At 33.5% G+C, this 115,343-nt stretch carries 96 protein-coding genes and 1 tRNA gene (1 of these 97 running past the window's edge); 51 read left to right on the top strand and 46 right to left on the bottom strand.

Annotated features, from left to right (window positions below; genetic code table 11):
- The 14 genes from glpK to HJ01_RS07355 all read left to right on the top strand — a co-directional run.
- Positions 1 to 128, top strand: partial view of a glycerol kinase GlpK gene (gene glpK, locus HJ01_RS07420; protein WP_007137734.1) — the 3' end only. 1,369 nt of this gene lie to the left of the window's left edge; the window shows 128 of its 1,497 coding nt (coding positions 1,370-1,497); the start codon falls outside the window, past its left edge; the stop codon is at positions 126 to 128.
- A gap of 25 nt (positions 129 to 153) precedes the next feature.
- Positions 154 to 882, top strand: coding sequence for an MIP/aquaporin family protein (locus tag HJ01_RS07415; RefSeq protein ID WP_007137733.1), 729 nt, complete (start codon positions 154 to 156; stop codon positions 880 to 882).
- Positions 883 to 906: 24 nt separating this feature from the next.
- Positions 907 to 1,698 (top strand): hypothetical protein, encoded by a 792-nt coding sequence (locus HJ01_RS07410; protein WP_007137732.1) that lies wholly within the window; start codon positions 907 to 909, stop codon positions 1,696 to 1,698.
- Positions 1,699 to 1,915: 217 nt separating this feature from the next.
- Positions 1,916 to 3,361: a tRNA (N6-isopentenyl adenosine(37)-C2)-methylthiotransferase MiaB gene (gene miaB, locus HJ01_RS07405; RefSeq protein ID WP_007137731.1), complete on the top strand. Its 1,446-nt coding sequence runs from the start codon at positions 1,916 to 1,918 to the stop codon at positions 3,359 to 3,361.
- A 281-nt stretch (positions 3,362 to 3,642) separates the two neighbouring features.
- A complete protein-coding gene (locus HJ01_RS07400; RefSeq protein ID WP_007137729.1) occupies positions 3,643 to 4,902 on the top strand; it encodes a sigma-54 interaction domain-containing protein in 1,260 nt (419 codons plus the stop codon).
- 66 nt (positions 4,903 to 4,968) lie between these two features.
- Positions 4,969 to 5,472 (top strand): LptE family protein, encoded by a 504-nt coding sequence (locus tag HJ01_RS07395; RefSeq protein WP_007137728.1) that lies wholly within the window; start codon positions 4,969 to 4,971, stop codon positions 5,470 to 5,472.
- Between the two features lie 104 nt (positions 5,473 to 5,576).
- A complete protein-coding gene (locus HJ01_RS07390) occupies positions 5,577 to 6,428 on the top strand; it encodes a tetratricopeptide repeat protein (RefSeq protein ID WP_007137727.1) in 852 nt (283 codons plus the stop codon).
- A gap of 3 nt (positions 6,429 to 6,431) precedes the next feature.
- Positions 6,432 to 6,758 carry a preprotein translocase subunit SecG gene (gene secG / locus HJ01_RS07385; protein WP_040473768.1) on the top strand — a complete coding sequence of 109 codons (327 nt, stop codon included), beginning with the start codon at positions 6,432 to 6,434 and terminating at the stop codon, positions 6,756 to 6,758.
- A gap of 131 nt (positions 6,759 to 6,889) precedes the next feature.
- Entirely contained in the window at positions 6,890 to 7,165 is a 276-nt protein-coding gene (gene groES / locus HJ01_RS07380) for a co-chaperone GroES (protein WP_007137725.1), read from the top strand.
- A 61-nt stretch (positions 7,166 to 7,226) separates the two neighbouring features.
- A complete protein-coding gene (gene groL / locus HJ01_RS07375; protein ID WP_007137724.1) occupies positions 7,227 to 8,855 on the top strand; it encodes a chaperonin GroEL in 1,629 nt (542 codons plus the stop codon).
- A gap of 282 nt (positions 8,856 to 9,137) precedes the next feature.
- On the top strand, positions 9,138 to 9,347 hold the full coding sequence (locus HJ01_RS07370) for a hypothetical protein (protein WP_007137723.1): 210 nt from the start codon (positions 9,138 to 9,140) through the stop codon (positions 9,345 to 9,347).
- 5 nt (positions 9,348 to 9,352) lie between these two features.
- Positions 9,353 to 9,760, top strand: a complete 408-nt coding sequence (locus HJ01_RS07365; protein WP_007137722.1) for a hypothetical protein — start codon at positions 9,353 to 9,355, stop codon at positions 9,758 to 9,760.
- Between the two features lie 113 nt (positions 9,761 to 9,873).
- On the top strand, positions 9,874 to 10,767 hold the full coding sequence (locus tag HJ01_RS07360) for a hypothetical protein (RefSeq protein WP_007137721.1): 894 nt from the start codon (positions 9,874 to 9,876) through the stop codon (positions 10,765 to 10,767).
- Complete coding sequence (locus HJ01_RS07355) at positions 10,754 to 11,506, top strand: hypothetical protein (RefSeq protein ID WP_007137720.1); 753 nt, start codon at positions 10,754 to 10,756, stop codon at positions 11,504 to 11,506. Before HJ01_RS07360 ends, HJ01_RS07355 begins: the two co-directional genes overlap by 14 nt.
- 321 nt (positions 11,507 to 11,827) lie before the next feature.
- Here the strand turns inward: HJ01_RS07355 and HJ01_RS07350 are convergent, their stop codons facing one another.
- From HJ01_RS07350 to xrtF, 5 genes are all read right to left on the bottom strand, one after another.
- On the bottom strand, positions 11,828 to 12,511 hold the full coding sequence (locus tag HJ01_RS07350; RefSeq protein WP_007137718.1) for a DedA family protein: 684 nt from the start codon (positions 12,509 to 12,511) through the stop codon (positions 11,828 to 11,830).
- Between the two features lie 238 nt (positions 12,512 to 12,749).
- A complete protein-coding gene (locus HJ01_RS07345; RefSeq protein ID WP_007137717.1) occupies positions 12,750 to 14,105 on the bottom strand; it encodes an MBL fold metallo-hydrolase in 1,356 nt (451 codons plus the stop codon).
- Between the two features lie 32 nt (positions 14,106 to 14,137).
- The gene (locus HJ01_RS07340) at positions 14,138 to 14,968 is read right to left on the bottom strand and encodes a restriction endonuclease (RefSeq protein WP_007137716.1); all 831 of its coding nucleotides are present in this window, start codon (positions 14,966 to 14,968) and stop codon (positions 14,138 to 14,140) included.
- 57 nt (positions 14,969 to 15,025) lie between these two features.
- A complete protein-coding gene (locus tag HJ01_RS07335) occupies positions 15,026 to 15,469 on the bottom strand; it encodes an exosortase F system-associated membrane protein (RefSeq protein ID WP_040473767.1) in 444 nt (147 codons plus the stop codon).
- Entirely contained in the window at positions 15,444 to 15,995 is a 552-nt protein-coding gene (gene xrtF, locus HJ01_RS07330; protein WP_007137714.1) for an exosortase family protein XrtF, read from the bottom strand. The genes HJ01_RS07335 and xrtF overlap by 26 nt, the downstream gene beginning before the upstream one ends.
- A 72-nt stretch (positions 15,996 to 16,067) precedes the next feature.
- Here xrtF and HJ01_RS07325 point away from each other — a divergent pair, with 72 nt between their 5' ends.
- From HJ01_RS07325 to rpe, 16 genes are all read left to right on the top strand, one after another.
- Positions 16,068 to 16,523 carry a GAF domain-containing protein gene (locus tag HJ01_RS07325; protein ID WP_007137713.1) on the top strand — a complete coding sequence of 152 codons (456 nt, stop codon included), beginning with the start codon at positions 16,068 to 16,070 and terminating at the stop codon, positions 16,521 to 16,523.
- Between the two features lie 34 nt (positions 16,524 to 16,557).
- Positions 16,558 to 17,499 carry an energy transducer TonB gene (locus tag HJ01_RS07320; protein ID WP_007137712.1) on the top strand — a complete coding sequence of 314 codons (942 nt, stop codon included), beginning with the start codon at positions 16,558 to 16,560 and terminating at the stop codon, positions 17,497 to 17,499.
- Positions 17,500 to 17,606: 107 nt separating this feature from the next.
- The gene (gene rpsO / locus HJ01_RS07315; RefSeq protein WP_007137711.1) at positions 17,607 to 17,873 is read left to right on the top strand and encodes a 30S ribosomal protein S15; all 267 of its coding nucleotides are present in this window, start codon (positions 17,607 to 17,609) and stop codon (positions 17,871 to 17,873) included.
- 151 nt (positions 17,874 to 18,024) lie between these two features.
- Complete coding sequence (locus HJ01_RS07310; RefSeq protein ID WP_007137710.1) at positions 18,025 to 20,166, top strand: polyribonucleotide nucleotidyltransferase; 2,142 nt, start codon at positions 18,025 to 18,027, stop codon at positions 20,164 to 20,166.
- A 161-nt stretch (positions 20,167 to 20,327) separates the two neighbouring features.
- On the top strand, positions 20,328 to 21,080 hold the full coding sequence (locus HJ01_RS07305) for a hypothetical protein (protein WP_007137709.1): 753 nt from the start codon (positions 20,328 to 20,330) through the stop codon (positions 21,078 to 21,080).
- Between the two features lie 4 nt (positions 21,081 to 21,084).
- Positions 21,085 to 23,871, top strand: coding sequence for a TonB-dependent receptor (locus tag HJ01_RS07300; protein ID WP_007137708.1), 2,787 nt, complete (start codon positions 21,085 to 21,087; stop codon positions 23,869 to 23,871).
- Between the two features lie 22 nt (positions 23,872 to 23,893).
- Positions 23,894 to 25,072: a DUF4249 domain-containing protein gene (locus tag HJ01_RS07295; protein ID WP_007137707.1), complete on the top strand. Its 1,179-nt coding sequence runs from the start codon at positions 23,894 to 23,896 to the stop codon at positions 25,070 to 25,072.
- On the top strand, positions 25,060 to 26,790 hold the full coding sequence (locus tag HJ01_RS07290) for a hypothetical protein (RefSeq protein ID WP_007137706.1): 1,731 nt from the start codon (positions 25,060 to 25,062) through the stop codon (positions 26,788 to 26,790). The genes HJ01_RS07295 and HJ01_RS07290 overlap by 13 nt, the downstream gene beginning before the upstream one ends.
- Before the next feature lie 437 nt (positions 26,791 to 27,227).
- On the top strand, positions 27,228 to 28,700 hold the full coding sequence (gene crtD, locus HJ01_RS07285; RefSeq protein WP_007137705.1) for a 1-hydroxycarotenoid 3,4-desaturase CrtD: 1,473 nt from the start codon (positions 27,228 to 27,230) through the stop codon (positions 28,698 to 28,700).
- On the top strand, positions 28,697 to 29,323 hold the full coding sequence (locus HJ01_RS07280; RefSeq protein ID WP_007137704.1) for a carotenoid biosynthesis protein: 627 nt from the start codon (positions 28,697 to 28,699) through the stop codon (positions 29,321 to 29,323). The genes crtD and HJ01_RS07280 overlap by 4 nt, the downstream gene beginning before the upstream one ends.
- Position 29,324: 1 nt before the next feature.
- Positions 29,325 to 29,804, top strand: coding sequence for a sterol desaturase family protein (locus HJ01_RS07275; RefSeq protein WP_050855217.1), 480 nt, complete (start codon positions 29,325 to 29,327; stop codon positions 29,802 to 29,804).
- A gap of 109 nt (positions 29,805 to 29,913) precedes the next feature.
- Positions 29,914 to 30,849 (top strand): class I SAM-dependent methyltransferase, encoded by a 936-nt coding sequence (locus HJ01_RS07270; protein ID WP_040473766.1) that lies wholly within the window; start codon positions 29,914 to 29,916, stop codon positions 30,847 to 30,849.
- Positions 30,850 to 30,893: 44 nt separating this feature from the next.
- Positions 30,894 to 31,601, top strand: a complete 708-nt coding sequence (locus HJ01_RS07265) for a hypothetical protein (protein WP_007137701.1) — start codon at positions 30,894 to 30,896, stop codon at positions 31,599 to 31,601.
- A gap of 190 nt (positions 31,602 to 31,791) precedes the next feature.
- Entirely contained in the window at positions 31,792 to 32,655 is an 864-nt protein-coding gene (locus tag HJ01_RS07260; protein ID WP_007137700.1) for an RNA polymerase sigma factor RpoD/SigA, read from the top strand.
- Between the two features lie 353 nt (positions 32,656 to 33,008).
- On the top strand, positions 33,009 to 33,623 hold the full coding sequence (locus HJ01_RS07255; protein ID WP_007137698.1) for a hypothetical protein: 615 nt from the start codon (positions 33,009 to 33,011) through the stop codon (positions 33,621 to 33,623).
- 185 nt (positions 33,624 to 33,808) lie between these two features.
- Positions 33,809 to 34,471 (top strand): ribulose-phosphate 3-epimerase, encoded by a 663-nt coding sequence (gene rpe, locus HJ01_RS07250; RefSeq protein WP_007137697.1) that lies wholly within the window; start codon positions 33,809 to 33,811, stop codon positions 34,469 to 34,471.
- A gap of 238 nt (positions 34,472 to 34,709) precedes the next feature.
- Here rpe and HJ01_RS17625 read toward each other — a convergent pair whose 3' ends face one another.
- Positions 34,710 to 35,414 carry a helix-turn-helix domain-containing protein gene (locus HJ01_RS17625; protein WP_157999915.1) on the bottom strand — a complete coding sequence of 235 codons (705 nt, stop codon included), beginning with the start codon at positions 35,412 to 35,414 and terminating at the stop codon, positions 34,710 to 34,712.
- A 544-nt stretch (positions 35,415 to 35,958) separates the two neighbouring features.
- Between HJ01_RS17625 and HJ01_RS07240 the strand changes: the two genes are divergently transcribed.
- Genes HJ01_RS07240 through HJ01_RS07230 form a run of 3 tightly spaced genes read left to right on the top strand, consistent with a single transcriptional unit; the run spans position 35,959 to position 46,479 of the window.
- Entirely contained in the window at positions 35,959 to 36,876 is a 918-nt protein-coding gene (locus HJ01_RS07240) for a tail fiber protein (RefSeq protein WP_007137695.1), read from the top strand.
- A gap of 51 nt (positions 36,877 to 36,927) precedes the next feature.
- On the top strand, positions 36,928 to 45,501 hold the full coding sequence (locus tag HJ01_RS07235) for a LamG domain-containing protein (protein ID WP_007137694.1): 8,574 nt from the start codon (positions 36,928 to 36,930) through the stop codon (positions 45,499 to 45,501).
- 60 nt (positions 45,502 to 45,561) lie between these two features.
- Positions 45,562 to 46,479: a hypothetical protein gene (locus HJ01_RS07230; protein WP_007137693.1), complete on the top strand. Its 918-nt coding sequence runs from the start codon at positions 45,562 to 45,564 to the stop codon at positions 46,477 to 46,479.
- Positions 46,480 to 46,844: 365 nt separating this feature from the next.
- On the opposite strand, the gene HJ01_RS07225 is transcribed toward HJ01_RS07230, so the two are convergent.
- From HJ01_RS07225 to HJ01_RS07195, 7 genes are all read right to left on the bottom strand, one after another.
- On the bottom strand, positions 46,845 to 47,741 hold the full coding sequence (locus HJ01_RS07225; protein ID WP_007137691.1) for a carbohydrate kinase family protein: 897 nt from the start codon (positions 47,739 to 47,741) through the stop codon (positions 46,845 to 46,847).
- A gap of 130 nt (positions 47,742 to 47,871) precedes the next feature.
- Positions 47,872 to 49,611, bottom strand: a complete 1,740-nt coding sequence (locus tag HJ01_RS07220; protein WP_007137690.1) for a RagB/SusD family nutrient uptake outer membrane protein — start codon at positions 49,609 to 49,611, stop codon at positions 47,872 to 47,874.
- A 10-nt stretch (positions 49,612 to 49,621) separates the two neighbouring features.
- On the bottom strand, positions 49,622 to 52,771 hold the full coding sequence (locus HJ01_RS07215; protein WP_040473764.1) for a SusC/RagA family TonB-linked outer membrane protein: 3,150 nt from the start codon (positions 52,769 to 52,771) through the stop codon (positions 49,622 to 49,624).
- 12 nt (positions 52,772 to 52,783) lie between these two features.
- Positions 52,784 to 54,382 (bottom strand): glycoside hydrolase family 32 protein, encoded by a 1,599-nt coding sequence (locus HJ01_RS07210; RefSeq protein WP_007137688.1) that lies wholly within the window; start codon positions 54,380 to 54,382, stop codon positions 52,784 to 52,786.
- 5 nt (positions 54,383 to 54,387) lie between these two features.
- On the bottom strand, positions 54,388 to 55,704 hold the full coding sequence (locus HJ01_RS07205) for a sugar porter family MFS transporter (protein WP_007137687.1): 1,317 nt from the start codon (positions 55,702 to 55,704) through the stop codon (positions 54,388 to 54,390).
- A 435-nt stretch (positions 55,705 to 56,139) separates the two neighbouring features.
- Positions 56,140 to 58,866 (bottom strand): substrate-binding domain-containing protein, encoded by a 2,727-nt coding sequence (locus HJ01_RS07200; RefSeq protein WP_007137685.1) that lies wholly within the window; start codon positions 58,864 to 58,866, stop codon positions 56,140 to 56,142.
- A gap of 299 nt (positions 58,867 to 59,165) precedes the next feature.
- The gene (locus HJ01_RS07195) at positions 59,166 to 59,597 is read right to left on the bottom strand and encodes a CBS domain-containing protein (protein WP_007137684.1); all 432 of its coding nucleotides are present in this window, start codon (positions 59,595 to 59,597) and stop codon (positions 59,166 to 59,168) included.
- 323 nt (positions 59,598 to 59,920) lie between these two features.
- Here HJ01_RS07195 and HJ01_RS07190 point away from each other — a divergent pair, with 323 nt between their 5' ends.
- On the top strand, positions 59,921 to 60,421 hold the full coding sequence (locus HJ01_RS07190; RefSeq protein WP_007137683.1) for a tetratricopeptide repeat protein: 501 nt from the start codon (positions 59,921 to 59,923) through the stop codon (positions 60,419 to 60,421).
- 58 nt (positions 60,422 to 60,479) lie between these two features.
- On the opposite strand, the gene HJ01_RS07185 is transcribed toward HJ01_RS07190, so the two are convergent.
- The 16 genes from HJ01_RS07185 to HJ01_RS07115 form a co-directional block, all read right to left on the bottom strand.
- Positions 60,480 to 60,553 (bottom strand) — tRNA-Arg (locus HJ01_RS07185).
- 135 nt (positions 60,554 to 60,688) lie between these two features.
- Positions 60,689 to 60,790, bottom strand: a complete 102-nt coding sequence (locus HJ01_RS17875; RefSeq protein ID WP_238531077.1) for a GIY-YIG nuclease family protein — start codon at positions 60,788 to 60,790, stop codon at positions 60,689 to 60,691.
- Between the two features lie 111 nt (positions 60,791 to 60,901).
- Positions 60,902 to 61,351 carry a GatB/YqeY domain-containing protein gene (locus tag HJ01_RS07180; protein ID WP_007137682.1) on the bottom strand — a complete coding sequence of 150 codons (450 nt, stop codon included), beginning with the start codon at positions 61,349 to 61,351 and terminating at the stop codon, positions 60,902 to 60,904.
- Between the two features lie 313 nt (positions 61,352 to 61,664).
- Entirely contained in the window at positions 61,665 to 63,599 is a 1,935-nt protein-coding gene (gene ftsZ, locus HJ01_RS07175) for a cell division protein FtsZ (RefSeq protein WP_007137681.1), read from the bottom strand.
- A 58-nt stretch (positions 63,600 to 63,657) separates the two neighbouring features.
- On the bottom strand, positions 63,658 to 65,037 hold the full coding sequence (ftsA, locus tag HJ01_RS07170; RefSeq protein ID WP_007137680.1) for a cell division protein FtsA: 1,380 nt from the start codon (positions 65,035 to 65,037) through the stop codon (positions 63,658 to 63,660).
- Between the two features lie 7 nt (positions 65,038 to 65,044).
- Positions 65,045 to 65,767 (bottom strand): cell division protein FtsQ/DivIB, encoded by a 723-nt coding sequence (locus HJ01_RS07165; RefSeq protein WP_040473763.1) that lies wholly within the window; start codon positions 65,765 to 65,767, stop codon positions 65,045 to 65,047.
- Positions 65,754 to 67,103 (bottom strand): UDP-N-acetylmuramate--L-alanine ligase, encoded by a 1,350-nt coding sequence (gene murC / locus HJ01_RS07160; RefSeq protein ID WP_007137678.1) that lies wholly within the window; start codon positions 67,101 to 67,103, stop codon positions 65,754 to 65,756. Before murC ends, HJ01_RS07165 begins: the two co-directional genes overlap by 14 nt.
- A gap of 48 nt (positions 67,104 to 67,151) precedes the next feature.
- On the bottom strand, positions 67,152 to 68,243 hold the full coding sequence (gene murG / locus HJ01_RS07155) for an undecaprenyldiphospho-muramoylpentapeptide beta-N-acetylglucosaminyltransferase (RefSeq protein WP_007137677.1): 1,092 nt from the start codon (positions 68,241 to 68,243) through the stop codon (positions 67,152 to 67,154).
- Between the two features lie 53 nt (positions 68,244 to 68,296).
- Entirely contained in the window at positions 68,297 to 69,586 is a 1,290-nt protein-coding gene (locus HJ01_RS07150; protein WP_007137676.1) for an FtsW/RodA/SpoVE family cell cycle protein, read from the bottom strand.
- Between the two features lie 38 nt (positions 69,587 to 69,624).
- Entirely contained in the window at positions 69,625 to 70,956 is a 1,332-nt protein-coding gene (murD, locus tag HJ01_RS07145) for a UDP-N-acetylmuramoyl-L-alanine--D-glutamate ligase (protein WP_007137675.1), read from the bottom strand.
- A 1-nt stretch (position 70,957) separates the two neighbouring features.
- The gene (gene mraY / locus HJ01_RS07140; RefSeq protein ID WP_007137674.1) at positions 70,958 to 72,187 is read right to left on the bottom strand and encodes a phospho-N-acetylmuramoyl-pentapeptide-transferase; all 1,230 of its coding nucleotides are present in this window, start codon (positions 72,185 to 72,187) and stop codon (positions 70,958 to 70,960) included.
- 7 nt (positions 72,188 to 72,194) lie between these two features.
- Positions 72,195 to 73,658: a UDP-N-acetylmuramoyl-L-alanyl-D-glutamate--2,6-diaminopimelate ligase gene (locus HJ01_RS07135; RefSeq protein ID WP_040473762.1), complete on the bottom strand. Its 1,464-nt coding sequence runs from the start codon at positions 73,656 to 73,658 to the stop codon at positions 72,195 to 72,197.
- A complete protein-coding gene (locus HJ01_RS07130) occupies positions 73,655 to 75,658 on the bottom strand; it encodes a penicillin-binding protein (protein WP_007137672.1) in 2,004 nt (667 codons plus the stop codon). The genes HJ01_RS07135 and HJ01_RS07130 overlap by 4 nt, the downstream gene beginning before the upstream one ends.
- Positions 75,649 to 75,996 (bottom strand): FtsL-like putative cell division protein, encoded by a 348-nt coding sequence (locus HJ01_RS07125; RefSeq protein ID WP_007137671.1) that lies wholly within the window; start codon positions 75,994 to 75,996, stop codon positions 75,649 to 75,651. Before HJ01_RS07125 ends, HJ01_RS07130 begins: the two co-directional genes overlap by 10 nt.
- Positions 75,997 to 76,093: 97 nt before the next feature.
- On the bottom strand, positions 76,094 to 77,002 hold the full coding sequence (rsmH, locus tag HJ01_RS07120; RefSeq protein ID WP_193363018.1) for a 16S rRNA (cytosine(1402)-N(4))-methyltransferase RsmH: 909 nt from the start codon (positions 77,000 to 77,002) through the stop codon (positions 76,094 to 76,096).
- A complete protein-coding gene (locus HJ01_RS07115; RefSeq protein ID WP_040473761.1) occupies positions 76,977 to 77,450 on the bottom strand; it encodes a division/cell wall cluster transcriptional repressor MraZ in 474 nt (157 codons plus the stop codon). The genes rsmH and HJ01_RS07115 overlap by 26 nt, the downstream gene beginning before the upstream one ends.
- Before the next feature lie 392 nt (positions 77,451 to 77,842).
- On the opposite strand from HJ01_RS07115, the gene HJ01_RS07110 reads away from it, so the two are divergent.
- Both HJ01_RS07110 and yihA read left to right on the top strand, forming a co-directional pair.
- Positions 77,843 to 78,616 (top strand): alpha/beta fold hydrolase, encoded by a 774-nt coding sequence (locus HJ01_RS07110; protein WP_007137667.1) that lies wholly within the window; start codon positions 77,843 to 77,845, stop codon positions 78,614 to 78,616.
- Positions 78,617 to 78,647: 31 nt separating this feature from the next.
- A complete protein-coding gene (yihA, locus tag HJ01_RS07105) occupies positions 78,648 to 79,268 on the top strand; it encodes a ribosome biogenesis GTP-binding protein YihA/YsxC (RefSeq protein WP_007137666.1) in 621 nt (206 codons plus the stop codon).
- An 86-nt stretch (positions 79,269 to 79,354) separates the two neighbouring features.
- Here yihA and gldC read toward each other — a convergent pair whose 3' ends face one another.
- Complete coding sequence (gldC, locus tag HJ01_RS07100) at positions 79,355 to 79,693, bottom strand: gliding motility protein GldC (RefSeq protein ID WP_007137665.1); 339 nt, start codon at positions 79,691 to 79,693, stop codon at positions 79,355 to 79,357.
- Positions 79,693 to 80,649 carry a gliding motility lipoprotein GldB gene (gene gldB / locus HJ01_RS07095; RefSeq protein WP_007137664.1) on the bottom strand — a complete coding sequence of 319 codons (957 nt, stop codon included), beginning with the start codon at positions 80,647 to 80,649 and terminating at the stop codon, positions 79,693 to 79,695. The genes gldC and gldB overlap by 1 nt, the downstream gene beginning before the upstream one ends.
- 98 nt (positions 80,650 to 80,747) lie before the next feature.
- On the opposite strand from gldB, the gene nadE reads away from it, so the two are divergent.
- Positions 80,748 to 81,548: an NAD(+) synthase gene (gene nadE, locus HJ01_RS07090; protein ID WP_007137663.1), complete on the top strand. Its 801-nt coding sequence runs from the start codon at positions 80,748 to 80,750 to the stop codon at positions 81,546 to 81,548.
- An 89-nt stretch (positions 81,549 to 81,637) separates the two neighbouring features.
- The gene (locus HJ01_RS07085; protein ID WP_007137662.1) at positions 81,638 to 82,267 is read left to right on the top strand and encodes a response regulator transcription factor; all 630 of its coding nucleotides are present in this window, start codon (positions 81,638 to 81,640) and stop codon (positions 82,265 to 82,267) included.
- A gap of 120 nt (positions 82,268 to 82,387) precedes the next feature.
- Here HJ01_RS07085 and dnaG read toward each other — a convergent pair whose 3' ends face one another.
- Positions 82,388 to 84,364 carry a DNA primase gene (dnaG, locus tag HJ01_RS07080; RefSeq protein WP_007137661.1) on the bottom strand — a complete coding sequence of 659 codons (1,977 nt, stop codon included), beginning with the start codon at positions 84,362 to 84,364 and terminating at the stop codon, positions 82,388 to 82,390.
- A gap of 259 nt (positions 84,365 to 84,623) precedes the next feature.
- Here dnaG and HJ01_RS07075 point away from each other — a divergent pair, with 259 nt between their 5' ends.
- A complete protein-coding gene (locus HJ01_RS07075; RefSeq protein ID WP_007137660.1) occupies positions 84,624 to 88,202 on the top strand; it encodes a PAS domain S-box protein in 3,579 nt (1,192 codons plus the stop codon).
- Positions 88,195 to 88,569, top strand: a complete 375-nt coding sequence (locus HJ01_RS07070; RefSeq protein WP_007137659.1) for a response regulator transcription factor — start codon at positions 88,195 to 88,197, stop codon at positions 88,567 to 88,569. The genes HJ01_RS07075 and HJ01_RS07070 overlap by 8 nt, the downstream gene beginning before the upstream one ends.
- A 55-nt stretch (positions 88,570 to 88,624) precedes the next feature.
- Here the strand turns inward: HJ01_RS07070 and HJ01_RS07065 are convergent, their stop codons facing one another.
- Together HJ01_RS07065 and HJ01_RS07060 are read right to left on the bottom strand one after the other, a co-directional pair.
- On the bottom strand, positions 88,625 to 89,017 hold the full coding sequence (locus HJ01_RS07065; protein ID WP_138984270.1) for a hypothetical protein: 393 nt from the start codon (positions 89,015 to 89,017) through the stop codon (positions 88,625 to 88,627).
- Between the two features lie 595 nt (positions 89,018 to 89,612).
- Entirely contained in the window at positions 89,613 to 90,368 is a 756-nt protein-coding gene (locus HJ01_RS07060; protein WP_007137656.1) for a response regulator, read from the bottom strand.
- Between the two features lie 152 nt (positions 90,369 to 90,520).
- Here HJ01_RS07060 and HJ01_RS07055 point away from each other — a divergent pair, with 152 nt between their 5' ends.
- From HJ01_RS07055 to HJ01_RS07045, 3 genes are all read left to right on the top strand, one after another.
- On the top strand, positions 90,521 to 92,488 hold the full coding sequence (locus HJ01_RS07055) for a PAS domain-containing sensor histidine kinase (protein WP_007137655.1): 1,968 nt from the start codon (positions 90,521 to 90,523) through the stop codon (positions 92,486 to 92,488).
- The gene (locus HJ01_RS07050) at positions 92,475 to 93,548 is read left to right on the top strand and encodes a response regulator (RefSeq protein ID WP_007137654.1); all 1,074 of its coding nucleotides are present in this window, start codon (positions 92,475 to 92,477) and stop codon (positions 93,546 to 93,548) included. Before HJ01_RS07055 ends, HJ01_RS07050 begins: the two co-directional genes overlap by 14 nt.
- 68 nt (positions 93,549 to 93,616) lie before the next feature.
- Positions 93,617 to 94,246: a response regulator transcription factor gene (locus tag HJ01_RS07045; RefSeq protein WP_007137653.1), complete on the top strand. Its 630-nt coding sequence runs from the start codon at positions 93,617 to 93,619 to the stop codon at positions 94,244 to 94,246.
- 78 nt (positions 94,247 to 94,324) lie between these two features.
- On the opposite strand, the gene HJ01_RS07040 is transcribed toward HJ01_RS07045, so the two are convergent.
- The 4 genes from HJ01_RS07040 to HJ01_RS07025 all read right to left on the bottom strand — a co-directional run bounded on the left by HJ01_RS07040 (position 94,325) and on the right by HJ01_RS07025 (position 97,788).
- A complete protein-coding gene (locus HJ01_RS07040; protein ID WP_007137652.1) occupies positions 94,325 to 95,431 on the bottom strand; it encodes a hypothetical protein in 1,107 nt (368 codons plus the stop codon).
- A gap of 33 nt (positions 95,432 to 95,464) precedes the next feature.
- Entirely contained in the window at positions 95,465 to 96,136 is a 672-nt protein-coding gene (locus HJ01_RS07035; protein ID WP_007137651.1) for a hypothetical protein, read from the bottom strand.
- A complete protein-coding gene (locus HJ01_RS07030; RefSeq protein WP_007137650.1) occupies positions 96,123 to 96,683 on the bottom strand; it encodes an RNA polymerase sigma factor in 561 nt (186 codons plus the stop codon). The genes HJ01_RS07035 and HJ01_RS07030 overlap by 14 nt, the downstream gene beginning before the upstream one ends.
- A gap of 127 nt (positions 96,684 to 96,810) precedes the next feature.
- Complete coding sequence (locus HJ01_RS07025) at positions 96,811 to 97,788, bottom strand: polyprenyl synthetase family protein (RefSeq protein ID WP_007137649.1); 978 nt, start codon at positions 97,786 to 97,788, stop codon at positions 96,811 to 96,813.
- 195 nt (positions 97,789 to 97,983) lie between these two features.
- Between HJ01_RS07025 and HJ01_RS07020 the strand changes: the two genes are divergently transcribed.
- Genes HJ01_RS07020 through HJ01_RS07010 form a run of 3 tightly spaced genes read left to right on the top strand, consistent with a single transcriptional unit; the run spans position 97,984 to position 103,585 of the window.
- Entirely contained in the window at positions 97,984 to 101,073 is a 3,090-nt protein-coding gene (locus HJ01_RS07020) for a SusC/RagA family TonB-linked outer membrane protein (RefSeq protein ID WP_007137648.1), read from the top strand.
- 11 nt (positions 101,074 to 101,084) lie between these two features.
- Complete coding sequence (locus HJ01_RS07015) at positions 101,085 to 102,491, top strand: SusD/RagB family nutrient-binding outer membrane lipoprotein (protein WP_007137647.1); 1,407 nt, start codon at positions 101,085 to 101,087, stop codon at positions 102,489 to 102,491.
- A gap of 11 nt (positions 102,492 to 102,502) precedes the next feature.
- Positions 102,503 to 103,585 carry an alkaline phosphatase family protein gene (locus HJ01_RS07010; RefSeq protein WP_040473773.1) on the top strand — a complete coding sequence of 361 codons (1,083 nt, stop codon included), beginning with the start codon at positions 102,503 to 102,505 and terminating at the stop codon, positions 103,583 to 103,585.
- 88 nt (positions 103,586 to 103,673) lie between these two features.
- On the opposite strand, the gene rlmN is transcribed toward HJ01_RS07010, so the two are convergent.
- Positions 103,674 to 104,717, bottom strand: coding sequence for a 23S rRNA (adenine(2503)-C(2))-methyltransferase RlmN (gene rlmN / locus HJ01_RS07005; RefSeq protein WP_007137645.1), 1,044 nt, complete (start codon positions 104,715 to 104,717; stop codon positions 103,674 to 103,676).
- 287 nt (positions 104,718 to 105,004) lie between these two features.
- Here rlmN and HJ01_RS07000 point away from each other — a divergent pair, with 287 nt between their 5' ends.
- From HJ01_RS07000 to HJ01_RS06985, 4 genes are all read left to right on the top strand, one after another.
- Positions 105,005 to 105,571, top strand: a complete 567-nt coding sequence (locus tag HJ01_RS07000) for a YceI family protein (protein ID WP_007137644.1) — start codon at positions 105,005 to 105,007, stop codon at positions 105,569 to 105,571.
- Between the two features lie 6 nt (positions 105,572 to 105,577).
- Entirely contained in the window at positions 105,578 to 106,936 is a 1,359-nt protein-coding gene (locus HJ01_RS06995) for a hypothetical protein (protein WP_007137643.1), read from the top strand.
- Between the two features lie 4 nt (positions 106,937 to 106,940).
- Positions 106,941 to 107,495, top strand: a complete 555-nt coding sequence (locus HJ01_RS06990) for a hypothetical protein (protein WP_007137642.1) — start codon at positions 106,941 to 106,943, stop codon at positions 107,493 to 107,495.
- Positions 107,496 to 107,614: 119 nt separating this feature from the next.
- Positions 107,615 to 108,256 carry an O-methyltransferase gene (locus tag HJ01_RS06985; RefSeq protein ID WP_007137641.1) on the top strand — a complete coding sequence of 214 codons (642 nt, stop codon included), beginning with the start codon at positions 107,615 to 107,617 and terminating at the stop codon, positions 108,254 to 108,256.
- A 173-nt stretch (positions 108,257 to 108,429) separates the two neighbouring features.
- On the opposite strand, the gene HJ01_RS06980 is transcribed toward HJ01_RS06985, so the two are convergent.
- From HJ01_RS06980 to HJ01_RS06950, 7 genes are all read right to left on the bottom strand, one after another.
- Positions 108,430 to 108,999, bottom strand: coding sequence for a phosphatase PAP2 family protein (locus tag HJ01_RS06980; protein ID WP_007137640.1), 570 nt, complete (start codon positions 108,997 to 108,999; stop codon positions 108,430 to 108,432).
- A complete protein-coding gene (locus HJ01_RS06975) occupies positions 108,999 to 109,325 on the bottom strand; it encodes a twin-arginine translocase TatA/TatE family subunit (protein ID WP_007137639.1) in 327 nt (108 codons plus the stop codon). The genes HJ01_RS06980 and HJ01_RS06975 overlap by 1 nt, the downstream gene beginning before the upstream one ends.
- Positions 109,326 to 109,434: 109 nt before the next feature.
- Entirely contained in the window at positions 109,435 to 111,675 is a 2,241-nt protein-coding gene (locus HJ01_RS06970) for a M1 family metallopeptidase (protein ID WP_007137638.1), read from the bottom strand.
- A 61-nt stretch (positions 111,676 to 111,736) separates the two neighbouring features.
- Positions 111,737 to 112,240, bottom strand: coding sequence for a DUF6702 family protein (locus HJ01_RS06965; protein ID WP_040473760.1), 504 nt, complete (start codon positions 112,238 to 112,240; stop codon positions 111,737 to 111,739).
- Complete coding sequence (locus HJ01_RS06960; RefSeq protein ID WP_040473759.1) at positions 112,237 to 112,992, bottom strand: hypothetical protein; 756 nt, start codon at positions 112,990 to 112,992, stop codon at positions 112,237 to 112,239. The genes HJ01_RS06965 and HJ01_RS06960 overlap by 4 nt, the downstream gene beginning before the upstream one ends.
- On the bottom strand, positions 112,982 to 113,707 hold the full coding sequence (locus tag HJ01_RS06955; RefSeq protein WP_007137635.1) for a hypothetical protein: 726 nt from the start codon (positions 113,705 to 113,707) through the stop codon (positions 112,982 to 112,984). The genes HJ01_RS06960 and HJ01_RS06955 overlap by 11 nt, the downstream gene beginning before the upstream one ends.
- Positions 113,694 to 114,464, bottom strand: a complete 771-nt coding sequence (locus HJ01_RS06950) for a hypothetical protein (RefSeq protein WP_007137634.1) — start codon at positions 114,462 to 114,464, stop codon at positions 113,694 to 113,696. Before HJ01_RS06950 ends, HJ01_RS06955 begins: the two co-directional genes overlap by 14 nt.
- A gap of 148 nt (positions 114,465 to 114,612) precedes the next feature.
- On the opposite strand from HJ01_RS06950, the gene pepE reads away from it, so the two are divergent.
- The gene (pepE, locus tag HJ01_RS06945; protein ID WP_007137633.1) at positions 114,613 to 115,320 is read left to right on the top strand and encodes a dipeptidase PepE; all 708 of its coding nucleotides are present in this window, start codon (positions 114,613 to 114,615) and stop codon (positions 115,318 to 115,320) included.
- Positions 115,321 to 115,343: the final 23 nt, after the last annotated feature.

Here is a 115,343-nt window from a genome sequence, read left to right as displayed (position 1 = left end):
ATGATTTACAAAAACAATGGTCAATTGACCGTGAGTTTAATCCAGAAATGAAAAGAAACGAAGTCGATCAATTAGTACACAACTGGGACAGAGCTGTTGGACGCGCGACAAACTGGATAGAAGATTAATTGTAAATCATAAAAACACTAGAACATGACCCCATTTATAGCAGAAATCACTGGTACCATGCTAATGATTTTATTAGGCAACGGAGTCGTTGCAAACGTAGTTCTTAAAGGAACGAAAGGAAATAATTCAGGATGGATTGTAATTACTACCGGATGGGCATTTGCCGTTTTTATAGGTGTAGTTGTAGCGGGTCCAGTAAGCGGCGCACACTTAAATCCTATAGTAACATTAGGACTAGCACTTGTAGGTAAATTTGCCTGGAGTCAGGTAGCATCATATATTATCGCTCAACTAATAGGCGCCATGTTAGGAGCTTTCTTAGTTTGGTTGTCACACAAAGATCATTTTGCCGCTACCGAAGATGAAGGCGGGAAATTAGCTTGTTTTAGTACAGGCCCCGCAATCAGAAATTATTCGTCTAATTTAATCAGTGAAATCATAGGGACTTTCACACTTATTTTAGTAATTTTTTATCTCTCAGGTCCAGATTTAAGTATCGCAGCTGCGGCTGATGCAAAAATCGGATTAGGTTCAATAGGTGCTCTACCTGTTGCCATTCTAGTATGGGCAATTGGACTAAGCTTAGGTGGTACAACAGGCTACGCTATCAACCCAGCTAGAGACTTAGGCCCTAGAATTGTACATTCAATACTTCTAAAAGGAAACAGTGACTGGAGCTATGCTTGGGTCCCTATTCTAGGCCCTATCATAGGATCAATACTGGCTGCTTTATGTTTTTTAATGCTTAGCTAACCCTCATTTAAACAAATCATTAAAATGAATAAAATAATAATTTCCGCTGTAATTCTACTTACAGGGTTAGCTGGATACGGCCAAAAAACAACTATTTCAGATACAATAATTACACCAAATAAAGAGACCAAATCATCTCGTCTAGACTTTAACGTTAGCTTAGAAACTAGCCATTTATGGAGAGGACTAGTTATTAATGATGGCATGACGGCTACCGGAAACATCCACTACGCCTTAAACGAAAGCCAAACCTTAACAGTAGGGATTTGGGGCGGAGCTGGATTTGACGGAAACTACCGCGAAATAAACTATTATGTACAGTACCAAAAAAACAATTTGTCTATTGGATTGTGGGATTTATTCAATACTACTGGAATCGAATCACCTAGAGTATTCAATTATGACAAACTCACTACCACTCACATTATAGATTTAAGAACTTCATACCGTTTTCCAGAAGCATTCCCTATTCGAATAGAAGCCGACATACTACTCTATAGCGGATTAAATGACCGTGAATTAAACGACAGCAATGAATATCGAAGTAGAAACTCAACCTATGTTGAATTAAGCTACCCAATTATTACAAACCAAAAAGTAAATTTAAATGTGTTTTGGGGTGCTGCCTTTCCTCTTAATGGAAGCAAACATTTATTTACCAACAAAATTGAAAGTGATTTTGACATCGTCAATACAGGTATAAAAGCAACAAAAAATATTGAAATATTTCATTACAAGCTACCTGTTTCCGCTACAGCAATGTGGAATCCTTCAAATAAAATTGCAAGACTTCAATTGGACGTAAACTTGTTTTAGATATTTAATTTTAATACGTTCCCTAAAACCCTCTCTTATTTTCAAGAGAGGGTTTTTTATTTCTCAAACTGGAACTCGTACCTAGCCTGGATAGCCGTGAATAGCTCCTGAACTAAAAACTAAAAACAATGTTAATTCTTCATCTGACATCTTGTCATATTCACGCAAATAATTGTACCTTTGCCAACTTATTAAAACACACTTTTGAAAGTGACTTATGGAAAAGATTATTGAAGAAAGCAAACAAGGGGAAAGTCTTGTTTTAGAAAATAAACCTGGGAATACAAAAAAACTATTCATAGAAAGCTATGGCTGTGCGATGAACTTTTCGGACAGTGAAATTGTGGCTTCCATATTGTCTGGCAACGGATACAACACAACCCAAGTACTTGAAGAGGCTGATTTGGTCTTGGTAAACACCTGTTCGATAAGGGACAAAGCTGAACAAACCGTTCGCAAGCGTTTAGAGAAATACAATGCGGTGAAACGTATAAACCCGAAAATGAAAGTTGGCGTTTTAGGCTGTATGGCAGAGCGTTTGAAAACACAGTTTCTAGAGGAGGAAAAAATCGTAGACCTTGTGGTAGGCCCTGATGCATATAAAGATTTACCTAACCTTTTACAAGAAGTCGAAGAAGGTCGAAATGCAATTAATGTGATTTTATCTAAAGACGAAACTTATGGAGACATTTCTCCGGTTCGTTTGATGAGTAATGGAATTACTGCCTTGGTATCCATCACACGTGGTTGCGATAATATGTGTACATTTTGCGTAGTGCCTTTTACGCGTGGAAGAGAGCGCAGTCGTGAACCGCAAAGCATCATGAAGGAAATTCAGGATTTATGGGACAAGGGGTTTAAAGAAATTACGCTTTTAGGACAAAATGTTGATAGTTTTCTTTGGTATGGTGGTGGTTTGAAAAAAGATTTTGTGGCTGCTACGGAAATGCAAAAAGCAACTGCTGTAGATTTTGACCAATTATTAGAAATGGTGGCTGTTGGTTTTCCAAAAATGCGTATTCGCTTTTCGACATCCAACCCGCAAGATATGCACGAAAGTGTGTTACACGTAATTGCTAAACACAATAATATCTGCAAACACATTCACTTACCTGTTCAATCAGGAAGCAATCGAATTCTGAAGGAAATGAATCGTTTGCATACCCGTGAGGAATACATGACTTTAATTGATAAAATTAGAGCTATCATTCCAAACGGATCTATTTCACAAGATATGATTGCTGGTTTCCCTACTGAAACTGAGCAAGACCACCAAGACACTTTGAGTCTAATGGAATATGTCAAATATAACTTTGGTTATATGTATTCGTATTCAGAACGTCCAGGAACATTGGCAGGAAGAAAAATGGAAGATGATGTAACGGATGAAACCAAGGCCCGAAGATTACAAGAAATTGTAGACCTACAACAAAAACATGCTTGGTCGCGCTCTGAAGAATTCATTGGTCAAACCGTTGAAGTATTAGTAGAGAAAGTTTCTAAAAAATCAACTGAAGAATTCTCTGGTAGGAACTCACAAAGTATCACCGTAGTTTTTCCAAAAGAGAATTATAAAATTGGCGACTTTGTCTATGTAAAAATTACAAGTTGCACCAGCGGAACTTTGAAAGGGGAAGCAACCGGCTTAAGTGAGATGAATTAGAAAGCTTAGCAGCAAACTCAATTAATTAAGAAAAGAATAAGATGTTAAAAAAAAATATAATAATTGGTTTAGTTACTTTTATAATTGGATTCGGAGTTACGTTTTATATTATCCGGACCTATTTCCCAAAACATAAAGTTGAAAAAACAACTACTACTGTAGAAGATACAATAACAAAACCACAATAGTAACAACCTTTTATTTCATTATAAAAAAGTTTAGATTTAAAGTTTGTCACGCAACTTGAAACTTTAAACAAAAAACTTTAAACAAAAAACAGAATGGATACAGTTCAAGCTATAAAACAACGATTTGAGATTATCGGTAATGACCCGAAATTGAATCGTGCCATAGAGAAAGCGATTCAGGTTGCCCCAACTGACATATCCGTGTTAGTTGTGGGTGAAAGTGGAGTCGGAAAGGAAAGTATCCCGAAAATTATACACTCGCTTTCTCACAGAAAGCACGGTAAATATATCGCGGTAAACTGCGGTGCAATTCCAGAAGGAACTATTGACAGCGAGCTTTTTGGCCATGAGAAAGGAGCTTTTACAGGAGCTACAAGTACCCGTGAAGGCTATTTTGAAGTGGCTAATGGAGGAACTATTTTTCTTGATGAAGTGGGCGAATTGCCACTAACAACCCAAGTTAGACTTCTTCGTGTGCTGGAAAATGGCGAATTCATTAAAGTGGGGTCTTCACAAGTTCAAAAAACAGACGTAAGAATTGTGGCTGCCACAAATGTAAATTTATTTGAAGCGATCGAAAAAGGGAAGTTTCGTGAAGACTTATATTACAGACTAAGTACAGTAGACATTCCTTTACCACCTTTACGCGATCGCAAAGAGGATATCCATTTACTGTTTAGAAAATTTGCAGCTGATTTTGCGCACAAATACAAAATGCCTCCATTGAAGCTGGATGATGATGCCGTTCTTGTTTTACAAAAGTTTCGCTGGAGCGGAAACATTCGTCAATTACGAAATGTAGCTGAACAAGTTTCTGTTTTAGAAACAAATCGCGACATCACTGCTGCGACCTTACAATCATACTTACCCGCTGAAGGCGCCAATTTACCTTCTGTAATAAAAGATAAAAAAAGTGAGGGCGACTTTAGTAATGAAAGAGAGATTTTGTACAAAGTACTTTTTGACATGAAAAGCGACTTGCACGACTTAAAGAAACTCACCTTAGAACTAATGGAAAGTGGCAGTTCTAAAGTGCAGGAAACTAATAAAAACTTGATCACCAAAATATACGGTTCCAAAGAAAACGATAGTGAAATAGATTTTGAAGAGGAACCCAGAACCGCATTACTTTCTAACCAACACAAAGAGGAAATATACCAGGAAAATGATGATAATTATCTTTTTGCAGAAACTGTAGAAGAGGAAGAAGAAGTCCTAAGATTAGAGCAGAAAGAAATCGAAATGATCAAGAAGTCATTAGAAAAAAACAAAGGAAAACGGAAAGCAGCTGCGGATGAATTAGGAATTTCAGAAAGAACACTATACCGAAAAATAAAACAATTCGACCTTTAAAATACCGACAAAAACTGGTTGCAGATTGTCAATTTAATTTGAATATCTTTGAATTTTAAATATAAAATGAAACACTTACACTTTATCATTGCTCTTGCAATCCTTATTACGTTAAACAGTTGTTCCGTTTATAACTTTACCGGAACTGGAAAAATCGATGCGAAAACTTTTCAAGTTAATTTCTTTCAAAACAATTCAGAATTGATTGAACCTGGAATTGACAGAACATTCACCCTCGCCTTACAGGACATCATCCAGAACCAAACCAATTTAAATTTGGTGAAAAACGGTGGAGATTTAACTTATGAAGGTGAAATAGTTGACTACAGAATTAGTCCTATGACAGCAACAGCTGATCAACAGGCGTCCCAAAGTCGTTTAAAAATTAGGGTAAATGTTCGATTTACTAATAAAAATAAGGAAATAGATAATTTCGAAAAGACATTTGAATTTTATTATGATTACCAAGCCCAAACACAATTGTCTGGCACTACATTAGATACTGCCCTTAAGGAAATTTTTGAAAGAATTACTCAAGACATATTTAATGAATCGCTTGCCAAATGGTAATAAAGAAGTCAGCAGTTGGCAGTTTTTAGTGTTTAAACAACAAAAAACACCCGCAAGCTTTCGGGAAATACATACTGATTACATAATACTGAACACTCAAAAAGATGAACGTAACTGATTATACTTATCTAATTAACAAACCAAATGCCATTACTGAGCAGCAAACACTGGCTTTGGAAAAGGTATTGGATGAGTTTCCTTTTTTTCAAAGCGCAAGAGCTTTGCAATTAAAAGGGCTTTACAGTCAGAATAGTTTTAAGTATAATTCTGCATTAAAAGCTACGGCTGCCAATACCACTGACAGAACAGTTTTGTTTGATTTCATTACTTCAGATAGTTTTATCGCAATTCAAAAAGATTTATTCGACAAGAAAAACCTTCATCTTTTAGAGATTAATGTAATTGATGGTGAATTGATCGTTCCGGAAAGCAAGTTAGAACCTAAAGCGAACTCTTTAGAACAATCAATTCTAACCTCCATTAAAGGAGCCGCAGGAACTGAAATTGAAGAAACTTCAAAAGAACCCGAAGACAAGTTGGATATAGGCAAGCCTTTGGATTTTTCCGAAAATGAAAAGCATTCTTTCCAGGAATGGCTTCAGCTGTCAAGAACCCAACCAATAGACAGGACAAATGATATAATAAATAACATAAAAACGGTTCAAGAAGAAAAAAATAAGAAGAAAAAATCGGCCTTAATAGACAAGTTTATTGAAACCAGTCCAAAGATATCTCCAGTCAAGCATGGAGTAACTTCTACAGCACGTATTGACATTAACAAAGAGTACAATACGTCCTTAATGACCGAAACTTTAGCCCGAGTTTATTTAGAACAAAGAAAATATCAAAAAGCAATTCAAGCTTATGAAATATTAATTTTGAAATATCCAGAAAAAAGTAGTTTCTTTGCTGACCGTATCACGGATATTAAGATTTTACAACAAAATAATAATTAAACAATGAGCACATTTTCAATTTTTTTAGTTTTAATAACAATCGTTTGTTTCCTATTGATTGTAGTAATAATGGTTCAAAACCCTAAAGGCGGTGGACTTTCTTCTACTTTAGGTGGATCGACTCAAATGGGTGGCGTTCAAAAAACAACTGACTTTTTAGACAAGAGTACTTGGACACTAGCTACAATCTTAATCGCACTTATTTTATTGTCAAGTTTAAGCTTCACAGGAACACTAAGCGATACGGATTCTAAAATCATCGAAAACACACAAACTGCTGCTCCCGTAGCTCCAGTTACACCGGTACAGGACGCACCAGCTGCAGAATAATTTATACCGCAAAATATACTAAGTGCCAGCCTGTCAAAGCTGGCATTTTTTATAAGAAATTATGTCATCTTTTACAGAATGGCATAATTTCTGAATTCTAACATAATTACATAAAATTAAAACATAAAATCATGGCTTTAAACATTAAACCACTTTCTGACCGCGTTCTTATAGAACCAGTTGCTGCTGAAACAAAAACTGCGTCAGGGATTTTTATTCCAGATACCGCCAAAGAAAAACCACAAAAAGGAACTGTTGTAGCAGTTGGAAACGGTACCAAAGAACACACTATGACTGTGAAAATTGGCGATAGCGTTCTTTATGGTAAATACGCCGGTACAGAATTGAAACTGGAAGGAAAAGACTATTTGATTATGCGTGAAGATGATATTCTTGCAATTATCTAAAAATTAAGAATCAAGAAAACTTGAAACTTTAAACAAAATAAACTTTAAATAAATTAAAGAAATGGCAAAAGATATAAAATTTGATATAGAAGCACGTGACGGACTTAAACGTGGTGTTGATGCTTTAGCAAACGCTGTAAAGGTAACCCTTGGACCAAAAGGTCGTAATGTAATCATTGGAAAATCATTTGGTGGACCAACTGTAACAAAAGATGGTGTTACTGTTGCAAAAGAAATTGAATTAAAAGACCCATTAGAAAATATGGGAGCCCAAATGGTAAAAGAAGTTGCCTCTAAAACTAATGATTTGGCAGGAGACGGAACAACTACCGCAACCGTTTTAGCTCAAGCTATCGTAAAAGAAGGTTTAAAAAACGTTGCTGCCGGAGCTAATCCTATGGATTTGAAACGAGGTATTGACAAAGCTGTTGAAGCAATTGTTGCTGACTTAGCAAAACAATCTCAAGTGGTAGGTACTGATTCTGATAAAATCAAACAAATCGCGTCTATTTCTGCTAATAATGACGAAGTAATTGGTGAGTTAATCGCTGATGCTTTCGCAAAAGTAGGAAAAGAAGGTGTGATCACTGTTGAAGAAGCAAAAGGAACTGACACTTATGTGGATGTTGTTGAAGGAATGCAATTTGACAGAGGATATCTTTCTCCATATTTCGTTACCAATTCTGAAAAAATGGAAGTGGAACTAGAAAGTCCATATATCTTATTATATGACAAAAAAGTTTCGTCTTTAAAAGAATTACTACCGGTTCTTGAGCCAGTAGCACAATCAGGAAAACCTTTATTGATTATTGCTGAAGATGTAGATGGTGAAGCATTATCGACATTGGTAGTAAACAAACTTCGTGGAGCCTTGAAAATCGCTGCTGTTAAAGCACCTGGTTTTGGAGACAGAAGAAAAGCAATGCTTGAAGATATTGCCATTTTAACTGGTGGAACTGTTATCTCTGAAGAAAGAGGATATACACTTGAGAATACAACTATCGAAATGTTAGGTACTGCTAAAAAAGTAACTATCGATAAAGACAACACTACTATTGTAAGCGGTGCTGGCGAAGCTGACATGATCAAAAATCGTGTAAACCAAATCAAAGGTCAAATGGAAGCTACCACTTCTGACTATGATAAGGAAAAATTACAAGAACGTTTGGCAAAATTAGCTGGTGGTGTTGCTGTCCTTTATGTAGGTGCTGCATCTGAAGTTGAAATGAAAGAGAAAAAAGACAGAGTAGACGATGCGCTTCACGCCACTCGTGCAGCTGTTGAAGAAGGAATTGTTGCTGGTGGTGGAGTTGCTTTACTTAGAGCTAAAAAAGTTTTAAGTGAAATAACCGCTGATAACGCAGACGAAGCTACTGGAATTCAAATCATATCTCGTGCAGTAGAATCTCCATTAAGAACTATTGTTGAAAATGCAGGTCTTGAAGGTTCTGTTGTTGTTGCAAAAGTAGCTGAAGGAAAAGGGGACTTTGGTTACAATGCTAAAACAGACGAATATGTTGATATGCTAAAAGCAGGTATTATTGATCCTAAAAAAGTAACTCGTGTAGCATTAGAAAACGCTGCATCAGTAGCAGGAATGATCTTAACTACTGAATGCGCTTTAATTGATATTAAAGAAGAAAATGGTGGCGGAAACCCAATGGGTGGCGGTATGCCAGGAATGATGTAATATTTTGTCGAAAGACAAAAACAGAGCTAAAAAGCCCGAAGTTTATCGCTTCGGGCTTTTTTTGTGCCTATTTTTGAATCAAGGCTGTACTTTTCAAGTTTTAACAAAATGTACAGCGTAAACTGTATATTTTGTTAACTTTTAAAATAAAAAAAACAAATATTATTTCTTTATTATACTTTTGATTTTTTTAGCACTGTATATCCACAAAGTAATTATTATGATTCAACTACTCATGATTGGAAAATAGAATCTTCTATTGGATTAGAATTTAATGATGTTATGGCAAATATGTTGCTTGTAGGCAAATCAGATGATGAGGCTTTTGAAATTGCATTGGCATTTGTATTACAAAATCATAATATAGGAATCACTTTGAATAAAATGGACAATAATGGAAATTTTATCCCCATTTTTGTGAATTCCTATCTAGACCTCAGCGACCCCACAAAAACAATATATACAAAAACAACTAATTGTAATTTAAATTAAATGCTATGAAAAATATAACGAAAATATGCCTAATTCTAATACTCTTTATTTTTAACATTGGGAATGTACAAGCTCAAGTAAAAGAAAACGATACCATTAGCCAAATAAAAGAGATTAGGTTAAATAAAGAGAAATATATTGGAAAGCCATGTGCTGTTTTGTTGGCCGATTTAAAAATAAAGCCTGCTTTAATAATTAGTCTTTCTCCAGCTAATAATAGAAACGTAATTAATACTACTACTTTTTACTTAAGAAGTGATTTGAATAATTATTACATAAGAATTGTTTGGCAAGATTTTATTACCAAGAAAGAGGTAAAAGGAATAGAAAAAACACTTAAATATAAAGCTACGAACGAAGGAAAAAATATTTTAAAGGGATATATTGTAAAAGATATTTTGACTCGCTATTAGTGGACTACAATTCGGCCGAAACTATTTCTCTTTTTTATCAAAAAAATTAAGAAGCAACTTAAACTATCAATTCTGCCCATACCCAGAGCAGGATTTAATTATTTTATAGATTATTGCTTACATTTGAAAAAGTAAAAATTAGAAAAACCATTATAGATTACATTCCATCGGATACATTTATGGGAGATATAAAAGAAATCAATAGCGGTAACTTTAAATCAAAGCAATTTGATGGCGAAGTTTCATTTAAAAACCCAAAAGACAATTATACTATGGTCTGGGTCTTATCAAAAGGTGTTGTAAATAAAAAATTAAAACGGACGGAGTCAATCACAAAACAAAAAAAGACATCTAAAACAGCTACTAGCCTAGGCTACGTTTGTGGTGACCGTGAAATTGAATATGAAATTTGTGTTGGCCCAGGAGGAGAGGAAGTTTGTACAAACTACACTTATAGTGTTTATGAATGTGAATGGATAGAAGAACCAGATATTGAAGAAAATCCTTATGACTGTGCAGTTAATAATGATTGGCCTTGGTGTCAAGATGGTGATGAAGATCCAACAGATCCTGAAAATGAATGTAGAGACCTTGAAAGTACGTTTGATTCATCATATGGACAATCTATATCTGAAGACATTAATTCAGTTGTAACATTTGATGATAGTTCATCAAGAACTGTGAGATATACTTGGCGTTTTTATACAGGTTACGGTATCACTCTTCAATCCGTAGATACAGGTATTCACAATAGAGCTCATAATCACTGGGAGTGGGTAAGTATAACACATGAATCTGTTTACCAAACAACAGATAATTCATTGTTTGATGTGACTCACACTATAAACAGTGTTTCTGCTATTGTAAATAATCCAAAAACAGCTACAATAAATATAAATTTTAACGTAAAAGCAGTATTAAATTGTGGCGGTATTGCACTCAAAACAAAAGAAGATAACTTCACAAGTTATAGTGTAAAAAGACCTTATGCAGATGGTGATCAATAAAATAATAATTAGAAAATTAACCAAATTAGCTTCTTTAGGGATTTTAATATTAATGTCATTTTCATTTGTAAAATACATAACTAAAGATTCAATTCGGAAATTTAAAATCACAAAACATTGGCCAATAAGGTTGAAAGACCGTAATGCCTATTTTGACCTTGTATCATATAATTACGTTATTACCTACAAAGATTATGTTTTGTATGAGTTCCCACAGGATGGAGAAGTTAATGACACTTTACCAAATCCAAATACCTATTTTCAATTAGGAGTTTTTAAAGAGACGGATGGATTTGGATATTATACTGATTCAAAAAAACTGATTGTAAATAAAATAATAGTTATTGATACATTACTAGGTGATCATGGGTTTCCTTTAAAACCAATTATAGTTTTTAATAATTACAAATTAGTATCTGAACAAAAAATCTGCGATGGAAAAAAATACAATCTAATCCGGAAATACATTACTTTAAATAAAAAAGATATATCCTATGCTGACACAGTAAAAGTCTATTTTTCTAACAAAGGAGTAAAATTACCAATACCTCTCTTTGAAAAAGAGTTTATACTTGAAAATAAATTAGACATAGCCAAATTCGAGTTTATATATAATCCCCGTCGTTATAATAATGACACACTTTTATATCCAAAATCCACTTTTAGCATGTCAATAGATGAAGTTAAAATTACAGATTATTACAGCTATTTATCATTCTTTAAAAAACTAAAACAATAAGAATCAAAGAATCCTGCCCATACCAAGAGCAGGATTTAATTATTTTATAGATTATTGCTTACATTTGAAAAAGTAAAAATTAGAAAAACCATTATAGATTACATTCCTTCTGATAATTTTATGGAAGATATAAAAACATTAATAGTGGTAATTTTAAAGAAAATTATGGCATGGGCAAACCAATAGGTGGCGGTATGCCAGGAATGATGTAATTCCAAACCATTTATCATAAAAAAATCCGTTCACCAAAAGTGAACGGATTTTTTATTTAGTATATATAATGCAAATAAAAACTAACTTTTAAAACTGATTACTCTATTTTTAATCTTCAGTTACTGTGTTTTTTTTAGCTAATTTAAGCAATACTGGAGAAAGCGTTAATACCACTAAACCAATAATTATTAATTCAATATGATTCTTTAAGTCGATTTGATAATTATTCAATAAGAAACCATATAAATAGTGTCCTGCAAAAATTAATGTAAAAGACCAAAGGAAAGAACTTACGACATTGTAAAACATAAACTTCTTTTTATCCATAGTTACAATACCTGCTACAATAGGAGCAAAAGTTCTAAATATAGGCAAGAATCTTGCAAAAATAATAGCTCTACCTCCATGTCTCTCGAAGAAATCTTTTGATTGTACTAGATATTTCTTCTTAAACCAAAAAGTATCCTTTTTATTATAGAGATAATATCCGCTTTTAGACCCAAACCAATACCCTACTATATTACCTAAAACACCAGCTATTGCCACCGAAGTAGACAATATCATAACGTTAATAAAAGCGCTGTCTATAAAAAGCACATTTTCTATCAATTCACGGTTATAGATCCCTGCTAAAAAAAGCAAACTGTCCCCAGGCAAAAAGAACCCTGCAAACAATCCTGTTTCCGCAAAAACAATAAACAATACGATATAAATCCCTAATTTTATTCCATTCACATCAAAGTGAATATAAAAAAGTGGGTCAATTAAATTCTTCCAATCAAAGCTATTCATTCAGTGGGGTGTTTGTGCTAAAATAATTCGTGCGTGAAAGTAATCATAATTTACTTCAACCACAATATATTGAATAGTTTTACAGTTTTATTAACGCTTGAAGAAGCAATATTATTTGCGACTAGAACATTGCAAAAATACTGCATCAATAATAAAACTTAAATTATCTAAAAAAAAAAATCAAAACACAAACTTACTGATCGAATATTAATTGCTGTTTTATATCAATTCAACTAATTTAAATCTCAAATTCTTGTCCCATCAGCGGAACGGAGCAATCAAAACCATACTGCTCCCCTATTTTAATTCGGAGTTCATCTGCAGGTTGATTTTCACCGTGAACCAAGAATACTTTTTCAGGCTTGTTTTCCAATTCTGAAAGCCAATTGAGTAAATCTTTTTGGTCACCATGCGCAGACAAGCCTTCTATTTCGAGGATTTTTGCCATTACAGGATAGTATTTTCCATAGATTTTAACCTCCTTAGCGCCTTCTAACAATTTCCTACCACGAGTACCTTCTGCCTGATAGCCTACAATAATCACCGTAGTTTCTGCTAATTCGATATAGCGTTCTAAATAACTCAACACTCTTCCGCCAGTTACCATACCGCTGGCAGCAATCACCACTTTAGGTTGTTTGTTATAAATTGTTTCAATCGTTTCCCGATAATCAGAAATCATTGTAAACATTTTACCTATCGCTACGCAATCTTCAATTGATAATTTATGCCATTTCAAATTTTCAAAAAATATATCGAACGCACTCACTCCCATGGGAGAATCAATGATATATGGGACATTAGGGATTTTATCTTCTTCTCTGAGCTGCCACAATAAATACATCACCATTTGCGCACGTTCGACTGCAAAACTTGGTATTATAACTGTGCCCCCATTTTTAATCGTGTTATTTATATACATCTCCAATTCTAACTTGACATCCGTATTTGGGTGTATTCTGTTTCCATAGGTACTTTCAAGAAACACATAATCAGCTTTTTTAGGCTTGGTAGGCGGATACATCAGCGCGTCATTATCACGACCAATATCCCCGGAAAACGCCAATGTTTTGTTTTCTATTGTTAGTTCAATACTGCAAGCACCAATAATATGACCCGCATTAACAAAAATAGCAGTAATTTGAGCATCCAAGTGAACGTCTTCATTTGTTTTCACAACCCTAAAAAGAGGAAATACTTTTTTTGCTTGTTCAACATTATATAGCGGCTGTGCAACTTCATGTTTAGAATACTTTTCTTTATTTGCTTTTTCAGCTTCCTCCTCTTGTATTTTGGCGCTGTCTAATAGAATTAACTTTGCAATTGCTTTTGTCGGCTCGCTGCAATAAATTTTCCCTTTGAAACCTTGATCAACTAACCTAGGTAACCAACCGCAGTGGTCCAAATGACCATGAGTCAGTAGTACAAAATCAATTGTTGAAGCCAAAACAGGCAAAGGTTCCCAATTGAGCTCCCTCAAGGGTTTAATTCCTTGAAAAAGCCCACAATCTATCAAAATCCGAATTCCATTGCTTTCAATCAATGTTTTTGAACCTGTCACCGTTCCCGCTGCTCCGATAAATTTTATTTTCATGACCTTGTTTTTTTGTTAAATAACTAGATAATTTAATCACACCTGCATAATTCTGTAACCTCTTTTAAAACATTTTTTATTCTATTTGAGCTCAATCCTATTTTTTCAAGAGGATCTGAGTTATTAACTAATTCCTTTGCTAAGAGTATATCAAGCACTAACAATTTATCTTTTTCAGCCAGCGAAAGAGTCGTTAAACAAGTCACTGGATAAAGACAATCAATATCATTTTTAGTTTTCAAATTGTTGTTTTTTGGATAATCCCAGCTTAATAAGCTCATTCCCGAACATTTTGAAAAATCTATCGCATCTGAGGTAAAGCGATTATTAGTAGCTATCCAACATTTTGAAACAGTATCTTTTAATGAAAAAATAACATGTTGCTTATCTTTCAAATCATTAAATCTGGAGAAAACATACAAAGGGACTTTGACATCAGAAACAGCATCTCTTCGAGAATGAAACTTACATTCAATCATCATAACTGCATTGTCTTTTTTAGCTAGAACGTCTATCTCATGAGAAACACACTTTCCCTGTAAAATCAAATTAGTCACCGTTAAATAGCCTTCCGCAGTAAAGAGTCGAGCAATATATTTTTCGAAGAAAAAACCTGCTGGACCTAATGCTTGAAGACCTGCCCTTAGATTATATCGTGCTGCATGGGAGTTAGCCTCCTTTTTAAGTAACCCAAAAGCCTTTTTATAGATTTTCTTTGTTGATATCCCTTCGTAGAGTTCTTTACGAATTATGCGTAAAATACCCTCAACTACAGCTGGACTAGCGCCCGATTTCATAAGTGACTTTTTGAGTTTTTCAGGATTAAAATCAACGATGTCCCCTGAATGCTTTACAATTTTCATCTACATACCTAATTGATTATCAATAAAATAAAACCAATTAAAGATACATAAAAATAACTATTTATGTAGCTTTTGATAATAAAATGCGGGAATAAACAATAGGATAAATATGGGCTGAATAAGAAATCTTCGAACATAAAAAAGCACTAGATTATTATGCTCGCCATAAACCCAGATTATGGCCTGGAAAGAAAAAATTAGAAGAACGAAGAAAAAAGCATACAAAAATGAGGCAAATTTAACCATTCCAATATCTTTAAAAAGGGTGTAAATCAATGCTAATGAAAGCGACATATTTAATCCATAGCGAAACAGTAAGCTAGTAAACAAACGGAAAGGATTATACAATGGTAACGGCAAATCATTAAAATCACTTTTGAAATAATCAAGGAAAGGATCGTAAAACAAGTTGTCTTCATAGACCCGTATCAGGACAAATGAGAGAACAAATAATAGTACTATAAAAAATCTGAATTTATGAGTTAGCAGTATTTTTAGCATACAATGAAAATTTATTAACCCAAATCACCCATAAAATAAAAACAACACCATAAATGAATAGCGGGAAAAGCACACCGTGCAGCAATGTTTGCTGCTTTGGAAAAAGATATATCAACACACATAAAATAGCTATGCGAGCTACATTTAATATATAAATAATTAGACTTCCACCCAAAATAAAAAGCACGGTAGACTTAACGCTGCCCGAAAACGAAACCACAAACGAAATGAACAAAACGATTATACTAATAGCATTGCAGCCCTCTATCATTCTGGCTACATATTGCTGATTGTAAATCAATCTAATATAGGGTTCAGAATCAATTTTTATTATATCAGAATCCGCATCAAATAGTGTCAGCAGTTGTTTTGTGTTTTCGGCAACCAACTCGGTGATCGAATCGATTTTATCCTCTCCAAAACTTCTCAAAAATCCCTGATAAATAAGAGCTAGAATAATATACGTCAAAAAAAACTTCGCCAGAAAAAGTAAAAAAGGTTTGTATTTATTGAAATATTTTTTCAAAGTCTATTTTTTAACAAATTTATATAATTTTTGAAAGAGACTTTAAATACTTTTGTATTAAAAAAAAAAAACATGACATTCCAGGAATTACAACCACAAGTAACTGCAATTACAATAAATACTACCCTTTCAAGAGACGAAAAACTTTTAGCCGTTTGCCAACTGTTACAGGACAATATAGACTACTACAACTGGGTTGGATTTTATTTTGCAAATCAAGAAACTCAAACACTTCATTTAGGACCGTATGTAGGAGCAGAAACAGATCATACAGTAATTCCTTTTGGCAAAGGTATTTGCGGACAAGTTGCCGTTTCTAATGACAATTTTGTGGTTCCAGATGTTGCGGCTCAAGATAATTATATTGCCTGCAGTTTTACGGTAAAATCAGAAATCGTAGTCCCTTTATTTGTAGATGGAGAGAATATTGGTCAAATTGATATTGATAGTCATGTGATAGATCCATTCACAGAATCTGACGAACGCTTTTTAGAATTTGTAAATAAAGAAATAGCTAAATTATACTAATAGTATTACATTTATTTTTTTATTAAAAACATTTATGAAATCAAATTTACATCTAGCCTTACTATTTTTAATTCCATTTTTATCATTCTCACAATCCCCAGTTAGTAAAATTGTTTACTTTGATTCCATATGGAAAGAATCAACAGAAGACAATTACAAATATTACAGGATTATTAAAGATTACTATTCTGACAAGAATATCTACAACGTCTTTGATTATTACAAATCAGGGACTTTAGAAATGGCAGGAACGTCTACCAATAAAGATTATTTAGTAAAAGAGGGACAGTTTGTGTACTATTATGAAAACGGTAATAAAAAAACAGTCTCAAAATATATAAAATCCAGACTAAGCGGCAAACAGTATCATTGGTACGAAAACGGACAACCGAAATCCGAAATTGAATATTTAGAAAATGAAAAAGAGATTAGCTCTGAATCTAAAATAAATCAATTCTGGAATGCTGAACATGTCCAAACCGTAATTGACGGCAATGGAGATTATGAAGATTCAAATGAGGGTTTTTTTGAAAGCGGCAAAATAAAAGACGGCTTCCATGAAGGAAACTGGAAAGGGCGTAGCAAAAAACCGAACTATACTTTCGTCGAAAACTATGAAAACGGAAAATTAATTTCCGGCATAAGTATTGACTCTTCAAATATTGAACACATCTATAAAAAAGCATATCAATATCCTGCACCCAAAAAAGGAATGAATAATTTTTACAGTTATATCGGAAAATCAATGAGAATTCCTAATGCAGCTCGGAATACTGTTTTTGGAAAAATATACCTAACATTTGTAATTGAAACGGACGGTAGTATTGTTGAAACTAAAATAATAAAAGGACTTGGCTACGGATTAGACGAAGAAGCAATTAGAGTTTTAAAAAAATACAAAGAATGGGTCCCAGGAGTTATGAGAGGCATCCCTGTAAGAGTTCTCTACTCTCTTCCTATTACAATAGCAAAATAACATTAATTATTAAATTTATTTTAGATTTCTCCAAAATAAATAGTACTTTTGCAGCCGTATTACAATAGCTGTAAGACATACATAAAAATCATTAAACAAATATTGGAATGTATTTAACTAAAGAGATTAAAGAAGAAATCTTCGCTAAACACGGAGAAAAAACAAACACAGGTAAATCAGAAGCTCAAATTGCTTTGTTCACTTTCAGAATTAGCCACCTAACAGAACACTTGAAAAAAAATCGTCACGATTACAACACAGAGCGTTCATTAGTATTGCTAGTTGGAAAAAGAAGATCTTTGTTGGATTACTTGAAAAAGAAAGAAATCAACAGATACCGTGAGATTATCAAAGTATTGGGTATTAGAAAATAATCAATATATTAAAGAGGCGCGCAAGTGCCTCTTTTTGTTTTTATACATAATAATAAAAAAAGTTTGGTTTTTCATTGGGTTTTAGGCATTAACTACGCAAACAACAACTACAACACAACTAGAACCCATGTTTAACTAATAAATTAAATTTATGATTCCACAATTATTTGTAGAAAGTATCGATTTAGGTGATGGAAGAAACATCACAATCGAGACAGGTCGTTTAGCCAAACAAGCTGATGGATCTGTAGTAGTAAGAATAGGAAAAACTGTTATTTTAGGAACAGTAGTATCTTCAAGAAAAGCAAGTCCAGGTATCGACTTTTTACCTTTAACAGTAGATTATCGCGAAAAATTTGCTGCAGCAGGACGTTTTCCAGGTGGTTTTTTCAAAAGAGAAGCAAGACCAAGCGATAGCGAAGTGTTAACAATGCGTTTAGTAGACCGTGTTTTACGTCCACTTTTCCCAGACGACTATCATGCCGAAGTTCAAGTAATGATTCAATTAATGTCTTTTGACGAGGATGTAATGCCAGATGCATTAGCAGGCTTAGCAGCATCAGCAGCTTTAGCTTTGTCTGACATTCCTTTCGAAACATTAATCTCTGAAGCTAGAGTTGGTCGTGTTGACGGAAAATTCATAATCAACCCAAGCCGTGCACAATTAGACTTATCAGATATTGATATGATGATTGGAGCTTCAATGGACTCTATCGCAATGGTAGAAGGTGAAATGAAAGAAATTTCAGAAGCAGAAATGCTTGAAGCGATTAAATTTGCACACGAACACATTAAAAATCAAATTTCTGCTCAACTACGTTTACAAGCCGCTTTTGGAAAAAAAGAGACTAGAACGTACGAAGGAGAAAGAGAAGACGAGGCTATTTACGCTAAAGTAAAAGCAGCATCTTACGATAAAATTTACGCTATTGCTAGCCAAGGTTCATCTAAACAAGAACGTACAGCTGCATTTGACGAAGTTAAAGAAGAAGTTAAAGCTTTATTTACTGAAGAAGAATTGGCAGCTGACGGAGATTTAGTTTCTAAATATTTCAAAAAAACCAATAAAGAAGCAGTTCGTAACGTAACTCTAGATTTAGGAACACGTTTAGACGGAAGAAAAACTACAGAAATCAGACCTATCTGGTGTGAAGTAGATTACTTACCATCTGTACACGGATCTGCCTTATTTACACGTGGGGAAACTCAAGCATTGGCTACAGCAACTTTAGGAACATCTAGAGAAGCAAACCAAATTGACTCACCATCTCAACAAGGAGAAGAAAAATTCTACTTGCATTATAACTTCCCTCCTTTCTCTACTGGTGAAGCTCGTCCTTTAAGAGGAACTTCAAGAAGAGAAGTAGGTCACGGAAACTTAGCGCAAAGAGCTTTGAAAAACATGATTCCTGCTGATTGTCCTTACACAATTCGTGTAGTATCTGAAGTATTAGAATCTAACGGTTCATCTTCTATGGCTACAGTTTGTGCTGGAACATTATCCCTAATGGATGCAGGTATCCAAATGATTCGTCCCGTTTCAGGAATTGCAATGGGATTAATTACTGATGGAGATCGTTATGCTGTATTGTCTGACATTCTTGGTGATGAAGATCACTTAGGAGATATGGACTTCAAGGTAACAGGAACTTCTGAAGGAATTACTGCTTGTCAAATGGACATCAAGATTGATGGATTGAAATACGAAATTATGGAAGCTGCACTAGCACAAGCTCGTGAAGGTCGTTTACATATCCTTGGTAAATTAATCGAAACTTTAGCAGCTCCAAAAGAAGATGTTAAAGCTTACGCTCCAAAAATTATTACTAGAAGAATTCCTAATGCTTTTATTGGAGCATTAATTGGACCTGGTGGAAAAGTGATTCAAGAATTACAAAAAACAACTGGAACAACAATTGTTATTAATGAAGATCCAGCTACTGAAGAAGGAGTTATTGAAATCTTAGGAACAGATCCTGCAGGAATTGAAGCAGTATTGGCTAAAATTAAATCAATCACTTTCAAGCCTCAAATGAATGAGTCTTATGAAGTAAAAGTAATCAAAATGCTAGATTTTGGTGCAGTTGTAGAATATACAGCAGCTCCAGGAAACGAAGTTTTATTACACGTATCTGAATTAGCTTGGGAACGCACAGAAAATGTTTCTGATGTAGTTAACATGGGTGATGTTTTTGAAGTGAAATACTTAGGTATGGATCCAAAAACTAGAAAAGAAAAAGTGTCAAGAAAAGCACTTATGCCAAGACCTCCACGTGAGGAAAGAAAAGAGTAATCAGATCTTAGTTTACTAAAGGTTTATTTATAAAAAACCCCAATTCATTCATTTGAATTGGGGTTTTTGTCTTTAAAAAAGAAATAAAAAAATATCATAAAATTCAGAAAATTCCCATATATTTGTTAAAAACCTTTCTTTTTAACAAATTAAAAAAGTGTATGGCAATTTTAAAATTCCTAAATCGATTACGTTCTGTTTTCTTACTATCTCTAATTTGTAATACTTTTACTGTCAATAGTCAGACACAACAAGAAGAATCGCTACACAATTGGTTTGATAACATAGTAGGCCGAGAAAATTTAGATATAAATAATGGTCCATTCTATACCGATACCTATAAAACAATTGGAACAAATAACATGTACCTTATTACTAATAAATATACTAGAGGTAACATCAATTATGAGGGACAAAATTACTATAACGTAAACATTAAATACAATATTTACAAAGATGAACTAATATTAAATCCCTACGGAGAGTCTGAACACATTGGTATAATTCTCATACAAGACAAAGTAAACTCCTTTTATATAAATGATAAAAACTTCGTTAAAATCAACCAAAATGAATCTTCCTTAGCTCAATTAACGAGCGGCTATTATGAATTAGAAAGACTTAACGACAATTTCAACTTTTATATAAAACATCAAAAAAAACTTGCTAAAAGAATAAATGATGATGGAGTGTATTATAATTTCCCCGAAGACAATCAATTTTTCATCTCCTTTGACAATGTTTTTTATAGCACAGATAGCAAAAATGATATCATAAAAATCTTTCCTCGCCAAAAAAAAGGAATTAATGATTTTTACTCTACGCACAGAAATTTAAAAACATCTGACTACGGTCAATTTATGTTAAATCTAATGAAATATATTAATATTTCTCAAACAAAAATAACCAAATAAACCCATGAGAAAGTTTCTTTTAATTATATTAATTCTGATTTCCAATCAAATAGCCCTTGCCCAGGAAACAAAAGATAAATTTTCATTTGATTTTAAAAATTCTGATTTGACAACCATAATTCAAACTATTGAAAATTCGTCCTCTTACAAATTTTACTTTAAGCCAGAATGGATCCAAACAAATAAGGAATTAGTAACTGCTAGCTATACTAACATTTCGATCGAAGAATTACTAGATAAAATTTTCAGCAATACAAATATTAATTTCCTAATTCTTAACAAGAAAATAATATTAACAAATAATAACAGAATTCACGACAGTCTAGCGTCAAATTATTTCGCTAATTCAAATTCAAATAGTTCAGACAAAGTGAGCGATAAAGCGTTACAAAACCCAATATTTTATAAACAATATGATTCAATTAAGAATTTTGGTTCAAAAAGAAACGCATCTATTAAATTTATCGGTAAAGAATCTGACATAACAAACAAGGTAAATTGCACTTTATCTGGATATATAAAAAATGGAGCTACTAATAAACCTGAGCCAAATGTTTACATAAACATAAAAGGAAAAAATATAAGTGGTACAAGTGACACTCAAGGATATTATACATTACAAGTCCCGATAGGAATTAATATTATAGAAATAAAATCAATAAACTTCAAAAAAATTACACAAACAGTAATGGTTTATAACGATGGATTACTTGATATAGAAGTTCAAGAAGACACCAACTTATTAGATGAAGTAATAGTGAAAAACGGAAGGGCAAAAACTACAGAAACTGTTGTTTCAGGACTAGTTTCCATCGATTTAGTAGCTATGAAAAATGTCCCACTAATACTGGGAGAACGAGATATTTTAAAAATAGCAACTACTTTCCCTGGCATAAAAACTACTGGAGAAGGTTCTGCTGGATTTAATGTCCGAGGAGGAAAAGAAGACCAAAACTTAATTCTTTTAGATGATGCAGTAATGTATAATCCGCAACATTTTTTAGGATTTTTCTCTGCTATAAATCCCTATACAGCTCGAAAAGCTGAAATCTATAAAGGAAGTATTCCAGCAGAGTTTGGAGGTAGATTATCTTCAGTATTCGATATTACAACAAAAAATGGTGATCCAGATAAATTCTCTGGTGAAGGAGCCATAGGTCCTATAACATCAAATCTAACTATTGGTACTCCTATAACAAAAGGGAAGTCTAGTATTCTTCTTGGAGCAAGGGCCACCTACTCTGATTGGATATTAAAATCTTTAGACGATGAAGATTTAAAAAACAGTCAAGCTGGTTTTTATGACGGAATTCTTAAGTACAACAATACTCTCAATGAAAACAATTCCATTGAGACAACTCTTTACTATAGTCATGACCGTTTTAGCATTAGTTCTGATTCTGTTTATAAATACAGTAATCGACTTGCATCTGTAAAATGGGACCACGATTTTAACAAGAGAAACAAAGCTGCATTAATTTTTACAAATAGTGAATACAAGTTTAATATTGACTACAATTCAAACAACATCAACGATTTTGATTTTGGATACAAAGTAAATGAATCACAATTGATGTTAAAACTAAAATATTCCCTTAACAAACAACACGCGATTTCTTACGGAATATCAAGTAAATTATATAATATCTCTCCAGGTTATCAACATCCCACAAATCCAGATGCGACTTTGATTTCGACAGACATTGCAAAAGAAAAGGCATTAGAATCTGCCATTTATTTATCTGACAGTTATAAAATAAGTAAAAAATTACTAATCGATTTAGGCTTACGATATTCTTTTTATGCCTCCATGGGAGAAGCAGATGTAAACCTCTATCAGCAAGGCCTGCCTTTAAGCGATGAGACAGTAATTGGAACTAAACATTACAATAATAATGAGTTTATAAAAACCTATGGCGGAATAGAGCCCCGTTTAGCAGCACGCTACTTTATCACTGATGACTTTTCGATAAAAGCAGGTTTTGACATGACCAGGCAATACATCCATCTTCTATCAAGCAATACTACTCAATCGCCAACGGATACCTGGAAATTATCTGATACCAATGTCAAACCACAAAGCGCAAACCAATTTTCGCTAGGACTTTATAAAAACATAAATACTGCCGATATTGAACTTAGTTTAGAAGGCTATTATAAAACATCCGAAAATATTCTTGATTATAAAGTGGGTGCTCAATTATTATTAAACGAAAATGTTGAAACAGAATTGTTGCAGGGTAAAGGAAGAGCCTATGGAGTTGAGTTTTTATTAAAAAAACAATTAGGCCGTTTAAACGGATGGGTTGGATATACCTACTCTCGAACTTTTATCCAACTTGATAGCGAGTTTAACTCAGAAACAGTAAACAATGGCAACTATTTTTCTGCAAATTTTGACAAGCCTCATGATTTAAGTGCCGTTTTAAATTATAAATTCACAAAACGTTATAGCTTATCGACTAACTTTTTGTACCAAACTGGAAGACCAATAACCTATCCCATAGGAACCTTCCATTACGGCAACTCAGATTACACTTTATACAGTGACAGAAATCAATACCGAATCCCTGATTACATCCGTCTAGATATAGGTATAAATATCGAAGGAAATCATAAAATAAAAAAGCTAGCGCATAGTTTTTGGAATATATCCGTCTATAATGTTTTAGGAAGAAGTAATCCGTATTCAATTTATTTTAATACTGACAAAAACGGAGAGATAAAAGGATATAAAACATCTATTTTTTCAATACCTGTACCTAGTATTACCTATAATTTTAAATTTTAATTATCAAAACGATTTTAAAGAAATGAAAATAGACAACCTTAAACATATATTATTATTACTTTTATTAGTAACCATTTTTAGTAGCTGTACTGAAACATATCCATTGCTAACTAATACATACGAAGAAGCAATTGTCGTCGAGGCTACTTTAACAAATGAACTTAAGAATCAAGAAATAAAAATTTCTAAAACTGCTCGATTTGAAGATGATGGAGTGGAGACCGAAAAAGATGCCATAGTCATCCTCAAAGACAATCTCAATAACGAATATAAATTTAATGAAAAATCTGGAATGTACATATCCCAATCTATTTTTCAAATTTTGCCCAATAGAGAATATACCTTAGAAATTAAAACTACTGACGGTAAAGTATATAAATCGACTCCAGAAACTCTAACAACGGTCACTCCAATAGAAAGCATAATCCCAACCATTACTACAAATAAAGACAATGAAATTGGTGTCCAAATTAATATCAACAGTTACGACCCTACAAACACTTCAAAATATTACCGCTATGAATATGAAGAAACATATAAAATTGTAGCGCCAAGATGGTCCTCCTTGAAACTAACAGTAACCGGAACCGAATCTATACAGCTGATCCCCAATTCAATAAATACAAGGGTTTGTTATTTGACTAAAAACTCAACGGATATTATATTATTTAATACAAATGACCAAACAGAAGACAGAGTAAACCTCCCAATTAGATTTATAAACAAAAATAATTATATCATAGGAGAAAGATACAGCGTATTAGTAAAGCAATATGTAGAAAATTTAGAAGCATATAATTTCCATAAAGTAATGAGAGACATCTCAAGTTCTTCAAGCGTTTTATCTCCAAAACAACCAGGTATAATAACCGGTAATATAAGATGCATTAGCGATTCTAACACAAAAGTTATTGGCTATTTTGATGTTGCATCTATTTCTTCTCAAAGAATTTTTTTCAATTATAACGACGTATTCCCTAACACTCCAAAACCTCCTTACATCGTTGAATGTGATGACATACCATTTTCCTTCTGCTTTAGAGGAGATGACTGTTCAGGACCTAGTTTGATCTATAACGTCGAAAATAACTTGATGAGTTATATTTCTAATAATAGCTCGAATTATATTTTAACCCCTGTAGAATGCGGAGATTGCACATCATTTTCATCTAATAAAATACCATCATTTTGGACAAATTAAAGCACCTAATCCTATTGTTTGTATTAATTAATACACAATTAACTATAGCACAACAAGTAATCACCCTAGATGAGACAGTATTTATACACATAAATACAACTACACTCGTTTCTGGTGAAACCCTATTTTATAAGCTCTATTGTATAAAAAATACAGATAAAACGCCTAGCCTAGTTAGCAAATTAGCCTATATTGAACTTATAGACAACAATAACAACTCTGTATTTAAAGACAAAATATTCCTTGAAAATGCAACGGGCGAAGGAGATTATTTTATACCTACAACTCTTCAAACTGGGAATTACAAACTAATTGCTTATACAAGTTGGATGCTAAATTTATCCACTTCAAAGATGTTCCAAATAGACATCAAAATTATAAATCCATATCAAACAAATGAAACTGGCTTTTCAACAAATAAGCTAAATCTAAAAAATACAGATAGCGTAACAATTGCAAAAAACACAACTTATCAAGAATCATCAGCAAATCAAAAAAGCGGAATAGCACTGAATAAAAAAACTTTTGCTAATCGAGAAAAAGTTACAGTAAAAATAGATCCTTCGGTTACCACAAACGGAAGTGGAAGCTATTCACTTTCTGTTAGAAAAACAGATGAATTACCTACCATAAATCAGACTACTGCAAATGAATTTGCTAAAATTTCCACTACCACAAACCCAGATAAGCTAGATGTTCGAAAAAAAATAATACTACCTGAACTTCGCGGAGAAATGATTTCTGGAAGAATAGTATCAGCAAAAGAATCAGATAATCTTCAAAATATAACTATTGCATTGTCTCTACCTGGAAAATCGCCTGCTTTTAAAATTGTAGAAACAGATGAAATGGGGCATTTTATTTTTAACCTAAACAAAGCCTACTATACTCCTAATATAGTTATACAAGTAATAAATGAACATTCAGATAACTATACCATTGAGCTCGACAAACCTAATACCCCTGACTACTCTAAATTAAACATTCAGCCTGATTTTAATTTATCAGCTAGCTTGAAGCAAACACTATTAGACCGATCTATAACAAACCAAATTGAAAACGCATACTATCAAAGAAGCAAAGATAGTATCAGTACACTAAATGAATCAAATGTATTTTACTTCCCACTTGCAAAAGAGTATATCCTTGATGATTTCACCCGATTTCCAACATTAAAAGAAAACATCACAGAGATTACTAAAGAACTATATTACAAAAATAAGAACAACAATTACTCTTTACATGTAAATGATTATTCTATATATCCGCAATTACCTGAGCCAGCATTAGTATTAATTGATGGTTTGCTTTTACAAAATGTAAACGAACTCTTTAATTACAACATGAAAAATATTTATAAGATAAGTGTTATTGCTGGAACATATTATATAGGCCCTCGTTTTTTTAATGGATTAATAAGTTTTACCACGACCAAAAATCAATTTACAACTGATATAAAAGAAAACTATATTTTGAACCCATTAATCCAAAGGCCGTCAATTAAAAAACAGTATAATAAAATTGATTATTCAGATATCAAAATAAATGAAAGAATCCCAGATTACAGAAATCAGCTTTCGTGGATACCTGCAGCTGATCTTAACAAAGAGATTTCATTCTACACATCAGATGTTAAAGGCACATTTGAAGTTACCATTGAAGGTTTTACAGAAACTGGAAAGGCAATTTCACTAAAAGAAACATTCAATGTAAAATAATGTCACTCTTTTGTAACTTTAATGCAACTCCATACGTGCGGCTGCTTGTACACTTAAAACTTGAAGAAACACGGCCATGCTACAAATTAAAAATACCAAATAAGTAACCAATCGAAAAACGGCATCGTTAGAGAAGTATTTACTGGACATTGGAAAAGTATGTGTTATTACTATTGATGAAAAAGCAGAACTAGTCCAAAAGACAAAAGCGATGATCAATCAGAAATAGAAAAAATTAACGAAAAAAAATCACTTTATGTTGTTTATTTGACCCCCATTTTTTGAAATTGAGATTGTTTATTTTTATAATTGTATAAACTTTTGGTTTTAATTATTTTTGATTGCTAGTTTACTGTTTACCAGATTTTTTTAACTATTGTTCTACAATCTTCCTCTGAAAAAAAACTAGATTTACACTTTTAATTTAATAAATAAAAATGACTAAAACCGTTGGTGTGATTGGAGCTGGGATAGGAGGTCTTGCATTATCAATTCGACTAGCAAATCAAGGGTTTAAAGTAACCATTTTTGAAAAAAATAGTTACCCAGGAGGCAAATTGAGTGAATTTAATATGAATGGATTTCGATTTGATAAAGGCCCATCGTTATTTACAATGCCCGAGCTAATAGATGAATTGACTAATTTGCAAGGAAGCTCGCATAAATTTGAATACCACAAATTAAAAGTCATAACTAACTATTTTTATTCGGATGGAACGCAACTAAAAGCATCTGCTAATGTAGAAGAATTTGCAGCGGAAGTACATTTAAAATTAAATGAAAATAAAGAAACTGTTTTAAAACATATCAAGCGCAACGCTTTTTATTTTAAAACTACCGAAGATCTATTTTTGAAACAATCGCTACATCAGCTGAAAAATTTCATTAATCTTAAAACAGTAAAAGGTATATTATCGGCCCCGTTCTTGGGTTTAATGAGTACTATGCATAAAAAAAATGAAAAAACTTTTTCGAATCCAAAAACGGTACAGTTGTTCAATCGATTTGCAACCTATAATGGTTCTAATCCTTATAAAGCACCTGCTTTAATGAATATGATTTCGCATTTAGAATTTAATCTTGGTGCTTACTTACCTAAAAAAGGTATGCATCAAATTACAACACATTTGGTCAAACTAGCAGAAGAAGCTAATGTGGAAATTAAATATAATGCAACTGTTGAAACCTTACATATTGAATCTAATAATAGGATTGCCTCCATTAAGAGTAATGGGATTAGCTATCCCTTTGATATTGTGGCAAGCGATATAGATATTCATGCACTCTACAAATATTTATTGCCAAATTCTTTTACTCCTAAAAAGCTAATTAAACAAGAAAAATCTAGTAGTGCCTATGTTTTTTATTGGGGAATAAACAAAGAATTTCCAGCATTAGGATTGCATAATATTCTGTTCAGTGATGATTATAAGAAGGAATTTGATTATTTGTTTTCGAAACAATATCCAACAGAAGACCCTACAATTTATATAAATATTACTTCAAAATATTGCAAAGATGATGCGCCAGAGGGTTGCGAAAACTGGTTTGTAATGGTAAATGTACCGCACAATAAAAGCGAGAGTATATATTATGCCGAAGCAATTAGAAAGAATGTAGTTGACAAAATTAATATGATGCTGAAAACAGATATCGAAAAATATATTATTAGCGAAAGTACTTTAAATCCAATTGATATAGAAAATCAAACATCTTCTCTAGGCGGATCACTGTATGGTAACTCTAGCAACAATAAATTTGCAGCATTTTTACGGCATGCTAATTTTTCGTCAAGTATTAAAAATTTGTTTCTTGTGGGAGGAAGTGTACATCCAGGAGGAGGTATTCCACTATGTCTTTTTAGTGCAAAAATAGCCAGTCAACTTATAGTAGAACAAGAAATGAAATGAAAAAAACATACAAATCATATTTTTTATATTTCTTAATTCTGGTCTATATTTCTGGCTCGATTGGGTTTGTCGTCAATCCTTCTTTTTTTAGTCCTTTTACACCTTATACATTATTACTTACTTGTTTCGTTTTTTTAATTCATAGTCCCTTAGAAGACAAAAAATTTATAATTGCGTTTTTTTCTATTGCATCTTTGGGTTTTATTATTGAAGTAGTTGGTGTAAAAACTGGATTAATTTTTGGGAAATATTCATACGGTGACGGATTAGGCTATAAATTTCTTAATGTTCCTCTGGTCATTTCGATCAATTGGGCAATGCTTATTTGTGCTGGAATCAAAGTGGTAAGTCGTATCTTTACAAACAAAATAACTGTTTTGATTGTGGCTGCTTTACTCGTAACACTTATTGATTTACTTATTGAGCAAGTGGCACCGAAACTTAATTTTTGGCAATTTGAAGGTGGGTTACCTGATTTACAGAATTATCTAAGTTGGATTGGCGTTGCTTTTTTTACATCTTACTTTTTTTACCCTACAATCATAAAGGGCAATCGTACCGTCTCTTTAATAATATTGATTTTACAAATTATATTCTTCACCTTTTTATTTATATTTATTTAATATGGAAATAATAATTAATTCTAGCATAGTTGTAGTCACTTTTATACTAACAGAATTTTCTGCATGGGCAAATCACAAATACGTAATGCATGGTTTTATGTGGTATTTTCATGCTGATCATCACAAAAAAGACCATAAAAGCTGGTTTGAACGAAATGACTTGTTTTTTATCATCTATGCCGTGCCAAGTTGGTTACTAATAATGTTTGGAATGATGAACCAGTATGCCTGGTACACATGGGTTGGTTTTGGCATATTACTCTATGGTGCAGCTTATTTTTTTGTACATGACCTCATAATTCACCAACGCTTCAAAGTATTTACTAAAACAAAAAATGTATTTATTTTAGCGTTGCGTCGCGCGCACAAAATGCATCACAAAAATACTGGGAAAGAAGGTGGCGAAAGTTTTGGAATGTTAATTATTAAGAAAAAATACATTCAAGCTGCCTCAAAACAGTCTAAAACTCTTTACACATAACACACTGTGCGTATGGATAAATATCTTACTCTTTAGTTTAAAGTTTGCGCTTTAGCTTTTGTTTATCATATATATTATTCATTGACTTTATATAAAATCAAACTATCAGATGGAACATACAAATGCTGCCAATTGCCCGATTTGTAAAAAAACCGAAACTTCTTATTACATGTCAACAAATGCATTAATGCATGAGCCAAATAATGAGCTTTATGTTTTTGATGTTTGTAATAATTGTGAAACAGTGTTTCTAACAAATCCGGTAGTGCCTGAAAGATTAGAGGAGTACTACACCGAAAACTATTTGCCCTACAGAGGCTCTTTAGCTTGGGGAAAGTATTTTTCCTTTGTAGATAACAGTCAAAAAAAGTTAGATTTAAAGCGCGTTAATTTTGTAAAAAAATATCTTAAAAAAAACGAGTCTACTCGTAGCGTTTTAGATGTAGGATGTGGTAATCCGAGTTTTTTAGAATCTTTGCAACAAAAATCAAAAGTAAATTGCACTGGAATTGATTTTTCAGATTCGGGTTGGAAGGGTAAAAATTATCCTAACTTAGAACTTAAAAAAGTTTCTATTGAAGATTATAATACTAAGACCGAATTTGATGCAATCACGTTATGGCATTATTTAGAGCACGATTACAACCCACATCAAACCATTGAAACACTCTATAATTGCTTAAAAAAAGGCGGAAAAATAATTATCGAAATACCTGATTATAAAAGCATAAGTGCAAAAATTCAAAAATCATATTGGCAAGGATGGCATAGTCCAAGACACCTGTCATTATTAACAAATAAAGGTTTTTCGCTTTTGTTTCCTAACGATAAATGGGAAATTAAAAAACATTTGCGATACGGAACCCTTGATGCGTTTACCCTGTGGTGGCTTGGCAGAATGGAAAAAAAAGGGATAGACTGGTCGGGGAATATGTCTAATCATTTTTGGATGCTTGTTCTTTTAAAAGTGGTTACATCCCCTATTTTTGTATTTGAAAAACTATTCCCTTTGGGCGTACAAATTTTAGTGGTTGAAAAAAAATAATCTAATTTACAATCACAAACCCATTCAAAACATAACACAAACTCATGAGCCAAATAACAACTTGTACTTTTTTTAAATTGGAAAGTTTTTCCAACAAACTTTGGGCATTTTCGCAAATGCAATTAGGACATGCTCATTTCAAAAAGATTGAAGGATTAGTATTCTACAAATTATTGGGTTCAGGTGCTGAAAATGGTTTTAGTTCAAAACCAAACTTTGGTACTTATGCATTATTATGTATTTGGGTATCCGAAAAAGATGCAAATAATTTTTTTGAAAAAAACTCCTTTTTTAACAACTATAAATCTAGAAGCTCTGAATCATTCACCGTTTTTGCACATGCAGCAGAAGCCCACGGAAAATGGGACGGAAAGCAACCTTTTATTTCTCATGCCTCTTTGGCTCTAGATAAGCCAGTTATGGTTTTAACACGAGCCAGTATTCGGCTTTCAAAATTAATTTCTTTTTGGAGAAAAGTTGGTGATGTGAGCAAAAGTTTAGATAGTTATGATGGATTAGCGTTATCGATAGGTGTTGGCGAATGGCCTTTAATACAGCAAGCTACATTAAGCATATGGAAAACTCAATCCGAAATGATTGATTATGCCTATAAAAATGAAAAACATAAAGAGGTCGTTCGTCTTACCAGAAAACTCAAATGGTATAAAGAAGAGCTCTTTGCAAGATTTATTCCCTATAAATTTTTAGGCCAGTGGAATGGTAAAAACGTTGAAAACTTTTTAGAATTCTAATCTTGTTTTTTTCAATATTGTTATTATGATAATCAATGGTTTTTAAGCAATCGCTATTTTCGCAAACTCTTTTTATGGTCTAAATACAGTTTCTAGAGCAGGAATTTTAACTATTTTCTATTTTTTGTAACTTTTTTGATGATCCATACGTATAACTATTTGTACACTTAAAACTTGAGGAGACAAAAACATGAGACAACTTAAAATTACCAAGCAGGTTACCAATCGTGAAACTGCTTCATTAGACAAATATTTACAAGAAATTGGAAAAGTTGACCTTATTACCGCTGACGAAGAAGTAGAATTAGCACAAAAGATTAAAGCCGGGGATCAAAAAGCCTTAGAGAAATTAACAAAAGCAAATTTACGTTTTGTTGTTTCGGTAGCAAAACAATATCAAAATCAAGGACTTACACTTCCTGATTTAATTAATGAAGGGAATTTAGGATTGATCAAAGCAGCGCAACGTTTTGATGAAACACGTGGTTTCAAATTCATCTCGTACGCTGTATGGTGGATTCGTCAATCGATACTACAAGCTTTGGCAGAGCAATCTCGTATCGTTCGTTTGCCTTTAAATAAAATTGGTTCTATCAATAAAATCAACAAAATGTATGCTTTGTTAGAGCAATCTAACGAGCGTCCACCATCTGCTGAGGAAATTGCAAAAGAACTTGACATGACAGTCAACGACGTAAAAGAGTCTATGAAAAACTCTGGTCGTCATCTTTCAATGGATGCCCCTCTTGTAGAAGGAGAAGATTCTAACCTTTACGATGTATTGCGTTCTGGTGAATCTCCAAATCCTGACAGAGAATTAATCCACGAATCATTGCGTACTGAAATCGAGCGTTCATTAGAAACATTGACTCCAAGAGAGGCTGATGTAGTACGTTTGTACTTTGGTCTTGGTGATCAACACCCAATGACACTTGAAGAAATTGGTGAAACTTTTGACCTGACCCGCGAGCGTGTTCGTCAAATAAAAGAAAAAGCTATCCGAAGATTGAAACACACTTCAAGAAGTAAAATACTAAAAACCTATTTAGGTTAATCAAAATATTCCCCAATTAAAATTTTTAAATTTTAAATCTTTTAATTCAAAATGAACAACAGTTTGATTGACTGTTCGTTTTTTGATTGATGATTGAAACTCCGGCTGATTACCGGAGTTTTATTTTTTAATAAAACCCATTTCTCGATTACTTCTCTCTTGCCTCTTTCTTGGTATTTCACTAAGTAAAAACTTCGGGTCGCACTTTCCCTCCCATCTTTTACTTTCAAAACAAAAGAATAAAAGGATTTTCATTGTAATCCTTACACAAACCCAATTATAGAATAAATTAATATAAAACGTTTATATAAAACACATTAATTTATATCTTTATTTTTTAAATTAAAAATAACATGAAAAAACTTATCATAGCACTAAGCCTACTAACCGTAATTGCCTGTAAAAAAGAGGCCGAAATAAACAGCGAGCCAGGATTATTGGAATCTAGAAAAACCATGAAAAACATCAACAAAGCAACGGATGCCATAAAAGATTATGAAAAGCATACAGAAGAGTTAAAAAAACTGAAACCAATACCTAAAGAGCTATATAAACAAATATTATCTGAAAAATTAGACAATTTTAAAAGAAGCAGTTTTAATGCTGGAAATACAGCAACGGTAGGACTAAGCTCATCTGATGCAACTTACGTTGATAACAGTGGCAAGATCCTAAAAGTATCTATTTTTGACGGCGCTGGTGAAGCCGGTAGTGCATTAATTGCGATTACCCATATGTCACTTGCAGCTGATACAGAATCAATAGACAGTACGACAACTAAAAAAACAGAAGAAATAGACGGAGTAAAAGCATTAACAGAAAACGACACTAATCCAGATGCTGATAGGTCATCATCAATAACGTTGATTTATAAAGGCAGATACCAGATTAATTTGGAAGGAACTAAAATCCAATTAGACGAATTAAAATCTTACCTGAAAAAATTTCCGTTTTCTAAATTAGACTGATTCTTTTGCTATACAATTTATAAAAAAAGCTTATTTTTAAACAACTAAAAATGTTTCTAATAAGCTTTTTTACTTCATATTAACGACCCCATTTATCAATCCAAAAAAATTAGTTTTATCCTAATCTGATAATTGTTTTTATTTTAAAAACTATCTTTGCAAAAACAACACTTACTTTAACTACTATGAAGAATACATTAATTGCACCTTCTGTTCTAGCGGCCGATTTTGGAAATTTACAGCGCGACATCGAAATGATTAATGCAAGTGAAGCAGACTGGTTCCACATTGACATCATGGACGGTGTTTTTGTTCCGAACATCTCTTATGGAATGCCTGTTTTGGAAGCGATTAACAAGCATGCAAAAAAAACCATCGACGTGCATTTGATGATAGTAGATCCGGATCGTTACATTAAGACTTTTGCTGAATTAGGTGCAAATATCCTAAGCGTGCATTACGAAGCCTGCACACACCTTCACAGGACGCTACAAGCTATAAAAGCGGAAGGGATGAAAGCTGGAGTTGCAATCAACCCACACACTAACATTGACTTGTTAGAAGACACTATTAATGATATTGACCTAGTTTGTATCATGAGTGTGAATCCAGGATTTGGAGGTCAGTCTTTTATAGAAAACACTTATGCTAAAGTGAAAAAACTAAAAGATTTGATCATTAGAAAAGGAGCATCAACTATAATTGAAGTGGATGGTGGTGTAACCAACAAAAACGCAAAACAACTAGTACAAGCTGGAGCAGATGTTCTAGTGGCCGGAAGCTATGTATTCAAGGCAGAAAACCCTACTGAAACGATTAAAGAATTAAAAAAACTAACAAGTTTTTAAAGAAATAAAAAGTCCTAATCTAATCTTACAGATTGGGACTTTATTTTTACCTCACAGATTATTTCAATACAGATTGGTGTACATCATTATAAAGTTCCATAATTGATGAGATAGCTTTTAGGCAAGATCTTTTACTTGCTATTTATAATTGCACTGTCGAAATAATAATCGTTATTATTATTATTTAATTTCTCATTGTGTACCATTTCATCGCAATTCACAACGACTTCTTTCAAATTTATGATACAACAGCTCTTACAGAAAACAGCTTTGATTTAACAGTGCTATTTATATAATCACTCACCGAAATCCCGATAAATTTTTTGAAATTTTTTGAAAATGTAAATCGGGAATTAAACAAGCATTTTTCACCCAATGAGGCCACTGTGTAGCTATCAAGATAACCTTCCTTAATGAGTGATAATGCATAAGTTATTTTTACTAGATTACTAAAATCATTAATGGAATAATGACAATAATACTTAAAAACAAACTCTAAATGACGTTTTGGTATTATTAATTTTTTAGACAAAGTACTTGCGGTAAAAGTTGTCGTAGTCAACATAGGGACTGATTTCTGAAGAATTTGAATATCCGAAATAATAAAATCGATTCTCTTTGAAATAGTAGTATACACTACTTTGTCTTTTTCTTCCACTGGCTTTAAAAGCTTTCTACTCCATACTAAAAATTCTGTTGACTCATTTAAATGCATGTTTTTCAACAAATAGTGCTCTCCGAATATTACAATTGGATTTTTAAACATGTAAATAAGCAGCAATAACCACAGTAATGATGAATACCTATAAAATGAACCTAAATTCATTTTAGGATTCGTTCCGCTAAATAAAAAATAATTAGAATAAACGAATAATAAAAAAGTTAAACTAATCATCAATAATAACCAGGTCTTAATCTCGCGATAACTAATTATCTCAAGCATTGATGTGTTCTTTCGATATATAAACTTCTTGAAAAGAAGAAGAATCAAAATAAAATAAAACGTAGAGTAGAAAAAAAAGAATAGATAGCTAATTTCATATACCATATTTACAAAAACAAACAATGTTGGTAAAATAAAGTGTAAAAATTCGTTTTTAAGTCGATCGTACCCTTTAATTAATCTTCTAAAGAATAAAAAATAAATAGGAACAATATACAAAGCTAGAGATAATTTTTTCTTTAATGGGTTATATGAATTTTCTATAAGACCTAAAAATTCAATGCTGTAAACAAACCTTTGTATGCCTACAATAAACAAAATAAGCACAAAATAAGTATTCGTTTTATGATTTTCAATTCTATTAAAAATCATAAAACATACTATCAAAATGCATAAAAAACCGACGAATAACGATATAAGATCTAAAAACATGTGTCAAATAATCAAAATATGTAACAAATATAAGTTTTGTACAGATAAGATGTTGTTTGTGCGCTAGTATTATTGTTATTTGTTAAAAAATAATTAAACCCTCTTTTCTCCCATGAAAAAAATCTACCTAACTCTCTTCGCTTTTATCGCTATTGTTTTAACTACAAATGTCAATGCACAAACGAATGTAACTTCTTCAGGAATGTCTATCCAAGGAATTGCACGTGACGAAACCAATGCCGCGATAGCTAACATTGATCAATTAGCACTGGTATTTACTGTATACTATTTAGGTACCGGTAATAGTGAGCAAGTTATACTTACTAAATCAGCCAATGTAAAAACTGATAATTTTGGTGTATTCTCTTATGTATTAGATATAGATCAAACAATTTATGGTAAAATTAGTAGCCAATCTACTTATTTAAAAGTAGTGCAAGGCAGCGTGGTTTTTTCTAATGAAAAATTACAAGCAGTTCCTTATGCTATTTTTGCGCAAAACGGAGTTCCTACTGGCTCTATAATGCCTTTTATAGGAACGACAGCACCTAATGGATGGCTGCTTTGTAATGGAAGTTCTTTTGCTTCACTTGATGTGGTTATTACAGCAAATTTAAAAGCACTATTGGGTGGCAGTACCAACACCCCAGACTTAAAAGGAATTTTTTTACGTGGTATTGGACGCCAGTGTAACGCTTATGGTTGTTATGAAGGTCCTGAATTAAAAGCAATCCAGCAGGATGATCTAAAATCGCATTTGCATGCGGCTAGTTTACCCACGAATTCTGCAGGTAGCCACAATCATAATGACAACAGCAACTTTAATAGAGTATTAAGTATGGATGGTAAGTATACTGTTGGTGGCACAGATAATAATAACGGTAGCGGTGAAGAAGTAAATTTAGTAAATTCTAAAACCATTGGATATGATGGAGCCCATACTCATACTGCCTCAGGAAATACAAACAATACAGGTGGCACAGAAACCCGCCCCATCAACTACGGAGTAAACTATATTATCAAAATATAATCATAGTCTGCTTTTCTATCCTATTTCTTACTATCCTAATAAAACCTACACATGACGAAATACATTTATGCGCTATGCTTACTGTTGTTAAGCTATAGCACGCTATTCGGTCAGGAACAAAAAGGTGTTGCCACTGTAATTGGTGCTGCTGCTTCTGCAAAAGAAAACCTTAACCACACCTTAACCCAAAAGGTCAATGGGGTAAATAAAACTTTCACCATACAAAAGGTAAGTTTACAAGTGGGAATGCCTTATATGGGGGTAACGGATAAGCCATATACCAATAACCCTACACAAAATTACACGAAAGATTTAGGTTTTCCTTGGGGAATTCGGTATCGATACAATACTTTTTCAGAAGATGCCTTCACAGTATCTAAAGGGTATTTCAGTGATAGAATTGAGATCAACTGGGATGTGAAAATGAACCGAGAAAAAATTATCAGTATATCGGTATACCGAACGGAGGATATTGACAGTCCAAATCCAAATTGGGGAAAATCACTAAAAACACTTGCTGCAGACGCGGGAACCTTTGTAGATACCAATATAGAAGGCGGTAAACTGTATCGCTATAAAATAGCAGCTAAAGGTGTTGAAATTGACGGTTTAGAGATTCTATATTCAACTTACATTACAGGTATAGGTTATAGAAATCCAACAGGTGTAGTTACTGGTAACATCACTTTTACAGGCGGAAATCCGGTGAAAGATGTAATGGTAGTAGCTAACCCAACGGGCAGTCAGTTAAGTATTGGGAGTTCATTAAAAATTCCTGCCAGCGGCTATGCCTCTGTACCCCGATTGAATCAAAGTTTGAAAGATTCTATCACCTTACAAGCTTGGGTAAAGCCAGAAATTGATGCAAGCTCAGGAATATCTTTATACACTTTAGAAAGCAATGCCGACCAATCTTTAACTTTTAAGGTCAATTATTCGGCTAATCACTACGTCCAATTATACTTGGGGGCCGCATATGTTGCTGCTTTTGATTATTACCCAAGTGGCGAAATTGATAATAATGGAGACGATATTTTACTCCCAATAAGCAATATAACTAAAGTTTTCACCCATTTTAGTGTAGTAATTAGAGATAATGACGTTCCTAAATTTTACATTAATGGACGATTTATTGAAGTTGGTTACAAAGCTGAAATGACGAGAATTTTAGCCAAAAAGGGACTGCCTGCAATGCGAATTGACATTTTACATCGTAGTGTAAATTTGAATACTTCTCCTACTGGACAACCCCAGACTTGGACACACTTTAAGATGGGTGGAGGCGCAAATGCCTATTTAGATGAATTTAGGGTATGGGAAACAGCATTGAGTCCTTCCCAAATCAAAAGAGATTACCGTCGTTATTTAAACGGAAATGAAGCATTTCTAAACACCTACATCAGTGCTAACGAGAAAATTGGCGATTATGCGTATGACATGGCCCATACTGGCTTTAATTTCCATGGGAATAATGCCAAACTGAGCAATTCATTATTAACCACTGCTCAAACACCTACATTTGACAATACAGGCAACAACATCCCAACTAGCAGTCAATTGGGTGTTTTAGGTGTAACAGATGAGTTTGGTAATTATGTAATATCAGCTGTTCCCTATAGTGGTAATGGCGATTCTTTTACCATTGTACCTTCACTTGGAAAGCATGAATTTAATCCTTCGCAGCAATTAGCCTTTTTAGGCGTAGGCTCTACAGTGGTAAATAAAATAGACTTTATTGATAATTCTTCTTTTGTATTTAAAGGGATTGCTGTTTATGATAGTAGAGGTGTTTTTCCTACTACTTCTGATGCACCAATAACAGGAGATATTAAGGATGATGAGGTATATAATGCCTATGTAAAAGGGACTGTAAAATACCAAAAAGGAGAATATTGGGCAGAAAAAGATGCTACGGGGAAAATCACAAAACTGCATAGATATGCGCAAATACCTGTTCCAGGAGCCTTTGTAAGCATTGATAATGTACAAGCAATTGACGCCAATAATGTAGCCATTCAAACGGATATTAATGGTCGATTTACTATAGAAGTACCTATAGGAAAACACGCCATTAGCATAACCAAAAGTGGACATACTTTTGATTTTGACGGAAGATATCCTGCAAAAGAGGCTTCTGTAGCGAACGGAGTGACTACATATACCAATACTTATCAAGACTTTTTTGAAGACCGTGATGAACCCATTACTTTTATTGACAATACTAAAGTGATTGTAGTTGGTAGAGTTGTGGGGGGAACAGTACAAGCCGATAGGAAAATTGGTTTTGGTTACGATGGAAAAAAAGCGTATCCATATAAAGACGCAAACGGAGTAAGCCGATCTACAATTTATACTTCTGAAAATAATATTGGAATAGCACAATTAACCCTCGGTTACCTACCAACGGGTGCCAACAGTGTTACTCCAGAATATAAAAGCAGTTTTTTAACCAATACTGAAACAGGGGAATACCGTGTTTCTTTATTGCCCTTAAATTACATGCTATCTAAAAATGATTTAACATTTACCAGTGGCAAAAATCCGGATAACACTCCAATTTTAGACGCAGACAGAACTATCAATTTTACGGCTATAAAAGGATTACAATATCCAACATTTATTCAGGGAAAAGATACTATCACAGGACAACCCTATCAGGAAGTGCTGAAATTTGCTCATATCGCAAACCCGACGCAAAAGGTATTAAGCCAAACTTCTGATAAAACAATAATCGCTGGCGGAATTACCTACACGGTATCGGCACAACAAAAAACTCCAATTTATACCCAGTTTGGCGATTACAGCATTCAGGTTCAAGGTCAGGAACTGTATTATAATTATGATAAAAGTGCTAGCGCACCTGTAATCAATACCGTTCCGGTTGAAGGAGGCACTTTAATTGCTACTAATAATTTGGCTTTAGAAAACAGTGAGAAAGTAGTAGTTTCGACTACAGATCCAAGCATATTAACCTATAGTTTTAAAGGGGGAACACCCAATACAGATGCAGCAACTGGTTTTAAGAGAACTATTGATTTAAAATACAGATCAAATGGAATTGATTATCCGTTAACGGGTTATAACAAAGACGGAATTATATTAGGAGGAGTTGCGGATGGTTCACAAACGTTTGTTACTGCAGGCCCACAATTGCCAGATATTATATTAAGAGATCCGCCGGGATCAGGAAGTTCTGCAACCATAGAAAAGGGTTCTTCTTTTAGTTTCTCTAAAGAAAACACATCTAGCTCCAGTAATGGAAGCAATTTAGACACCACTGTTTCTCTTGGCTTCACACTTAGTTTAGGAGGAGGCCTAGCAGGGCCCGTAATGGAGACAGAAAGCACCAACGATTTAACAACCGGTGTAAGTACGCAACAATCGTCTAGCAACGGAAAAAGCGTAAGTACTACTTATAGTTTTAACCAAACCATTTCAACAAGTGATAATCCGGATTGGGTTGGTGGTGATGCCGATTTATATATAGGGACTTCAGCTAACCAATTTTATGGAACTTATGATGAATTAGTGACTTCAACAACAGCTAATTCAAGCCCTACTATTGATGTAACTTATGTTAATGGCACTCAAACTGCAGCTACAAAACTATATCCTAAAGTAAATAAGGCAATGTATTTTAATGAGTCACCAGAAAAAACGGTATTTATGTATACGCAGCATCATATCTTAACTGAAATTATACCTCAAACTTTAGATATTATTAACCAAATTGAATCGGGGGTCCTTATTGAAAACCAGAATGGTGTACTTTCTAAAAGCGCTTACAACTCGTCTATCAATCTTTGGAGAAAAATAATTTTAAATAATGAATTAACTAAATACCAAGCGCTTACTGATAAAGACAAATTAAAGTCTTCCTTAAACGCCATTATAGAAAGTTTGAAAGATCCGGCGACAAATACGTTGTCTGAATCGGCTAAGCAACTTAAAGATTTATTAAATAAAACGTTTTTTGAAAATGTTTCATTCGATTCTGGTATTGGAGAATTGACAAAAGGGTATCAAATAGGGCGTTTAAGTGCCAGTACCTATTCATACGAATTACAATTAGATCAATCTTTTGTAGCAGCTGTTGGCGCTGAATTTAATGGAGCTGGTTTTGCTATGGAAAGTACCACCAGTAATGGGTCTGGTTCTGGCAATTCGAGTGAAAACAATTCTGAAGATACTACAAACATTAGTTATACACTAAAAGATGGTGATTCAAATAATACATTCAGTATAGATGTAATTAATGCTTTTGATGGAAATGGTCCCATTTTTATTACTAAAGGAGGACAAACTTCGTGTCCATACGAGGGAGCAGAACTATCCTATTTTTATAACCCAACGCATCCCAATGCTACTAGTCCATCAGCTACAATTGTAGATTTGCCTGAACCGAGTCGCGTGCCTTTAACAATAGCAACCATTGCTTTAGAAAAACCAGAAATAACAGTTGAAGCAGCAGATCTTGCAGGAATATTTGACGGTAGAAATGCAGAATTTGTACTTCAATTGCGTAATACAAGCACTGCAAATAAAGATGCTAGTTTTAAACTTTATGTTGACCAAGCGACCAATCCAGATAATGCGGCAATCAACATTGAGCCTAACGGAACTATTGTAAATATTCCCGCTGGTAAAACCGTAGCCTATACCATGACACTTAAAAAAGTTAAACAAGACCAGTTTGACTATAAAAACATAAAAGTATCTCTAGAATCAGTTTGTGATCAAAATGCAACAGCTAGTGTTTTAGTATCGGCAACTTTTGTACCTGCTTGTTCCCCAGTAGCTATTATGGCACCATCAAACAACTGGCTATTAAATAGAAATACTGCCTACAATGGAAACGAAACGAAACCAGTAAATATAAAACTGGGTGATTTTAATACCAGTTTTGCTAGTTTCCAAAAAATCAACTTAGAATACCGATTAAAAGGCACTCCCAACTGGATTGGATTAAGAACCTATTATAAAAATCAACAAGATTATGATATTGCCTTTACAGGTGGAGATACTAATATCGAATTGATAGTAGGTACCGAATTAAATTATGCTTGGGACATTGCAAGATTAGGTTTAGCTAATGGAAGTTATGAACTAAGAGCTCGTACTAGTTGCAATAATCAAACTGCCTTTGAATCTGCTATTATAGAAGGGAAAGTAGATCTTACTTCTCCTGTACTTTTTGGCACACCAACACCAAAAAACGGTATTTTAGGTTTAGGGGATGATATAACATTACAATTTAATGAACCCGTTAAAACCAATGGTACTGTCACAAAATTTGAATTTTTAGTTCAAAAAAACCAAAGCCCAGTAAAACATGAAGTTTCTCTAGCTTTTAACGGTTCAAGTAATACAGCCACTATTAATAAACCAGCGATCACCACTGGCGATTTTAGTATCGAATTTTGGTTAAAAAATTCAAGTCCGACTGGAACATCTATACTATTAAACCAAAGTAATGGAATTAAAATTGAATTGATAGATAGTGATTTAAAATACACTATTGGTGGTCAAAGTATTAGTACAATGATTACCAAAGACAATACGTTCAACCATTACACCCTTTCTTATGATGCTACAGCTAATATCCTGAGAATCATCGAAAATGACTTAGAAAGAAAAGTGCAACCGCTCACTACCAAATTAAACTTCACTAATGAGAATCCTATCATATTAGGAGGTAACACTTTCAAAGGAAACGTACACGATATGCGATTCTGGAAACGCAGTGTCTCAAGAGAAGCAGCGGTAGCCAATATGAATAACGTGTTAAACGGTAACGAAACAGATCTTTTAGGATATTGGCCTATAAACGAAGGAAATGGGTTAATTGCAAATGATTTGGCCCGATACAAACATCTTGTTATTACTAATACCAATTGGGATATTACTCCAAAAGGTACTGCCTACAACTTCGATGGGACTAATTATCTGACTCTCTCAGATGCTGCCAAAGTAGTTATTTCTAAAGAAATGGATGCTACACTTTCCTTTTGGATGAAAACCAATCAAACTGGCGCTGCAACATTATTTTCTAATGGTAAAGGAGATGCTACTGATGCTATAGAAAGCAATGGATATAGAAATAAATGGGCAATAAATCTGAATACTAATGGTAACATGGAACTGCAGGCAGAAGCAAAAACATTTCCATTTGGAACTGTTAAAGTAAATAATAACAGCTGGCATCATGTTGCATTAAGTTTAACCAGAAATGGTTCTGTCAGAATGTATATTGACGGTAATCAGGTAGAATCTTTTGCAAGTCATGATTTAGGAGGATTTACTTCGAGTAATATCTTCATTGGTGCCCGAGGTCAAATCAGTCCTTTAAGCATAGACCAAAATTATGTGGGTTTACTAGACGAATTGTGTCTTTGGCAAACAGCCCGAAATGCCGAACAAATAAAATCAGATCGATACAACGAACTCGATTTTAACAGTACAGGGCTATTATTATATTCCACCTTTAATAAACCGGAAACTGCGAATGCTTTTGGGCCAAAATATTATTATCCCTTAAATACGTTCGAAAAAACAAGTAGTTATGCTTCATTAAACAGTAAACCACTTGCTTTTTCTGATGAAACCCCAGCTATTAAGTCATTCCGTCCTACAGAATCCATTGTTGTCAATGCGGTAATAAATGGTGATCAAATAGCACTAAATCCACAAATTACAAACTGGTCAAGTATAGAAGGAAAAGTAGCTTACATTACGGTTTCTAACCTTAATGACATGGCTGACAATAGGCAAGAATCACCAGTTACCTGGAGCGCCCTAATTAATAAAAGTCCTATGAAATGGTTTGTTGAAGGACATACTGATGTGGTGAATTTAATAAAAAGAACCAATGAAAACCTCTCATTTGATATTACCATAATCAATCGAGGCGGAACAACACAGCCTTACACTGTTGAATTGCCAAACTGGCTAACATCATCAACAAATTCAGGAACCATTGCCCCTAACACAAAGATGACATTAACGGTAACCGTTGACCGTGATCTAGCAATTGGAAATTACAATACTATTTTATCTCTAGCTACCAATTATGGTTATAACGAAAAAATCCAATTGGATTTAAGGGTATTAGAAAAAGAACCTGTATTAGAACTCGATCCCAGCAAGTTTAGCCAATCAATGAGTATCATCGGAAAAGTAAAATTAGCTAATTTTTTTACAGATGATCTTTATGACAGGGTGGTGGCTACAGTAAACGGCGAAGTTCGCGGTAAAGCAAGTGTTATATATGATGCAAGTTTTAAGGAATACCTTGTATATCTGACGATTTATAGTAATGAAGTTAGCGGAGAAAATATTTCATTTTATATTTGGGATGCTTCCGATGGAAAATTAAAAGAAGCCACTTTAAACAACGAATTCACTATCCCTTATATGGCAGATGAAGTTATTGGAACTTATACCAGTCCCGCTATTTTTAACAATACCGAAGTAACTGGTCAGCAAATATCCTTTAACCAAGGCTGGACATGGACCTCTTTTAACGTAACTGATGCCCGATTCGGGAATTTAAATGCGCTTACAAAACCCCTTGTTCTAAATACTTCGGATTTGATAAAATCAAATGCTCCTGCATTATTTGATGCCTACCAGGTCAACTCAAATCCAACTGAAAGTGGATGGTCTGGAACCATATCTAGTAATGGTGGAATTTCAAACAATAAAATGTACAAAATAAAACTATCAGCGGCACAAAAATTAAACATTAAAGGTGTTCCTGTTGATTTAAATACATGGTTTTTTGATTTAAGCCAAAATTGGAATTGGCTGCCTTTTGTTGTTTCGAAAAACGTATTGGTTACAGATGCACTAGCTAACCTTAATGCCAGTGAAGGAGATTTTATTAAATCTCAGTCTTTATTTGCTATATACAGTTCGTCAATTGGATGGAAAGGATCACTATCCTATTTAAAAGCAGGAGAAGGCTATATGTTAAAAACTAATACAGCCCAAAAGTTTACTTATCCGGAATACTTAAACCAATCAACTGGTAAAATGAGCGCTCAAAAGGCTGGAATCACAAGCGGTACAGAAGATGAAATATTGTCTAACCAATACGCGCAGTTTCCAAATACGATGAGTGCTGTAGTAAAATTACCCAACGGATTTGAAAATTTAGCATTTTACAATGAGACTGGCCAACTAAGAGGAAATACTATAATTCAAAATATTGAAGGTACGAATCTGGCTTTCATAACAATTTATGGTAATCAACCAGAAACACTTACAGCCTACATTGGTAAAAATAATAGCGCCCAAGCTACAACCAAATCGATTGTTTTTTCTACGGATGCTATCTTGGGTAGTGTTGCTAATCCACTTCTAATTGGTTTAGCGGAAGAAAAAATAAGTGTCTTCCCTAATCCTTTTTATCACGAACTTGAAATAGCAATCGAAACCAAAGAGAGAGGTGACGCTAAAATATTAATTTATAACATGCTCAGTCAAATCGTCTTTGAAGATACTTTTAAAATAAATTCAGATGCCGCCGTATTGAAAATAAATCCTGCGATACCTTCTGGTGTTTATCTTCTTCAATTACATATTGGTGGTAAAATAATTATAGAAAAAATAATAAAAAACTAAAATAATAATTCCGGAAACGCTCTATCTAAAGAATCCTTTTCCGGAATAAATATCTTTTTTATGAAAAAAACAGCATTTTTATTTATACTATTTCACTTTTCTTTCCAAGTGTTATTCGCACAGGCTCCCACTTGGTCAGTGAATGAGAATGACTATCAATATACAATGACTTTTGTCGCAAAACTAAATGTGGACGGAAAACCATTAACTGGCAAAAATGACAAAGTTGCGGCATTTGTTGGCAGTAGCTGCAGAGGAATAAGTGGCGTTACTTATGTTGCTGGCGAAGCAAATTATTATGCCTACCTCACCGTGTTTTCTAATTCACAAGGAGAAACGATATCCTTCAAATTGTATGATAGTACAACTAACAAAATTGCGGTTGTCAGCAAGCAAGTAACGTTTGAAGTAAACGAGCACAAAGGAAACTTATTTCAATCCTATAGCATCTCAGAACCTGCCCTTAATGATAAGTCCGAAATTCTAACGTTTGATTTTATGGACACTAAGAGTGTCTCATCAGTTATTAACAGTGGTAAAATCAACATCACTTTGTATGACCGTTACCCTTTAACTGCACTAAAACCAGTATTCACCTTGAGTACAGGTGCGAAATTGTTTAAAAACAGAATTGTACAAAAATCAGGGGAGGTTACAGATAATTATTCTTCAACAATAACATACGAAGTGCTGTCTGAAGATGAATCAAGTCTCAGTAATTATGCGGTTGTAATAAATCAAACTGGTACTCCAACCTTGTTCTATAAAAAAGATGCCGTTTGCGATATAGATGGTGTGATAAAAGTGGTCTCTGTACAAGAAGGCGCTTCAGTAGTACTAACAACTAATGGGAAAACGATTTTAACCAAACAGATTACAAATGGAGAAGCTCTTTTTTCAGATCTTGAAACGGACTCTTATATAGTAACAATAGGCAATGAATGGAAGCTAATAAACATTATATTAAAAGAAAAATAACAATGAAAACAATTAAAAAAAGCTTGAAGATTTTCGGAGCTCTAATCGTTCTTTTTTTATTCTCAGGATGCAAAGCAGATTCATTACCCTGTAGAAGTGTCCCGCAAGGAGATTTTGTATTAGTAAAATAATTTTCTCCGTTAAAACCTTTGACATTAGTCTAAATCAGGAAACTGATTTTATAAATGATTGGCTTTTATTACCCGCAAAACTAAAATAAAAGAAGTATTCTTGATGTATTTAAACAAAATGAGTCCGATAGACTATCGAGCTCATTTTGCTTAAATTAATTACAAACTTGTCTTACCTTTTAGGTTCAGTCTATAATAGAGATTTTTTAATTATTCTTAATTGATTTATTTTTATTAAATCATCATGAATTTCTTAATTTCCTTTTCAGAAATCTGTGGATTTGCTCCTTCTTGTCCAGCTACCAAAGCGCCGATTGCACAAGCATAATTTAATGATTTCTGAGGTGATTTCCCCCTTAATAATCGTACTATTAACGATGCTAAAAAGGAGTCCCCTGCACCGACCGTATCTACTACTTTTACAAAGTAACCACTATTGTAATAAAACTTATCATTATAATATAAAACAGCCCCAAATTCTCCTTTGGTTACGCAAATCTGTTTCGTATTGGTTTTCTCAGCAATGAATTTAATATTTTGTTCAAATGAATTGTACGGAGAACCTAACTCTCTACTTATTTCACGCAACTCTTCATCATTCAATTTAATAAAATCTGCTTTTTGCATAAGCTCTTCTAGTACCTCAGTGGTATAATATGGAGCTCTTAGATTTGCATCAAAAACTTTATATTTTGCCTTGTCCAAAAGAGAAATCAAAGTTTTTCTAGAAACTTCATCTCTGGATGCTAAACTTCCAAATACAAAAACATCTGCTTCAGAAATTACCTTATCCATCATTTCTGTTACTACAATTTTATCCCAAGCAGAAGGATACAATATATCATAGGAAGCATTTCCTTTTTCGTTAATCATTACATTAACCGCACCCGTTTTATATTCCTTGGTTACCTGAATTAAATCAGTAGTGACTTCTTGATTATTTAAAAAAGACAAGATATCTTCTCCATTTTCATCAGCACCAACACGACTTATCATAGTCGTTTCTACTCCAAAAGAATTCATTCGCAAAGCAACATTCAATGGCGCTCCACCAATTTTTTTATGTGTTGGAAAAACATCCCATAGAACTTCTCCAAAACAAACAGCACTTAAAGTGTACTTTACATTCATAATAAAACCATATTAAAAAATTAAGAATAAGTACAAAAGTAACCTATCCCACAAAATATTATAAAGTTAAAGGCAAGAATATATCTTGCCTTTAACACCATTTAAACAAACATCAAAACAAATTTCAACCTTAATAACCAGGATTTTGTTTGTACAAACCTGCTGTAAAATCTATTTCTCTCTGAGGTATTGGATAATACTCATCTCTACCTGATGTAAACTTAGCATTGGCAAGAAAATCCCTTTTTGTTTTCTCTGTAGTAAGATAAGCATTCAAAACAGGTTCAGCAATTCCCCATCTAACTAAATCAAAGAATCGCGGTCCTTCCATTCCAAATTCTAAACGTCTTTCAAACATAAGTGCTTTCATCGCATAGCTTTTTGAAGGAAAAGAAACATATGGCTGTACTTTATATACATTTGATGCCCCTGCAGCTAATGGCATAGATCCACTTGCAGCTGCCCTAGCTCTAATTTGATTAATTAAAGGCAATGCTTCTGCATATCTATTTAATTGAATTAATGCTTCTGCTTTAAATAATAAAACATCTGCATATCTAATAAAATCAACGTTCTTAGAAGTACCTACAAATGGTCCGTTTTTTACGTAACAAGAACAGTCAGGAGATTGTTGCTCTTTCATATTTCCAAAATATCCATAAACACCTGGATCTCTAGCCCAACTAAAATTATAAATCATATCGCCTGAAGCATTCAAAGTGTTTTTATATTTAAATGGTCTTCCTGGAACTCCTACAGTATGGTCAATTCTTGGATCAAGAGTAACTCCTGCAGTTAATGGCGCAACCCCATTAGTTATTGAATTAAAAATATCTGAATTATTAAAAGTGTCTAATAATGGTAAACCATTGGAATCCGTTTTAAAAGCATTCACCATATTTTGGCTAGCCATATGAAAACCGCAACATCCATATAAAGGTGTCCCGTGAGGAGAATTCAATCCCGTAACAAAACTTACTCTTCCAGTATTTGTACCATCATTAATTGAAAACTGAACAGCCCAAATTGATTCAACACCATTGTCATGTCCGTCTAAAAAATCAAATCCGTAATCTGGCTCTAAAGCGCCCGTAACTTTGTCAGCATAATCTATCACATCCTGTAATTTTGCAGCATCTACACTTGTTACTTGATGCGCATCATTTTGCTTGTATGCCTGATATAAACTTAATTTTGCGAGATAAGCAGCTGCAGCATTTTTATCAGCTCTCCCTACTTGCTCTTGAGACTGTTCTAAATTATCGTAAGCAAATTTAAAATCCTCCGCAATTTTATTCCATAAAGCATCACTTGACAGATCATTTGATGTCTTTAATATATCTTCTTGCGTAAGCTCTTCTGTGATATAAGGAACTTTATTAAACAACAACTTTAGCATAAAGTGAGAATGTGCTCTTAAAAAACGTAATTCCGCTTGCCTTACTTTTTTTAATGGGTACTCGGCATCTGGAATTGCATTGATAACTGACAAAGCAAAATTAGCTCTAGAAATGGCTTTATAATGATTGGTCCATGTTCTAGGTAACATCCAGTCACCATAATCTGCAATAGTTGTATTGTATTGTTCGTAAGTATCAATCACATCAACATCGCCACGACCACCTCCGCCTTTGTAGGCATCATCAGATCGCACACTTCCATATACCCATTGGTTCGTTATTGGCCCTACCATTTCATCATTCCCTATTGCTGCATATGCTGCGGTAACAAGGGCATCTGCATTTTCTGCTGTTGCCACATTTCCAGAAGATAATACTCCTGTTGGTTCATAATCTAAAAAATCGGAGCTACATGATGTCAAAAATAAAATTGATAAACAAATGGTAACTATATTAGTATATTTCTTCATGGATAATTAATTAAAAATTAAAGTTTACACCTAATGACAATGTAGTTGGTACTGGTATTCTATTAACATCTGTTCGTTCTGGGTCTTGTCCTATATATCCTTTTGGTGTAAACCAAAATAAATTTTCTCCTTGCGCGTAAACTCGGCAGCTAGTTATAAACCCAGACTTTTGAACTAATTTATCTGATAATGAATACCCAATTTGCATGTTTCTAACTTTGAAATAAGAATTATTTCTAAATAAATAATCAGAAACTTTATTGTCATTATTTGCTAATGAAAGAGAAGGTACATCCGTATTTGTATTAGAAGGAGTCCAAGCATTCAAAGTTCCTGGCCCAGCATTTTCTCTACCTTGAACAAAATTATTCCAATAGATATATGGATCCTGTCCAATTCTTCCTGCTACACCAGAACCAAAAATGGCGAAGTCAATATTTTTATACGCTAAACTGATGTTAATACCATATTCTAATTTTGGAAGAGTACTTCCGATAAAAGTTCTATCATCAGAATTAATCACTCCATCAGAATTAACATCAACATATTTTATCCCTCCCAAACGAGATGCAATTTGAGTAGCATGTGAATCAATGTCTTGTTGACTTTGAAACAAACCCTCGGTTTTATAACCAAATATTTCAAATTGAGAATGACCAATTATCGAATTTGCTGCTGTTCCTGGGTATGCTGCTCTCACTTCTTCTGGCAAATCAGTAATTTTATTTTTTGTTGCACCAAAATTAGTGGTTACATTAAAGTACAAACCATTAGATAAGGTTTCTGCATATCCTAAGGTAAGCTCCCATCCTTTATTTGCGGTAGATGCTCCATTTACAAATCGTTGTTGCCCTTCACCAACTGCCGAAGCTACTGGTGGAACAATTAAGATACCTTCTGTATTTCTAGAAAAATAATCAAATGAACCTGATAGCTTATCTCCAAAAAAACCAAAATCTAAACCTACGTTAATCTCTTTAGTTGTTTCCCATTTAAGCCCAGAGTTTCCTGACTGTATAGATACAAATCCTGAAGACAAATTTCCGGTATTAGCTCCATTCAAATCATAAGCAGTTCCTACATTATAATAAATATTGAAAAAATCTGGGAAATATACATTTTGATTAGGACCATATCTAGCTTCATATAGACCAAAACGAGCATTATCTCCAATGGATTGATTTCCTACTTCACCATAACCAGCACGTAGTTTCAGGTTTGAAACTGCTGTTACGTTTTTGAGAAATTCTTCATTATTGATTCTCCAACCTGCGGTAACAGCTGGAAAAACTCCATATCTATTATCTTGACCAAATCTTGATGAACCATCTCTACGAATAGTAAATGAGGCTAAATATCTGTCAGAAAAAGCATAATTAAATTTTCCAAACTGAGAAAGTAATCTACTCCCTGTAGATGTACCGTTAGTCGTTCTTGACCCAGTTGCAGCAGCAAGCGTAAAATAAGATTCTGATTCAACAGCAAAACCTTCAGCACGTCCGTATAGAGAGGTAAAATCAGTTTTAGTTGATTCCGTTCCAATAAGGAAACCAAATTTATGATCTGAAATTTTTAAACTATAATTTAAAGTATTAGAAATTGTTAGGCTTGAATATTTATTGGTATCCACAGTCAAACTATTCACACTTCTTGTAATAAACCCATTACTAACAGTAGGTTCTATGTCTTTATTTTTGAAATCACTAAAATCCATTCCTATACTATTTCTAAAAGTCAGTCCTTTTAAAATGTCAATTTCAGTAAATACATTTCCGTACAACGACATTTTTCTAGTATTATCCCATCTGTTAAGGTATTGCATCAACAGTGGATTATTTCTATCTGAATATCCAGAACCAATTGGCCCAGCATATTCTCCAGTGCTAGTGTATACAGGAATAGTTGGCGCCAAAGATATTGCCAAACTAGGCGTAAGTGTATTTCCTACATCTTTGGCTGCACTTCTTTCATTTGATTGCGTAAATTGTGAATTAACACCAAACCTTACTTTGTCATTGAATAATTTGAAATTGGCATTCAATCTGGTAGAATATCTTTCATAATTAGTATATTTTAACATACCAGAATTATCTAAATACCCCATGTTCAATACCGCATTTGCTTTATCAGATCCACCAGATATCGATAAGTCGTTATTAATAAGTAGACCTGTTTTGTACATAGTATCTTGCCAATCCGTGTCGCCTACAGGAACAGTCGTATCACCTCCTACAAATGGCTGTACACTTACACTATTCAAAACTGGATTGTTAAAATCATTATTCCAATCAAAATTATAGATTTCACCATAGCCACCAGATGGACTTGCTCCATCATTAACAGATGCTTGCCATAACACTTTTCCTCTGTCTAAAGCATTAAGCATTTTGTAACGTTGTTTTTTCTCAGAAAGAACGGAAACATTTGTGCTAAAAGAAACGGTTGTAACATCTCCTTTTGAAGCATTCTTAGTTGTAACAATGATTACCCCATTAGCAGCTCTAGATCCATAAATAGAAGAAGCTGAAGCATCTTTTAAGACTTGAATAGATGCAATCGCACTTGGATTCAAACTAGCAAAAACCTCAGGTCTTACCGTAGGAACTCCATCGATAACATACAAAGGATCTGTATTCCCCAGTGTACTTACCCCTCTAATTAAAATTCTAGTATTTGCGCCACTTGGATCTCCTGACTTTTCAATTGTCAAACCAGCAACCCTTCCTTGTAAAGCTTGCATGGCATTTCCTGAGCTCAAAGTTTGACCCGTTATAGGCTTCAACTCTACTACTGTAACAGCTCCAGTTAAATCAGCTTTTTTCTCTTTAGAATAACCTGTTACTACAACATCATCTAATTTTAATGACTCTGATTTCAATGAAACATTTAAAGTAGTTTGACCATTAAGCTGAATCGTTTGAGAAGCATAACCTGTATAAGTAAATATTATACTTGCATTTTTGTCTACATTGTTAATCGAAAACCGACCGTCAAGATCTGTAGACGTTCCTATATTCGTACCAGAAACTAGTACTGATGCTCCAGGAAGAGACATACCATCTTCAGAAGAAGTTACTACTCCTTTGATTCCTATATTTTGGGCCGATAAAGAAAAAAAGGATCCCATTAAGATTAAGTAGAGAATAATTTTGTGTTTCATAATTTAGTTGGTTTAGTTAAAATTGAGTTGGTTAATAATTAAGTTTTCAATGGTATATTTAGTATCTGCTTTAGAAACAGAAAAATATTCCATCGGTTTGTCTGGAAAAAATATTTCGGTCATTACCGTTTTCCCATTATTATAAAAAATTTCTATTGAAGTTTTATCAACAAGTATCCTTACATCCATTTGATTAAAGTCATCCTTAAAAGGAGCCTTTGAAATATTCTTTGCAAAAAGATCAGAGAAAGCCACTTTTCCTGATTTTGATCTATCGATAAAAAAGTAGTTCTCTTTTTTATTGATTCCAAATTCAATTTTATTGTTAGCATCATTCGACAATGAAAAGGTGTAAACATCCTTTTTAAGATCCTTTAAAGAAAAGCGAATATCTAGCTTTGCCAAATCAACTAATTCTTTGTCTATCAAAACCGTTTCCTTATCTATTATAAGTGCATCTTTTTTAATAGTCTTTGCAATATAATTTTGTAATTCTTTCACCGGTTTAGAAGAAACAATATAATGACCACCCTCTTTTACAAGCACTAATTCTCTAGGAATAGTCATACTGCTTCTCCATGTTTCTGTTGGTACTTTTTGCGCATAATCCCAATTTGACATCCAACCTATAAATAATTTTCTTCCGTCAACCTCAGATATGTTGGACCAAGTAACACCCGCATAATTATCTCTTCCATAATCTAACCACAGCCCTTTTTGCTGTTGCACCTCTTTTGAAAAAGACTCGTCTATAACGAATGTTGTTCCATCAAAATCACCTACGAAATATTGCGTAGCAGAACCTCCGTTAGGTCCTCCCGGGTTTATGCTTAACAACATTACCCACTTGTAATCATCAGTACCGTCAACTAGCATAGGAAAAAAATCTGGACATTCCCAAACACCACCATGAGCGCCAATATTCTTTCCAAAATCCGAAAGAAGCTTCCAGTCTTTCAAATTTTTAGAACCATAAAACATTGTTCTGTCGCCTGCTGCTAATACCATTATCCACTGCTGATGAATCGCGTCCCAAGTCATCTTTGGGTCTCTAAAATCTTTAATATTTGGATTTTTAATAATTGGGTTCGCTTCATACTTAGTCCACGTCAAACCCTCATCTAACGAATAGGCAATTCCTTGTGATTGAAAATTAATCTCCCCTGCTTTTTCTTTTACCATATCGTGATACGTAAACATAGCGACCATAGGAGGGTTTTTTAAAGTCCCAAAACCTGAAGTGTTTTTAACGTCAACAACCGCACTTCCAGAAAAAATATACCCTTTTTCATCTGGATAAAGAGCGATAGGCTTCTCTGTCCATGAAATAAGATCTGTACTTATCGCATGTCCCCAATGCATAGGTCCCCATACATTTGAATCTGGGTAATACTGATAAAAAAGGTGGTAGTACCCATTATAGTAAAACATTCCATTAGGGTCATTCATCCAGCCCTTTTTAGGAGTGAAATGAAAGTTAGGTCTGTATAATTCTGATTCTGTTAAATCTTTCTTTTCATCCAGTATAGATTGCTTGCACCCAACTAAGACAACCGTACACATAATGCAGCACAAGAGTCTGAAAAATTCTTTTTTAATTATTGTCTTCATAACTATTATTTAATTAATTTTTTACTAAGTTCTTCTAAAGAGATTCCTTTTGTTTCTGGCATTATAAAAGCAACAAACAAAAGTTGAAAAACCATCATCACTGCAAAAAACAGAAATACTACTCCAGGTCCTACTGTAGAAAACAGATACGGAATTAATGATGGAATTATAGCCGCCAGTACCCAATGCGTAGTACTACCAAATGATTGTCCCGATGCTCTAAGATGATTCGGGAAAATTTCTGAAATAAATACCCAAATTACGGCACCCTGACCTATTGCATGTGCTGCTATAAATAGGAATAAGAAAACTGGAACAGCCATTCCTCCCCAGTCAAAAAAGAAAGCCATTGCAACAAGAGAAAGCGATATAATATAGCCTACAGACCCAATGTACATTAATGTTTTACGTCCCAATTTGTCAATTAAAAAGACACCTATTAGTGTAAATATTAAATTCACAACTCCAATTCCAATACTACTTAATAAAGCAGTACTTTCTCCAAGACCCGCTTCTTGAAATATTCGACTTGAATAATATAAAAAAGCGTTAATACCTGATAATTGGTTGAAAAAAGCCATTAAAAAAGCAAGCAATAAAGGAGTTCTGTATTTCTTCAAAAAGATAGTATCGTTTGCAATAGCTGCATTATTATTATCGAGCTCTATTTCCATCTTCATTTTTTCATAGTCCGCTTCCTGCTCCATTAACTGTAAAACTTTCCTAGCTTCCTCATTTTTAAATTTAGATAATAACCATCTTGGGCTCTTAGGAATAAACAAAACGAGTGCTATATATATCACAGATGGAAATGCTTCTACGCCCATCATCCATCTCCATGAATTTTCTCCAATATCTTTTAATAAATAGTTTGAAAGAAATGCCACCAAAATTCCCAAAACAATATTGAATTGATAGAATGCCACTAATTTCCCTCTATCCTTTGCTGGAGCGATTTCTGAAATATACGTTGGTGCAGCAATTGTAGAAGCTCCTACTCCAATCCCTCCGATAAATCTAAAAACAGCAAAAACAATCGGGTCATTTGCGAAAGCAGAACCAACTGCCGAGACCAAAAACAAAATCCCAATCCATAACAAAGTGTTCTTCCTCCCTATCTTATTTGTAGGTATCCCTCCAAAAATTGCTCCCAGTACTGTACCCCACAATGCCATTCCCATTACAACAGTTCCGTGAAAAGCATCAGATGAATGCCAAATTGCCTGTAAATTTTTATCGGCTCCTGAAATCACTACAGTATCAAAACCAAAAAGGAAACCTGCTAATGAAGCTATCAAAGCCCAAACTGCTATTTTTTTCATTATGTATAATTATTATGTTGAATTGCTAAATTATATGCAAAAAATATAATTTTATTTTACAGATGTTACAAATAGATTCATAACTCTTAAAAAAAGCATAAAAAAGTCAAAATCTCATACATAGCAATAGCTAACAGCTGTACAACAAAAACAACTATCTCGTTATAGTTCTAATTATGTTACATCAAATACAATTATGTTACGCAAAAGTGAATTAAAATTAAAACCCACTTGCTCCCCAATATGTCTTTACCAGAAATTTAATAGCGCATTAAATAGAAGTAGCTTTTTCTTGTTTTGGATTTACAAAAAAAAGCATCCCAAAAAATTAATTTTGCAGATGCCTTTTTTTAAAGAAGTGTATTCTTGTGAAACCTAAAGGTTACATTAACCCCATTATTATGCCTTTAAAGAAGGTATATATAACTATAATTTTTATTTTTTAAACTCTTTAGGTGATATCCCAAATTTGTTTTTGAAAGAAGTTGAAAAATAATTTGGAGAAGAAAATCCAACGGCATAGCCAATTTCAGAAATAGTTTGATTTGAATTTAGAAGTAATTCTTTGGCCTTATCTAGTCTAATATTGTTAATATGATCACTTACGCTAATGCCTAATATTGCTTTTACCTTTCTATACAATTGAACTCGTGAAATACTTAAATCTTTTGCCAGGTCTTCTACTGTATAAATTGAACTGTCTATATTTTTTTCTAATAATTCATTTAATTTTTTAAGAAAAACTTGTTCTTTAGAACCAAAACTATTTTCCCCATTATCAATAATATTACCAATGTTATTGGAATAGTAAAATCGTAACTTTTCTCTATTAAAAAGTAATCCTTTTATAGATTGAGATAAAACTTTTAGATTAAAGGGTTTTGTCAAGAATACGTCAGCACCACTGCTTAAGGCCTTAAGATAAGATTCCTGATCATCTGAGGCAGTAAGAATTATTATTGGAATATGCGAAGTCCTTAGATCTTTCTTTAAAATTTCACAAATTTCAAAACCATTCTTTTCAGGTAGGTTTAAATCACATATAATGACATCCGGTATGATGTCTAAAGACCATTCAATAGCATTAACTCCATTACATGTATGCACATTATATTCCATCGAAAATTTATCTGCAATAAAATTAGATAAATCAACATTATCCTCAATGTACAAAACAGAATACTTATCCTCATTTGATTTGGACTCTAAACTTTGAATCATCTCCTCATCTAAATAATCAGTTTGATTAATAATTTCTAAAACTGGATTTTTAAGGATACTCTTTTCGTCAAGATGCGCTCTCCCTAATGGTAATGATATTACAAACTCAGTCCCATTTTTAGAAATGATCTCTATCACTCCCTTATGCAAATCAATAAAGCTTTTTGATAAATGCAAACCTACTCCTGAGCCATTTCTATAATTATTAGATCCTTGATAAAAAGCACTAAAAACTTGACTTAATTCGTTATCTGGTATTCCTATTCCCGAATCTTTAAACGAAATTTTAACCACATTACTAGTCTTATCTTCTCTTATTTTTATTGCAATTTTACCCTTCGCAGGGGTGAATTTAAACGCATTTGACAATAAATTAAAATAAACCTTATCCATTAAATTACGATCAAGATAAACCTCAAGTTCAGGATTGTTAGTTACCAAAGAAAAATCGATATTAAGTTTCTTTGCTTCTCTTTCAAAATCTTCAATAATACGCTTTGAAAAATCTAATAAATTAGTACTTGAAGCTCTCAATATAAATTTTTTATCTTCTACTTTCCTGTAATCTAATAGTTGATTAATTAGTCTGAGCAGCCTTCTTGAATTATTGTACATCAAATTAATTTCTTTGTTTACTGAACTCCCTTTACTTTTGAGTTCAACTCCTAAAGACTCTACAGAACTTAAAATTAAGGTCAAAGGCGTTTTAAATTCATGAGACAAGCCCGTAAAAAAATTCAAACGCGCTTCATTACTTAGCTTCAATTCATCTGAGTACTTTTTAATCTCATTTCTCTGACTTTTAATTTTTTTATTTGTGATTTCTAATTCTCTTTTCTTACGGCTGATTGTAATACGAGAATAAATGCCATACACCGCCAAACAAAATGTTAAAATAAATAATGAGAACAATAATTTCAACAAAATATTCTGAGTTGCATATTCCTTTACTTGTTTCTTTATAATATTCTGCTGCTCTTCAATATTTGACTGCTGAATTGATATCCTATCAAATTGATTACTCATAATATCAGCATTAAGGGAGTCTATCAATGTAGTATTGAGTTTGGTACTTTTAGGAACAATCTCATTATTAGCAATCTTTAATGCTAACTTAATAGCTTCGCTCCCTCCTGTGGGGTATAAAACTGTGGCTTCTAAAACTCTATCTTTAACAAGTTGAATACCTCCATTTGGTCCATTAATTCCATCAACACCAATAAATTTTATTTGATTCGTTGCTATTTTTCCTTTTGCCGCCTTCCATGCCTGGTAAGCAATTACATCATTATAGGCATATACATAATTGATATTGGGGGATTTTTCTAAAGTTTTGATAAACGCATCCTCAGGCAACTCATCTTTTTGAGCATCTATAGAAATTACTTTGATGTTAGGATATTGACTTATAATTTCGCTAAACCCCATACTCCTTTCCAAACCAGGTGAAGCATAGGAAGCTCCTTTAATTTGAATTACATTTGCTTTCCCTTTTGATAAAGAAACAATATGTCGTCCTGCAATTCGTCCTACTTCAACATTATCAGCTCCGATGTAGGCCGTGTAATTCGAAGTATTTACTTTTCTATCAACAATAATTACAGGAATCCCTATTCCATTTGCTCTTTCAATAACGGGGATTATAGAATCTGATTCAAAAGGAGAAACAATAATAATATCTACTTTGTTATCAATGAATCTCTGAATGTCTCTAATTTGCTTACTCGCTTTCCTATTTGCATTATAAATAGTCAAGTTAATTTCAGGATGAATTGCAGCCTCTACTTCCATGGCATGGTCCATTGATTTTCGCCAAATATCGTGATCAATACTTTGCGAGAATCCTATAGAAATTTTATGTTTTTCTTTGCTTGGTGAATTACAAGAACCCTGTATTAAAACGAAACTTAAAAGCAGTATATATAAAGTGCTTCTTTTCATGGTTTGATTAGTTTATTATAGTATATCATATCATTAGCCCATTAACGCTAACGACTATGGAACATGCTAAGTTCCTGCAGAAATGGCACACTTTTTTTGGATAGTTAATTTAAGTATATTAAAAAGTTGAAGAGATTTTTTTTACCAATGATATCTGGAACTTATTAAAAAAGTTAAAAAACAAATATATAAAAAATAACCTCGTTAAAATTTAAATTAGCTGCATGATCCTTTAACTATACGGCAAAATAAAACCAACATAATATGCCAACCATGATTAATTTATGAGCTTTAAATTTTTATTTCAGGCTGTTATATTGCTGTAGTAAATACTTAATCAAATCTGTTGTGGTTACAATCCCTACTAATAATTCGTCTTCGCAAACCGGTAAGGCATGAAATTCGTATTTCGCTAAAATTTCGGCTGCTTCCCTAATTGTACTTGATGGAGTAATAATTATTATTTCTTTTGCCATAACCTGTCGCACCGTAAACATATTAAACACAATCGACTCCACATTATCTGCAGCGTCATCTGCGGCATCAGCATAGGAAACTCGCAACAGATCAGCATAGCTCAGCATACCAACAATTTTATTTCCATTAACAACTGGAATATGTCTAATTTTATGCTTCTTAAACAATTCTTCCGCTTTTGTCAACTCATCAGAAAGATTCAATTTGATTATGTTCTTAGTCATAATATCGGAAACCGGCACATTATTTTTCATGACATTGTAGTTATAAATTCTATTAAAATTACAACTAAAAAAGCACAACGGAAGTTTTCAATTGTAGATAAAAAGAAAAATTGAAAAATACATCTAATAAAAGACAAAAACAGCAAAATAAAGCCCCTTCTTAAAAAAGATCTTGACTTTTTTTTAAAATATCACTAATTCTGGGTATTGGATATTAATTTATTTTTTTGCGACATTTGTAGGTAATTATTCACGATTTTGACAATATTGACTAACGCCTTAAAATCAAATGGTAAATAATTTATTGTTGAATGAACTATTGAAATACGAACAGCTTAATTGAAATTAAAAAAATGAACAAAACGATTATTGTGCTTGCCTTAATCATTAGCACAAATGCATACTGTCAAACAGCCCATGACTACTACACTTTAGGAAATAACAACTACCTACTAAAAGATTACAAAGAAGCAATTAAAGATTATACCAAAGCTATTGACCTTGAACCAAACTACGGCAAAGCTTATTGTTCAAGAGCCATAGTAGAAAGCATTCAAAAAGAGTACAAAAATGCTATTAAGGACTTAACCAAAGCAATAAAAATTGACCCAAAAAATAGCAAAGCATATTATTGCAGAGCAAATACTAAAAACATTCTAAACGATTATAGTGGAGCAATTGAAGATTATTCCAAAACCATTGAACTTGACCCCACTTTTAGCAAAACTTATAACGATCGTGCAGAGTTGAAATTTAAATTAGGACAAAAAGAAAACGCTTGCATGGACCTTAATAAAGCGGCAGAGCTGGGATATCCATATCCTTTTGACTATATCAAGAAAAGATGCAAATAAAAAAGAGCGATTGTAAAATCGCTCTTTTTTTTTAACAAAAACTTGTTAGTTGTCTTAGTGGCCGCGACAGGGTTCGAACCTGCAACCCTCAGAGTCGAAATCTGATATTCTATCCAGTTGAACTACGCAGCCGTAATTTTATTAGTTTAATTTTTAAAAACGCTCTAACACTTCTTGTTTTGAGATGTTTTTGACGAAGAACAGATTCTGCTCTTGTTTCAAATAAACCCCTTTCCATGGTACATATTCTTTCGTAGACTTTATCTGCTAAAAATTATGTTCTTTTATTCGCTTATTCAATTCTATCGTCTGACCTATATAAAGTCTGCCAGCAATTTCACTCTCTAAAATATATACAAAGTATTCCATATTTTGTCGAATTCTAATATTCTCTGCCGGTCAACGGGCAGGAATTGCGCAGCTTTTTTAATATTGATTAACGGTTTATAAGTAAGACCGTTAATCAACTATCTATCTTTTTTAAGTCAATAATTTCTTTACAATTGTAGAGATCATTTTTCCTTCGGCAGTACCACCTAATTGCGCAGATGCTAGTCCCATTACTTTACCCATTGATGCGATACCTGTTGCGCCAGTTTCTGCAATTATGTTTGCAATTACTGCTTCAACTTCTGCTTCACTCAATTGAGCTGGCAAGAATTTTTCAATTACGGCAATTTGCGCCAATTCTGGCTCAGCTAAATCCAAACGGTTTTGTTCTGTAAAAATCCTAGCACTTTCCTTACGAGTTTTCACTAGTCTTTGTAGCAATTTAATCTCGTCGTCTTCCGTTATTTCCTCTTTCGATCCAGTTGCTGTTTGAGCCAAAAGGATTTCAGATTTGATCGCTCTTAAAGCCTCTAGCGCTACTGTATCTTTGGCTCTCATGGCTGTTTTCAAATCATCCATGATTTTTACTGCTAAACTCATATTCTTTCTTGTTAATTTATAATTTGTAATCCAATCTAAAAACCGAATACTGTAAAATGATTTTTTTTAAATGCCGTTGATACCAGTGAAAAAGGTTTCGCCGCACCGAATGCATTTTATATTGAGCTTAAAAAAAAAACGATTAAAGAGAGCTATTTTAAGTACCTATAAAAAAGCTTAATCGATAAAAAGCTTAAAACGACAGCCGGACCGTGCCCAAATTGAACGTCCCATTCATCATCTGCGCGAAGATAAAAAAATAACCCGAAAATTAAATCCAATTTTCGGGTTATCTCTATTTGGCTTACTTTAATTAATCTACGTTATCATGCAAAAAAGAATTGTTAGAACGCAACTGTAAATCGTTGTTACTGTCTGTTCCAACAGAAATTCTCGAATTTGTGTTATTTGACTGTGTATTTGATATGTCTATACCTAATCTTTTATAAGCAGGTTCTCTTTCGTACTCATCAATTTTAGAAACATTGTTGTGAAATTTATAATTGAATTCCTTCAATTTCTTTCTTCTTTCATCAGATCTAAGTCTTAATGTTTCTTCAATAGTCATTTCCATAGGGGAAATTTCTTCAAATTTAGAAGAATCATTTGTAGACGTCTCCACTTGTTTCATCGTGATGTTCAACTCAGCAGGAATTACTTCCTCTACAACTTTTGTAACTGGTTTTGAACTAATAAAGTCATTCTCAGCTTCCATATACTCTTCAAGAGAGTACTTAATGATTCCGTTTTCTGATAATTCAGTTACAGGAACAAATTGAACTGGTTGATTCACTTTAATTTCACGTGTTTCATTTGTCAATTCAAACAAAACTTTATTCTCTTCAACTTCAGCAACCGGTTCCGCTTTAAAAATAGGCAAGTCAAAAGAAAAAGTAGTTTGCTCTTCTCTTTCTACTGCTTTAGGTTGTTGAACTTCTTTAGCCTCGACAGCTTTTGGTGCTGTAAAAGTAAAATCAATATCCTTTATTGGAGATACGATTTCGAAAGTAACATCTAGGTTTTTAATAAATTCAGACATCGCCAATAATTGTTCATTTCCTGGAACAGGAACAATAGGCTCTGGAGTTACTTTGTCTTCCGTTAATTCAAAAACAATTCTTTCTTCAGTATTAGATTTTGGAGATTCATTATTAAAATCGAATGCAGGAACTGCATTTTTTGTTAGGTTATGAACACTTCTTTGCTCATCCTCTAGCGTATGAATTATTTTTTTTGGCTCCGTGTTTACGATTCCATTTTGTTGTTCGATATCAAATCCAGTCGCAATAATAGTAACAGCAATAGCGTCACCTAGCGTTTCATCTTCACCAACACCCATAATAATATTGGCATTGTGACCCGCTTCATTTTGAATATGGTCATTGATTTCTCCTATTTCATCTAGAGTGATCTCATTAGAACCAGAAACGATGAGCAACAATACGTTTTTGGCACCTGTGATTTTGTTATCATTCAATAATGGAGAATCTAAAGCAGAAACAATTGCTTCCTTGGCTCTATTTTCACCCTCAGCATTAGCTGAACCCATTATTGCTGTTCCGCTATTAGACAAAACTGTCTTAGCATCACGTAAATCGATATTTTGAGTGTAGTGGTGTGTAATTACTTCAGCAATACCCCTTGAGGCAGTTGCTAAAACTTCATCCGCTTTTGAAAAACCAGCTTTGAAACCTAAATTTCCATATACTTCTCTTAATTTATTGTTATTGATAACAATCAAAGAATCTACCTGCTTACGTAATTTTTCAATACCTATTTTAGCTTGCTCTTGACGAACTTTACCTTCAAATAAGAATGGAAGTGTTACGATACCTACAGTAAGAATTTCTCTTTCTTTTGCTAATTGAGCAATAACTGGTGCAGCACCTGTTCCAGTACCACCACCCATTCCAGCGGTGATGAAAACCATCTTAGTATTGCGATCCAACATTTTTTCAATCTCAGCAATGCTCTCAATAGCTGACTGCTGTCCTACATCAGGATTAGCCCCAGCACCGAGTCCTTCAGTCAAGTTTACCCCTAACTGAATTTTATTAGGCACAGAACTACTTTGCAATGCCTGAGAATCAGTATTACAAACGATAAAGTCCACTCCTTTAATTCCTTGTTTAAACATGTGGTTTATAGCGTTACTTCCGCCTCCACCTACACCAATTACTTTGATTACATTTGATTGGTTTTTTGGTAAATCAAATGAAATACTTCCAAATTCTGAGTTGCTCATCATTTTATTTGGTTTTTGATATTAATTATTAATTGTTGTATTCTTTATTTTGGGCATTGCCCTACTCTGCGTTATCTAAAAAATCTTTGATCTTGTCTACATAGCGATCAAAAAAGGATCTCTTTATTTTATCTCCTGTAGACTCTTCCTTTTTCGTATTATTTTTAGATTCCATCTCTTCGACTTCTTCTTCTCTTCTCTCCTGATATTCGTCAACCGGAGGTCGGTATGACGGTATCTTTGGCGGAGCAATTTCGTCTTTTCTAACAGCACTTTGTGTTTTATTCTCTATGCTATTCATTACTAAACCTACTGCTGTAGCATATAATGGGCTTGAAAATTCTTCGTCTGAATCACCCGCTAAATGCTCGTTTGGATATCCAATTCTAGTATCCATTCCAGTTATATATTCAACTAATTGCTTAATATGTTTTAATTGCGCCCCACCACCGGTAAGTACAATTCCTGCAATTAATTTTTTACGTGGATCTTCGTGTCCGTATGCTTTTATTTCAGTAAAAACCTGCTCTACAATTTCGACTACACGGGCATGAATTATTTTTGACAAGTTTTTCAAAGAAATTTCCTTCGGCTCTCTTCCTCTTAAACCCGGAATAGAAACAATTTCATTGTCTCTGTTTTCACCTGGCCAAGCAGACCCAAATTTAACTTTCAATAATTCCGCTTGTTTTTCGATGATTGAACAGCCTTCTTTTATATCGTCAGAAATAACATTACCTCCAAAAGGGATTACCGCTGTATGGCGAATAATTCCATCTTTAAAAATAGCTAAGTCTGTTGTTCCTCCTCCTATATCAATTAAAGCAACTCCAGCCTCTTTTTCTTCTTGACTTAAAACCGCATCTGATGACGCTAATGGCTCTAATGTTAACCCAGACAATTCAATTCCGGAACTTTGAATACATCTACCTACATTACGTATAGATGATGCTTGTCCCACCACGACGTGAAAACTAGACTCTAATCTCCCACCATACATCCCTATTGGTTCTTTAATCTCAGATTGCCCATCAATTTTAAATTCTTGTGGCAAAACATGAATAATTTCCTCTCCAGGCAACATGGCCAATTTGTTCACTTGATCAATCAACAACTGAATATCAGCTCCTCCTATTACTTCTTCAGGATTACTTCTACTAATATAATCTGTATGCTGAATACTGCGAATGTGCTGACCAGCTATACCTACAACAACATCTTTTATCTTATAACCTGAATTATTTTCAGCTTCGTGTATCGCTTGTTGGATCGACTGTATTGTTTGAGTAATATTATTTACTACTCCTCTGGCTACGCCTAAGCTTTTGGATTTACCCACTCCTAGAATCTCTAGCTTACCGTATTCATTTTTCTTGCCGATCATGGCAACAATTTTTGTTGTCCCAATATCTAGACCCACTGCAATATTCTCTTTTTCCATTATCTATTTATTTAGTACAAACTACTTGTCTTGTAAATCTGAGGTCAATTTTTTTATATTTATATAACGAGCTATCTAAAACTGCCTTTTGAAAAAAGGCCTTATAATCTTTAAATTTTCGCTCCGCATTTACGATTTTACCAAAGTCAATTTGATAATCAAAATTTCTGTTGAGCATTTTTAAGCTCCCATTGGGCATAATCTGTATCGCAATGATGTTTTTTTTCAAAAAATCATCGTCATAAATTACACGAAACAATTGGGCTAATTCCTCGTTATTTTTTTTATTTATCACTCCCGAAACAAGTGGAACTCTAGCCGTATAATTATCAGATAACGGCATTCTACCTCCTTCATAATCAATATAAAAAGAGCCATTACCGCTAAAAACCCTAGCTATAGGTATCTTTTGTTTTACCACTGCTTTTAAGACACCATCTATACTTACAAACACATCTGATTTCTCAATCAGATCATTTGAATTTAGTGCTCTCTCCAGCTTATTCAAATCTAATTTATCTTTTTGAATGCCTAATACATTTTCTTTATTTTCTATTAACAATTTATTAACCGTTTCTCGTTTAATAAAAAGCGCATTATCTCCCACAAAAACAACCACAGATTTACTAAGTTTTCTATTATCATTTCGTTTTGACGTAAATGATAATAGGAAAATCACTACCCCTAACATGAGCACCAATCTAATATTTGTCCAATTAAATATTTTCATTTAATGCTTCTTTAATTGATACTACCATCTCTCCAATATCCCCCGCTCCTATCGTTACTATTACCTGAGCATTACTTTTTAAAATAGCCTTTATTAAACCCTCTTTTGACACAATTTCCTTCTGTTGATTATCGATTTTATCAAACAACCATTCTGAGGTAATTCCTTCCATTGGTACTTCACGCGCTGGATAAATATCCATTAAAATCAGCTCATCAAATTGAGAAAGACTTCTTGCAAAATCATCAGCAAAATCTCTGGTTCTGCTAAACAAATGAGGTTGAAAAACTGCCAATACCTTTTTTCCAGGATACAATTCTCTCACAGCCTGATGCACAGCATCAATCTCAGTTGGGTGATGTGCGTAATCATCAATATAAACTAAATCCTCTCTTTTAATTTGGTACGAAAACCTTCTTTTAACTCCTTTAAATGAAGCTAAGGCTACTGCAATGGCTACGGTTGGGGTGCCGAATATTTCAGCCATTGCAATAGCCATTAAAGCATTCATTAAATTGTGTTTTCCAGGTAATCCAAAACGAAAATCATATAAAATTCCTTTTGGTGTTTTTATATCGAATAAATAACTTCCATCTTCAATTCTAACATTAAAAGCACTGTAAACAGCCTCTTCGTTTACAGCTACAGTAACACCCTCCAACGGAAGCTCTTTTGTGATAAACAATTTGCTCTTGTCTTCTAATTTGCCAGCAAACTCCAAAAATGATGCCTCAATTGCATCACTTGTACCATAAATGTCCAAATGATCGGCATCCATGGAAGTAATACAAGCAATATTAGGATGCAGATGCAAAAAGGATCGATCAAATTCGTCCGCTTCGACAACAGTGACTGTTTTCCCGTCACCTATCAAGTTTGAATTATAATTTTCTACAATTCCACCTATAAAAGCAGTAACATCAGCTCCACTCTCATATAAAATATGGCCTAAGATGCTTGAAGTTGTTGTCTTTCCATGGGTTCCTGCAACAGCAAAACAGAACGTATCTTTTGTAATTATCCCTAGAACCTCTGCCCTTTTTTTGACATAAAAATCACGTTCCACGAAATAATTCCATTCCGAATGCGTCTTAGGAACTGCAGGTGTAATAATCACTAAAGTGTTTTCAACAGAATAATCCTTAGGGATTAAATCAATACTGTCTTCAAAGTGAATCGCAATTCCACTAGCTATTAATTCCTTTGTTAAAGTGGTAGGGGTTTTATCGTAACCTGAAACTTGTTTCCCGATATTCTTAAAATACCGAGCCAAAGCACTCATACCGATGCCACCGATTCCGATGAAATAGACGTTATGTATTTGGTTTAAGTTCATTTTTTATATTTTTATTTAATCTCGCAGAGTCAAATGACTTCACGATTTTTACTTTTTTATTAATTTAACAATTTCATCGACAATACTCTTTGTCGCCTCTGGCATTGCTAACTGTCTAATATTCTCACTTAATTGATTTTGTTTTCCTTGATCTTTCAATAAAGCTTCAAAAACAAGACTAAATTCAGTATTCAATTCAGACTCCTTTAATAGAAGAGCACCTTTTTTGTCTACTATAGATTTTGCGTTTTTAGTTTGGTGATCCTCCGCAACATTAGGAGAAGGAATAAAAATTACTGGCTTACCAACAATACATAATTCTGAAACCGATGAGGCACCTGCACGAGAAATAACAATATCCGAAGCTGCATAAACTAAATCCATTCTCTCTATAAAAGCAAAAACTTGCACGCTATTCGCATTGTGTTTTTTATACTCTTCGAAATATAACTTACCACATTGCCAAATAATCTGAATGTTTTGAGAAGCAAATTTCCCCAATTCCGCTTCAATTAACTGATTTACTCTTCTTGCCCCAAGACTTCCGCCAAGAACTAACAAGGTTTTTTTATTAGGATCCAGATTGAAATGTTGAATTGCCTCTGCTCTTTTGCCTTCAATATCAAGTAAATCTTGGCGAACTGGATTCCCCGTTAAAACAATTTTTTCTTTTGGAAAAAATCGTTCTAAATTCTCATAGGCAACGCATATAACATCTGCCTTTTTACTTAACAGCTTATTAGTAATTCCTGGAAAAGAGTTTTGCTCTTGAATTACTGTAGGAACACCAGCCATACTTGCGATCTTTAATAATGGACCACTCGCAAAACCACCAGTACCGATTACTACATCTGGTTTAAACTGTTTTACTATTTTTTTTGATTTCCACAAACTATCGGCCAACTTGAAAGGAAACATCATATTTTGCAAACTAAGCTTTCGCTGCAATCCAGCAATCCACAATCCTTTTATTTGATAGCCAGCTTGAGGTACTTTTTGCATTTCCATTTTATCCTTGGCTCCCACAAAAAGGAATTCAGCATCGGGGAAACGCAATTTCAATTCATTGGCAATAGCAATTGCTGGGTAAATATGCCCACCAGTTCCACCGCCACTTAATATGAATTTATATTGTTTCATCTGAAATAAAAGTTGTTACGTTAATAAAAAAACAGTTTGTTTTTTTTTAAATACTATTTATTTAAAACTGCATTCATAGGGTTAGTCGCTTTGTCCTCAATTGAGTAATCATCAAGCTCTGCATCTTCAGCAGCCAATTCTGCATCAATCAGTTTTTTCAGCGCTTCCTCTCTTTTGGCTGCATCTTTTTGTTCTTGTACTATTTCTTCGTCTTTTTTAGTAACGCTTATGATAATTCCAAGCGCAAAGCACGTCATCCAGATAGAGCTTCCACCACTGCTTATCAACGGCAATGTTTGCCCAGTCACAGGCAACAATTCTACCGCAACTGCCATATTGATCATAGCCTGAAATATCATAGGAAAACCCAATCCAATAACTACTAACTTTCCAAATATTGTATTGGCTTTATGTGAAGCAACAACAAATCGGAATAATAATAACAAATACAAAATAAGTACTCCTAAACCACCAATAAGTCCATATTCCTCAACTATAATAGCATATATAAAATCGGATGAAGACTGTGGCAAAAAGTTCTTTTGAACACTTTTACCTGGACCCAATCCATAAATTTTTCCTGAAGCAATTGCAATTTTCGCCTTCTCAATTTGATAATCATCTTCATCAGGTTTATCAGTACTGAAATTTTCAATTCTGCTTTCCCAAGTCTGCACCCTGCTAAAGAATCTAGAATCTGGAAATGCTTTACTTAGCAGCACGAAAAAAGCAAGAAATAGAATTCCTGACCCAATAATAATTCCAATATATTTTAACGGATACTTCCCAATAAAAACCAACATAAGTATCATGGAAAAAATCAATGCTGTTGTAGAGAAATTAGCCGGTAAAATAAGAATCAACGTAAAGAATACAGGCAACCAAAGCTCCCATAATGAGGCTTTGAAAGTAATGGGGATTTCTCTAGATTTTGACAAATAACGCGCCACAAATATAAATAACACTACCGATGCTAATGTGGATGTCTGAAACGATATCCCTATAAAAGGAACCTGAATCCATCTACTGGCATTGGCACCAGCTATCACTGTCCCTTTAACTAATGTATACAACAATAATATCCAAACCACGGGTAAAGCCACTTTAGAAATAGCCCTAAAATAATGGTATGGAACTCTGTGAACACCATAAATAATCAAAAAACCAATACATATATGTGCCAAATGCTTTACTAAATAGCCTAATGTATTTCCCGTCCCATGACCCAAATAAGCTAAATTACTACTAGCACTAAAAACAGGCATAAACGAAAACAAAGCCAATAGAGCCACGAATGACCATATTCCTTTATCTCCTTTTAAGTTGCTTATTAGTTGTTTCATTTTTATTGTTTGAATTATAAAACTAGTATTGGTTATGCTTATAGATTTTGTACTGCTTGTTTGAATTGATTTCCTCTATCTTCATAGTTTTCAAACAAATCAAAACTGGCACAGGCTGGCGATAATAAAACAGTATCTCCTTTTTCAGTTAATCTTTGCGCCATTCTCACCGCATCATTCATATTCGACACTTCTATCATCATATCAACAACATTTCCAAAGGCATCAATTATCTTTTTGTTATCTACTCCAAGACAAACAATTGCTTTTACTTTTTCACGAACTAATGACATCAATTCATTATAATCATTTCCTTTATCAACTCCACCCACAATCCATACTGTTGGTGAATTCATACTGTCAAGTGCAAAAAAAGTAGCATTCACATTTGTAGCTTTTGAATCATTGATATACTGAACGTTCTGAATTTTCAATACTTTTTCAAGACGGTGTTCTACCCCTTGAAAATTAGATAAACTTTCGCGAATCGTTGCTTTTCTTATTTGCATCAATTTCGCCACAGAGGTTGCTGCCATTGCATTTTTCATATTATGTTTCCCTTCTAAGGCAATAGATTCAGTTTCCATTTTAAACTCATCTTGATTGATAATTACTTCCATGTTATTGTTTTTTATAAATGCTCCTTCGTTGAATGTTTTTGTCAATGAAAAAGGGATTAGTTTCGCTTTCGTTGTGTTATTTTTAAGCCATTCTGCGATAGCTTCATCATCTGCATCATATATGAGGTAATCATCCTCCGTTTGATTCATCGTTATTCTAAATTTTGAATCAATATAATTTTCATACTTATAATCGTATCGATCTAAATGATCAGGACTAATATTGGTAATAATGGCTATATGTGGTTTGTAATCTACAATCCCATCGAGCTGAAAACTACTTAACTCTAACACATAAGAATCAAATTTATCCTCAGCTACCTGTTGAGCGAAACTCTTTCCTATATTTCCTCCTAACCCTACATTTAATCCAGCCGATTTCAACAAATGATAGACTAACATTGTCGTAGTGGTCTTTCCATTACTTCCTGTTATCCCAATCGTGATGGCTCTTGTAAAAGGAGCTGCAAACTCAATTTCAGAAATCACAGGAATACCTCTTTCAATTAGCTTTTTAACTATTGGAGCTTTCTCAGGAATACCAGGGCTTTTCATTACCACATCTGCATTCAAAATCAAATCCTCAGTATGTCGTTCATCTTCGAAATCGATACCATTACTAATAAGAACTTCTTTGTAATTTTCTTTTATTTTTCCAAAATCAGACACAAAAACATCATATCCTTTTTCTTTTCCAAGAATGGCTGTACCCACTCCACTTTCTCCTCCGCCTAATACAACTAGCCTCATGTTATCTTAATTTTAAAGTAACAATTGAAAGAATAGCTAACATTATGGCTACAATCCAAAATCGGGTTACGATTTTACTTTCATGGTAACCTCGCTTTTGATAGTGATGGTGCAAAGGAGCCATTAGAAAAACTCTTTTACCTTCGCCAAAGCGCTTTTTAGTATATTTAAAATAAGTGACTTGTAATACCACAGATAGATTTTCGACTAAAAAAATACCGCACAATAATGGAATTAATAATTCTTTACGAACTGCGATTGCCAATACTGCTATAATACCTCCTATAGTTAAACTCCCTGTATCCCCCATAAAAACAGATGCGGGGTAAGAGTTGTACCAAAGAAATCCAATCAATGACCCAACAAATGCCGCTATAAATACCGTCATTTCACCCGAGTTAGGGATGTACATTATATTTAGATAATTGGAGAAAATAATATTTCCAGAAAGGAAAGTAAAAATACCCAATGCCAGAACGGATATGGCCGACGTTCCTGCTGCGAGTCCGTCTATTCCATCAGTTAAATTGGCTCCATTTGAAACTGCTGTGATGATAAAAATCACCACTGGAATAAAAATTAACCAAGCCCACTTCTCGTAACCTTCCCCTGTCCAGGCCAACAACTCCGCATAATCAAATTCATTGTTCTTGAAAAAAGGAATTGTGGTTGCTGTAGATTTTTCTTCAACGGGACTCTGAGTTATTACATTTTCAGTAGTAGCTTTAAAAATATCGTTTTTACCAGTATCTGTTCGTACCGTAACATTTGGACTAAAATAAAGAACTGTTCCAACGATTAAGCCTAATCCTACTTGACCAAAAACCTTAAAAATACCTTTTAATCCCTTTTTGTCTTTTTTGAAAATTTTGATATAATCATCAATGAATCCAATAGTTCCCATCCATAAGGTTGTAACTATTAATAATACGATATAAATATTATGCAATTTTGCAAACAACATAACGGGTACTAGTGTTGCAAATATGATAATCAGTCCACCCATAGTTGGTGTTCCCGCTTTCTCATTTTGACCAGCTAAACCTAATTCCCTAACCGTTTCCCCAACTTGTTGGTTTCGTAAAAAATTTATAATTCTTTTACCAAAAACAGTAGATAACAAAAGAGATAGTAGAAAAGCCAGCGCCGATCTAAAGGTGATGTATTGAAAAACTCCCGCTCCGGAAACATTCAATATTTTGTCTAAATATTCAAATAAATAATACAGCATGTTTTTACTATTTATGAAGTTGTTCTAATATCTCTTTAACTATTTTCATGTCATCAAAGTCATTTCTAACTCCTTTGATTTCTTGATAAGTCTCATGTCCTTTTCCCGCGATTATAATAATGTCATTTGGCTGAGCCAATTGGCAAGCTGTTTTTATAGCTTGTTTTCTATCTGTAATCGCTAATACCTTTTTATAATTCTGAGCCGCAACTCCTTTTTCCATTTCAGAAATGATAACATCTGGATCCTCATTTCTTGGATTATCAGAAGTTAGCACCACTCTATCGCTCAATTCTGTAGCGATACTAGCCATAATTGGACGTTTCGTCTTATCTCTATTCCCACCACATCCAACAACTGTGATTAATTGCTCGTTTTTGGTACGAATATCATTTATCGTTTTCAACACGTTTTCAAGTGCATCTGGTGTGTGTGCATAATCTACAATTGCCGTGACATTGGTTTTAGAAACAATGTATTGAAACCTTCCAGAAACACTTTCTAATTCAGAAAGCAAACGAAGTGTTTCAAGACTATCTAATCCCAATTCAATGGCTGTACCATATATTGCCAATACATTGTAAGCATTAAATGTCCCGATGAGTTTTACCCAAACCTCATTCCCATCAATTTTCAACAACAAACCTGACAATTGATTTTCAAGAATCTGAGCTCTATAATCAGCATAAGATTTTAAAGCATAAGTACGCTTTACAGCCGTGGTATTTTGCATCATTACCGCACCATTTTTATCATCTATATTTGATAAAGCAAATGCAGTTTTAGGAAGATTGTCAAAAAATGATTTTTTTACATCTCTGTATTCCGCAAACGTGGGATGGTAATCCAAATGATCATGAGATAAATTGGTAAAAACACCGCCAGCAAAGTGCAATCCCTCCGTCCTTTTTTGATGAATTCCGTGAGAACTCACCTCCATAAAACAATATTCAACACCCTCTTTAATCATTTCACTCAAATAATGATTGATGGTGATTGAATCTGGTGTTGTATGCGTAGCTTTATACTCTTTATTGTCAACTAGGATTTTCACAGTAGACAATAATCCAACTTTGAAGCCTGCTTTTTTGAACAATTGATATAAAAGTGAAGCTATTGTTGTTTTTCCATTTGTTCCGGTTATCCCAACAAGCTTTAAATCTTTCGAAGGATCTTTATAATAATTAGCCGCCATGAAAGCAAGCGCTTTATTCGTATCTTTTACTTGTATGTAAGAGATCCCTTTTTCAAATGTATCAGGAAATGTATCGCAAACAATCGCAATAGCTCCTAGTTCAATTGCCTTTTGAATATAGTCGTGACCATCAGAAATAGATCCTCTGATAGCAACAAAAATATCGTTTTTTTCAACTTTTCTAGAATCAAATTCAATTTTTCCGACAGCAACATCTGTTGAACCCTTAATGGATTCAATAGCTACTTTGTACAATATGTCTTTTAGTATAATCACAATAATTCAAGTGTTATAGTTGTGTTTTTAATTATATCCTGACCCGCCTGAAGCGATTGTGTTTTTACTTTACCCATACCTACCGCATTTACTTTTATCCCTAAATTTTCTAATAAAGCAATCGCGTCCATTCCTGGCATTCCTTTAACATTGGGGACAGATTGCTTTTGTTCTTGCAAACGAGCAAAGTAGTCATTGTAATTATTTTCCTGTTTCGGAATTTTTCTATTCAAATTTCTAATTTCATTTGTTGATGGGACATCTGTAAAAATCTTTTGTGCTATCCTTTTAAAAACTGGTCCCGCAACATCAGCACCATAGTAATTATTGTTTACCGTACTTGGTTTATGAACCATCACTATGCAAGAATATTTAGGCTTATCAGCCGGAAAATAACCTACAAAGGATGAAGCATAATACAATGATGATCCATCTCTTTTTCCATAATTCACCTGAGCTGTTCCTGTTTTACCAGCCATTGAAAAATCCTTAGAATACAATTTAGACCCTGTCCCCTTTTTTACAACATTAGCCAATACTGCCTTTAGTTTCAAAATAGTTTCTGGCGAGCAGATCCTTGGGTTTATTACTTCTTTATCAATTTTTTTAATGGTTTTGCTCCATTCTTTTATTTCAGAAACAAATTGTGGCTTCACCATCACACCATTGTTAGCCACTGCATTATAAAATGTCAATGTTTGCATTGGCGTCACCGAAACCCCATAGCCAAAAGCCATCCAAGGAAGTGATATATTAGACCAATTTTTATCGCTCGGCTGAGGAATATATGCTCTTCCTTCTCCTTGGAAATCCATATTCAGTTTTTTATTAAAACCATATGAGTTAACATGGTTAACAAACTTCTTAGGGTTATCTTTATAATTGTCATAAACCGCTTGTACTAAAACGGTGTTTGAAGACAATTCAAACCCCCTTGCCAAGGATATTTTCCCGTATCCACCTCTATGAGAATCCCGAACTGCTTTTCCTGAATAGCGAACCTCGCCACCATTAGTGTCAAAAACCGTACTTGTGTCAGCAACCTTGTCCTCCAATATGGCCATCATATCGACAAGCTTGAATGTAGACCCGGGCTCACCCGACTCCGCTACAGCATAATTAGTTGTTTCGTAATAAGTCCCATCCTTAGCCCGTCCTAAATTAGCAATCGCCTTAACTTGACCCGTTTCAGTCTCCATCACAACTACACAACCATGCTCTGCCTCAAACTCTTCCAATTGTTTTAATAAGGCATGATGCGCAATATCCTGGATATATACATCAATAGTCGAAATTACATCGTAACCATCCTGAGGATCAACTTCATTTACATCGCGGATTGGTTTCCATTGTCCTTTTGCTATTTTTTGTTTTAGAATTTTACCATCTTTTCCATTCAGGTACTCTCTATATGCCCATTCAATTCCTTTTCCGTCAAACTTATCTTCAGCAATTTCTCTTTCATAACCAATAGTCCGCTCTGCGATTTTACCTATCGGATGCTCTCTAATCGTTTTTTGCTCTACAATAATCCCACCCTTGTAAGCCCCTAGTTTAAACAAAGGAAATCCCTTGATTTTTATATAGTCAGTATAACTTAAGCCGCGAGCGATTAAATAATATCTATTATTATTGGCCCTAGCTTTTCTAAGTTCGTTTTGATAAAAACCACTTGGCTTATCAAAAATCGTAGCTAGAGAATCCGATAAAGCCTCCACATTTTTTTCAAAATTCTCTGCTTTAGGAGCAAGAGCATCGAACCTTATTGTGTAATTAGGTATTGAAGTAGCCAATAAACTACCGTCTGCCGAATAGATATTCCCTTTATTTGCAGGAATAACAAAATTCTTAACCGTTCTTTCTTTAGCTAGTTTTCTATAATAATCCCCTTCAACCCACTGTATATTAGTTAATTTAACGGCAATCGCGATCGCAATCAAAAAGATAGCAAAAGCAACTAGGTAGATTCTGTATGATATGTGTTTATCTTCTACTGCCATATTTTTTTAAGAAAACTTTTTTCTTCTTTTTTTATTACTTTAATTTTTACTGGAGGAACAGTCGATGGAAAAATTTCTTTCTCGATCATCTTTTGAGAAACAGTCGATTCCATTTTTAACTTCATTAGTTGCGAACGTCTATCAACAAATTCAGATCGTAATTCTTTCACTTCGTTTGTCAGTGCGGCAATCCTAAATACTTTCTGTTCGTATTGTTGTGTATTAGCAATCATGATTATGGCCAAAAGAATAAGGAAAACGATAAAACGCCAATTTTTAATAGCATCATCATCTATAAGAAATCGCGCTTTCAATATGTTAGTAAAACCGTTTTTCATTTGCCTTAGTTCCAACCTTCTCCGAAAAAGAGAAAGTCGCGATATTAAAAGTTAGTATCTGTCTTTCTGCTTTGAACCCTATAATATGGAGTGCGAATTATATCTTTTCGGCTATTCGTAGTTTAGCACTTCGCGCTCTATTATTTAACTTGATTTCCTCGTCGTCCGGAACAATCAGTTTGCCGACGGTTTTAAAAGGAACTGAAAAATTACCGAAGAAATCGCGCTCAGGCTCTCCCTCAAACATTCCGTTTTTCATAAACCTTTTCACTAATCGGTCTTCTAAAGAATGATAAGAGATAACACTCAACCTTCCTCCTTTATTTAATATCTCCAAAGACTGTTCAAGAAACTCCTTTAAGACATCCATCTCTTGATTCACTTCAATTCGGATGGCTTGATAGATTTGTGCCAATATTTTATTCCTAATTCTTTCCGGTAAAAATTTCGCCAACACCTCTTTTAAATCGTCAGTTGTTGTAACTGGTCGCTCTTCCCTAGCCTGCACAATTGTTCTTGCTAATACTGGAGCATTTTTCAATTCTCCATAATCTAAGAACACTCTTTTCAAGCTCTCTTCATCATATTCATTTACAACTCTATTTGCATTCAGATCATTTTTCTGACTCATTCTCATATCCAATTCAGCATCAAAGCGGGTCGAAAAACCTCTTTCAGCCACATCAAATTGATGGGATGAAACACCTAAATCAGCTAAAATCCCATCCACACTTTTCACTCCATTAAAGCGCAAAAAACGTTTGATGAATCTAAAATTCTCATTAATAAGAACAAACCTTTCGTCTGGCAAGGCATTAGCTAACGCATCCTCATCCTGATCAAAAGCAAACAGTCTCCCGTTTGGCCCCAACCTACTTAAAATTTCTTTTGAATGCCCACCTCCACCGAAGGTGACATCTATATAAACGCCGTCAGGCTTAATATTTAAACCATCTACTGATGCTTTTAGCAAAACCGGATTATGATATTCCATTGTCGTCGTCATTTATATTTCCCATTACTTCCTCTGCCAAATCGGCAAAATCTACATCTTCTCCATTAATCGATTTCTCGTATAAATCCTTATCCCATATCTCAACAATATTCACCGCCGAAGAAAAAACAACATCTTTGGATAGATTCGCAAAAGAAACAAGGTCTTTAGGGACCAATAATCTTCCCAGTGCATCTATTTCCACCATTTTCACGCCTGCTGTAAATCTGCGTATAAAATCATTGTTTTTTTTCACAAATCGATTGAGCTTGTTGATTTTTGACATCATCAAATCCCACTCTGCCATAGGATATAACTCCAAACAAGGCTGGAACACAGAACGTTTCAAAACGAAACCGTCTTGTAACGAAAGAGCTAGTTGCTTTTTTAAAGGAGCCGGCAACAGCGCCCTTCCTTTAGCATCTACCTTACATTCATATGTCCCGACTATTGTAATCAAATGAGTTTTCTTTTAGAAATGAACTAAAGCAAAAATATGAAAAATATTACCACTTTCTACCACTAGTTACCACTTTGTTGATAAGTTTAGCCACTTTTGACTAAAACCCCTTAATTTTTAGACTGTCAGACTGTTAGCTACTTTATAAATTACAGCAAAGAATATTCACACTAAAGAAAAAGAGAGTCAATTATACGCAGTTATTTAACAGCTAAATCCATTTTTTTTCAACAAAGCCTTTCTGAAAAAAATATGAATTAGCGGATTTTAAATTTTATCCCAAATAAAAACAATAAAAAAAGCCCATATTAAACTTAAAAATTGTAGTCAAAAATCCTTTTTAATATATTAAATCATATATTTGTGAAAATTGAAAATCCGCATTCAAAAACATGGAAAAAAATTATAAAAAAGAAGGTAAATACAGCTATTATGAAGCTGGAGAAGGAACGCCAATTGTTATCTTACATGGCTTAATGGGAGGCCTTAGTAATTTTGACGCTGTTGCTAGTTATTTTTCTGAAAAAGGATATAAAATAGTAATACCTGATTTACCTATATATACCCAAAATATTTTAAAAACTAACGTCAAAAATTTCGCAAAATACGTCAAAGACTTTATCACTTTCAAAGGTTTTGAAAGAGTAATACTTTTGGGAAATTCATTAGGAGGTCATATCGCATTATATCATACTAAAATGTATCCTGAAAAAGTTGCGGGACTTGTAATAACAGGTAGTTCAGGATTGTACGAAAGCGCCATGGGTGATAGCTATCCAAAAAGAGGTGATTATGAATACATTAAGAAAAAAGCCGAAGATGTATTTTACGATCCAAAGGTAGCAACACCTGAACTTATTGACGAAGTATACGCTTCTGTAAACGATAGAATAAAACTGATAAAAACGCTAACAATCGCTAAAAGTGCGATTCGTCACAACATGGCAAAAGATTTACCTAAAATGCATGTTCAAACATGTATAATATGGGGAAAGAACGACAAAGTAACACCTCCGGATGTTGCTGAAGAATTTAACAAGTTACTACCTAACTCTACTTTATATTGGATTGACAAATGTGGACATGCGGCAATGATGGAACAACCGGAAGAATTCAACCGATTACTGGAAGAATGGTTAACACACACGCATTTAAAAGCACACTAATCCTAAAAGGAGAATTTTACACCTAGAACAAATGAAAATTAATACTGCCGAATTCGTAATTAGCAATTCAGACGTCTCAAAATGTCCAAAGGATTTTTTGCCGGAATATGCTTTTATAGGCCGATCAAACGTTGGAAAGTCCTCATTAATCAATATGTTGACCAACCATAAAAAGCTCGCTAAAACTTCTGGAAGACCAGGAAAAACGCAGCTAATCAATCATTTCATAATAAATAACAATTGGTTTTTAGTAGATTTACCCGGATATGGTTACGCAAAGGTATCTAAAAAAACAAAGTCCGTTTTTCAGCAATTTATTACTGATTATTTCGAAACTCGTGAACAGTTGGTTTGCGCTTTTGTTTTAATAGATATTCGTCATGAGGCACAAGCAATCGATATTGAATTCATGTCCTATATGGGAGAGAGTGAAATTCCTTTTTGTATTGTTTTTACCAAAGCAGACAAAATCAGTAAAGTAAAAATTGATTCACATATTGCCGCTTATAAGAAGAATATGTTCGCAAATAACTGGGCAGAAATGCCGCATTATTTTGTAACTTCAGCAACGGAATCTCTAGGAAAAGAAGAACTACTAACCTATATAGAGGAAGTAAACCAAGAGGTTTTCAAAAACAAAAATCAGTTTTAGAAACAAAAACTTTGCTATTTTAAAATAAAAAAAATCCCAAAACTAAAAAAAAATAGTTTTGGGATTTTTTATTTAAGGCTGCATTTTTATTGTTTTTTCAATTCTAGTTTTTCTGCAAAATACTCGCAAAATTGCTTCATTGTATCTGTCATTTTTTCGTCCCCGGTTGCACGGAAAAAAGTATCTGACATAGTAACTAGAGTCTGGTGAAAAAATATCTTCATTTCATCTACAGGCATATCTTTTGTCCATAAATCGATACGTAAACTTTCTTTAGCTTTGCTGTCCCAAACTGAAAGCATAACCGCTTTAGCTTCTTCTAACTCCACACCACCATCTTTAGCAGACCATAATAGTTTTTCTGGAACTTGGTTTTCATCTAATTCAACAACAATCTTAATTTCTGATTTATTTTTATCTGACATTACTTTTTAGGTTTATATTTTGATTTTTCAAATATTTCTTTAGCATTCGAATTTAATAACTGTTGCAAAGATACTTCATTGTTTTCCATATACGAGCGAACAATTTGCCATCCTAACCAAGCTCCCACCCGACCTGGGCTTTCGTTGTCAATTTCTAAATAAAATTTAGAAAAAGGAGCCATACCTATAAACCGCGGAATCAACTTTTGATCGTCACTGTAAAGCAATTCTTTTTCAATGAAATAACGCCACATATAACTCTCGTTTTCAACACACCATGTAATCTGCTCTGGTGTGTAGCCCATCTTATCAGCATCGCTATAATCTGGCAATAACATGTCTTTCAAGTACAACTCCTTACCTGAAAAAATCATATTAGAGAGCAAACTCTTATCCTGATTTGGAGTCGTTTTAAATTTAAAAAAACTAGAAACTACATCTGGCATAATCTGCCTTTCCACAAAATTCTCCTTAATATAGTTTGGAAACTGATAAAATTTATGCTCTTTACCTAAATACATTTCCAGCGATATAATAACAAGACTATCAGCATATATTACCTTATTATTATAATCCATCTCAGATATTACCGTAATCAGCTTAGGTGTTTTCGTCTCTGGAAAATAGTATTTTAGGTGTTTAAAAAGCGTGACAGCCTCACTTTGCACAGGATCAAAATTAGCGTACTTTTTTTGAACTTCGGCGTACAACTCGCGCCACAAGGGATCCTGCATTTTATCTAACCATACAGAATCATCATTTCCTGCAGGAAAAAAAAAGGGATATTCTTTCTTAACTTTACTTAAATCTTCAGGCTTTGTTTCGAAAAAGACTTTATCAAAGCGTTCTACCTTTATCTCTACAGGTATTTCATTAACAGCCTTCTCTATTTTATTTTTCTGTCCACAAGACAAAAGAAATAGACTTAGAACACTAGAAATTAGGTATCTTTTCATTTTTTTAATTAAATTTGCTACAGAAAAATCACTCAAAAGAGTAGGCTACTTATTGCTTTTGCAAATATACATTCCTCCTTGTTAAAAGTTAAACAATTATGACTAAAAAAAGTACCATACAAGTTGATCAAGTGAATACCCAAATTGTGAACTGGTTAAAGGCCTATGCAGAAAACGCAAAAGTCAAAGGCTTCGTTATTGGTATTTCAGGCGGAGTTGATTCAGCTGTCACTTCAACATTGTGCGCACAAACTGGTCTGGACGTTTTATGTGTAGAAATGCCTATTCATCAACACGAAAGTCATGTAAGCCGCGGACGTGAACATATCGAGCAATTAAAAAGTAGATTCCCTAATGTAACAAGCACACAGGCAGATCTAACTTCAGTTTTCGAAGCGTTTAAAAAAGAAGTCCCTACTGATTTCGAAGAGCACAAACTGGTTCTGACGCTGGCAAATACACGAGCACGACTTCGTATGACTACGTTATATTATTTTGCAGGTATTCATGGATTATTGGTCGCAGGAACCGGAAATAAAGTAGAAGATTTTGGAGTTGGGTTTTATACAAAATATGGAGATGGAGGAGTAGATTTAAGTCCAATTGCAGATTTAATGAAATCTGAAGTGTTTTCTTTGGCTGCCTATCTAGAAGTTCCAGAGTCAATTCTGAAAGCAGCACCATCAGACGGCCTGTTTGGCGACGAAAAAACAGATGAACAACAATTAGGCGCTAATTACGATGAATTAGAATGGGCTATGATTGAAGATGAATCAGGGAAAAAAGCTGCTGATTTTTCAGGAAGACAAAAAACAGTGTTTGAAATTTACAAACGCTTAAACAAAATTAACCAACACAAAATGAGGGAGATACCCGTTTGCTTCGTTAATCGGAATTAATTGCGTTTTATCCAGAAAATTAGTAATAATATCATTTTATTATTAATTTTATTATATTATTTTGACAGATAACTCTTAAATAAAGAATTATGATAAAAGTTTGTTTAGCCGATAACTATCCGGTCGTTCATTTTGGAGTGAAATCTTATTTTAAAGATCATGCCGACATATCAATAGTTGCCAATGTTGGTAACTTCTTGATGATTCGCGACATACTCCTTACTAAAGAAATCGACGTATTAATATTAGATTTGGAGCTGGAAGGCCTTGCTAGTATTTTTGAAGTGAAATCCATTTTGAAAACTTTTCCAAAAACTAAAATTATTATTTTCAGTGGTCTTTCAGAACAAATCTATGCGCCAAATGCAATTAAAGCAGGTGTCTCTGGATTTGTCCATAAAAAAGAAAAACTAGAAACTTTAGGCCAATCTATTGTCAAAGTTAATCAAGGAAAGATTATCATGAACGAAACCGTGAAAAAGAATCTTGCCTTAATTGCAAAACAAAGTAAAAGCGAACGCCTTTATCGAAAATTATCGAATCGCGAAGTGGAAGTGCTTCGCTATTTAAGTTCAGGGAAAAAGAATCATGAAATTGCTGAAATCCTAAACCTCAATGAAAAAACAATTAGTACGTACAAATTACGATTGTTAACAAAACTTAATGTAACCAATCTAGTTGATTTAGTTGAAAAAGCAAAAAAACTGGAAATAGTTTAGCTATTTCTTTCCTTTTGCCCTCCTGATTATTTAGAAAATCTATTGATTAATTTGTTATAATCAGTTACCATAGTTAAAAACTCCATTTTATCTGAACCTCGTTCAGCGATTTGGAGTTTTTTAATGATACCTAACTACAACCCTACCTAGTTTTCTTGAAAATTTACCTCTAAGGTCAATATAGCTCATCACCATGGATAATGATTCCATATTATCTGAACCCGGTTCATTTGAGATCGAGTTTTTTAAGTTTTCAATAATTTCACTAATCAAGAACCATCTTAAAGTGAATAAAGTATCTGATACTCCTTGATTTAAGGTATCTTCAATCGTTTTTGGAAATATATTTTGGCCTATCCAGTCGTGCAATACATATTTTTCATCTTCCATCATTATAGTAGTCACTTCTTGCGGGACGCCGGACTGCAGATGATTTATATATTTATCTATTCCTGAGTTTTCATTTTGAAGATAGTAGTTCATTAAATCTTCATAGATAACTTTAAAAATTGGACTAGCAAATTCTACTTCATCTTCCTGTAGACTCAAAAATATTTTTTGGAAAACCTTCAACTCCTTATATTCTGTAACTTCGATAATTTCTCCTTCTCCGTTAGACTTCATCAATATTTCTTCGAAATTTTCAGTTCTATCACCATATAGCAAAAGAATCCTGATTATTTCACGCTCCACATTACCTAACACATCAACCTTTTCGACCGCCTCTGGGTTTTCGTTTTTTATTACCTCGAAGGACTTTTGTTCTGTCTTTTGCTTCTTTCCAACCTCGGCTACATCTTTCTGAAGTAACTGTGCCAAGGTGCTGACCAAAACTTGCTCTGAAATATCCATAATGCGGGAACACTCCTGAATGTATATTTCCCTTTGAATTCTGTCTGGTATTTTGGAAATACTCGAAACCATATCCCGAATCAAATCAGCTTTTTTTATGGGGTCATTCTTCGCCTCATTCATTAAAAGGGAAGCTTTAAACTGTATAAAATCTTTGGCATTATTCTCTAAATAGACCACTAAATCATCGTAAGACGTTTTTTTGGCAAAACTATCTGGATCTTCACCATCGGGGAAAGCACAAACCTTTACATTCATTCCCTCTTCCAGAATCAGATCGATTCCTCTAATCGAAGCCCGAAGCCCGGCCGCATCACCATCAAAAAGAACGGTAATGTTTTTAGTCAATCTGTTAATTAGACGGATTTGATCTGGCGTCAAAGCTGTCCCTGAGGAAGCAACCACATTTTCGATTCCAGCTTGATTAAATTGAATAACATCTGTATATCCTTCAACTAAAAAACAATTATTAAGTTTAGCGATAGATTGTTTGGCCTGAAAAATCCCGTACAAGACCTTACTCTTATGATAAATATCGCTTTCTGGTGAATTCAGGTATTTTGCTGATTTTTTGTCATTGGTGAGTATGCGACCTCCAAAACCAAGAACCCTTCCAGACATACTTTGTATAGGAAACATTACTCTGCTCTTAAAACGATCAAACGGTCTGTCCTCTCTAGCTATAGTTAAACCGGTACTTTCCAGAAACTCTAACTTATAACCTTTCCCTAAGGCTTCTTTAGTAAAAGCATCCCAAGTTTCAGGAGAATACCCTAAACTAAATTTTTTAATGGTTTCAGCGGTAAAGCCTCTTTCCTTAAAATAAGAAAGCCCTATTGCTTTCCCTTCCTCAGAGTTTAAAAGTGTTTTATGGAAGTAGCTTTTAGCAAATTCAGAGACCAAATACATGCTTTCACGAATATCAGTATTGGCTTTTTCCTGATCAGTTTGCTCTGTCTCTTCAATCTCAATATTATATTTTTTAGCTAAATAACGAATAGCTTCGGGATAAGTAAAATGCTCGTGCTCCATTAAGAAAGCTACTGAATTCCCTCCTTTACCAGTACTAAAATCTTTCCATATTTGCTTCACAGGCGACACCATAAAGGAGGGCGAGCGCTCATCAGAGAACGGACTCAATCCTTTAAAGTTACTTCCGGCTCTCTTTAATTGTACAAAATCGCCGATAACCTCCTCTACTCGAGTCGTTTCGAAAACAGTATCTATAGTCGCTTTTGAAATCAATTTTTAATTTTTTAGAAATTCAAAGTTACAACGTTTAGCTTGACAAAATTATTTATTATTCAAATAAAACAGCAATCCAATAACATAAATTACAATTGAGTAAAAAGCCTAAAGTACAGCGAATTATAATTTACTAATTCATTTATGAAAAATAGTGTTAATTATTCAATTTACTTTTTATATCTAATAAAATATCCTTTAATTTACAGTTACCCCCAAATCATAGTTGCAATTTACTGCCCCATAATTTATTACATTTATGGAAACATCAGCATTTATCCAAAATAAAACGGATGAAATCAATTTTACTAAGAATAAGAATGAATTTAACTCCATTTTATTATTCCTATCGGAAGTATGTGAGGTTCCTTACGTTTATTTAACAATTAAAGGTGTTAACAACAAAACTAAGGATTATAGAATAGGATTTGACAACTCAGTTTCTGACGATGTGCTTTCCATGCTAGACACTGTTACTCTCCAGAATAAATCGAGTGTCTTTTCTAGTGACAATAAAGTTTCAAAAATCAAGCTAGCACTTCTGAACAATTCTGAATCCCATTTCGCATTTTTTGCAGGATTCCCTATCCTAAATCAGAATGGCTCTGTAGTTGGATCTTTATCTCTAATGAATTTAGTTCCTCATAAAATTACGGCTTTACAAAACAAAGTAATTGCTCAGTCTATTATCAATATTCAGTCCATAATTAATTTGATGGATCAGAATACTGAATTGCAAAATAACATCAACGATAAAACAATTCAGTTTGAAATTCACAATGCAAACTCAATTGAAATAACTTATAAGCTTGATGATAATGGTATAATTACAGAGGTTTCTAAAAAATGGGAAACTATTTTGGGCCATAAAACCCAAACCATTATTGGGACCAACTTTACTGAGTTTATACATCCTGAAGATTTAAAAATATGCACGCAAGCTGTAAAAAACTTAATAGAGCACAAAACCCGCAAGGAAGAATTAACCTATCGTATCAAACATTTAAGTGGCAATTTTGTCTGGCATTCAGCCATTTTAACGATAGTAAATACTAAAAACGGATTTTATTTTGTTGGAAATTGCAGAGACATTACTGAACATATAGAATCAAAACTAAGGCTTGAAGAACAAAAAAAGTTCTACATCACTATATTAGATTCTCTACCAACAGCTGTAGCGGTCTTTGATGAAAATCGCAAATACCTTTATTTAAATCCAACATCAATAAAGAATGAGGAACTACGCAATTTTATTATAGGAAAAGATGACTTTGAATATGCCGTTCATACAGGCAGATCCTCCTCTTTTGCAGAACTCCGCCGCAAACAATTTTTGGAGGCGCTGGATTCAAAAGAATTAATCGAATGGCAAGATGAAATTACTAATGCAAATGGATCCATAATAACCAACAAAAGAAAATACAATCCTGTTTTTCGTGAAGATGGCACATTAGAAATGATGGTTGGTTTTGGAACTGATATAACACAAAGCGTTAAAATTCAAAAAGAAATTCTTGAAAGCAAACAATTACTCCAGAGAATTCTAGAAAATGTAGCAGTAGGCATCTTGGTACAAGGGCCAGATTCAGAGATAATAGAAAATAACCAAGCTGCCTGCGAAATGCTTGGACTCAGTCAAGATCAACTTTTGGGTAAAACTTCCTTTGATAGCCATTGGAAAGTGATTCATTCAGACGGAACAGACTTTAGAGCTGAGGAACACCCTGTACCGAAAGCGATTAAAGAACTAAAACGCATAGAGGGCGTTGTCATGGGAGTTTTCCGTCCAATACAAAACGACTTCGTCTGGCTGCTCGTTGATGCTATCCCCGTTTTTAATGACAATAACACATTACTTTATGTCATTTGCTCCTTTAATAATATAACAAATCAAAAAAATGCCGAAAATGAATTAAAAATAAGCAATGAGCGCTTTTTATATTCTAACAAGGCTTCTTCAGATGTTATATGGGATTGGGATTTAGCTTCACAGAAAGTATTTTATGGAGATGGTTACTATGAACATTTTGGTTTTGAATTAAATAACACAATTAACAATTTAGGAAATCACTCCCATTTAGTACACCCATTAGATAGAGACAAAACATATGCCAGTATAAGCGCAGCTATTTTGAGCAAAAGTGACTCATGGGAATATGAATATAGACATCTTAAATCTGATAATAGCTATGCAATAGTAAAAGACACCGCCTACATTGTTCGTAATGAACAAGGGAACGCTATTCGAATTATTGGGGCAATGAAAAACATTACCGATAAAAGAAAATTAGAATATGAATTGCAACAAAGTGAAGAACAATTCAAAGGAGCCTTCAATCACTCTGCAGCTGGTATGGCATTAATTAATACTGAAGGATATTATATTGAAGTAAACGAACGTCTTATCGAAATTTTAGGATATACAAGTGCTGAAATGAAATCTCTAAAACTCAATAGCCTCGTTCATAAATTTGATTTAAAGCAACTTTTAATTTTTAAAGAAAAATTAGATTCAGAAAAAATCTCCAAATTCAATATTGAAATACGATTTATTCATAAGAACAAAACATGGATATGGACTCATCTATCAGTTTCGATCATTAAAAACAGTGCCAACAAATATTACATATCCCAGTTTATTGACATTACTCAACGAAAAAAAATAGAGGCTGAAAATAAGTTGCTATTAGACGAGAATAATAGAAACAAACAAATTCAGCTAGACGAAGCTAAAAACTTGTACCGCCTACTTGCCAACAATACTGTAGACTTAGTCTGTTTACATGATTTAGAGAGTTTCTTTGAGTATGTTTCCCCATCTGTAAAAAAATTAGTTGGGTACCAACCTGAAGAATTAATAGGTAAAGCTCCTAGAGATTTTGTACATCCAGAAGATCTAGAAAGATTTCAGGAAAGTATGAGAACTAACGATTTTTGGAAAAATAAGATTTCAAAAAATGAAAATTATAGATTTAAACACGCTGATGGAGGTTATATATGGTTGCAAACGACTACAATCTTACTTGAAAAAAATGGAACTGCAGTAGGCTTTCAGACCAACGGAAGAGATGTTACCAAAGAATTAGAAGCAAAACAAATTATTGAAAAAGCATTAATAAAAGAACGTAAATTAAATGAATTACGAACAAATTTAGTCTCTACCATTTCCCATGAGTTTAGAACACCAATGACGACAATAAGAACTAGTGCCGAACTAATCAAGATGTACTTAAAAGGTCAAAACATAGAAAATGAATTGCGTGTTCAAAAAAGAGTTGACGTTATAACACACGAAATTGACCGAATTGTTGAATTAATGAATGCCGTACTAACCATATCTAAGGAAGATTCTGGAAAAACGAGCTACTCCCCAACTGTACTGGATTTAAAAGCACTTTGTAAAGAAGTAATTGAGGAGGATTATATGGAAACAGAGAATAACATGAATGTTGCAATGATTTGCACAGGAAATAATTTCCTAGTTTTTGCAGATAAAAATCTAATGCATTATTCAATTAGTAACATATTGAATAATGCATTCAAATATTCTAAAAACTCAAAAAACGTAACCTTAAATATTATATCCACTGAATCAGATTGTAAAATTGAAGTTATTGATTATGGAATTGGAATACCAAAAAAGGATCAAGATAAACTTTTTAACACTTTCTTTAGGGCCAGTAATACAGATGGAATTCAAGGCACAGGATTAGGGTTACATATTGTGAAAAATTTTGTAGAAAAAAATAATGGAACCGTCACCCTTGAAAGTGAAATAGGAATAGGAACAATGGTGACTATGCAATTCCAATTGCACAAACTTGTAGGAAATGAATAAAATATTAATTATTGATGACGAAGTAAATCTAAGAGAAACAATCAATGAATTGTTGACTTATAGCGGATACGAAGTATATGAAGCAGAAAATGGAAAAGATGGCATTGAAAAAATCAAGGAAACTGAACCCAATCTTATACTCTGCGATATAATGATGCCAGTTTTAGATGGATACGGATTTATGAATGAGCTTAAAAAAACCAAATTTCACCAAATTCCAGTGCTATTTATTTCAGCAAAAGTAGCAGTTGAAGATCAATCTAAAGGAATTAGCTTAGGTGTAAAAGGTTATATTGAAAAACCATTTGAATTTAAAGAATTAATTTCTGCCGTGAAGCTCAATATTATACCCACAGGAACAGAGTAGTACAATTCCAAAAAACGACTTATACTTTTTTCAGCAATGATAAAAAAAATAAAAATTATTTTTTGGCATTAATAACTGAAGCTAAATGTTCGGCAAAAACCAAATTGCTTTTTGGAATAACGAATTCATAAAAAACATAACTTCTCTTATTTATCAATAACTTATAATAAAAACGTCGTGTAAAAATCGAGATGGCAAATAAAAAAACACTTATAATTATCGGTACTAAATCAACTAAAAAAAAGCGTTCACCCCCTGTAAGATAAAAAGATATAAATGAAAAAAGTAAAACAACATTCAATGTTAGATCTCTACATTTAACTATTCTAACATTCGTTATTTGATTTAAATGTAAATTCAATTTTTCGCCATTAATCTCCATGACTACTGTTGAATCATTTATAGAAAAAAGAGGGTTTTTATCTAACCTATTTTCAAATGAAGCCATTTCTAAATGCATACCCAATCTTAGCGTTTCTTTACTTAATTCTTATCATAGCAGCTTACCCTAACGAAATTAAAATAACCTACTAAATTTATTGCCCCCAATAAATCTTAAGTAAGCTGCATGATAAGATAATCCCCAAATCATGGTCCAAAAGTAAAAATTTGTGATTTCTGTACAGTAGTTTTAATTGATAATTTAAAATTAAATACTCATAATCTAATTTTAATAAAAATCACTTTCTTTTAATTCCATTTAGCTAAATAGGCTTAAAAGAAAGTGATTTTAGTAGGCAAATATTTCAATTAAGAGTTAAAAAAAACATCTACCAAAAGAAGCAACAGAATAGTGAATGAAAAAAAAACAAACCCTAAAGTTAACAACACTTTTATGTCATTATTGACTATTATTTTATTGTTTAAAATCTCATCTAATTCTTCCCAACTTTCCTCTGAAGGTCTAAAAATCATAGCAGCGTGTAGATTAAGTTTATAATATAAAACCTAAATTTATTGTTTCTGTAGTAAAAATCAACACTTATAATCAATGATTTAAAAATAACGATTGATAACTTAAATGACCTTTAAAGACGTTACAATTAAAGTGCTTTTATATAATCAGTTGGGCTTTGACCAACATAATTTTTAAAACTAGTAGAAAAATAAGAAAAAGAATTAAAGCCTGTCTCGTCAACTAAGAACTGTATATTCCTTTCGCCAAGATTGATCAGTTTAATGGCATAATCCAATTTAAACTCTCTTATATATTGACTAATATTTTTATTAGTCCGCTTTCTTATTTTTTTATCTAATGTAGATCTACTGAAATGCAATGAATTTGCAATTTCATTAATATCCATAGTAGACTTCATGCCTTTAGATAAAATAGCATTTATAGACAAAATAAAATCTTTCTCAGAAAGCTTTATTGTAACCTTAGAAAAAGGATCAGGAGTAAATTTATTTTCAATTTGCTTTTTAAGAGCTAAAATATTATTTATTTTAAAAATCATCTCCTTCACTTTAAATGGCTTCATTATATAATCATTTACGCCATTTTTCAATTGTCTGTAGCGTACCTCATCATTGCTATTTGCAGTAATAATGATAAAAGGAATAGTATTAAATTTCTTTATTTTTCTAATTTTAAGAAACAATTCTTCTCCATTCATTAAAGGCATCATCAAATCGCTAATAATAATATCAGGAATATTATTTTGTAAATAATCGAGGGCTTCAACTCCATTTTTAAGCCAACTCACTTCAAAATTATTCAAGAAAAGCAACTCAACGACTGAAGCTCCTAAATTCAAATCATCTTCTATTAAAACTATTTTAAACGGGGCTGTTATCATTTACCAAAAATATTAATTCAGTTTTTAAAATATTACTTTATAATTTTAAATTATCAGTAATGAAAAGTAATGAAAAATTAAAATAAAATACATTTATACTGAAATTATTTTTTAATTAAAGTAGTAAAACTATTACGCAGAATAGAATAACAATGAAAAACCATTTATTAGGAATTTCTTTAGCGAATAATATTTTATTAGACGAGCCAAAATTTGATGATGCATTACAATTATGCATTACAATTTTAGGAGAAAGTCAAGAAGTTAATAGTTGCTACGTTTTTAAAATGGAAACAGAATCAATTCAGTACAGTTATGATTCTGAAACAAAAAAGACAGTAAAGTTGCTTGGAACAGACGCTTCCTGTAATTTTTTTTCTGAAATAAAAATAATGATCCCTGAAAACAAATGTTTTTATGGGTATCGAGAGGAATTAAAACCAACGCTATTTAAAACCTATTTAGCAACAAAAAATACAGATTCATTCCTTCTTACCCCCATATATAGCAATAACAAATTATGGGGTTTTATAGGGTATGAAAATCACAACAGAGTTGATTGGATTAATGAAGAAGTCAGATCATTAAGTATTCTTGCAAAGAATATTGGAATCAGGGCCTTTAAAGATGCATTGACTGAAGTGATAGGAACTCAAATGGAAAATTTAAATTACTACATGACTGGCACCAATCAAGCCATGTGGGAATTAGATTTAACAACAAAAAAAACCTTGTATTCTTACTATTGGGCTGAAATGATTGGGTACGATAAAGAGACTATTGAACACAGTTATGACTTCTGGCGAAAAAACGTGCATCCGGACGATATAGAAGCGGTTGAAAAAAATCTTCATAATTACATCGCTAATATTTCAGATGAATATAGTGGCATAATGAGAATGAATCATAAAAAAGGACACATTATATGGGTCAAATATTGTGGCATCTTAAAAAGAGATGATGATGGTACTCCGTTAAAAATAATTGGGACCCATATTGACGTAACTGATATTAAAGAAAAAGAAATACAACTACAATTATCAGAAGAAAAATATAGATTTATTACCGAAAATACGACCGATATAATATGCCAACATAATCTAGACACTAGCTACATCTATTTATCAAATTCATTTAAAGAAATCTTAGGTTACGAAACAGATCAAATGATTAATAAGATAGCCTCTGATTATGTCCATCCCGATGACTTTAAATACGTTATGGCTGCCTCTAACGAATTAGCAAGCAGTGGAAAACACACTGTCATAACCTATAGATTTAGAAAAAAAGATCAAACTTATGTTTGGTTGGAAACTACGGGGAAAAACATTGTAAACACTGACAACAAAGTCATTGGGACACAAACCTGCAGCCGAGACGTTAGTGAACGTATTGAAATAGATGAAAAAAGGGAAGCTGCACTTATTAAAGAAAAGAAATTCAATGAAATGAAATCTGAATTTGTATCAATGGCCTCCCATCAATTTAGAACCCCCTTAACTGTCATATATTCAAATACGGAACTTTTAGATTTAAAATTAAACAAAAATCCTGCAATTAAGCCTATTACAAACAGAATAAAAAGAGAGGTCGATCGCATGACTGAATTGATGAATAATATTTTAGTTTTCGCAAAATATGAATCTCAAAAATTAAAAAAAGAGATTAAACCAATATCCTTTGATGCATTTGTTAAACTATTAATAAAGACCTATTTTAATAACACTCCTGATGGACGAAAAATCAAAGTAATAACGAAAGGAGAACGCAAAACCTTTTATTCTGATGAATCCTTGTTAATCCACATTTTAACAAACTTAATTAATAATGCTTTTAAATATTCCATTGGTAAAGCTACCCCTTGTTTAATCATAAACTATTTAGAGAATAAATTAGAAATAGAAGTAATTGATTACGGAATTGGAATACCCGAACATGAGGTAGAACATTTATTCACTTCCTTTTTTAGAGCTTCAAATACAAATACTATTATAGGATCTGGTTTAGGTTTAGTTATCGTCAAGCAATTCACACGTTTTTTAAGCGGAACAATAGAACTAAAAACCAAAGAAAATGATGGAACAATTATAAAATTACAATTCCCTTATGAACAAGAATAAAATTTTGCTGGTCGATGATGAAATAAATTTAAGAGAAACTATTTCTGAACTACTAATCCACGAAAACTATATTGTCAAAACAGCATCTAACGGGCAAGAGGCTTTGAATATATTAGATTCCTGGATCCCTGATTTGATAATAAGTGACATCATGATGCCTATTATGGATGGCAATATGTTTCATCAATTAATCAAAGAAAATATTGACTTAAGCTCGATTCCGTTTATTTTCATGACAGCTATGAATGGAGAAAATCAAATGAGAAAATGCCTGACAAACGGCGCCGATGATTTTATCACAAAGCCTTTTAAAATAGATGAATTGATTGAAATTGTGAAAAACAAAATCGAACGATTTAATAAAATAAAAAATGCATATAGTAACATTTATATAGGTAACAAAATATCCTTTTTACATGAAATAAATACTCCTCTTAATGGAATTTTGGCTCCTATAGATCTTTTGATCGAAAATGAAGACATTGAGAAGGAAGACGTCTTAAAATTTTATGAAGCTATAAAAATATCTGGCGAAAGATTGAATAGGACTTTGCAAAACATTATGTTGTATCAAAACGTAAAGAGCAACATACTAAAATTTGAAGATAATTCATACGCTCCAGTATTAGATATTTTTCTAAAAGTAAAAAGTAAAATATTTGAAGTTTACGAAAATCAAGAAAAAAGAATCACGTACGCAATTGATAAAGCAGATGTAAAAATTTCCCAGGAGAACTTGTCTTTTATCCTTTTTGAATTAATTGACAATGCTTTAAAATTTTCGCCTCACAATACAATTGTAATGGTTTCTGGCAGTATATACAATCAAGAATTCTACGAATTAGTTATTAAAGATTTTGGCATTGGATTTAGTGAAAATGAGTTAAATAGAATTGGAGCCACACAACAGTTCAATAGGGAGCAACAGGAACAACAAGGATTGGGTTTAGGTCTTTTCCTTAGCAGAATCATTATAAAAAAAATAAAAGGTGTTTTTAGCATTCGTTCTAAAGAAAAAGAAGGAACCACGATAAAAATACTGCTACCATTAAACATATAGTTAGTCATTCATTTACATACAAAACTGAAATTAAAAACAATTATTCCATTAACACTAAAATAAATATCATGATAAAAGTTTGTTTAGCAGATAATTATCCCGCCATCCATCAAGGGATAAAATCGTATTTCAAAAACCATCCAGAGATTAGTATCGTTGCTAATGTCAACAAATTTTCAATGGTTACGGAATTACTTAAAACGAAAGACATTGATGTCTTAATTTTGGATTTAGAATTAGAAGAGCTTTCAAGTATTTTTGAAATCAAAACAATTTTAACAAAACATCCAACAACAAAAATTATAATTTTCAGTGGCCTTTCTGAGCAAATTTATGCGCCAAATGCTATTAAAGCAGGGGTATCAGGATATGTCCATAAAACCGAAAAATTAGAAAATTTAGGAAAAGTTATCGTTAAAGTTAATCAAGGAGAGATTATCATGAATGAGACTATAAAAACAAACCTTTCACTAATAGCGAAACAAAATAAAGGGGAACGACTACATCGAAAACTTTCCAATAGAGAAGTAGAAGTGTTACGGTATTTAAGTGCCGGTAAAAAGAATAATGAAATTGCAGAAATATTAAGCCTAGACGAAAAAACGATAAGTACTTATAAATTAAGATTACTTATAAAGCTAAACGTTACAAATTTAGTAGATCTAGTGAATAAAGCAAAGATAATAGAAGCAATATAAAGAGATTAAAAACCATAGCACATTACTCAATTTTACTTAAATGGAGTAATGTACTTGGTAATTAATTACAATTTGTTTTTAATTAAAATCAAATCGAACACCTAAGGATACGTTATTTTGTTTCAATTCATTATCTGAAAACAACCGATTTAAATCGTATTTAAAATACAAACTGGTAGCTTTATAACCAATGTAAGAACTCAATCCATAAATAATTTTTTCAGCATTAAAATCGCCTTTCACTCTTTCTTTTGATTTATAATCCCCATCCTCGTATTTTATAATTTGTTTCGACTTTAAATTTGTGCCAAAATATCCACCAAAACCCACACGAAAATTATCATGAGTTTTAAAATAAGTTTTTCCGTCCCTTTCTTTAGATTTAGAAAAATCAATTTCTAAGTGAACTGGAATTACAAGTGAAACCGTTCTAAATCTAGAATCTTCTTGATGAATCGAGTTTACTTCTAAGTTGGTTTGGTTCCCGTTCACTACAAAGCTTCTATTATCTGTAGCACGAAGGTTATTATACATAACCGACAAACCATATTTAGCATGTAATAAATTAGCATCCTTAAGTATTCTTGAATTATAAGTCACACCCAATTCGTAAAAATGAGATCCAAAATACCTGAAATCTGAATTTTCAACGCTTTTATCTGTAACTAAATTATTTAAACCTGCTGCAAAAACGACTTGACTTGTGGTACGTTTTGATTGACGATTTTCTTTATCATTTTGTCCATTATAGACTTTCATAGAAGTCAAGTTAATTTCAGTCTTATTCTTTCCAATAGAGTCATTACTTCCGCCTATAATATTAATCATCGTTCCTTCAGCCCCATTTCCATCTTCTGCCTGACTATTAATTTTACCGTCCACTTTTTGTTGCACCAAGTCTCTTAATTCTTGCTGAGCAACTGCAACTTTGTTTTCAATTATAGTCGCTCTCGCCTGCGCCAACTGTTGCTTTTTTGCATTTGCCTCCTCTATAGTTAGCTTTCCTTTCTCTAATTGAAAGTTCACTTCTTCAACTTCTATTTTTAATGCAGCTTTTTGTTCATTAGTAATATTCTCGATTTTTAAAGCAATATTCTTTGCTTGTTTTTCAAAAGTATCTTGTGCTAGCATTTTACTGGCTAAAAGACACAATAATAACGTTAAGTAAATAACTACGTTTCTCATGATAATTAATTTAAGATTGATTGATTGATGATTTTATTCGAAATTTCTATTGGCGAAAGCTACCTTTACCGTTTGGTAATTCTTACTGACTTTATTGATTACTTTTTCTCGAAAAGAAAGCTCTAGTTCTCCATCGACCTGAGTGAGTAAATTAGCAGCATCTACATGTACAATTTGCTTAGAATTTACTTGCTTTTCTTTTGGTGTAGCATTCTGTAAGGCAGCTAGCATTTCAAGCGTACTGGTTTGAGTTTGTGACGTGATTGAATTTGATTCTTTTTTTTGATTGATGACTGAAACCTGGCTTATTTGATTTTTGTTTAAGGCATTAATCGTCGCACTCTCTTTTACGACTGAAATAGATTTAGAAACAACTACTTTATCACTAGACGCAGCATTCCTATTATTAGTAACTAAAGGACTGGTGTTTGATTGTTTTAAAATAGTTTTAGGCACTACTAATTCTTTGACAACGACCTCAACCTCTGGATTCATTATTAGCTTTTCGTTTTGAGCAAAAAATAATGTACCTATAACTGCCAATCCTACAAAACTGGCAGCAATGTATATCCAAGAATAGGAGCGTTTTGGTTTCTCAGCAACTACCATCATTGCTTCTAACTTTCCCCAAGCTTCATTAGAAGGCTCAATAGTTCTAGCCTCTAACTTGTCTTTTATTATTGTATCTAATTTATTTAGTTCCATAGTCGTAACTTTTTGTGGCATTAATTTGCTGTTGCAAAATTTTCCTCGCGTGTGACAATTGCGATTTAGAAGTTCCTTCGCTTATCTCAAGCATGACAGCAATTTCTTTATGCTTAAAACCTTCAATTGCATACAAATTGAAAACCATCTTATAACCAACAGCTAAATTATCTATCATAAACTGAATGTCATCTGATGATAATTCACATTCTTCTACTTCGTCACTTTCCTCAACATAAACTGCATCTTCAATAAAATTTACTTTTTTATTCACTCGTAAAAAAGAAATACATTCATTGACTATAATTCGTCTAATCCAACCTTCAAAACTTCCGTTGTGCTGAAAGTTTTTAAGGCTTGTAAATACTTTCATGAAAGAGGTAATCATTACATCCTCGGCTTGCTGTATATCTTTTACATATAGCCGACAGATACTTAACATTTTTGGAGAAAACCGAGTATAGATTTGCTGCTGTGCCTGACGATTATTATCGACAGCAAGCTGAATTATTTCTTTTTCCTCCTGATGTAAATTGATTACTTTCAAAGTCTTTGTAAAGGGTTTCTATTAGTATAGACGATTGACAATGTAAAAAGGTTGTATGGGAATTTAAAAAAAGACAAATAAATGTATAACTTGCTAAATTACAGCGCTATAAGTTTATTAAAAAAAACTACTTCTTTCTTTCAATAACGTAATTTACCATTAAGATTAGTGCATCTTTAAATTCAGAGTTGGGATAGTTGTTCAATAGCAACAACGCTTCTTGTTGGAATTCGACCATTTTGCTCTCAGCATAGATCAAACCCTCATTGTCTTTAACAAAGGCAATCACTTCTTTTACTCGCTTCTTGTCTTTGTTGTGGTTTTTTATGGAATTGATTAACCAGCTTTTTTCTTTTGAGGTGCAGGTATTCAAAACATGTATGAGCGGCAAAGTCATTTTTTGCTCTTTTATATCGATCCCAGTTGGTTTCCCAATAGCATCTTCTGAATAGTCGAACAGGTCATCTTTTATTTGGAAAGCCATTCCTATAAGCTCGCCAAACTTTCGCATATTTTCAACCTGAGGCTCATCTTCAATAACAGATTTAGCACCAAGTGCACAGCAGGCAGCAATAAGAGTCGCTGTCTTTTTCCGAATTATTTCGTAGTAAATATCCTCTGTGATGTCCAGTCTTCTCGCTTTTTCTATTTGAAGTAATTCGCCTTCGCTCATTTCGCGAACTGCGACAGAAATAATTTTTAGCAAATCAAAATCTCCATTATCTATAGAAAGTAACAATCCCTTTGAGAGTAAATAATCTCCAACAAGTACGGCGATTTTATTTTTCCAAAGTGCATTAATGGAGAAAAAACCACGACGGCGATTGCTGTCATCGACTACATCATCATGAACTAATGTTGCTGTATGAATTAACTCAATAACACAAGCCCCGCGATAAGTCCTTTCATTAACAACTCCCTCAGAAACCATTTTTGCTGTGAGAAAAACAAACATGGGACGCATTTGCTTCCCTTTTCTATTTACGATATAATACGTGATTCTGTTCAGTAAAGCCACTTGTGAAGTCATCGATTCATAGAACTTTTTTTCAAAAAGTTCCATTTCTTTAAAGATGGGTTGCTTTATTTGGGAAGTGACATTCATTTCGGATTCAAAGTTACATCTTTTGACAAATATATTCAGCCTTAAATCCAATTTAAGTCGTTCATTTTAAAAAAATCTTCTCCTTAACATTGCTAACCTATTCTTAATTTCACATCTGTTTTTGTTAAAGTTATCTTAATCTGACGCGAGTAGCAGAGGTATAAGTTTGCACAACAAAAACAAAACAACAAACAAATGAAAATTTTAAGAAAAAATTTACTCTTTCTTTTACTTGTATTTTGTGTGCATGTAGTTACTGCACAGACAAAAACAATCTCCGGAAAAGTAACGGATTCATCTGGTTTCCCACTTACTGGAACCACTATTTTAATTAAAGGAACCAAAACTGCAACAATTGCAGACGGAAATGGAAACTACACTATTAAAACCGAAAAGGGAAAAACACTGATTTTCAACTTTATGGGCTTCACCACCAAAGAAGTTTTGGTAAACAACCAAGAAAATCAAAATGTTACATTGCAAGATGATTCCATAGCACTGGGTGAAGTGGTTGTTACAGCATTAGGAATTAAAAGAGATAAACGTGCTTTAGGATATGCCTCACAAGAATTAAAATCAGAAGATATTAATAAAGTGAACTCGGCTAACTTTGTGTCTAACTTAATAGGGAAAATATCAGGAGTCCAAATTACAGGTTCTGGAAACGGAATCACAAGCTCTTCAAGAATAACTATTCGTGGAGATAAATCTTTGAACATCAACAATAACGGCCCTTTGTTTATAGTAGATGGAATTCCGATTAACAATAATGTATATGGTGTAGGAGGCGGTCCCACTAGTCAGGCTGATTTACCTACTGATTATGGGAATGGAGCTTCAGAAATCAATCAAGAAAACATTGAAAGTGTAAACGTATTAAAAGGAGCAGCAGCTTCTGCACTTTACGGATCCAGAGCAGCAAATGGTGTTATTGTAATCACAACTAAATCTGGTAAAAAAGGCAAAGGACTAGGCGTTTCAATCTCTTCTTCCTTTATGACAAGTGAAGCATTAAGATTACCTGAAATACAAGGTGTTTATGGCGCTGGTTCAAAACAAGTATACGATCCGGGTGCTGATACCAACTTAGGACCACGTTTTGACTCAGGTGTTTCTTTATTGCAAAATGGAAGCCCCGGTTATTCAGTAGGACAAGGACAAGTTTTACCATTTGAATTTAGATACGACTTAAATGACTTTTTTAGAAAAGGAAGTTCGATTTCAAATTCGGTTTCTATTTCTGGTTCAGATGAAAAAACTAATTTCAGACTGAGCTACGGAAAAACAACAAGTGAGGATATTGTTCCTAATTCTGATCTAAAAAGAGAGAACATAAGCTTAAACCTTAATTACAACATTTCAGATAAGTGGAAACTTGCCACAGTAGCTACTTATACAAAAAGCGCCAGTGGTAATACTCCAGTGACAGGTTACGGAAGTCAAGGGATTATGTATAATTTACTTTGGAATCATACCAATGTTGATTTAAATTGGCTTAAAGACTACTGGATTGTTAAAGACGTGAAACAGAACAGTATGTTCGGTTGGGGAGACAACCCTTTCAAAATTGCAAATGAAAATATCAATGCGTTTAAAAAAGGACGCCTTTTTGGGAACATTTCTTCTACTTATGAAATCGATGAAAACTTTTCATTCATGGCTAGAATAGGAATGGACAATTCTAATGATTTTAGATGGTCAAGAAGACCAATTGGATCTTCAAGATATACACAAGGAATGTACCGCGAACAAACGATTGAATTTACAGAATACAATGCAGATATGTTATTGAGTTACGATCATAGTTTTGGGGATTTTTCCGTTAAAATTTCTTACGGAGCCAATAGCATGAATCAATACACATCTGAAAGTAAAATTGAAGGACAAGGAATAAGTATTCCCGGAATCTATAATTTACAGAATATCAATGTTGTGCCTATTTCATCTAGAAATATTTACAAAAAACGCATAAACAGTATGTACAGTCTGGCAAATATTGGATACAAAGATTTTCTTTATTTAGATCTAACTGCGAGAAATGACTGGTCTTCTACCCTACCGGCGAACAACAACTCTTACTTCTATCCATCGGCTTCATTGAGTTTTATTCCAACTTCATTATTTGAAATGAATGAAAACATCGATTTCTTAAAACTAAGAGTAAATGCTGCCTCTGTAGGAAACGACACTGATCCATATAAATTAGTAAAAACCTATCAAAATGGGGCTTTGGCTGGGACTTTAACCAATCCAAGCACTATTTTAAATAGCAACTTAAAACCTGAAATTGCAACTTCCTATGAAGTAGGAGTTGAAGCTCAGTTTTTCAAAAAAAGAATTACCCTAGATGCTAGTTATTATATTACAAATTCTAAAAATCAAATCGTAGGTTTAGATGTATCTCAAGCTTCTGGATTTAATTCGAATGTAATTAATGCAGGTAAAATTCAAAATAAAGGAATCGAGATAGGCCTTGGAGTTAAACCTATTAGAACAAAAGATTTTGAATGGTCGCTTAACGCTAATTTTTCTCAAAACCGTGGAACAGTAAAAGAATTGACCGAGGGAATTAATAACTACATTATTGCTCAAGGACCTAATGGTGGTACAATTGAAGCACGTGTAGGAGAACGAATGGGAGACATGTACGGACGTGGTTACTTAAGAAGTCCTGATAATCAAATTGTATACGACAGCAACGGTTCACCAATATTAGATACTAAAATCAAGAAAATCGGAAACTATAATCCAGATTGGATGTTGGGTCTTGCTACTAATTTAAAATATAAAAACTTCAACCTTAATGCTTTATTTGATGTACGCCATGGAGGTAAAATCTATTCTATGACAAATTCAATAGGTATGGAAAGCGGAATACTAGCTATTTCATTACCGGGTAGAGAAACAGGAATTGTAGGTAAAGGAGTTGTACAAAATACCGATGGGACGTACAGTCCAAACACCACTTCAATTAGTGCTGAAAGTTGGTATTACTATAATGCTTATCGTAGAGATAACATTGAAGCTAATTCATTTGACGCCTCTTATGTAAAGCTTAGAGAAGTGAGCTTAAATTACAGACTGTCTGAGAACTGGACCAAAGCGGTAAAAATGCAAAACCTGAGTATTGGACTAGTTGGAAACAATCTAGCGCTTTGGACAAAAGTTCCAAACATTGATCCAGAAACTCAAGCTATAAGTGGCGGTACATTATTACCCGGATTTGAAGTATTACAACTGCCATCATCCAGAAACTATGGAATCAAATTAAATGCTTCATTCTAAAAAAAATTATCATGAAAAAAATCATATCCTTTATATTACTATTAGTTGTTAGTATTTCTTGCACCGATGGGTTTGAAGAAATCAACACTAATAAAAATCAACCCACTGCTTCACAGCCCAAGCAGATGCTCCCCAACGTTATTTTCAATTTAGCCAATAGTAATGTAACCAACTCTTATGATTTTGGGGATATTCTGGCTCAATATGGTGGTTTCTATGAGTACAACCAATTAGATATTTATGACTGGGGTGCTGACAACCGCTTTTGGGGAATGTACAAATGGCTTAATGACATCTACGATATTAAAAAACAAGCTATCGCATTAAATGACAAAAACTATGAGGCAATAGGTCTGGTTCTGGAAACGTACACGATGAGTCTTATTACTGATACTTATGGGTATGCACCCTATTCTGAAGCTTCAACAGGAGAGTCAGGAATTCTAAAACCTAAGTATGATTCTCAAGAAGAAATATATACACAACTGCTACTAAATTTAGACAAAGCAAATGCTTTGATTGATACAAAAACAAAAGTGGAAGGTGACTTATTGTTTAGTGGTGACATGTTAAAATGGAAAAAATTCTGTAATTCATTACATGTACGACTTTTAATGCGCATTTCTAACAAAGTGAATGTAAGTGTTAAATTAAATAACATTATAACTAAACCTACAGAATATCCTTTATTTCAATCTAATACTGACAACGCTAGTTATGTATACTCTGGAAGTTATCCTAATATTTCACCAATGAGTGATGGAGTTAATAGATTGTATGGCTATAATATTGTTGTTCCTTCTACTAATCTCGTAAATACATTAATAGCTAATAATGATCCAAGACTAGAAGAATGGATTGATCCAATTGCGGGAACAATAAATCACTTAGGACTTCAACCAGGATTAGCATCAGATCAAATTGGGGAACCAACAAAATACTCTAGAAGAGCAGAAGATTATTTTTATAACAAAACAAAAATATCTTCTTTATTCATGACGTATAGTGAATTGAACTTCCTATTGGCCGAAGCAAGTCAACGCAATCTTATCACCACTGGATCAGCCAAAACGTATTATGACACTGCTGTAGCAGCTTCTTTCAAACAATGGAATGTCATTATGCCTACAGATTACTTGACGGCAACGGCTCCATATAGTGCTACAACCGAAGTATTATACACCCAAAAATGGTTAGCTTTATACCACACAGGAGTAGAATCATGGTTGGACTGGAAAAGAACGGGGAAACCCAGTTTTATTAAAGCAGGTCCTGGAGCAAAAAACAATGGAAAAGTGCCCAGAAGAATCCTATATCCTAGTCTAGAGCAATCTGTTAATGCTGAAAACAATAGCGAAGCATTACAAAAAATGGGGGGAGATGATATCAACGTAAAAGTATGGTGGGACAATTTTTAATTTATAATAACATGAAAAAAATACTTTTAATTCTGATCCTTTTTAGTGCTGTAATCACTCGTGCGCAGCAGGCCGAAAACATCATTATCATTACTACTGATGGTTTTAGATGGCAAGAAGCTTTTAAAGGAATGGACGAAACATTAGCAAAAGATAAAAGATTCAATCAAGCTGACAGCTCTTATATTTACAAAAAATATTGGGCTGAAAACGAGAACGAACGCAGAGAAAAACTAATGTCTTTTATGTGGTCTGTACTTGCAAAAAAAGGACAAATTTATGGAAATAGAACAATTGGTAACAAGGTAAATAATGCCAATCCATATTGGTTTAGTTATCCAGGATACAATGAAATCATGACTGGATATGCTGATACTCTAATCAACTCTAATCACTATCCTGAGAATCCAAACACTACAGTTCTGGAATTCTTAAATAAGCAATCAAAAATAAAAGGAAAAGTAGCTGCTTTTGGAGCTTGGGGCGTTTTCGATAATATTTTGAACGAAAAAAGAGCTGGTTTTCCGGTAGTCTCAGCATTTGATAAAATGGGTGGTAAAAATCCAAACGAAAATCAAAAATTAATAAATGCGATGCTCGCCGATTCATTCAAACCTTTTCATGAAGAGGAATGTTTAGATGTATTTACACATTATGGAGCGCTTGAAGAGTTAAAAACGAACAAACCGAGAGTATTGTATATTTCCTACGGAGAAACAGATGAATGGGCACATGCTGGATTTTACCGTTCTTATTTAGATGCTGCACATCAAGTTGATGCTTGGATTAAGGAGATTTGGGATTTTGTACAAAATGACCCACAATACAAAGACAAAACTGCTTTGGTATTCACAACAGATCATGGTCGTGGTGATATCACAAAATCAGAGTGGACCAGTCATGGACCACAAATAAAAGACGCTTCAGAAATATGGTTTGCAGCAATGGGACCAAAAATTGAAGCGAAAGGGGAAATGAAAGAGGAAAACCAATTGTACCAAAATCAATTTGCACAAACAATGGCGAAAATTATGGGTTATACTTTTGAGGCAAATCACCCGATAGCAAATGAAATTCCTGGAGTTGTAAAGTAATTCCTTAGTTGAATGTATAAAAGAAGGGTTTGACAATATTGTCAAACCCTTTTTTATTTTCCTAAACTCTTTTTGAATTCAAATAAAATCAAGCTTCTTTATTGGCAAGTTGCCCACAAGCGGCATCAATGTCTTTACCTCTACTTCGTCTCACTTTAACAACAATTCCACTGGCCTCTAATGCTTTTATATAGGCGTTAGTTGCTTCTTCTGAGGCCTGTTGAAATTCCCCATCATCAATCGGGTTGTACTCAATCAAATTTACTTTACAAGGTACGTATTTGCAAAATTTAACCAAAGCATCGATCGATTCCTTATTATCGTTGATATCTTTCCATACCACATATTCATAGGAAATTTTGCTTTTTGTCTTTTTGTACCAATATTCCAATGATTCCTGTAAATCCGCTAAAGGGAAATTAGCGCTAAAAGGCATGATTCGCGCACGAATTTCATCAATAGCTGAATGTAATGAAACAGCTAATTTGAATTTTACATCGTCATCAGCTAGTTTTTTAATCATTTTTGGAACACCTGAAGTCGAAACCATAATTCGTTTAGGAGACATCCCTAAGCCTTCTGGTGAAATTATCATATCGATGGCCTTCATCATATTGTTATAATTCATCAATGGCTCGCCCATACCCATGAAAACAATATTAGATAACGGATGATTGTGATACAAACGACTTTCTTTGTCTATAGCGAGCACCTGGTCATAAATTTCGCCAGGCTCCAGATTTCTCATTCTTTTTAATCGTGCTGTCGCGCAAAAGCTGCAGTCTAAACTACAACCTACTTGGCTAGAAACACAGGCTGTTGTTCTGGTATTAGTAGGAATCAAAACAGATTCTACCACTAGGCCATCATGCAACCGAACTGCATTTTTTATGGTTCCGTCGTCAGAACGTTGAATAGTATCCACTTTGATATGGTTAATAACAAAATTGCTCTCTAGCATCGCACGTGTTTCTTTAGAGATATTTGTCATGTCCTCAAAACTGTGTGCCCCCTTACTCCATAACCATTCATAAACTTGATTTCCACGAAAGGATTTGTCTCCACTGGTTACAAAAAATTCGCGTAATTGTTCTTTTGATACCGCTCTTATGTCTTTTTTTTCCATTTGCATGCTGCAAATTTAATGACTATTTGTTGCATTTAATAATTATACATACAATTTCACCATTACAAGATGATTCTGTGTCCGTTTTTAAATAAAAATAGTTAGATAAAAAAAGATTTCAGCTATTCAATCGATATAGTACCACCCTCTTTTAGTAAAATATTAACAACTGATATATATCATATATTCCCCTCCTCCTTAAACATAAATTTGTCACATAATTACTACGTATTAAGTATAAATAAGAAATCCGGTTTGCAAACCACCATTAAAATAACTTAATAAACAACATAATGAAATCAACACCTCTTAAATCGATCTTTTTAGCGATAGCTTTCTTCGGAATACTATTCTCTGTAAATGCCCAAAAAAATTATGACTTAAATAAAAACCAAAAATTTTCTGTATTTGGAACTTCAACACTACATGATTGGGAAATGATATCAAGTACAGGTACAGGAAACGCAAATCTTACTATTACCAATTCTAAACTAGAAGCGATTAATGGTATAACCCTCACTCTTTTATCTGAAAGTATAAAAAGCGGCAAGAGCTCTATGGACAAGGTTGCCTACAAAACCTTAAAAACTGATAAATTCAAAACTATTAAATATGTTTTGAAAACAGCTGAAAAAGTAAATGAAACTACTTGGAATTTAACCGGAATTTATACAATAGCTGGAGTTAGCAAAGAAGTCAGAACTCAAGTAAAAACTACTTTAACTAATGGCACTGTAACATTACAAGGGTCAAACATAATCGCATTTGCTGAGTTTGGAATGGATTCACCAACAGCTCTATTTGGAACTATCAAAACTGGAGAAGAACTTACACTAAAATTCACTATTAACTTTAATTAATCAATCATGAAAATAATCTACCTCATAGCTGCTGCCTTGTTAAGTATGACAGCAGTAACTGCACAAAATAGTTTTGGACAAATCCAAAATCTTATTTCACGTGATCAAACTGGAATCAATCAATTCGACGTAAAAAAAGATAGCGTAGCATTTAAAGGACTTAGCGTTGATCTGGGTGCCGCCTTTGCGTTACAGTTTCAAGGTGTAAAATCGTTTAATGACCAGAAAAATCTACCTGCTACTATCTCAGGCTACAGATTGACTAATCTAGGAAATAATTTTAATCTACCTACTGCAAACATGATCGTTGGAGCTCAATTATATGATGGAGTTCGCGTTAATTTAGAATTATATCTTGCCGCAAGACACCATCATGAAACCTGGGTAAAAGGTGGTTATTTACAAATTGATAAATTAGATTTTATCCAAAAAGATTTCTTAGCTGATTTCATGAAATATGCTACTGTTAAAATTGGACAAATGGAAAACAACTATGGTGACGCACACTTTAGAAGATCTGACAATGGAAACACTCTTGCAAATCCTTTTATTGGAAACAACATAATGGATGCCTTCACTACTGAAATGGGTGCCGAATTTTATTACAATAGAAACGGGTTTGTAAGTATGATTGGTGTTACTAATTCAAAATTAAATCAAGACGTAAAAGAAATAGTTCCAAGCTCACCTACTCAAAACACAACCATTAGTCCAACTATTTTGGCTAAAATAGGTTTTGATAAACAAATTGATTCTGAATTAAGAATACGATTAACTGGATCTTTATACCATGTTGCCAACATGAGCGGAAACTTATATAGTTCTGATAGAGGAGGTAGCCGTTTTTACGGAGTAATGACTCATGCAGCATACACCGGGGCATCTGGGGAAATTGCAGACAATTTTGATCCTGAATCAAACAAAGACACTGGTAGATTCAATCCTGGATATGGCAACTGGGCCACTTCATATATGATAAATCCTTTTGTAAAATACAAAGGTCTTGAGTTCTTTGGAACAGCAGAATTCAGCTCTGGTGGTGATGCTAAAGGAAATGATGACAGAAGAACTGTTAACCAATATGTTGGGGATCTATTATATCGATTTGGAAAAAATGAAAATCTATATATTGGCGCTAAATACAATGTAGTGAGAGGTAAACTAAAAAATGCTGATGTAAACAATATTACAATCAACAGATTAGAAACTGGTTTGGGCTATTTTTTAACTAAAAACATATTAACTAAAGTAGTATATGTAGACCAAAATTATAAAGATTTCAACCAATTTACAGCCGGAAATCCTAATGATTTATACGGAGGTAACTTTAATGGTCTTTTCTTTGAAGCAGTAATTACATTCTAATACTATGAAAAATAGAATTATAATAGGTTTACTGAGTTTAGCACTTTTCCTACTCTTGGGAAGTGCTAAACCCATTGTTGTAAAAAATGATACAACAACCTTAATAATAAGTAAAATTGAGATAAAAATAAGTGGAACATCAACTGTAGGTAAATACAATTGTACTAACACCTTTTATAAAAAAGATAGCATCATTTTAAATTTAAATGAAAAAAATTATTTAAAAGCAGATATTCCAATGCTAAACTTCGATTGCGGCAATAAAGTCATGACCAAAGATTTACGTAAAACTATAATGTGTAAAAAATTCCCTAACAGTAATGTTACAATAACGGATATCAAAGTGTGTAATACAGATTACAGATGTAACCTCAGCTTTTTAATCACTAATAAAACACTTAAATACAAAGACTTTATATTACACAAAGTAGATAACAAAATTCATGGTACCATCCATTTAAATTTTTCTGACATAGATCTTGAGCCACCGGTAAAAATGGCAGGCCTTATCAAGGTTCGGGATGAAATTGTTATTGATTTCAGTTTATACAACAACTAACTTATAAGCAAAAAAAGAAGCGAGATAAAAATTCTCGATACTTCAAAGAAATATACTTTTTAACTTCTTTTATTCTCCTTTTTTGATTTGTAACTTTGTGCCAAATAAAAAACTCACAAATGCATTTTATTTCCCAAGATTTAGAAGACTATATCGAGCAACATTCCGGAAAAGAGCCCGAATTATTAGCAGCATTAAACAAAGAAACCTACCAGAAAATACTATTGCCGAGAATGCTAAGTGGGCATTTTCAAGGACGTGTTTTAAGTATGTTATCCAAATTAATAAGACCCTTGAACATTCTTGAAATTGGCACTTATACTGGATATTCTGCACTATGTTTGTGTGAAGGTATGCAAGAAGACGGAATCCTACATACCATTGACATTAAGGAAGAGCTGGTTGATTTTCAGCGAAAACATTTCGACAAATCACCTTGGGGCAAACAAATTGTACAGCATTTAGGTGAAGCAACTGAAATAATTCCAAATTTAGATGTGAAATTTGACTTGGTTTTTATTGATGCCGACAAGGAAAACTACATCAACTATTTTGAAATGATTCTTCCTAAAATGAACAAAGGCGGCGTCATCTTATCAGACAACGTGCTGTGGAGCGGAAAAGTACTTGAACCATTAAACCCTAAAGACATAAGCACAAAAGTACTTCTGGACTATAATGAATTATTGATTAATGATCCAAGGGTAGAGACTGTTTTACTGCCTATTCGTGACGGTTTAACGGTGAGCAGAGTTCTTTAAATTTAGCTTTTTCATCGTCTCTAAATCTAGTAGCCCAGATGGAAATGGAAATCATTCTGGATTGAAATGAATTTTTTCTAAACAAAAAAGAGCGCCCAACGGAAGCTCCTTTATTGTTATTGAAAAAACCATTTTAAACCAGAATATTGAAATGAACAGCTGGAAATGGCTCCTTAAAATTGTCGTGGAAAATACTTTTTTTGTGCGGCCTGATGTAGTTTATAAAACACAAATCCCGAGAACATACCAAACAAATACCCCGACAATATATCAACAGGGAAATGTAATCCCAAATAAATCCTGCTATAAGCAAAGATTAACGGCCACAAAAAGAGCACGTAAAAATATTTAGAGTATCGCTTTAAATTTAAATATAAAAAAACGGCAACTGCCATAGAATTTGCAGCATGACCGGAAAAGAAACTGTAAGAACCTCTAAATTGCACTACTCTAATAAATGTGTTCACTTTTGGGTCAGCGCAAGGTCTAAGTCTTTGAAATCCGTTTTTGAATAGATTTGTAGCTTGATCCGTGAATGCTATTAAAAGCGCCACAAACAAAAGTAAATACAGCGTTTGCTTTGTACCTATTTTTTTAAAAATAATGTACAGTAGCAGTAAAAATAAAGGCAGCCAATTTAGCTGATTCGTAATTATTAACCAAAGTCCATCATATTGTGCAAACCCCAAATTGTTTAGATAAATGAGCAACTTGGTATCTAGAGACAGGATTTTCTCTATCATTACCTTTGACGTTTTACAGGTCCTGTAGCGTCTTCAATATCTTCCTTAACCTTTTTCGCTTCCGTTATCGTGTCTCCCAATAGATCCTCTTTGGCTTTACTGATTTGGGAATTTATGTTTCCTGTCATATCTGACAAGGACTTTGCATCGAGACCATTGGCCTCAACTCCTTTTTGGATTTCACTTTTTATATCGTTAGTCGCATTTTTCAGTTGCGCCATAGCTTTACCCATACTACGTGCCATTTCAGGCACTTTATCAGAACCAAAAAGCATGAGTACTATAAACATAATAAAAACTAACTCTCCTCCTCCAATTCCAAACATATTACATTTTTTTTATTACGGCAAAGATACCAAATTTTGATTTCTCGCCTTTTAAATTTTTCATAAAAAAAAGACTCTTAAAGAGTCTTTTTTTTATCTGTTCTAATACTTAATCAAATTTACTTTTTACTTCTTGTTTTGGCCAAGTGTTATTAGTCACATCAATATCTGCTGTTTCTAATTTTGGGTCAATTTGAATTTTCTTAATTGCTTTTTCAGTAGCATATACTTTCTTAGCAGTATCATTGTTTTTTCTCCAAATTTGCGCTGGATATTTAAAATTATCTACTGTTCCGTCTTCATAAGTTATCTCAACAAGAATAGGCATTATCATACCGCCTGGTTTATTGAACTCTACCTCGTAAAAGTATTTTGGTGATTTTAAAGTTCCTTTTTCTTCGGCAGAAAGTGTACTAACGTAATCAGAAAGCAACTTTACATCCTCAATTTTTAATGCTTTCTTTTGATTTGATTTTAACTCTGAATTGCTTTCTTCTACTAAGTAAACAAAGGGACCAGGATCAAGACCAAAGCGACCTTTTCTTACTTTAGCATTTTTTAATGCTGCTGTAGGACTTTCAGAAACATAATATTGTTTCACGTCGTTAATACCAATATCTACAAAATCAGTTGAGTAAAACCAACCTCTAAAAAACCAGTCTAAATCTACAGCAGATGCATCTTCCATAGTTCTGAAAAAATCTTCTGGAGTTGGGTGTTTAAATTTCCAGCGGTTGGAATATACTTTAAAAGCATAATCAAACAACTCTCTACCCATGATTGTTTCTCTTAGGATATTAAGTCCTGTTGCTGGTTTCCCGTATGCATTATTACCAAACTGAATGATACTTTCTGAGTTAGACATTATAGGTTCCAAGAATTTTTGATCTCCACTCATATAAGGAACAATGTTTTTAGCAGGACCACGTCTAGAAGGGAAATTTGTCCCTAATTCCTGTTCTGCCATAAACTCCATAAATGAGTTCAAACCTTCATCCATCCAAGTCCATTGACGCTCATCTGAGTTTACAATCATTGGGAAAAAGTTATGTCCAACTTCATGTATTACAACTCCCATCATTCCGTTTTTAATTTGCTCGCTAGTCACTCCATTTGCATCTGGACGACCAAAATTCCAACAAATCATAGGGTATTCCATTCCTTGATCCTCTGCTGATACGGATACCGCTTTTGGATAAGGATAATCAAATGTATGTGAAGAGTAACTTTTTAAAGTATGTGCAACAGTTATTGTAGATGTTTCTCCCCATAGTGGGTTTGCTTCTTTTGGGTAAACAGAAGCTGCCATTACTACCTTATCACTTAATTTCACTGCCATTGCATCATAGATGAATTTTCTTGAAGTGGCAATTCCAAAATCTCTAACATTTTTAGCGCTAAATTTCCATGTTTTCTTCTTATCAGAAAAGCCTCTTTCAGCTGCTTCTGCTTCTGCTTGAGTAACGATTACAACTGGCTTATCGAATGATTTTTGTGCCAATTCATATCTTTTTACTTGCGCTGGTGTGAAAACTTCACTTCTATTCATTAACTCCCCTGTTGCTTCCATAACGTGATCAGCAGGAACAGTAATATTTACGTCAAAATCTCCAAAAGGCAAGGCAAATTCTCCGCTTCCCCAAAACTGCATGTTTTGCCATCCTTCTACATCATTGTACACTGCCATTCTAGGATAGAATTGAGCAATCACATATAATCTATTTCCTTCTTTTTCAAACAATTCGTAGCCAGAACGCCCACCCTCTTGTTGGTAGTTATTGATATTATACCACCATTTAATAGAGAATGAGATTGTCGTATTTGGTTTCATCGGGGTCGCCAAATTGATTCTCATCATGGTTTGGTTTACAGTGTATGACATTGCATTACCCTTAACATCTTTTACATATTCTATATTAAACCCGCGATCTGCATCTTTTTTCAAAAACTTGTTTGCAAAATTGGAAGCTGGAAAAGTCTGATCCATTCTTTCGCTTTCTGACAAAGGAGATTCAGAATCTTTCGCCGCTTGGTTTTGATCCAATTGTATCCATAAATACTCTAGGTTATCTGGTGAGTTATTGTAATAAGTAATGGTTTCAGAACCACTTAATTTTGCTTTTTTATCATCTAGCTCTATATCAATTTTATAATCAGCTTGTTGCTGATAATAAGCAGGTCCTGGAGCACCAGATGCTGTACGGAACATATTGGGCGTAGCTAACAGATCATACATCTGACTAAACTTGTTAGTGTCGTACTTGCCTGGCTGTTTTGGAGTTACGGTTGTTGTTTTTTCTTGCGCAAATAAAGCTACTGGAAGAATAAAAAATAAAATGATTTTTTTCATGGGTAGGATTAACTAATTAGTCCGTGAAAATACTATTTTTTAGCAAATTAGCATTATTTTATCAGAATTTTAACATCTGTCTGACAGCCGATTCCGTAAAGAGAAAACTGTGTTTCTCTCCTAAAACAGTGAAATGCGTAATGTTTTGTTGTTCTGAATTCCAATCAATTAAAACCGCATTATACATTTCCAACGAACTAATTTTAGAAACTCCATTTATACTTAAATAACAAACTAGAACATCTCCTTCGAGCTCTTTACTCAAAAACTTAATCGGACTCGATTTTCCATTTATCTTGATTGTCAATTTCTCCCCAAGGTATTTTTTTAGCAGCGCCACTTCTGCAGACGATTCAGAATCCGTTGCTAGATGCAGTTTTTTATTGTATTTTTTCTCCAGCGCTTTGTCCAAGTCATCTACAAAAATCCTGGTTGTAATTTGAAGCATTTTTTTTTCAGGCGCATAATTTACTTGGTAAATACCCATGTAGAATTTATGAACGGCAAAGGAAGTCAATGTCACAAAAAAGAATGCAAAAAATAAATAGAAGATTGTTTTTTTCATTTTTCAAAAGTAGTAATTCTTTTGTATTCCTTGTTTTTTGAAACAAGGAAATCAATTAATTGAAATTCATCACTTGGCGCCATCAAAGTTCTCGATTTAGGATCATTCTCGCAAAAAACAAGAAAAAGCTTAATTTCATCATCCTTTAATTTGAGGGTATTAGCAAAAAAAGAATAATTAATTCTCTTCAAGGCAAGCTCAGAAAAACTGGTATCCTTATAAAAATCGGCTTTTTCAGGATTGTTTTTCCTTAGTATTTTTAAAACATCTTTGTAAATACGTACAAAGTCCATCCCCATTTCAATACTACCATCTCGAGGCATAGCACTATTTTTTGGCGACGATCGTTCATCGTCAAAATACTTCATATCTACATATTTTTGAGTCCCTCCTGATACAGGGTTCACTTCTTTTTTGGCCAAAATAAGTACCTCAGCTAATTCATTAGTAAACACATCCATTTTTACCACAAATTGCGGAACAATAAATTCCTTTTCCGAAAGAACAATTCTCTTAGATTTAAACGCCAAACTTGAAAAAACCAAGGTGTCATTAACTTGAGCCATAATCGAAAAGAATCCGTAACTATTGACTATGGTACCCGTTTGTGAATTAACATTAAAAACAATCACATTTTCTACTGGAACCAAATCATTTCTCACTTGACCTTTTAAAGCTGATCGGGTTCCTATTTGGCTAAAGCAAAATTGGCTCAACAGACTCACAAGTACTATTACTATTTTAGTTTTCATTTGCTATAATTTTAGTGTATTTTTCTGCCAAAATAATAATCAGAAACATGGATAATGTTTTGTTCTTAGCATTTAAAGCCGCAACAAAGTCTATATCATCAATGCAATAATATTGAAACCCTTTTATATAATCTTCCGGTATTTTAAGCGTCTCTACATAGTATCTATCTCCAAAAAGATACTCTAATCTATTCATCAGTCGTTGTTTATTTTCTACCACAACTTCTTTTTTAAGCATCGCAGTTCTTCCAGACATCCAATTCAAAGGTCGATCTAACAATCCAGACCTTGCAGTATATAATTTTCTTTCGGCAGCAGTGTACTTTTTTTGGTTGTAAGGAACAATCCCTGAATTTTCAGCATTGATTTGAGAATCCGCATTAACAACTACTTCTTTTAGAGGAATACTATTCGGCTGCATTTTAATTGCAATATCATTTTTTATGATATCAGCTTTGGTTAGTCTTTTACGTAAAGTTACAAGATTTACAGCAGAAAAAGCTAAAAGATCACCTTCTTTTACTAAAAGATAAAACACCCCTTCGTAATTAGAAGATGTTGACTGGTCCGTTGTTAGATTTATAATATTCACACCTTCAACCGAGGTTGAATCCGTATCAATTATGCCGCGAATTTTTATTTCGCCAGCCACTTGACCAAAAATAACCTGAGAAAGTAAACAGATAAAAAACAGGAAAGTATTATTTGTTCTCACCGGCAATTATTTCTTTATATTTTGTTGCGAGCTCCCCTAATAAAAACTCAGTTGTAGTGATGTTCTTTTGATCTAAAATCTTTGTGAATTTATCATTATCAACGGCATAATATTTAAAGCCTTTCACATAATCTAAAGGTATTTTAAATTTATTAATATAATGGTCAATATCAAACATCTCATCTAACATTGCTAGATAAGTTTCTTTTTTCTCCACTATAAGCTCTTTTTTAAGCATAGCAGTCCTTCCAGAAAGCAAATTAAACAAAGGGTCTATCGAAATCGAACCTCCAGCCATACTTCCGGCACTAGCGGTAGGATTCAGACTCGTTGCTGTTTTTAGTTTACGCTCTGCTGCCGTATAGGACTTCTGATTTGCAGGTATGATGCCTAAGGAAACCGCATTGATATCGTTATGACGCCTAATTACAACTTCATTCAATTGATTCATTATAGGTACCATTTGAACCGAAAATAATTTTTCTCCAAAATCATCGGAAGTCAATACAACTCGAATTCCTTTAAATTGTGCTGCAGAGAACAGCAGCGTGTCCCCAACCATAGCCGCTATCGAAAAATAACCGCCCTCATCAGTAATCTCTGCTTGTTCCGTTTTTAAATTTATGACATAAAAACCTTCTGGAGTTGCAAAATCAGTCTTCAGCTTCCCCCGCAATTTCCTAGGAATCGCTGTTTGTGCCAATGCTGCAGTGGCAAATAATACAAAAAAGACACAACTAAATTTACCGATCTGCATGTGATTATATTCAATTATTCATTAGTTGTAAAAGTATCCTAAGCCTCTCCAAATTAATTACTAAGGACATGGTAAAAAAATGTTAATAAAAAATAAGCCAAATAAGTAGTCTGATTTTATACCTTTAACATATTAAATTCAATACACAATGAAAAACATAATTATAGCAAGCACCTCAACTATACATGGGGGCGAATATTTAGAATATCTATTACCTGAATTAAGCAACCATTTTAAACACTGCAAAACTATCCTCTTCATCCCTTATGCAAGACCTAGCGGAATAACCCACGAAGAATACACTGCTAAAGCATCTTTGGCTTTCGCCAAAATAAACATAGCTGTAAAAGGAATTCATGAATTTGAAAATGCTAACTCAGCAATTGAAAACGCTGAAGGGATTTTCACTGGTGGCGGTAGCACTTTTGTATTAGTTAATGAATTATACAAAAACAAAATCATGACTGTACTTGGTCAAACCATTAAAAAAGGAACTCCCTATTTAGGGACAAGCGCAGGAAGTGTAATTTGTGGGCTAAGCATGCAAAACACCAACGACATGCCTATTGTATACCCACCAAGTTTTCAAACTACAGGAGCAATTCCGTTTAATATAAACGCACACTACTTAGACCCAGACACGCAATCAAAACATATGGGAGAAACTCGCGAAACCAGAATAAAAGAATTCCATGCTTATAACACAATTCCTGTTTTAGGATTAAGAGAAGGAAGCTGGCTTGATGTAAAAGGGTCAAAAATAGTTTTGAAAGGAAATTTATCGGCTCGTCTTTTTAGACAAAATCAAGTTGCAGAAGAAATTGAAAGCGAAACTGAATTGAGTTATATCAAATAAAAAAGCCGAAACATTAATGTTTC

The sequence above is a fragment of the Flavobacterium frigoris PS1 genome (assembly GCF_000252125.1).
GTDB lineage: Bacteria > Bacteroidota > Bacteroidia > Flavobacteriales > Flavobacteriaceae > Flavobacterium > Flavobacterium frigoris_A.
Note: the sequence above shows the minus strand (reverse complement) of the source record. Positions and strands in the feature narration are given on the sequence as shown.

Bases quoted from the DNA above. Each gene is read 5' to 3' on its own strand.
- HJ01_RS07415 (WP_007137733.1), top strand. From the start codon at position 154: ATGACCCCATTTATAGCAGAAATCACTGGTACCATGCTAATGATTTTA.
- HJ01_RS07410 (WP_007137732.1), top strand. From the start codon at position 907: ATGAATAAAATAATAATTTCCGCTGTAATTCTACTTACAGGGTTAGCT.
- miaB (WP_007137731.1), top strand. From the start codon at position 1,916: ATGGAAAAGATTATTGAAGAAAGCAAACAAGGGGAAAGTCTTGTTTTA.
- HJ01_RS07400 (WP_007137729.1), top strand. From the start codon at position 3,643: ATGGATACAGTTCAAGCTATAAAACAACGATTTGAGATTATCGGTAAT.
- HJ01_RS07395 (WP_007137728.1), top strand. From the start codon at position 4,969: ATGAAACACTTACACTTTATCATTGCTCTTGCAATCCTTATTACGTTA.
- HJ01_RS07390 (WP_007137727.1), top strand. From the start codon at position 5,577: ATGAACGTAACTGATTATACTTATCTAATTAACAAACCAAATGCCATT.
- secG (WP_040473768.1), top strand. From the start codon at position 6,432: ATGAGCACATTTTCAATTTTTTTAGTTTTAATAACAATCGTTTGTTTC.
- groES (WP_007137725.1), top strand. From the start codon at position 6,890: ATGGCTTTAAACATTAAACCACTTTCTGACCGCGTTCTTATAGAACCA.
- groL (WP_007137724.1), top strand. From the start codon at position 7,227: ATGGCAAAAGATATAAAATTTGATATAGAAGCACGTGACGGACTTAAA.
- HJ01_RS07370 (WP_007137723.1), top strand. From the start codon at position 9,138: ATGGCAAATATGTTGCTTGTAGGCAAATCAGATGATGAGGCTTTTGAA.
- HJ01_RS07365 (WP_007137722.1), top strand. From the start codon at position 9,353: ATGAAAAATATAACGAAAATATGCCTAATTCTAATACTCTTTATTTTT.
- HJ01_RS07355 (WP_007137720.1), top strand. From the start codon at position 10,754: ATGGTGATCAATAAAATAATAATTAGAAAATTAACCAAATTAGCTTCT.
- HJ01_RS07350 (WP_007137718.1), bottom strand. From the start codon at position 12,511: ATGAATAGCTTTGATTGGAAGAATTTAATTGACCCACTTTTTTATATT.
- HJ01_RS07345 (WP_007137717.1), bottom strand. From the start codon at position 14,105: ATGAAAATAAAATTTATCGGAGCAGCGGGAACGGTGACAGGTTCAAAA.
- HJ01_RS07340 (WP_007137716.1), bottom strand. From the start codon at position 14,968: ATGAAAATTGTAAAGCATTCAGGGGACATCGTTGATTTTAATCCTGAA.
- HJ01_RS07335 (WP_040473767.1), bottom strand. From the start codon at position 15,469: ATGCTAAAAATACTGCTAACTCATAAATTCAGATTTTTTATAGTACTA.
- HJ01_RS07325 (WP_007137713.1), top strand. From the start codon at position 16,068: ATGACATTCCAGGAATTACAACCACAAGTAACTGCAATTACAATAAAT.
- HJ01_RS07320 (WP_007137712.1), top strand. From the start codon at position 16,558: ATGAAATCAAATTTACATCTAGCCTTACTATTTTTAATTCCATTTTTA.
- rpsO (WP_007137711.1), top strand. From the start codon at position 17,607: ATGTATTTAACTAAAGAGATTAAAGAAGAAATCTTCGCTAAACACGGA.
- HJ01_RS07310 (WP_007137710.1), top strand. From the start codon at position 18,025: ATGATTCCACAATTATTTGTAGAAAGTATCGATTTAGGTGATGGAAGA.
- HJ01_RS07305 (WP_007137709.1), top strand. From the start codon at position 20,328: ATGGCAATTTTAAAATTCCTAAATCGATTACGTTCTGTTTTCTTACTA.
- HJ01_RS07300 (WP_007137708.1), top strand. From the start codon at position 21,085: ATGAGAAAGTTTCTTTTAATTATATTAATTCTGATTTCCAATCAAATA.
- HJ01_RS07295 (WP_007137707.1), top strand. From the start codon at position 23,894: ATGAAAATAGACAACCTTAAACATATATTATTATTACTTTTATTAGTA.
- crtD (WP_007137705.1), top strand. From the start codon at position 27,228: ATGACTAAAACCGTTGGTGTGATTGGAGCTGGGATAGGAGGTCTTGCA.
- HJ01_RS07280 (WP_007137704.1), top strand. From the start codon at position 28,697: ATGAAAAAAACATACAAATCATATTTTTTATATTTCTTAATTCTGGTC.
- HJ01_RS07275 (WP_050855217.1), top strand. From the start codon at position 29,325: ATGGAAATAATAATTAATTCTAGCATAGTTGTAGTCACTTTTATACTA.
- HJ01_RS07270 (WP_040473766.1), top strand. From the start codon at position 29,914: ATGGAACATACAAATGCTGCCAATTGCCCGATTTGTAAAAAAACCGAA.
- HJ01_RS07265 (WP_007137701.1), top strand. From the start codon at position 30,894: ATGAGCCAAATAACAACTTGTACTTTTTTTAAATTGGAAAGTTTTTCC.
- HJ01_RS07260 (WP_007137700.1), top strand. From the start codon at position 31,792: ATGAGACAACTTAAAATTACCAAGCAGGTTACCAATCGTGAAACTGCT.
- HJ01_RS07255 (WP_007137698.1), top strand. From the start codon at position 33,009: ATGAAAAAACTTATCATAGCACTAAGCCTACTAACCGTAATTGCCTGT.
- rpe (WP_007137697.1), top strand. From the start codon at position 33,809: ATGAAGAATACATTAATTGCACCTTCTGTTCTAGCGGCCGATTTTGGA.
- HJ01_RS17625 (WP_157999915.1), bottom strand. From the start codon at position 35,414: ATGCTTGAGATAATTAGTTATCGCGAGATTAAGACCTGGTTATTATTG.
- HJ01_RS07240 (WP_007137695.1), top strand. From the start codon at position 35,959: ATGAAAAAAATCTACCTAACTCTCTTCGCTTTTATCGCTATTGTTTTA.
- HJ01_RS07235 (WP_007137694.1), top strand. From the start codon at position 36,928: ATGACGAAATACATTTATGCGCTATGCTTACTGTTGTTAAGCTATAGC.
- HJ01_RS07230 (WP_007137693.1), top strand. From the start codon at position 45,562: ATGAAAAAAACAGCATTTTTATTTATACTATTTCACTTTTCTTTCCAA.
- HJ01_RS07225 (WP_007137691.1), bottom strand. From the start codon at position 47,741: ATGAATGTAAAGTACACTTTAAGTGCTGTTTGTTTTGGAGAAGTTCTA.
- HJ01_RS07220 (WP_007137690.1), bottom strand. From the start codon at position 49,611: ATGAAGAAATATACTAATATAGTTACCATTTGTTTATCAATTTTATTT.
- HJ01_RS07215 (WP_040473764.1), bottom strand. From the start codon at position 52,771: ATGAAACACAAAATTATTCTCTACTTAATCTTAATGGGATCCTTTTTT.
- HJ01_RS07210 (WP_007137688.1), bottom strand. From the start codon at position 54,382: ATGAAGACAATAATTAAAAAAGAATTTTTCAGACTCTTGTGCTGCATT.
- HJ01_RS07205 (WP_007137687.1), bottom strand. From the start codon at position 55,704: ATGAAAAAAATAGCAGTTTGGGCTTTGATAGCTTCATTAGCAGGTTTC.
- HJ01_RS07200 (WP_007137685.1), bottom strand. From the start codon at position 58,866: ATGAAAAGAAGCACTTTATATATACTGCTTTTAAGTTTCGTTTTAATA.
- HJ01_RS07195 (WP_007137684.1), bottom strand. From the start codon at position 59,597: ATGAAAAATAATGTGCCGGTTTCCGATATTATGACTAAGAACATAATC.
- HJ01_RS07190 (WP_007137683.1), top strand. From the start codon at position 59,921: ATGAACAAAACGATTATTGTGCTTGCCTTAATCATTAGCACAAATGCA.
- HJ01_RS17875 (WP_238531077.1), bottom strand. From the start codon at position 60,790: ATGGAATACTTTGTATATATTTTAGAGAGTGAAATTGCTGGCAGACTT.
- HJ01_RS07180 (WP_007137682.1), bottom strand. From the start codon at position 61,351: ATGAGTTTAGCAGTAAAAATCATGGATGATTTGAAAACAGCCATGAGA.
- ftsZ (WP_007137681.1), bottom strand. From the start codon at position 63,599: ATGATGAGCAACTCAGAATTTGGAAGTATTTCATTTGATTTACCAAAA.
- ftsA (WP_007137680.1), bottom strand. From the start codon at position 65,037: ATGGAAAAAGAGAATATTGCAGTGGGTCTAGATATTGGGACAACAAAA.
- HJ01_RS07165 (WP_040473763.1), bottom strand. From the start codon at position 65,767: ATGAAAATATTTAATTGGACAAATATTAGATTGGTGCTCATGTTAGGG.
- murC (WP_007137678.1), bottom strand. From the start codon at position 67,103: ATGAACTTAAACCAAATACATAACGTCTATTTCATCGGAATCGGTGGC.
- murG (WP_007137677.1), bottom strand. From the start codon at position 68,243: ATGAAACAATATAAATTCATATTAAGTGGCGGTGGAACTGGTGGGCAT.
- HJ01_RS07150 (WP_007137676.1), bottom strand. From the start codon at position 69,586: ATGAAACAACTAATAAGCAACTTAAAAGGAGATAAAGGAATATGGTCA.
- murD (WP_007137675.1), bottom strand. From the start codon at position 70,956: ATGAGGCTAGTTGTATTAGGCGGAGGAGAAAGTGGAGTGGGTACAGCC.
- mraY (WP_007137674.1), bottom strand. From the start codon at position 72,187: ATGCTGTATTATTTATTTGAATATTTAGACAAAATATTGAATGTTTCC.
- HJ01_RS07130 (WP_007137672.1), bottom strand. From the start codon at position 75,658: ATGGCAGTAGAAGATAAACACATATCATACAGAATCTACCTAGTTGCT.
- HJ01_RS07125 (WP_007137671.1), bottom strand. From the start codon at position 75,996: ATGAAAAACGGTTTTACTAACATATTGAAAGCGCGATTTCTTATAGAT.
- rsmH (WP_193363018.1), bottom strand. From the start codon at position 77,002: ATGACGACGACAATGGAATATCATAATCCGGTTTTGCTAAAAGCATCA.
- HJ01_RS07110 (WP_007137667.1), top strand. From the start codon at position 77,843: ATGGAAAAAAATTATAAAAAAGAAGGTAAATACAGCTATTATGAAGCT.
- yihA (WP_007137666.1), top strand. From the start codon at position 78,648: ATGAAAATTAATACTGCCGAATTCGTAATTAGCAATTCAGACGTCTCA.
- gldC (WP_007137665.1), bottom strand. From the start codon at position 79,693: ATGTCAGATAAAAATAAATCAGAAATTAAGATTGTTGTTGAATTAGAT.
- gldB (WP_007137664.1), bottom strand. From the start codon at position 80,649: ATGAAAAGATACCTAATTTCTAGTGTTCTAAGTCTATTTCTTTTGTCT.
- nadE (WP_007137663.1), top strand. From the start codon at position 80,748: ATGACTAAAAAAAGTACCATACAAGTTGATCAAGTGAATACCCAAATT.
- HJ01_RS07085 (WP_007137662.1), top strand. From the start codon at position 81,638: ATGATAAAAGTTTGTTTAGCCGATAACTATCCGGTCGTTCATTTTGGA.
- HJ01_RS07075 (WP_007137660.1), top strand. From the start codon at position 84,624: ATGGAAACATCAGCATTTATCCAAAATAAAACGGATGAAATCAATTTT.
- HJ01_RS07070 (WP_007137659.1), top strand. From the start codon at position 88,195: ATGAATAAAATATTAATTATTGATGACGAAGTAAATCTAAGAGAAACA.
- HJ01_RS07065 (WP_138984270.1), bottom strand. From the start codon at position 89,017: ATGGCTTCATTTGAAAATAGGTTAGATAAAAACCCTCTTTTTTCTATA.
- HJ01_RS07060 (WP_007137656.1), bottom strand. From the start codon at position 90,368: ATGATAACAGCCCCGTTTAAAATAGTTTTAATAGAAGATGATTTGAAT.
- HJ01_RS07055 (WP_007137655.1), top strand. From the start codon at position 90,521: ATGAAAAACCATTTATTAGGAATTTCTTTAGCGAATAATATTTTATTA.
- HJ01_RS07050 (WP_007137654.1), top strand. From the start codon at position 92,475: ATGAACAAGAATAAAATTTTGCTGGTCGATGATGAAATAAATTTAAGA.
- HJ01_RS07045 (WP_007137653.1), top strand. From the start codon at position 93,617: ATGATAAAAGTTTGTTTAGCAGATAATTATCCCGCCATCCATCAAGGG.
- HJ01_RS07040 (WP_007137652.1), bottom strand. From the start codon at position 95,431: ATGAGAAACGTAGTTATTTACTTAACGTTATTATTGTGTCTTTTAGCC.
- HJ01_RS07035 (WP_007137651.1), bottom strand. From the start codon at position 96,136: ATGGAACTAAATAAATTAGATACAATAATAAAAGACAAGTTAGAGGCT.
- HJ01_RS07025 (WP_007137649.1), bottom strand. From the start codon at position 97,788: ATGAATGTCACTTCCCAAATAAAGCAACCCATCTTTAAAGAAATGGAA.
- HJ01_RS07020 (WP_007137648.1), top strand. From the start codon at position 97,984: ATGAAAATTTTAAGAAAAAATTTACTCTTTCTTTTACTTGTATTTTGT.
- HJ01_RS07015 (WP_007137647.1), top strand. From the start codon at position 101,085: ATGAAAAAAATCATATCCTTTATATTACTATTAGTTGTTAGTATTTCT.
- HJ01_RS07010 (WP_040473773.1), top strand. From the start codon at position 102,503: ATGAAAAAAATACTTTTAATTCTGATCCTTTTTAGTGCTGTAATCACT.
- rlmN (WP_007137645.1), bottom strand. From the start codon at position 104,717: ATGCAAATGGAAAAAAAAGACATAAGAGCGGTATCAAAAGAACAATTA.
- HJ01_RS07000 (WP_007137644.1), top strand. From the start codon at position 105,005: ATGAAATCAACACCTCTTAAATCGATCTTTTTAGCGATAGCTTTCTTC.
- HJ01_RS06995 (WP_007137643.1), top strand. From the start codon at position 105,578: ATGAAAATAATCTACCTCATAGCTGCTGCCTTGTTAAGTATGACAGCA.
- HJ01_RS06990 (WP_007137642.1), top strand. From the start codon at position 106,941: ATGAAAAATAGAATTATAATAGGTTTACTGAGTTTAGCACTTTTCCTA.
- HJ01_RS06985 (WP_007137641.1), top strand. From the start codon at position 107,615: ATGCATTTTATTTCCCAAGATTTAGAAGACTATATCGAGCAACATTCC.
- HJ01_RS06980 (WP_007137640.1), bottom strand. From the start codon at position 108,999: ATGATAGAGAAAATCCTGTCTCTAGATACCAAGTTGCTCATTTATCTA.
- HJ01_RS06975 (WP_007137639.1), bottom strand. From the start codon at position 109,325: ATGTTTGGAATTGGAGGAGGAGAGTTAGTTTTTATTATGTTTATAGTA.
- HJ01_RS06970 (WP_007137638.1), bottom strand. From the start codon at position 111,675: ATGAAAAAAATCATTTTATTTTTTATTCTTCCAGTAGCTTTATTTGCG.
- HJ01_RS06965 (WP_040473760.1), bottom strand. From the start codon at position 112,240: ATGAAAAAAACAATCTTCTATTTATTTTTTGCATTCTTTTTTGTGACA.
- HJ01_RS06960 (WP_040473759.1), bottom strand. From the start codon at position 112,992: ATGAAAACTAAAATAGTAATAGTACTTGTGAGTCTGTTGAGCCAATTT.
- HJ01_RS06950 (WP_007137634.1), bottom strand. From the start codon at position 114,464: ATGCAGATCGGTAAATTTAGTTGTGTCTTTTTTGTATTATTTGCCACT.
- pepE (WP_007137633.1), top strand. From the start codon at position 114,613: ATGAAAAACATAATTATAGCAAGCACCTCAACTATACATGGGGGCGAA.